The sequence below is a fragment of the Erwinia sp. 9145 genome (genome assembly GCF_000745075.1).
Taxonomy (GTDB): domain Bacteria; phylum Pseudomonadota; class Gammaproteobacteria; order Enterobacterales; family Enterobacteriaceae; genus Erwinia; species Erwinia oleae.
The window spans coordinates 2,986,901-3,102,243 of sequence record NZ_JQNE01000001.1; the positions used below are offsets into that span (position 1 = coordinate 2,986,901).

Here is a 115,343-nt window from a genome sequence, read left to right on the forward strand (position 1 = left end):
AAACATTGAAGAACAGCGATCCGCTGGCGTTATTTGAAGCGCTGGGATTACGCAATCAGCTCAGCGCTTCGCGCAGCGCCGGACTGAACGCGCTGGCCGCCGCCGTTACCCGCGCAGCGAATTCATGATCGCGCGGCTTTCGCCAGCATTTTTTTCAGGACGTGAGAGACGGCGACAAAACCAAAGGTTGCCGTCACCATCGTCGCCGCACCGAAGCCAGAGGCGCAGTCCATCCTCTTCGGCCCTTCCGCCGTGCTGCGCGAGGCGCACACCGAACCGTCCGGCTGCGGATAAACCAGCGCTTCGGTAGAGAACACGCAGTCGATACCCAACTTACCTTTACTATTCTTCACGATGGCAAAATCGTGCTTCAACCGCTCGCGCAGTTTCGCCGCCAGCGGGTCCTGAATGGTTTTCGCCAGGTCAGCGACCATGATCTGCGTGGGATCGATCTGCCCGCCCGCGCCGCCGGTGGTCACCAGCGGGATCTTATTGCGCCGGCACCAGGCCAGCAGCGCCGCCTTTGGCCGCACGCTATCAATGGCGTCGATCACCCAGGTGAAATCTTTTGTGATCAGCCCGGCCACGTTATCGGCAGTGATAAAATCATCGACGCAGGTTACGCGACATTCGGGATTGATTGCCAGAATCCGCGCCGCCATGATCTCCGTTTTCGCCTGTCCCACCGTCTCTTTCATGGCATGGATTTGGCGGTTGGTGTTGGTGATGCAGACATCATCCATATCAATCAGCGTGATGGCGCCGATGCCGGTGCGTGCCAGCGCTTCGGCGGCCCAGGAGCCCACGCCGCCGATGCCGACAACACAGATATGCGCATCGGCGAACAGGCGCAGCGCGTCCTGCCCGTACAGCCGTGCCGTACCACCAAAGCGCTGAAGCCAGGCGTCAGAAAGAGAAGTCATTTTTACCTCAGAAATAGTGCGGGCCGCGCTTGCAGCCCGCAAAGGGCTACTGGCTGAACGGCGAACTGTTTTGCGCGGTCGAGAACAGCGGCGTTCCGGCGCCGGGCGCGGCGTTCAGCACCCAGACGCGGCCATAATGGTTAAACCAGCCGGCCATATGCCCGGCCTGATCGCCGATGCCCTGATAAATATCGAAGTGCTGTCCTTTAATGGCGCCGCCCACGTCGAGGGACACCATCATGCGCATCTCATATTTTCCGGTAAATTTACCGTTGTTGTCCAGCAGCGGAACTTCCGCCAGCAGCGCCGTACCCGGCGGGATGAGCGCGCGATCGGATGCAACAGAAGCTTTGGCGATCAGCGGAACGGCGCTGGCACCGCGCACCGGCGCGAAATCCTCTGGCTTGAAGAAAACAAAGGACGGATTCTGTTCCAGCAGTTCGCGCACTTCGGCCGGGCTGTGCTCCTCGCCCCATTTGCGGATAGCCTGCATCGACATATCTTCCCGCTTCACTTCGCCCCGGTCGATCAATACTTTGCCGATGCTGCGATAAGCATGGCCGTTTTTGCCGCCGTAGCCGAAGAACATCAGCGGACGACCATCACCGTAGTCAACGTAGCCGCTGCCCTGCACGTCCATAATAAAGTTGTCCATCAGCGAATTGCTGTAGCCGATGACGTAACGTTCGCTCAGCGCGCCGCTGTAAATCTCTGCGCGGCTGGGCAGGCGTCCGCCACGGCTGCGCGGCGGCATACGATAAAGCGGATACTGGAACTCGCCCTGACGGGTGTAGCGCGCCTGAATAACCGGCGTGTAGTAGCCGGTAAACTGCACGTTGCCATAGTTATCCGTACCTTCCATCTGGTAAGCATTCAAACCAAACTGGCGAAGCTGTCGCGTGTCGCCGCCGGCCATCAGCCAGCTTTGCAGCGCGTTGTAGGTGCTGGTATGACGTGAATAGAGCGCGGAGGAGGCATATCGCACCTCCATCAGCTGATCGACAAAATCTTTTCCGTTTACCGGTCGGCCTTTCGCATTAGGCTGGTTCACCAGGCCCAGCGGCGCTTCCAGCTTGCCGTCTTTATATTGCTGCCCACGATCGGTCGGTTTTGATGAACACCCGGCCAGCACGGCGATTACCAGGCCGGTGACCGCATACTTTGCCCAATTTCCTTTCATTCTTCTTTTTACCTTTTTACGCCATTCGCGACCGAAGATAGCAAAGCGTCTGACAGAATTAAACGTGCTCGCTGAAATGTTGTCCAAACAAGGATAACAATGCGGCAACATGCGGAGAAATTAGGCAATTAGCGCTATTTTATCCACTTTATTGCAAAAGGGGGTTGCATCAAAAACGAGGCAGCGTATAGTGCGCATCCACGGACGCGGGATGGAGCAGCCTGGTAGCTCGTCGGGCTCATAACCCGAAGGTCGTCGGTTCAAATCCGGCTCCCGCAACCAATCTCTCGTTGAGAGAAGCAGTAGAAATCGTTGTCGTGATGGAAGCGGCAACCCGTAGTAGACGGACGCGGGATGGAGCAGCCTGGTAGCTCGTCGGGCTCATAACCCGAAGGTCGTCGGTTCAAATCCGGCTCCCGCAACCACTTAAACACCTTAACGGGTGTTTTTTTGTTTCTGAATTTCCCCGATTGCCACCTCCCTGTGACAACGCTTCTGCTATTTTCGCGGCGCCAGCGGCGCGCCGTTGGCGAAATAGGCTTTAATACCTGCCAGAATGGAATCCGCCACCTGATGCTGAAAGCGCGTGGTACGCAACTTGCGCTCCTCATCCAGATTACTGATAAACGCCGTTTCCACCAGAATCGACGGGATATCCGGCGCCTTCAACACGGCAAAACCGGCCTGATCGATCGTTTTTTTATGCAGATGATTTACCTTGCCCAGCCTTGAGAGCACTTCCCGGCCAAATTTCAGGCTGTCGTTAATGGTCAGGCTCTGCACCATATCGAACATGGTGTGATCGAGGTAGCGATCGCCGCTGCGGCTGACGCCGCCGATCAGGTCAGATTCGTTTTGCGTCTGCGCCAGATAGCGCGCGGCGGTGCTGGTTGCGCCGCTGGTCGACAGTGCGAAAACGGACGAACCACGCGCGGCGCGGCTGGTAAAGGCGTCGGCGTGAATGGAAACAAACAGATCTGCGCGCTGCTTACGCGCTTTCGCCACCCGCACTTTTAAAGGAATAAACACGTCTTCGTTGCGCGTCATCCAGGCGCGCATATTGGGCTCTTTATCAATCAACGTTTTCAGACGGCGGGCAATTTTCAGCACGATGTCCTTTTCTCGCGTCTTGTTTTTACCCACGGCGCCAGAGTCCTCGCCGCCGTGACCGGGATCGAGCATGATCACAATTGGTCTGTCCCGTCCGGCCTTGCCTGGCAGCGCCGCCTCCGCTGGCTGGCTGCTCTCCAGATCGCCCTTGTTATACTCCTCCAACAGCGCCAGCAGCGGATCGTCCTGATGATTGCTGCTGCGGTTGCTGGCCGGATAGAGATCCAGCACCAGGCGATGACGGATCCCGGCCACGGGTTCAAGCGTAAAGACTTTTGGCGTGACGTTTTGCTTCAGCTCAATCACCAGCCGTACCGTATCGCGATCGAACTGTCCGACGCGCGCGTTCTTTATATAGGGATCGTCGCTGCGCACCAGGTTGCCCACGTTCCTGAGCACATGATTAAGGTTTATGTTTTTAATATCCACCACGATCCGCTGAGGATTGCTTAATGCAAACTGCTTATAACGGAGTGATGTGCCGGATTCGAGGGTAAGTCGCGAGTAGGTCGATGAGGGCCAGATGCGTATCGCAACAATATTTTGCGCAGCCAGGCCAACTTTACTGACGCTGAGCAACAGCACAGCGCCCGCGCTCTTTAGCCATCGCCGTCTGCCCGGAGAAGATAAATCGGTCATACTGTCCCAGTCTGCTGTGGTATGTACAAAAAAAAGCCAAATGATGACAATGGTGAAAAACTTTAGCGAATCAGGCGGACGGTGTCATCAATAAACCGGCTGATGAAGAGAAACTTTACGCGCTATTGGTTGAAAACAGATAATAATTGTTACTTGCATCAAACGGGTAAAAAGAATAAAAATACAGTTTTGACGAATAAAAATTCACAGAGGAGTTGACGTGAAGGAACGGAGTACCGAGCTGGTTCAGGGGTTTCGCCATACGGTTCCCTATATCAATGCCCACCGTGGTAAAACGTTTGTCATTATGCTGGGTGGCGAGGCCATTGAGCATGATAACTTTTCCGGCATCGTCAACGATATTGGCTTGCTACACAGTCTCGGCATACGCCTGGTGGTGGTGTATGGCGCGCGTCCGCAGATTGATGCTAACCTCGCCGGACACCAGCTCGAACCGCTTTATCATAAGCATATCCGCGTGACCGATGCGCACGCCCTTGAGCTGATCAAGCAGGCGGCCGGGCGTCTCCAGTTGGATATTACCGCCCGTCTGTCGATGAGCCTGAGCAACACGCCGTTGCAGGGTGCGCATATCAACGTGGTGAGCGGCAACTTTATTATTGCGCAGCCGCTGGGCGTTGATGACGGCGTGGACTACTGCCACAGCGGCCGCATCCGTCGTATTGATGAAGAGGCGATCCACCGTCAGCTCGACAGCGGCGCCATCGTGCTGCTTGGCCCGGTGGCGGTTTCCGTTACCGGTGAAAGCTTTAACCTCACCTCCGAAGAAGTTGCCACGCAGTTGGCGATCAAGCTGAAGGCCGAAAAAATGATTGGCTTCTGCTCTGAACAAGGCGCGATCGACAGCGAAGGCAATATCGTCTCCGAACTCTTCCCCAATGAGGCGCAGCAGCGCATTGACCAGATGGAAAATGAAGGCGATTTCCTTTCGGGCACCGTGCGTTTCCTGCGCGGTGCGGTCAAAGCCTGCCGCAGCGGCGTTCGCCGCAGCCACCTGATCAGCTACCGTGAAGACGGCGCGCTGCTCCAGGAGCTGTTTTCCCGCGACGGTATCGGTACGCAAATTGTTATGGAGAGCGCTGAGCAGATCCGCCGCGCCACGATCAATGATATCGGCGGCATTCTGGAACTGATCCGTCCGCTTGAGCAGCAGGGAATTCTGGTTCGCCGCTCGCGCGAGCAGTTAGAAATGGAGATTGATAAGTTCACCATTATTGAACGCGATAACCTGACTATTGCCTGTGCGGCGCTTTATACCTTCCCGGAAGAGGAGATCGGCGAGATGGCCTGCGTGGCTGTGCATCCCGACTACCGCAGTTCGTCCAGAGGCGAAGCGCTGCTGGAACGGGTGGCGCTTCAGGCGCGTCAGATGGGGCTGAAAAAACTGTTTGTGCTCACCACGCGCAGCATTCACTGGTTTCAGGAGCGCGGCTTCACGCCGGTTGATGTGGATATGCTGCCTGAAAGCAAAAAGCAGATGTACAACTATCAGCGCCGCTCCAAGGTGTTGATGGCTGATTTACGCCACGCCAGACAGGCTTGACGCGTCGGCCAGCCGCTCCACCAGACCGCTGCGACGCCGCGTGCGCAGTTTTACCGCCTCATGCAGAACGCCGCTATCAGCATAAAGCGTCAGACGATTTCTGGCGCGCGTGATAGCGGTGTAGACCAGTTCGCGCGTCAGTATCGGCGTAAACGGGTTGGGTAACACCAACAGCGTATGGTTAAATTCCGAGCCCTGCGATTTATGCACCGTCATGGCGAAAGCGGTGTCATAGGGCGGCAGGCGACTGGGCTGCACCGCGCGAAGGGTGCCGTCAGACAACGGGAAAAACACCTTCAGCACGCCCTCATCATCATTCATGGCAATGCCAACATCACCGTTAAAAAGCCCCAGCGCGCTGTCGTTACGGGCAATCATTATCGGGCGTCCAACGTACCACTTGCTGCTGGCACCGGACGGCCGCCTGATCAACCCTTTTTGCCTCAGCGAAGCCTCTATCCGCTCGTTCAGCCCTGACACGCCAAACGGCCCTTCCCTCAACGCACAAAGAAGCTGAAAGCGGCCAAAAGCATCGATGACCTCGCGCGCGCTCGCGCCGCTGGCCAGTCGCTCAAGGTAGTGACTATAGCCCTCCACGCAGGCATGAAGCAGATGCTGATACTCTTCGCGGCTATGCAGCGGGAAACGTTCAAGATCGGGAAAACCGGAGGTAAAAACCTTTTCCACACGTCGTGTATCTCCGGCATTGACGGCCAGCGCCAGTTGACCAATGCCGGATGAGGCGTCAAAACGGTAGCTTTTACGCAGCAGGCAGATGCTGTCGCGCACCTGCGGCGCGGATGCGTTATCCACGCCGTCAATGTCGCAGCCGGTCAGGCGTACTAACTGCGCGGCGCGCGCCAGACTGTAGCCCGATTCAGCGCAACGACAGATGTCGCCAAGCACCGCACCCGCCTCGACGGAAGCGAGCTGATCGCGGTCGCCCAGGAAAATAACTTTTGCCTGTTGCGGCAGCGCAGCGATCAGGTTCGCCATCATCGGCAGATCGACCATTGACGCCTCATCCACAACCAGCACGTCTAGATGCAGCGGGTTACCCGCGTGATAGCGCATGCGCTGGCTACCGGGCATCGCACCGAGCAGGCGATGCAGCGTGGTGGCCTCTGCGGGAAAGCGCTGTTTTTCTTCTTCACTTATTGCCAGTTGCGCAAGCGCCTTGCCCAGCGACTCGGTCAAACGCGCGGCGGCCTTGCCGGTCGGCGCCGCAAGCCGGACGCGCAGCGTGCCGCCCGACAGTTCCAACAGCGTCGCCAGCAAGCGGGCGACAGTGGTGGTCTTACCGGTGCCCGGCCCACCTGAAATCACCGACACCTGGCGGGTAAGGGCCACTGCGGCGGCAATCTTCTGCCAGTCATCGGGTTGCTGGCCGAAGTGACGATCGAGCGCCGTGCGCAGGCGCGTTTCGTCAAAGATGTCCTGCGGCGTCTGACGCAGAATAAAGCGCGCGACATGGCCTTCGGCTTGCCACATACGATGCAGATAGAGACGCTGCTGATGCAGTACCAGCGGCGTTGCCGTGCTGCCGTCTCCCACCGCCGCCTCCGAGGCCAGCAGCGTCTGCCAGTCGGGTGTGTCAGCTGCCTGCCAAAGCTGCCGGGCCAGTTCCGGGTGACGCCCCTCAAACAGCGCCTCCTCGGTAAACGACGCCAGCGGCAGGCAGACATGCCCCTCTCCCGCTTCAGCGCTGACACAGGCCGCCGCCAGCATCAGCGCTGGCTGCGCCTCACTGGCCACCATCTGCGCAAACTGCACGTCCAGCGAGCGCAGCAGTTTCTGCCAGCAGGCCTCCAGCAGCAGTTGGACGATATTACTCATGACGGTTTCTCTCCGGCGAACAGCGCGTCCAGCGCAGCAATAAATTCCGCGTCAGGCCGTGTGCGAAACAACCCGCTATCGTCGGATGCGCCATCGACGCCGCGCAAGAAAAGGTAGATAACGCCGCCAAAATGTTGCTCATAATCATAATCAGCCAGCCGGTGCCGCAGGTAACGATGCAGCGCCAGCGTATAGAGTTGATACTGCAAATCATAACGGTGTGCCTGCATGGCCAGCGCCATCGCCTGCGGCGTATAGGCTTCGCCTGAGTCACCCAGCCAGTTGGACTTGTAGTCCAGCAGGTAGTACTTCCCCTGCCAGACAAAAACCAGATCGATAAAGCCTTTCAGCATACCCTGTACCTGCTGAAAGTTGAGCGGCGGGCAGCCGGCGGAGAGCGGATCGTAATGACGCATAAGGCGATCGAGGCGATCTGCGCGCAGCATCTGCTGCACCGGCAGCCAGAACTGTAATTCAACCTGTCGTTTATCAGATGCCAGCTGGCTCAGGCTGACGCCGGTATCATTGAGCGGCGTATGCAAAACGCGAGTCAGCCACTGCTGCATAACCGGCAGCCAGGCTTCATCGTGGCCCTGCCCGGCCAGACGCGCCGCCATCCACGCTTCATCCGGCGGTTGAGTGAAATCGATATTTTCAAACAGCCCGTGCAAAAATGTGCCCGGCGCGGCACCGCGCGGAAAGGTGTGCGGCGTCCGCTGCGACGCCGTCTGCGGGCTCGCCTCACCCGCGGCATCAACGTCCAGCCTGGGCAGCAGTTCAAACGTTACCGGGTGACCATGCTGCTGCAACCCGGAGTAGCTGGTTACCCGCCAGTCATCATTTAGCTGACGGGCAATACGCAGGCTACGCAGTTCACCGGGCGCATCCTGCTGTGGCTGCCAGGGGATTTCGGACGGAACCTCTGCGTTCACAATCTCAATCGCATCGCTTTGTAATTCGGCAAGCCGCGTGCGCAGCATCGCAGCATCGCCTTCTTCCCCTTTTTGCAGCAAAAAACCAATGGCGCTGCGGTGAACGTCGCTGGTGCCCTCCTTTTTACGGCTGCCCTTTACCAGCGGCGCGATGCCCACGCTACAGTGCCAGACCGAACGGGTCAGAGCGACGTAAAGTAAACGCAGGTCTTCTGCCAGCCGCTCCTCTTCCGCCAGCTCGATGCTCTCGGCGTCTTCGCGCAGATCCAGCAGCGCCTGCCACGTCTGACGATCGTGATACACCCCGGCGCGCGCTTCGCGATAGTTGGCGGCAAACGGTAGCCACACCAGCGGATACTCCAGTCCTTTCGATTTATGAACGGTGACGATCTGCACCAGGTGGCGATCGCTCTCCAGCCGCAGCTGCTGGCTGGCAGACTGCCCGTTTGGCCGGGCGATCTCCTGCGCCAGCCAGCGCACCAGCGCATGCGGGCTGTCCAACTGCGCGGAGGCTTCCTGTAACAGCTCGCCCAGATGCAGCAGATCGGTCAACCTGCGCTCGCCGCTTTCGGAAACCAGCAGGTTTTCGGCGATCTGCCGGTTTGTCATCATTTCACGCAGCATCGGCAGGACGCCGCGCGTCAGCCAGCGCTGACGGTAGCGATCGAACTCATCCACCAGCGCATCCCAGGCGCGCTCGTCCTGGCTCAACGCATCCAGCACAGGCGCGTCCAGCCCGAAAATACTGGTAGCCAACGCGCTGCGCAACACACGCTCCTGCTCCGGCGCCAGCACGGCCTGAAGCAGCCACAGCATTTCGCGCGCTTCCGGCGTCGTGAATACGCTGTCGCGATTGGAAAGGTATACGGAAGGAATATTTAAACCGTTAAGCGCTTCACGTACGATAGCCGCTTCGCTGCGGCTTCGTACCAGCACGGTGATATCTGACGCCGCCACCGGACGCTGGTCTTCGCCGTTGCCAATCAGCGCACGTCCCTGCTGTCCGGCCGTCAGCCAGCGACAAATATCCGCCGCGCAATGGCGAGCCATAAACTGTTGGTAATCGCTTACTCCAACCCCATTGCCGGGCTGTAGCCACAGCCGTAATGCAGGCTGGACTTCTCCCTCAACCGTAAAGCTGAGCGCGCTATTTTTTGCAGCGGGCTTCACTGCAAGAAAAGGAATGTCGCTGAAGAGAAACGGATTATCTAGCTGTGAGAAGAGCCGGTTCACGCTGTTGATCATGGCGGGTGAAGAGCGCCAGTTTGTATCAAGCGTATAGTGAGCGCTGACTTCGTTTCGCGCTTTCATATAGGTGAAGATATCTGCACCGCGGAAAGCATAAATCGCCTGCTTTGGATCGCCAATTAATAGCAGCGTCCCCTGCTGCTGACCATAAAGACGGTGGAAAATACGGTACTGCTGCGGATCGGTATCCTGGAACTCATCAATCAGCGCTACCGGATAGCGGTTATAAATAGCCTGCGCCAGTGCTTCACCCGACGGCTGTTGAAGCGCGCTGTCGAGTCGTCCCAGTAAATCGTCAAATCCCAGTTGCGCATGCAGCCGCTTCTCTTTTTGCGTGGCAAAGCGGATTTCACTGAGCGCGCGGGCAATCACCAACTCGCGAAGCGAAAGCGGTTCGGCAAGGAAGCGATCGATTTCGTCAAAAAGTGGATGGCGCGGCGCTTCGCCTTTTTTCGTCTTATCAAAAAGAATACGCTGCCCAAACCGCTCAAGGTCTTTCGGAATGGCGTAGTCTTCAGTAGGTTCAGCCGCCCACAGAGTAATTTTTTCCAGCCAATTTGGTAAGTGCTTACTACTATAACTGCGCTTGTCCACGCCAGACTGCGCAATAAGATCATGCAAACTGCCTGCCGCCAGCCAGGCCGATTTCATTGCTTCAATTCTGGCGATGATTTTTTCATGACGGTCAGTAAGGGTTTCCTGCACATCAGCCGGATATTTGAAAGCGGGTGCTTCGCCGTTCAGCCAGGGAGATAACGTGGCCAGCAGCTGTTCCGGCCCCTGCCAGAGCTGCGTCATCACTTTCGCTATGGGCAGCGGTAAAGGGTAGCAGTTGCGTCGCCAGAAGTCGGCCGTGGCCTGGCGACGCAAAGGATATTCGTCTTCAATGAGCTGTTGCTCAAACAGCATGCCAGACTCAAACGCATTAAGATTTAGCATGCGCTGACAGAAGCTGTGAATGGTGAAGATACCCGCATCATCCATCTGCCGCTCAGCAGCAAGCAGCGCGGCAGCAGCCTGAGCAGGATCGGCGATCTGTGCCATCAGCGCCGCCAGCATGGCATCCGACGTGTAGCCACGCAGGCAGGCAATACGTAACTGGTGAATATTGGCGCGAATACGGCCCCGCAGCTCGGCCGTTGCCGCCTCGGTAAAGGTCACAACCAGGATCTCTTCAACCGAAAGCGGCCTGCTTCTGCCCAGCCCTAACAGCAGGCGCAGATAGAGCAGCCCGATAGTAAACGTTTTGCCCGTTCCCGCCGAGGCTTCAATGAGCCTTACGCCATCCAGCGGCAGCGTAAGGGGGTCAAGACGTTGGGCTTCTGGCTTCATGGCTTATCGCTTTTAACCGGAAACGACTGTTGCAGCGTTGAGACCTCCTGCCAGGTAGTGAAGCCGGAAGGTTTTGCATAGTCCGCGCTGCCGTGGCGATCGCCGGAAACCTGTGAAAGCAGGGTCAACCCCTGCGGTTCGATTACTGCCCTATGGAAGAAATCCGCCAGCGAGGTCGGCGTCAGCGCCGCAATACGCTCAATAACCTTCTCCCGCGTATCAAACTGATAGTTGCCGCGGTCAAAATCTTTACTGAAGCGCCCCGCCTCCTCATCCAGCGTCTGCGGTCGCTGTTTCAGTTCGTTAATCATGGCTTTCTGGTACTGGGCAAAATCCTCGTTGCTCAATGCGCGCAGTCGTTTTTCAGCCGTGGGATAAAACGCCTGAAAGCGCGAAAGCAGGTAAGCGGGTTGCTTCGTGTTGCTTTGCAGCAGGAAGCCGATACCCCACTGGCGACCAATCGGCATCTGGAAAGAGAAAACCGCATAACCCAGTTGTTCTTCCGTACGAAGCTGATTATAGAACCAGGGCTGAACGATCTGGCTGAGCATCGAACTGCTGGCGATACTGTCATACTCATCAATGCCGAGCGGAACATACAGCGCCGCCAGCGCGGAGTCAGTGCTGCTGCCTTTGCGCTGAAGGTTTGCGGACGTTTTCTTATCTATCGCCAGATACTGACTGTGCCACCACTCTTGACCCGCGCACGCCAGTTGGGTTTTAAGCTCTGTTCCCAGGGTTTTAACGCTTTCGGCGCTCATATTACCGATGACCACCAGTTCAGGCGTGGCATTCTCAAGCAGCATTTTGCGATAGGTTTTAAGGTCGTCAAGCGTGACCTGTGGCACTAGCTTTCGCCGCTCGTTGCGCTGCGTGTAGGGGATCTGCGACAGCATTTGCGCGGGCTGGATCGCCAGCTCATAGGCTTTGCCTTTATCAGCCGCGTCCAGTCTTTCAAGATACCAGGACTTCGCCTGTTCAAGCTGCTGCGCGTCGGGCTGGAAGGTGGCATAGCGCGACAGTAGCGTTTTCATCAAATCAGGCAGGCGCTGCGTGAAACCGCTGGCGTTGAATGAGGCGCCGCCGTTTTCGCTGGTTGAGAAGCTGATGCCGCCAACCGAGGCCTGAGAGTTCAGCTCGTCCAGCGCAAGCCCGGCAAGATAATCATTGAGCGCAAACAGCACCTGATTTTTTGCCGTACCGACAGCGGCCTTGTTACGCAGGGTCAGCGTAATATTCGCTTTGGGATCGTCGGCGTGGAACTGGCTTGGCATATAAAACACTCTCAGCCCCGGCTGGTTTACTAACTCTTCAGGGTGGGCATACTTTTTACCGGGTTTAATCAGCGTGAAATCATCAGGGATATAGGGATTCAGCACCGGCAGCGAAAGCGCAATTTTGGCGCTGGCGGCCTGCCAGTCGGAAAACTGCTTCGCGCTGATTTTGTCGACCTGATAAGGTGCATTAACAAAATAGGCCGTTTTGTTATGTGGCTCATTTGGGCTGATATACCAGATGCGCGCTGACTGCGGCGTCATACCGTCAAGTCGTGCCTGAATAGCTTGCGGATCGTAGCGATCGGCGCGATATGGCGCATCAAGCGTATCGGCAACCGGAACACGTAGCATCATGTCGGCGAGCCACTCAATATAGTCCATGTCGCGGGTAATAGAGGGATAGCGGAAATCCAGCGCCAGTACGTTAGCTACTTCGTCGAAATAGCGTTTATCAATACCGTCGCTCCGCAGCTTGTTCAGATAGCTGAAAATGGCAGCGATAACCCGATCGCGTTCGGCAAGCCCTTTGTCGGTAAGCGAAACGGAAATAGAAAAGACGCCGCCGTTGCGGTCAACAACCGGATCGGCGCCCGCATCGATTGAATCCGCCAGGCCATTGCTTTGCAGCCAGTCGGACAAGGTGTTTTTGCTTCGGTCGCCAATCAGATAGGCGATGAGCGTATCGGTTTTACTACGGAATTTGTCACTGTTGTTTTCAATACGAAACTCCACTTTAAGCTGCTTGCGCGGCTGGGCGGGCACATAATGAATAATGATGCCTTTTTGCTTATCGGTAACCACTGGCACGGTAATATCAGGCACCGTGGCATCGTGATTTTCAACACGCCCAAACGTCGATGTGGCAATTTTTTGCAGTTCATCCATTGGTTTGCTGCTGTAGATAACCGCTTTCATCAGGTTGGCGGAGTAGTAGCGCTGATAAAAAGCCGTCAGGGCGTCATGCAGCTTACCGTCCGGTTTATCCTTCAGCGTCTCCAGATTACCACCGGAAAATAGCGATGAAGGATGTGCCGGGTTCAGCGTTTCTGCGCCGACCTGCGCCATACGCAGCCCGTCACGTGAGCGCGCCATGGTCAGTTCCGCATTGACCGCATGACGTTCGCGATCCGCATTAACCGGATCAAGCAGGGGCTCAGCGATGGCATCAGCCAGCCGATCAACCGCAGGCTGGAGGGCATCATTTTCCACTTCGAGATAAAAGGCGGTGCGGTAAGAGGCGGTGCTGGCGTTATGACTGCCGCCGTGCTTTTTCAGGAACTCAGCGAGGTTATCCGGTTCAGGATAGCGTTTCGAACCCATCAGCACCATATGTTCAAGATAGTGCGCCAGCCCCTGCTGATTGCGCGGATTCTCCAACGAGCCAACAGGAATCGCCAGCGCGGAGAGCGATTTGGTCGCCTGCGGATCGGATACCAACAGCACCGTCATGCCGTTGTCCAGGCGAATTGCCTGATACTGACGCGGATCTTTCTCACTTTTGCCGATTGTATCAGGAGTCGGCTGCCACCCTGACTGTGCCTGAGTGGGCGAACACCAAAAAGCAAAAAGCAGAACAAAGCTGCTTAACCACACTGCATTGCGAAACATCGAAACTCCTTGAAGGTCTTTTCTTTTCTCTGTCCGGTATCAGGGATCGCGCGCGAGGCGCGATGACTCTGAAAATTTATTTTCCGGCTGTGTACAGAAAGTAAATTTTAAGCGTGAAATAGTTATAAAGTAACACTACAGCAACTCTTGCGGAATGTCGTCAAAAGTTGGCCAGCCGTCTCATACGAAGCCATTATGTACTGGCGCCTTTATCATTCATTTGCAGCAGCGGCAGCAGCCAGGTTTCGGCGTTGCGTGCGATCTCTTCCATCCTGTCGTCGTCAAGATTACGGAACAGGCGCGAAAGATAAGGATCGGTGCCTTCGCCTTCAAACTGAAAACTCCCTTGCCAGGCTTGTAAAAGCTTGATGCGCGCTTTTGCACGGGCGTTGTCATCACGCACAATTACTGAATTTTTTTCATCATAGCTGGCTTCAAGCCAGGCGCTTCCCGCTTTTGGCAGAAGCAGAAGTGGCGCGCTCATCCCCGAAAGATAACCTTCAACATATCGCGCCAGCCATTCGGCGGCCTGCTCCGCTGTCAGCGCGTGAAAGCAGAACTGGCTCTCTTTACGACCAAACATGCGGCTTGTTCCCTTACCGCCCAGCGTGCAGTAAACCAGATGTTCCAGCCAGAGAGCCAGCCCATCGGTGAGGTTCAGATGGCCCGGTCGCCAGCGCAGCAGACCATCATCCTGCACCTGTTGTAGCCACCCGTTCACCTGTACGCCGCCCGACTTCAGGTTTATTTCCCAGCTAACGGCCTCTTTACGTTGCGCACTCACCCGGCTGGCCAGCTCCGACATCTCGTCTGATTGCTCCTGCCAGAACAGTTCTCCCCACGCTCCGTAAGGAAGCTGTCCCGCTGCGCGCTGGCGTGCGTAGAGGAGTTCGCCAGGACGGTCCTCAATAAGGGTGTTAAGCAACTGCATATTGAGCTGATAGCGGCTTAAATTATCGAGAGTAAAAGGCTCTGCATCCGGCAAATCCGTCTCTTCTAAATGAAAACTGACGCCAAGCCGCTGATTGAAAAAGGCACGTACCGGATGACGCCAGAACCGCAGCAGCTGCTCAAAACCTACCTCGCTGATTTCAGGCGCTGGCAACGTCTGCATAAAGGGCGGATGCGCGGTGCCACTGGCGTTCGCCGCAGGTAACCACTCCGCCGCATAGCTCTGAAAGCGCGAATGCGAAGAGAAGTTTTCGGCAGCGAAAGGCATACGGCTGTGCAGATGCTGAATATGATCCGCAACTTTTTTTGCGCTGCTGTCCACGTCGAGTTCGACATCCTCTGCCAGGCAAAAACTCTGGCTGATATAGTCCACCAGTTCACTGACCAGCACCGAGGGAAAACGCTTCGCATTATCCTGGATGGTGCGGCCGATATAGCTGATATAGAGCTGCTGCTGCGCCGAGTTAATCGCTTCAAGAAACAGATAGCGATCGTCCTCACGGCGGCTGCGGTCGCCTTTTTGCGGCTGCTGGCTTATCAGATCAAAACCCAGCGGCGGCTGCACTCGTGGGTAAGCACCATCGTTCATACCCAGCAGGCAAACGACCTTAAAAGGTATCGAGCGCATCGGCATCAGGGTACAAAAATTTACTGGCCCGGCGAGAAAGCGCTGGCTTACCCGCTCCTTATCCAACCGCGCCGAAAGCTCGTCACGCAGCAACGAAAGCGGAATCGCCTGCCGACAACCTGCCTGGATGCCATCGCCGATGGTTGTTTTCCACTGTTCTTCAATCAGAGCCAGCGCCGCTTCGGTATCGGCATCGCCGCTGAAAAAGTCATCCGTCAGTTCACGGCACAACGGCAGCCAGCTTTCCAGATCGCGTGCCGCTAACATTGTTTCACGCCAGTGACGCAGGCGCATCAGCAGCTCGGCCAGATAACCCGCCAGTTCGGCAATTAAGCCGCTGCTTTCGTCATAGGGCAAAATGCCCTGCCAGTCTCCGGCTTCGCTGTTCATCGCGTAACCCAGCAGCATTCGCGACAGGCCAAATTGCCACGTGTGCTGCCCGGTCGGAGTAAGATCCAGGTCGCGTACCGTCTCATCGTCCAGCCCCCAGCGAATACCTGACTCATTAACCCAGTTCCGCAGGCGTTTGAGGCCCTCTTCATCAATCGAGAAGCGGCTTGCAATGGCAGGAACTTCCAGCAGCGCCAGCACTTCACCGGAGGTAAAACGGCTTTCAGGCAGGGTAAGAAGCGTGATAAAGGCCTGTAGCGCCGGATGCGCCTGGCTGGCCCGACGGTCAGATATGGCAAAGGGCAGGTAACGCTCCGCAGGAGCATTACCAAAAACCGCCTGGATAAAAGGCGCATAGGTATCAATGTCCGCAACCATCACGATGATATCGCGCGGCAGCAGCGTGGGTTGCTGCGCCATCATCTCCAACAGCCTGTCCTGGAGCACTTCGATCTCACGCTGCGGGCTATGGCAGAGGTGAATACTTACGGAGCGATCCTCATGAGCAAGCAGACGCTTACGCCGGCTGTTCTCCCACTCCTCGGCTTTCAACCCGATAACGGCATGATCCTCAAGTTCAAGCATGTCCCGCTGAAGAGACTGCAACAGCGTGGCGGGTTCAATATCGACAAAGGCGTCGATTTCCCGGCACTCCATCTGTGCAAGTAAAAAAAGGTTATCTCTTCCCAACTTGCCCCATGAGGCCAGCAACGGGTTGCTTAACTGCTGTTCACCCTGTTCGTTAAACAGCCCGGATGCATCGTCCTGACGAAACAGCGCGCTTTCATGCTGCTGCTGATAGTGCTGGCGTCGGCGGCTTTGCAGTTTCGCCAGAAAAGCATAGTCCTGGATATCGCCCCAGTAGTGGCGGCAGGGATTCGTAAACAGCAGATGAACATCAATGTGCCTGCCCAACGCCTGGAGCGCCTGGAGATAGACCGGCGGTAGCGCAGAGATGCCGCAGATAAAGACGCGATCCGGCAAGCCGGCAGGGCGAACACGACTTTTTTCAAGGGCCGATATAAAGCGAGCGTAGAGATTTGCGCGATGCCAGGCAGGCTGCCCAAGCTGTCGGGTATAATCAACCAGCGCTCTCCAGAGCGGAGCCTGCCAGCGCTGAGCCTCATCAAGCCCTTCAATAAGCTGGCCCTTCTCCCAACTGTTCAGCCATTCAGCACGATAAACCAGATACTGATCGAAGAGGTCGGCAACGCGCGAGGCGAGTTGGAACAGCTTGCGCTTGTCATCATCGTCGATGAGATAATGCTGAAGCGCAGCAAACTCAGGCTGCGTCAGCATCTCTGGCAGAATAGCCATCAGCTTCCAGTTCATGCCGGATTGAGTAAAAGCGCTCTCTTCCGGGATGTCGGGAAGAACGCGCATAAACATTTCCCATATAAAGCTGGCAGGCAGAGGAAAGGTGATATTTGCGGCGATACCAAACTCGGTAGCCAGCGACATCTGTAGCCACTGCGCCATACCGTGACTCTGAACCAGAATCACCTCCTGCCGGAACGGGTCGCGCAACGGCTGATTTTCAATCTGCCATGCCGCCAGCGTTTTCAATAAATCCAGCTGATTTGAGTGGTAAACCGTAAACATCACTGCTCCTGAATGCGCTATTTCGCTTTGCGCGAATACTGTAACCCTTCCGACGCCGCTTGCAAATTAAAGGGGCTAACAATGCGATGAAGACTACGGACAGACTAATAACGTCAGCTCCGCTTCACGCCCGGCAGGGCTTGTTACGTTCGCCGTGTGTAGCTGGCACCCTTGCGGACCGGGCCGGGAGGAGAGTTCACTCCGCCATTCCGGGGCCTGATAGCCTTCGAAGCGCTGCCAGGCCAGACGCAGGGCATTTCGCTGTTGAGTCTGCAATTCGAATCCTTTCGCCAGCGCTAACTGATACTGCATGAGCGCCGTGGTGCTCAGCGAGAAAAGCAGCAGCGCAAACAGCGTTTCAGGCAGGCTGAAACCATGCTGATTATTCATCTGGCTCACACATCTTTTCCTGAGCAAGCGGGCAGTAATCTATCCAGCCATGCGGTACCGGCATCATCTTTGCTGCTTCGCTGGCGGGTATCATCCACTGAAAATGCGCCACGCTGCCGGGTCCGCTATCGCCGCGCATAAGATAGCTCTCTGCTGTTAAACCTCTCAGGCAGGCCCGCCAGTGGTATATATTCTCTGTTTGACAATACCAGCCGTCATCCTTCGCAGGCCACTGCCGTTTCGACCCCCACGCCAGCGCTGAAGCGGCAAGGCTGTATTGACGTATATAGCGGCTCTCTTTTACCACCACGCTCAAAGAATCATCAAGCTGCCTGCGCGTTGCGTGTAGCAAAGTTGCTGACATCATTAACAGCAGGATCACCGCTATCAGCAAGCCACTTCCTTGTTGTTCCTTCACAGGTTCACCGCCGTTATCCAGCGTTCCGTTACAACAGGCTGCTGTGGGAAAACTTTCGCATAGCCGCCCAGCGTCAAACGAACTTGTCTTCCCTGCCGGACGATGCGGAAATCGCTTATTACCATTACTGCCGGATCGTTAAGTTTTTCCCAGCCTGTGCCATCGCAGCGGTCAACGCCTCGCTGCACTTCCAGATTTCCTCCGCGAAGACGATAGCCATAGAAGTCGCTGTCGTCGCGCTCCACCGCGTCCCATTTGCCGTTGCTGTTTTCATCCCATCGAACCAGCAGACATGTGCCTGATATGCCGTCTGTTTTCAGTGCGTCGCCCTGACACTCTCCGCGACAATATCCCGCGCGGCGCACCGCTTTCTCCAGCGTAGTAGTCATTTGCTGCATCTCTTCCTTTAGCTGAAACATCGTCAGGCTGCGAAGGTTGTACATCTGTAACAGAGGCAACATGCGTGCCGCGCCCATCATCAACGTGCTGCCAATGGCAAGCGCTATCAGCATCTCAGGCAGCGTGAACCCTGATGTTTTCACAGACACCCTTCCCCCTCCGGCTGGCAAACGCGTACCCGCCCACGGGAAGAGATAATAATGTGGCGCTCGCCCGCCGCGCCGGCAATAACCACTCTGCCCGGCTTCGCCACGTTTCGCCGTCCGTAAAATCCCACGTCGTCAGTTAGCGAGAGCAGCGTAATCCCCTGCCAGGCCGCATTAACCCATCGCGGGCTTTTGCCCGAGCAGTCTGTCAAAGGTTTCCCGCTGCCCAGGCACCATTTATCGCCTTTTTTTGCCCAGAGCAGCCGCGATTCATTAAGCCAGTTTGCCTCGCTGCGTTGACGCAGCAAAAAAAGCTGTATCTGTCGGGCTGCGTCATTCAGGCGCTGCCGTTGCTGCCATCCTTGCCAGCCTGCAACGCTGGCAATGCCCAGCACGCTGGCGATGATCATGACGATAAGCACTTCCATCAGGGTAAATCCGTAAGCGTTTTTCATGCTGCCACTTTTCCAGTTTGCTGGCGGCGTCGCCAGTCAAAATAGCGCTTCATGCGAGCCTTCTTCAGCGAAACTTTTACGTTTTCATTAACGCAGCAATGGTTTTGCGAAGCCTCTCGCAATGAGACGAATAACCGAAAAAAAACTTAGTAATCCGCTGAGTGGAGATATAGGGTGAAGCCCCATGCAAGGCATGCAGAATAAAGGACGAGAAAGATGATGGGCGCAGGAAGGCACAAAACAGCAGAGGCGGAGCGCCGCCGCCTCTGCGCGGGATCAGATGGCAACGGGCGCTTTAATTGCCGGATGCGGATCGTAGCCGCTTATTTCAAAGTCTTCAAAGCGGTAGTCAAACAGCGAGGCAGGCTTGCGCTTAATGTTCAGGGTCGGAAGCGGACGTGGTTCGCGTGTCAGTTGCAACCGTGTTTGTTCCATATGGTTGCTGTAAAGATGCGTGTCGCCGCCCGTCCAGACAAAATCGCCGGGCTCGAGGTCGCACTGCTGCGCCACCATATGCAGCAGCAGCGCATAGCTGGCGATATTAAACGGCAGCCCAAGGAAGACGTCGCAGGAGCGCTGATAGAGCTGGCAGGAGAGCCTGCCGTCAGCAACGTAGAACTGGAAAAAAGCGTGGCAAGGTGCCAGCGCCATCTGGTCAAGTTCACCGACATTCCATGCCGAAACGATAATACGCCGCGAATCGGGATCGCTTTTGAGCTGTTTAAGCACGTTCTTAAGCTGATCGATCTCACGGCCGTCCGGCGCATGCCAGCTGCGCCACTGTTTGCCATAAACCGGGCCGAGGTCGCCATTTTCATCGGCCCATTCATCCCAGATGGAGACGTTGTTTTCGTGCAAATACGCCACATTGGTATCGCCGTTAAGAAACCACAGCAGCTCGTGAATGATCGAGCGCAAATGGCATTTTTTCGTTGTCACCAGCGGAAAGCCATCCTGCAAATTGAAACGCATCTGGTGACCAAAAATCGACAGCGTCCCGGTACCGGTACGGTCATTTTTAGGGGTGCCGTCATTAAGCACTTTTCTCATAAGATCCAGATACTGTTTCATTTTTCCTCACGAAGGGTTTGCGGAGTGCGGCGACGCCAGGCCCAAATCATCATGATTACACCCGCCAGAATCATCGGCAGGGAGAGAATTTGCCCCATGCTGATAACGTTGCTAAACAGGCCCAACTGGGCATCGGGCTGACGGAAGAACTCGATGATAAAGCGGAAGGTGCCATAGCCAATCAGAAACAGGCCCGATACCGCACCCATCGGGCGACTTTTGCGGATAAAAAGATTGAGGATAATAAACAGAACAACGCCTTCAAGCAGCAGTTCATAAAGCTGAGAGGGGTGACGCGGCAATACGCCATAAGTCGCCAGTAACGATTGCCACTCGGGATGCGTGGCGGCCAGCGCCACGTCTTCGCTACGGGAGCCGGGAAAGAGCATTGCCCACGGCAGCTCCGGCGATACGCGGCCCCATAGCTCGCCGTTGATAAAATTGCCGAGACGGCCGGCGCCAAGCCCGAATGGGATCAGCGGCGCTATAAAGTCCGCGACCTGGAAGAAATTACGTTTGGTACGACGTGCAAACCATAACATAACGCAGATAACGCCAATCAGGCCGCCGTGGAACGACATGCCGCCGTCCCAGACTTTGAACAGGTAGAGCGGGTTATCGAGAAACAGGGGAAAATTATAGAACAGCACATAGCCGATACGACCGCCCAGAAAAACGCCCAGAAATCCGGCGTAGAGCAGGTTTTCAACCTCCTCTTTTTTCCAGCCGCTGCCGGGTTTGTTAGCGCGACGAACCGCCAGCCACATGGCAAAAATAAAACCTACCAGGTACATCAGACCGTACCAGTGGAGTGAAATCGGCCCGATGGAGAAAATTACCGGGTCAAATTGCGGAAAAGCCAGATAGCCGTTAGTCATCTTTCACCATTTTTAGCATTTGCCCTGATCAGCAGGCGACAAAATACGTTAGTTGACGCGCGCTGCGCCTTTTTCAGGCGCGCATGATAGCACACAGCCTGAATCCGTGCGGTTTGGAACCGTAAACTTTGTTAAGCGCGCTAGCGGCCACCGCGGCTGAGCCCGCCGAGCCCGCGCTGCTCCATAAATGCGGCGACAAGATGGCGAACGTCCGCCGTCAGCGTTACGTTCAGACTCTCGTCAGCCAGCTTTTGCGCTTCTTCGTGATCGATACGATTGAGCAGATATTTTACCCGGGCAACGTTACGGCCATTCATGCTGAGATGATGAAAGCCCAGCCCTATCAGCAGAATGACGCACATCGGATCGCCTGCCATTTCGCCACAGAGGCAGAGTTCAATGTCCGCTTTCGCGGCTTCCTGCGCGATAGTTTTTAACGCACGCAGTACCGCCGGATGCAGGCTGTCGTAAAGATTCGCGACTCGCGTGTTATTGCGATCGACCGCCAGCAGATACTGCGTCAGGTCGTTGGTGCCAACCGACACAAAATCTACCCGAGAGGCCAGGTGCGGGATCATAAAGATCATCGACGGCACCTCAATCATTACCCCCACGCGCGGCACAGGAATACGGTAGCCCAGCATCTCTTCAACTTCCTGCGCGGCGCGGTTGATCAGGCTTCTCGCCTCATCGATCTCATCAATGCTGGTGATCATCGGCAGCAGAATGCTCAGGTTATCGCTGGCGACGTTGGCCCGCAGCATTGCTCTCACCTGAACAAGAAAAATTTCTGGCTGATCCAGCGTGAGACGAATACCGCGCCAGCCGAGGCAGGGGTTTTCCTCGCTGATGGGCATGTAAGGGAGCTGTTTGTCGGCACCGACGTCCAGCGTACGCAGCGTCACGGGTTTTTCCAGAAAAAGCTGGAGCATTCCCTGATACTGCGCGACCTGCTCCTCTTCCGACGGGAAGCCATTTTGCAGCATAAACGGAATTTCGGTGCGGTAAAGCCCGACGCCATCCACCCGGCTGCCCATCGCTTTTTCATGTTCTGCGCTGAGTCCCGCGTTGAGCATCACCTTTACCGGTTCGCCGCTTTTTAAAAAAGCGGGACGCTCAACGACATCCTCAGCCAGCTTGCTGAGTTCGTTCTCCTCGCTGATTAACTGCTGATATTCCTGCACCAGTACGGGTTCAGGATCGACCAGCAGCTCGCCGCGGTAGCCGTCAATAATCAGCAGCCTGCCGTTAAGCATTTCGGGCTGAATATCCGCTCCCATGACGGTCGGAATACCCATTGCACGCACCATGATGGCCGCGTGAGAGTTAGATGCGCCGTCACGAACCACCACGCCAGCGAGACGATCCGGCGGAAGCTCAGCCAGCATCGTGGCGGTCAGCTCGTCGGCCACCAGCACAAAGCGCGGCGGCCAGGCATTGGTGCCCTGCATGCTGTCGTCAAGATGAAAGACCAGCCGCTGGCCTAATACGCGCAAATCACCAGCGCGCTCACGCAGATAGCTGTCCTGAAGGCTGGCGAACTGTGCGGCGAAGCGCTCAATAACTTTTTTCACCGCCCATTCGGCGACCGATCCGGCATCTATTTCGGCATAGAGATCTTTCTTCAGGCGAGCATCGCTGAGCAGGTGGGAATAGAGATCGAAGATGGCCGCGCTGTCTTTATGCACGCTGGCGGTGAAGCGTTTGCTGTAGCGACGAAATTCAGTAGCAGCTTCGTTCATCGCCAGCGACAGGCGCTCTCTTTCGCGCTGCGTATCCAGCGTTGAGGCAGCAAAAACGTTATCGAGTAAAGGCTGCGTGCTGTCGACCCAACCGGGCGCCACCGCGACGCCGGGCGAGGCCGCCAGCGCTTTTACCCGCGTCTGGCGATACTGCCCGAACAGCGTGTTAAGCTGCGACTGCGAAAGGATCGTTGCCATCTGGGTCGCCAGGGTGACCAGAAACGACTCTTCGCTTTCATCAAACTGCCGCAGTTCTCGCTGCTGCACCACCAGCACGCCCAAAAGCTGACGGCGGCTGATAATGGGCACGCCAAGAAATGAGCGGAATCGCTCTTCTTTAACAGACGGGACATATTTGAAGCTCGGATGGCTTTGCGCGTCGGCCAGGTTAATTGGCTCTGCAAGCCGCCCGACCAGGCCGACGATGCCTTCGTCAAACGCCAGCGCGACGGTGCGACCGCGTGGCTTTTTCAGGCCACGCGTTGCCATAAGGTAATAGCAGCGGCGATCGTGATCGGCGAGGTAAACCGAACAGACTTCGGTGTCCATCGCCAGACCGATTTCATTAACAAGAATATCAAGCGCTTCGGTAAGACGTGGAGCACCTGCAACTTTTTCAACTATTTCGCGCAGCTGTATGAGCATAATTTGCGTGGCTCACCCTCTTTTGCGTCGGTAAAGCGCGTTCCGCTGTACGGTATTCTCCTGTAGCGGCATGACGATGCTGGCAAATTCTTTCATCACGCGCCGGTAAACGTCACGTTTGAAAGAAACCACCTGGCGAACCGGATACCAGAAGCTTACCCAGCGCCAGCCGTCAAACTCCGGCGTGCTGCTGGTTTGCATATTAATGTCCGCGTCATTGCACATAAGTTGTAGAAGAAACCACTTCTGTTTCTGGCCGATACACACCGGCTTTGTGTCCCAACGCACCAAACGTTTTGGCAATTTATATCGTAACCAGTTTCGGGTCGAAGCAAGAATACGCACGTCTTTTCGATGCAGCCCGACCTCCTCAAACAGCTCGCGGTACATCGCCTGTTCAGGCGTCTCGCCAGCGTTGATCCCTCCCTGAGGAAACTGCCAGGAGTGTTGGCCAAACCGTCTGGCCCACAGCACCTGTCCCTGCCTGTTACAAATTACGATACCAACATTCGGGCGGTAGCCATCATCATCGATCACTGGACTACCTCAAACTAAAACTCGGATGTTCTGATTGTTTCATACTCCTTACAGGCGGTAAACCACTGCTTATCGTACGTTTGCACCCCGTCGTGTTGGGATAACTTATCCTTTATAGCAAAGTTATAAACAATCCGCGGGCTGATTCAGCGATCTTATGCACCTTTTCTGTGGATAGCTTTGTGCAGAAGTGGCATAACAGGTGGGGAAAACTTTACGAACCTTTAAAGTGCGCGCGGCAGCAACAAAATATAAATTACTGTTATATATACATTTTATTTAATTATACCGTTCAAATAAACACGGTGCATAACGCTGAAGGTGGGGCACAGATAATTCCTGGTGAAAGATCGAGCAGAGATGCATTTATCCACAGGATATGTTGGATAGTTGGTCAAAAGCAGGTGACTTCAGGGGAAAAACGCCGCCGTCAAGGCTGTAAATGGAAACAGTAGTGGGTAAAAATGTGAGTTATCCCATTATTCTGTGGATAACAGGGTGTAAGATCCTGTTCATTGTCGGTGACTAAACGGCATAAGCAGGAGAGTATTACCCTACGCGCGATAACTGACAGGTAAAAATGTGCGATTTATCATGCTATTATTCGTTTTTACCCTTCTTTCAACGATATTATTTATGACGCCTGACTTGAGTGTCGTTTTTTTGAGCGACCGCAGCGAGTGATTATGCCTTCCGATTTCAGTCCGGTGCCGCCACCGGAAAGCGAAGCCGTTCTGCTGGCGCGAGCCCATCAGCTGGCTGGCTATACGCTCGGCGAACTGGCGCAAAAAATGGCCTTTCCCATTCCGCCCGACCTGAAAAGAGATAAAGGCTGGGTGGGCATGCTGCTGGAAATCAGCCTGGGCGCCAGCGCAGGCAGCAAAGCGGAGCGCGACTTCGCCCATATTGGCGTTGAGCTGAAAACTATCCCGATTGACGCGCTTGGGCGTCCGCTGGAAACCACTTTCGTCTGTGTGGCGCCATTGACCGGCAACAGTGGTGTGACCTGGCAGACCAGCCACGTCCGCCACAAGCTTGCACGCGTGCTGTGGATACCGGTTGAAGGCGACAGGGCGATCCCGCTGGCGGCACGTCGCATCGGCGCACCGTTGCTGTGGAGCCCCGACAGTGAAGAAGAGGCGCTGTTGCAGCGCGACTGGGAAGAGCTAATGGATATGATTGTGCTGGGCCAGGTTGAGCGCATCACTGCCCGTCATGGCGAGGTATTACAGATCCGTCCAAAAGCCGCCAACAGTAAAGCGCTGACGGAAGGCATTGGCGAGAATGGGGAACCGATAATGACCCTGCCGCGCGGCTTTTATTTAAAGAAAACCTTTACCGCTCCCCTGCTTGCCCGCCATTTTTTACTGTAGGCCGTCGCTGCGACAGGTATACTCCTCGTTTACCTTTCGTTGAGGATGTCGTGTTCGTATGTTTGAATGGATTGCAGATCCAAATGCCTGGCTGGCGCTGGGCACGCTGACGATTCTGGAAATCGTCCTTGGAATCGATAATATTATTTTCCTCTCGCTGGTGGTGGCAAAGCTGCCGAAGTCGCAGCAAAATGCGGCGCGACGCCTTGGTTTAGGCGGCGCGATGCTGATGCGACTTGGACTGCTGGCCTCTATCGCATGGGTAATTCGCCTGACCAACCCGCTGTTCACGCTGATGGATCACAGTTTTTCCGCCCGCGATCTGATCCTGCTGTTTGGTGGTCTGTTCCTGCTGTGGAAATCCAGCATCGAAATCCATGAAACTATTGAGGGCGGTGATGAAGAGCATAAAACCACTGTGCACTCCTTCATCGGCGCAATTGTGCAGATCATGCTGCTGGATATCATCTTCAGCCTTGACTCGGTGATCACCGCCGTAGGCCTTTCCGATCACCTGATCATCATGATGGCTGCGGTCGTTATCGCCGTTGGCGTGATGATGTTTGCCGCGCGAGGAATTGGTGAATTCGTCGAACGGCATCCTTCCGTGAAAATGCTGGCGCTGGCCTTTTTGATCCTGGTCGGCTTTACGCTCATCCTTGAAAGCTTCAACGTACATGTGCCTAAAGGCTACATCTACTTTGCCATGTTTTTCTCAATGGCGGTGGAGTGCCTGAATTTGCTACGCAGCAAAAAACACGCTGCCTGATCTTATGTCGGTCGTTTCACGGCCGACGCTTCGCCAGACATATCGATTTACGAAAAATGTCAATAACGCAACGTGCTTGTGGCACATTTTCAGACCGTGGCGGTTACGTCAGATAGCGAAATGCGTTATTAATTAGGCTTCTGATTACAGGCTTCAGGAAGCGGCGAATGAAAAAGATGGTTGGCGCGGCGGCGCTGATGCTGACAGTACTGCTCAGCGGGTGCAGCAGCGATTACGTAATGGCAACAAAAGATGGCAAAATGATCATGACTCAGGGCAAACCTGAAATAGACAAAGAGACCGGGCTGGTGAAATACAGCGACCGGAACGGTCATGAGTTGCAGATAAATGGTGATGAGGTGTCCTCCATCGTTGAGCGCTAGAGGGAATGGTGCACGGCGCACTTCCCGATAAATCCCCTCTTCCCCCTGTTGCATACGGCGGTTATAGTCGGAAGTCGGAGTCGACTTCCGATCGCCTTTGCGGTCGCTCGGCGGTCAGCCATTTCATCATAAAAAGGAAGCCGGCAAATGCATTATCATCGTATCCCTCACAGCACGCTTGAAGTGAGCAGCCTGGGGCTTGGCACCATGACCTTTGGCGAGCAGAACAGCGAAGCAGATGCCCACGCCCAGCTTGATTTGGCACTGCGTGCCGGTATCAACCTGATTGATACCGCCGAAATGTACCCGGTTCCTCCGCGCCCTGAAACACAGGGGCTGACCGAAAAATACATCGGCAGCTGGCTGAAGGCGCGCGGCAATCGCGATAAGGTGATTCTGGCATCAAAGATCGCCGGCCCCTCGCGCGGCAATGACGCCTCCATTCGTCCTCAGCAGGCGCTGGATCGTAAAAATATCCGTGAAGCGCTGGATGCCAGCCTGAAACGTCTTAATACCGATTATCTGGATCTCTATCAGCTTCACTGGCCTCAGCGCGAAACCAACTGTTTTGGCAAGCTCAGCTATCAATACAGTGAAAATACGGCGTCAGTTACGCTGCTGGAGACGCTGGAAGCGCTCAACGAACAGGTGCGGGCGGGCAAAATTCGCTATATCGGCGTATCAAATGAAACGCCGTGGGGCGTGATGCGCTATCTGCAACTGGCGGAAAAACATGAACTGCCGCGCATCGTCAGCATCCAGAACCCGTACAGCCTGCTTAATCGCAGTTTTGAAGTGGGCCTGGCAGAAATCAGCCAGCATGAAGGTGTCGAACTGTTAGCCTACTCAAGCCTGGCGTTTGGTACACTGAGCGGAAAATACCTGAATGGTGCGAAACCGGCAGGCGCACGTAATACGCTGTTCAGCCGTTTCACCCGCTACAGTGGTGAACAGGCACAACTGGCGATTGCCGAATATGTCGCGCTGGCGAACAAGCATGGGCTTGATCCGTCGCAGATGGCACTGGCTTTCGTTCGCCAGCAGCCCTTTGTTGCCAGCACGCTGCTGGGCGCCACCACGCCTGAACAGCTGCAAACGAATATCGACAGTTATAACCTGACGCTGAATGAAGAGGTGTTGCAGGCGCTGGAAACCATTCACCGCCGTTATACTTTTCCTTCTCCGTAATGTTTCTCGCAGAGGGCGACATCATTCGCCCTCTGCCGTTTTTTCCGGAATGCTTGCTCAGCCTCAATTAAATTTTCTCATCGCCCCTTTATTGTTAAACAACCAAAAAACGCGTTCAGTTATGCGCCGTGTCGATTCAGCAAGAGCATGTTATTTACATTGCTTTAAGTAAGTAATGCGTAATACAGCTTTATTGACAATAAAATATAATTATAGCCGTACAAAAAAAATAAAATTTTCTTTTAACGCTATAATGAAAACATTGTAACTACCGGAAAATACAATGAATATTGCAGCGTTCGATATCGGTGGAACCTCGTTAAAAATGGGCGTAATTAACGAACAGGGGGAAATACTTAACGATGAGAGTGTGGATATTTCTCATAACTCGCGTGATAAAATCCTGCAAGAAATCATCAGTTGGTTAAAGAAAAATCCTTCCTGTAACGGTATCGCGGTAAGCACACCGGGGCACGTCGACCCGAACAGCGGCTTTATTGCCATGGGAGGGACTATTAGTGACTTTGACCAGTTCCACCTGCGCCGGTGGCTGGAAGAAGAAACCTCATTGCCAGCCACAGTCGAGAACGATGCACACTGTGCATTACTGGCCGAACGATGGTCAGGTAAAGCGCAGGAAGCCAGTGATTTCATCATGTTAACTATTGGTACTGGCCTGGGCGGTGCGGCATTCTGTAATGGCGTGCTGGTCCGGGGCGGCCGAAATCGCGCCGGCGAATTTGGTTGTTTGCTAACCTCGCGGCCCACAGACAGCGATATCGAATCGCATACCCTGAGTAAAAGCTGCACGATGACCGCGCTGCGGGAGAACTACAGCCAGCTTACGAAGCGATCGGCTGATGATATTACCGGTAAAGACGTTTTCGATGCGTATGATAGCGGCGATGAGAGCGCCAAAAAAGTGGTGGAGGGTTTTTATGAAGATCTTGCAGCCTGTTTATATAACCTTTCCAGCGTGTTTGACCCACAGAAAATATTTATTGGTGGCGGTATTACGGAACGGGCCCCCTTTCTGAAAGAGCTCGCCCGCTATCTGGAAAAGTATGGCATTGATATTCAGATTGAAACCGCGACGTACGGTAATGATTCCGGCATGCTGGGCGCGTCTTATCATTTTCTTCAAAGCCAGAAGATGAGCCAGTAATAATATTATGCGTGGAGAGCATGAATATTGATTCACTCCGCCGCCGACGTGTTCTCCAGCCGATCCTGACGGCGGCGGCTATTATTTACCAGATGGCCGCTTAGCTAAATGCCAGCCCCATAAAACCGCAATCGCCAGCGCAAACAGTGCGCCAAAGCCGACGCCAATGGCAACCGGTCGCGCGCCCAGGCTGACGGCCAGCGAGTAAAGCCCCAGCATCAGCAGCATCGCCCCGTTTTCACCCAGGTTCTGTACCGCGATAGCATTGCCCGCACCCACGCTCTCTTTGCCGCGCATTTGCAGCAACGCATTCAGCGGCACCACAAAAAAGCCGCCGAGCATGCCGATAACGATCAGTAATCCGTAAGCGCCCACGGGCGAATGCTGTAGCGCAAAAAACGCGACGGCGATACCGATAAGTACCCCGGCTGGCATACAGCGTCCAACCGTTTTCAGCGTGACCAGCTTTGACGCCGCCGCCGCGCCAAAAACAATGCCAATCGCCACCATGGCATTCAGCAGCGTCGGCGTTTTGTTATCGGTAATGCCAAGCGCAACCGGCACCCACAGCACCAGCAGAAAGCGCAGCGTTACGCCCGCACCCCAGAACAGGCTGGTGCCCACCAGCGAAAAGCGGGTGTCGCCATCACGCCATAGCGTGCGGCAGGCGGAAAAGAACGTGCCGGTCATTCTTTTTGGATGCCACGGCTGCCCCGGCCGCGCCGCTTTCAGTTTCGGGATCAGCAGGTTCGCCGCCACCGCCAGCCCGTAGGCCAGTACGCAGACGATCAGCGCGGCGAGCAGGTTCCAGTCCGCCAGCAGGCCACCAGCGATTGAGCCGAGCAGGATCGCCGCAATGGTGGACGACTCAATCAGCCCGTTCGCCTTCACCAACGTTTCGCCGCCGGTGAGCTCACCGAGAATGCCGTACTTGGCCGGAGAATAGGCCGCCGCGCCAACGCCAACCAGGCTGTAGCCGAGAAACGGATTGAGGCCAAAGCAGATGACCAGCGCGCCCAGCAGTTTCAGGCCGTTAGCAAACATCATCACCCGTCCTTTCGCGAAGCTGTCGGCAAACTGACCGACAAACGGCGCCAGAATAATGTAGGTTGCGACAAATACCATTTGCAGCACCGGCTGGCTCCAGTCCGGGTAGACCTGCTGTTTCAACACGGCAAGCGTAACGAACAGCAACGCGTTATCGCCAAACGCTGAAAGAAACTGCGCAGCCATCACCGCCATCATTCCTTTTGACAACAGCCCTTCCTGTTGAGCAACGTTACGCATCTTCTCTCTCCGGCTCTTCGGCCATTTGACGCAGCGTGACAAAATCTGGCTTACCGCTGCCCAGCACCGGCAACTGCTTCATAAATCGAATATCGCGCGGCACCGCCAGGTCGGCGCTGCCCAGCTCGCGCGCGGCGCGCTGGAGCTGCTCGCGGTTCAGTTCGCCGTCGGTGGTGAAGAGAACCAGCGCTTCGCCGCGATTGCCGTCCGGTTTCATCGTTGCCGCATGCTGTTTCTCTGGCGAGGCCTTCAGAGCAATTTGCTCCACCGTTTCCAGCGACACCATCTCGCCGGCGATTTTGGCAAAACGCTTTACGCGCCCCTGAATCTGGCAGAAACCGCGCTCGTCAAAGCTGACGATATCGCCGGTGTCGTACCAGCCCGCCTCCTTCTGCCCTTCGCCGTTGTCCGCCTCTGGCGCTTCAAGCACGCCAGGATCCCCGACGCGCAGATAGCCCTTCATGATATTTGGCCCGCGCAGTTGGAGCTGACCGCCCTGCTCAATGCCGGGAACCGCAATCAGCCGCGAATCCATGCCTGGCAGGATACGTCCAACGGTATGATTTTTTGCCGCCATCGGCACGTTAATGGCCACCACCGGCGCGCACTCGGTGACGCCATAGCCTTCAAGAATGCGAATGCCAAATTTGTCCTGCCAGGCCAGGCGCGTGGTTTCCTGAAGCTTTTCGGCACCGGCCACCACGTAGCGCAGGCGCGCGAAATCATATGGATTGGCAAAACGCGCATAGTTGCCAAGGAAAGTGGAGGTGCCAAACAGCACCGTACAGTTACGGTCGTAAACCAGTTCCGGGACGATGCGGTAATGCAGCGGGCTGGGATAGAGAAACACCTGCGCGCCGGTCATCAGCGGCGTAAACAGCCCCACGGTGAGGCCAAAAGCGTGAAACAGCGGCAGCGCGGACATGAAGCGGTCACGCGGCGTAAAGTCCGCGACGGTGCGGATCTGCTCCACGTTCGCCAGCAGGCTTTTATGCGAATGCACCACGCCTTTCGGATTGCCTTCCGAACCGGAGGTAAACAGCACCATCGCGGCGTCCTCCGGCTGCTGGCTCACCGCCGCCAGCCGTGGCATCAGCAGATGCGCCAGAACCCACAGCTTGTCCTGCACCGTGACCGTTTCACGCAGATCTTCCAGATAAACCCACTTCGCTTCGGTGACCTGCTCTGGCAGGTGCCACAGCTTGCCTTTATCCATAAACTGCCGCGAGGTGAAGATGGTTTTCACCTGCGCGGCACTCAACGCGCTGCGCAGCCCCTGCGCGCCTGCGGTGTAGTTAAGCATGGCGGGAATGCGGCCACGCATTGAGGCGCCCAGAATCGCCGCCGCCGATACCGTCGCATTGGGCAGCAGCAGGCCGATATACTCGCCCGGCGCGGTGTTGCGCTCAAGGATCCGCCCGACGCCAAGCGCCTTCTTCAACAGCCCGGTATAACTGTCGGGCGTAAAGTTAACGTCTTCAATGCACGGCTTGAACAGGCCGTAGCGTCTGCGGGCCGACAGAAAGGCTTCGTAGAGGGTTTCACGTGGGCGCACCGCCATCCGCGCTTCCATCATGATGTGATGCAGATGTTCGCCGGCCAGCTTACGGCGGTCGCGCGCGCGCGGTGCCTCCGGCATCGGGATGGTGGTGGCAGGCAGAACGGTCAGGCTGATACGTGGGAAAAGGCGCCGTTTAAAGACGCCCGCCAGGCGACCAAACGGGGTGAACTCTGCGCCTTCAATGCGCAGCGGCACTACCGTCGCCTGTGATTTCGCCGCGACAAAACCCGCGCCGTCATAGATTTTCATCAGCGAACCCGTCACCGTAATGCGCCCTTCCGGGAAAATCACCACCGGCCGCCCCTGACCAATCAGCTTCACCAGATGCTTCACCGACATCGGTTTTGTCGGATCCATCGGCACAAAATCAATAAATTTGCTGAGCCAGCGCATATACCACTGCTGACTGATAGATGAGTAGACGGCAAAAACCGGTTTAATCGGCAGGAACAGCGCCAGCAGCGCCCCGTCCAGAAACGACATATGGTTAGGGACGATCAGCACTTTGTCTTTATACAGACCGGAAAGATCGCCGCTCAGACGCGTACGGAAACACAGCTTGCATAACAGCCTGAAAAAGGAAAACAGCATGCCAACTCCTTAGCAGAAGAAACTGGCTATCACCATGCAGGATATGGCGTGGCAACTCAATGCAATGTGAGAAAATTTCTGCTCACCGGCTCGCAATGTCAGAAATAACCGCGCCGCCGCGCAGCAGGCGGGCGGCGCGGCCCCTCGATTATTTCTCCGCGCGCCAGCCGCCGCCCAGCGCGGCAATAAGCGCAACGCTGGTGGCCCACTGCGTGCTTTGTAGCGACAGCAGGCTCTGCTGCTGCGTGAGGCTGGTATTTTCCGTGGTGGCCACGTCGAGATAGTCGATCATTCCTGCCTGATACTGATTTTGCGTCACGCGCGCCGACTCTTTCGCCGCATCGGTAGCGCGCTGCTGCGCCAGCATCTCCTCCTGAAGCGTGTTAAGTTCAACCAGGTTGTCCTCTACTTCCGCCAGCGCTTCCAGCACTGTCTGACGATAGCTGGCGACATCGGCGTCATAGGCGGCGCGCGCCTGCTCAACGCTTGCAGAGGTGGCGCCGAAGTCCAGCAGCGTGCCGCTCAGCGACGGCCCCAACGACCAGACGCGATTCGGCAATGAGATCAGGTTACGGATCGCAGAACTGGCATAGCCGCCGCTGGCGCTGAGCGTCAGGTCAGGAAAGTAGCCCGCAATGGCGACGCCGACCGCCGCGTTAGCCGCCGCCACCGTTCTCTCGGCGGCGGCGATATCCGGCCGCCGCTGTAGCAGTTCGGCTGGCAGGCTGTTGGGGATGGCGGGCAGCGTTGCGGTCAGCGGCGCGATGGCAAGGCTGAAATCAGCAGGCGCCCTGCCGATCAGAACGGCGATAGCATGTTCCGTTTGCGCGCGCTGCCAGCTCAGATCCAACGCCGACGCGCGGGCGCTTTCAAGCTGCGCCTGTGCCTGCGCCAGCGTGGCGCGCGACTCGCTCCCCGCCTGATATTTGTTCTCTATTATCTTCAGGTAGCGCTGATACTGCGCAACGCTCTGCTGATAAAGCGCGATTTGCTGATCCATTATCCGCAACTGGAAATAGTCCTGCGCCAGTGCCGAGCGGGCGCTGAGGGTGATATTTGCCAGATCGGCGGCGCTGGCCTGCGCGCTGGCGCGGTTCTCTTCCAGCGTGCGCCGGAGCTTGCCCCAAATATCCGGCTCCCAACTGGCGCCGGCCTCCAGTGAATGGCTGTTACTTACGCCAGACGTCGCCGTTGCGCCGCGCGTAGAGGAGGCGGTGCCGGTAACGGTTGGGAACAGGCTGGCGCGCGATCCGGCCACCAGCGCCGTCGCCTGCCGGTACTGTGCCTCATACTGCGCGACGTTTTGGTTAGAGACAGCCACCTGGCGCAGCAGGCCGGACAGCGTATCGTCATGATAAACCTGCCACCATTCACCCTTATTGTTCTGGTCCTGCGGCGCGGCCTCTTTCCAGCCTTTTGCTTCTTTAAAATGGACCGGCACGCTGGCCGACGGGCGCTGGTAGTCCGGCCCCACGCTACAGCCGCTCAGCAGCAGCGCAAGAGTGAAAGCAGTAAATAATGTTTTCATTGCTTATTCAACATGGCGCAGCCGCCGCCACTGACGCCGGGTGGCGCGGCTGACGCGATCAAGGTAAAGATACACCACCGGCGTGGTGAACAGGGTCAGTAGCTGGCTCAGCGCCAGGCCGCCGACGATCGCCAGCCCAAGCGGGCTGCGCAGATCGGCATCGCCTCCGCTGCCCAGCGCCAGCGGCAGCGCGCCGAAAAATGCCGCCAGCGTGGTCATCATAATCGGCCGAAAACGCATCAGGCAGGCCTGCACGATCGCCTGTTGCGGCGAAAGCCCCTGCTTACGCTCGGCGGCCAGCGCGAAGTCGATCATCATAATGGCGTTCTTTTTCACGATGCCGATTAACAACAAAATGCCGATTAGCGCGATAACCGTGAGCTGCGTGTTGGTTAACAACAGCAGCAGCAATGCGCCGACGCCCGCCGAAGGCAGCGTGGAGAGGATGGTTAACGGGTGAATATAGCTTTCATAGAGCACGCCAAGCACGATATACACCGCGGCCAGCGCGGCCAGGATCAGCCACGGCATCGACGAGGAGAGATCGGCAAATGCCTTCGCCGTGCCCTGAAAGCCTGACTGAATGGTATCCGGCAGCGCGATGTTCACCATCGCGTTTTTAATCAGCGTTTGCGCCTGTTCCAGTGAAACACCGTCCGCCAGATTGAAGGCGATGGTGCTGGTGGCCGACTGCCCCTGATGCGTTACCGAAAGCGGCGCGTTGCCGCCGCGAAAGCGGGCGAAGGCCGACACCGGGAGGCTCTTGCCTTCGTCATTAATGACATAAAGCTTATTCAGCATATCGGGATCGCGCGTGTAGGCATCCTGTAGCGACATCACCACATGATACTGATTCAGCGTTTTATAAAGCGTGGCGACCTGCCGCTGCGCGAAGGCGTTATTCAGCAGCGTATCCAGCATCGAGACGTTCACGCCCAGCCGCGTCGCGCGGTCGCGGTCGATGTCGATTACCACTTCCTGACCGCCGGTTTGCGAGTCGGAATCCACGCTGGTCAGCTGTGGGATCGCCTCCAGCGCCGCTTTCACTTTTGGCGTCCAGACGCGAAGCGTATCGAGATCGTCTGCCTGAAGGCTGTACTGATACGCGGCATTGGCGCTGCGTCCGCCAATGTGAATATCCTGCGCCGCCATCAGAAACAGCTCAACGCCGGGGATATTACGCGTTTTACCACTCAGGCGGTTTGCCACCTCCGTGGCGGTGGCATCACGCCGATTGCTATCCTTCAGGTGCACAAAAAAGTTGGCGGTATTGCGCGAACCAAATGCGCCGCTGCCCATTGACGACATCACGCCATCGACCGCCGGATCCTGCTGGATCATTTTCGCGAACGCCTGAAGCTTCGGCTGCATGGCCTGAAAAGAGACGTTCTGATCGGCTCTGAGCATCCCCATCAGCAGGCCGGTGTCCTGATTAGGGAAGAACCCTTTCTGAACCACGGTATAGAGAAAAACGTTAAGAAGCACCGTCAGCAACAGACTGAATAGCGTCAGGCGCTGATGGCGCATCACCAGGTTCAGCGCGGCCGCGTAGGCGGAGAGCATCCGGCCGAGCCCGCGCTCAATGGCCTGATAAAACCGACGCGGACGATGCGATACCGCCTTTTTTTTCAGCAGGCGGGAACAGAGCATCGGCGTCAGCGTCAGCGAAACCAGCATCGAAATGACCAGCGAAACGGTCAGCGTCACGGCAAATTCACGAAACAGGCGCCCCACGATGCTGCCCATCAGCAGGATCGGAATGAATACCGCCACCAGCGACAGCGTCATCGACAGCACGGTAAAACTTACCTCCTGCGCACCTTTCAGCGACGCGCGCACCGGGCTCAGCCCCGCCTCGATATAACGCGTAATGTTTTCCAGCACCACGATGGCGTCGTCGACGACAAACCCCGTGGCGATGATCAGCGCCATCAGCGACAGATTGTCGAGGCTGTAGCCCAGCACGTACATCACCGCGCAGGTGCCAATCAGCGAAACCGGCAGCGCCAGCGCCGGAATGGTCACCGCCCGCAGATCGCGCAGGAAAACAAATACCACGCCAATCACCAGCAGCACCGCCACCAGCAGCGTCTCTTCGGTATCGTAGAGCGAGGCGCGAACGTTGGGCGCGCGATCGACAACGATCTTCAGAGAAACATCGGCAGGCAGATCCTTTTGCAGCGCCGGCAGCTGCGCTTTGATGGCGTCGATCGTTTCCAGCATGTTGGCGCCCGCCTGACGGGTGACGCCGATCATCACCGAAGGCGACTGGTTATAGAAGCCGACGTTGTATTTGTCTTGCACCGAGTCATAGACCGTGGCGACGTCGCTGAGCCGCACCGCGCGTCCGTTTTGATAGCTCACCACCAGGCTGGCGTACTGCCGGGCCTGATCGAGCTGCCCGTTGCTATCCACCACCCACGACTGCTTGCTGCCCTGAAGCATCCCCTTCGGCAGGTTAGTGGTGGCATTGGCAATCGCCGCGCGCACCGTATCAAGCGAAAGGCCGAAATGGCTGAGCATGTTGGGTTGCAGATCGATACGGACGGCGGGGAGCGCGCTGCCCATCAGCGACACGTCGCCGACGCCTTTGACCTGGGCGATCTTCTGGTCGATTTTGCTGTCGGCGATGTCATACAACTCACCGTTCGAGCGGCTGGTCGAGGTGAGCGCCAGCATCACTATCGGCGCATCGGATGGATTGGCTTTACGCCAGGTCGGCAGCGAAGCCATGCTGCTGGGCAGCAGGCTGCGCGCGGCGTTGATCGCCGCCTGAACGTCACGCGCGGCACCGTTAATATCGCGCGACAGTTCAAACTGAAGAATGATATTGCTGGAGCCCTGTGAGCTGTTGGAGGTCATCTCGGTGATGCCCGCAATCTGCCCCAGCGAGCGCTCCAGCGGCGTGGCAACCGTGGCGGCCATGGTTTCCGGGCTGGCGCCCGCCAGTTGCGCCGTCACCATGATGGTGGGGAAATCCACCTGGGGCAACGGCGCAACCGGCAGCAGGCGATAGCCAAGCGCGCCCAGCAGCAGCAGCGCCGTGGTCAGCAGCAGCGTGGCGACGGGCCGAAAAATAAACAGGCGGCTGATACTCATGAGCGATCCAGCGCCTTACGCATTTTGCGGCGACCGCGCCCGGCCAGGCGATCGAACCACAGATAGATAACCGGCGTGGAGAACAGCGTCAGCAGCTGGCTGAACAGCAGCCCGCCAACGATCACCAGCCCCAGCGGCTGACGAAGTTCGGAACCGGAACCCGACGCCAGCATCAGCGGCAGCGCGCCCAGCAACGCGGCCATCGTGGTCATCAAAATCGGCCGGAAGCGCAGCAGGCAGGCCTGGTGAATTGCCTCGCGCGGGCTGAGATGCTGCTTTTTCTCCGCCTCCAGCGCAAAGTCGATCATCATAATGGCGTTTTTCTTCACGATGCCAATCAGCAGGATCACGCCAATCAGCGCGATCAGGCTGAACTCAGTCCCGGCGAGCAGCAGCGTCAGCAATGCGCCCACCGCCGCAGAGGGCAGCGTGGAGAGAATGGTCACCGGATGAATAAAGCTTTCGTATAACACGCCCAGCACTACGTACATGGTGACCAGCGCCGCCAGGATCAGCCACAGCGTGTTGCCGGTCGCGTTTTGAAACGCCTCCGTTTCGCCCTGATAACGCAGGGTGATGCTGTTCGGGAGCGCCAGATTTTTTGTCGTTTCCGCTATCGCTTTCTGAGCTTCTTCCAGCGAGTAGCCGTCGTTGAGGTTGAAGGAGACGGTTACCGCCGGAAACTGATCCAGCCGCATATGCACCAGCGATCCGATGCGCTGATGAATGGTGGCAATGGAGGTCAGCCGAACCATGCTCTTGCCGCTGGTCGTTTCGCTGCTGCTGTCATTGCTGCTACTGGTGGTTGACGCCGCCAGCCAGATATCATCGAACGACGCTGGCGACTGCTGGAACTGCGGCGCCACTTCCAGCACCACACGATACTGGTTCGACTGGGTAAAAATGGTGGAAACCAGCCGCTGGCCGAAAGCATTGTAAAGCGCGGTGTCCACATCTGCGGCGGTTATGCCGTAGCGCGCGGCGGCGTCGCGATTCAGCTCAACCCAGGCCACCTGCCCCTGCTCCTGCTGGTTACTGACCACGGAACTGAATTCCGGTCGTTGTTGCAGCGCCGCCACCAGTTTGGGCGACCAGGCAACCAGATTTTCGCTGTCGGCGTCATCCAGCGAGAACTGGTATCTGTCCGGCGTCACGCTGTCGTTGACCGTCAGATCCTGCAAAGGCTGCATATAGAGCCGGATGCCCGGCACGCGTTGAGTGGCCTGTTTCAGTTCATCAATGACTTCGTCGGCGCGCGCGTCGCGCTGGTCAAATGCCTTCAGGTTGATTTGCAGACGACCGCTGTTAAGGCTGGTGTTGGTGCCATCAATGCCGATGGTGGACGACAGGCTTTCTACCGCCGGATTTTGCAGCACAATGGCCGCCAGCGCCTGCTGCCGCTTCGCCATCTCACTGAAGGAGACATCCTGCGAGGCGACCGTGACGCCCTGAATCAGCCCGGTATCCTGCGAAGGGAAAAAACCTTTCGGGATAACGACATAGAGCAGCGCCGTAAACAACAGCGTCGCCAGCGCCACCAGCAGCGTCAGGCGCTGATGGTTGAGCACCACGGTCAGCAGGCGATCGTAACCGGCCACCAGTCGATCAAAAAACTGTCCGCCTTTGCGATAAAAGCGGCCCTGACGCTCCTCGGGAATATGGCGCAGCAGGTAAGCACACAGCATCGGCGTCAGCGTCAGGGAAACCAGCATGGAAACCAGGATCGACACCGCCAGGGTGATGGCGAACTCGCGGAACAGCCGCCCGACCACATCGCCCATGAACAGAAGCGGGATCAGCACCGCAATCAGCGAAAAGGTCAGTGAGATAATGGTAAATCCAATCTGCGCCGACCCTTTCAGCGCCGCTTCCATCGGCGTTTCGCCCTGCTCCAGCCGCCGTGAAATGTTCTCCACCACCACAATCGCATCATCAATCACAAAGCCGGTGGCGATGGTCAGTGCCATGAGCGACAGGTTATTCAGGCTGAAGCCCGCCAGATACATCACGCCAAAGGTGCCCACCAGCGAAAGCGGCACGGCAACGCTGGGGATCAGCGTGGCGGCGAAGTTGCGCAGGAACAGGAAGGTCACCATTACCACCAGCGCAATGGATAACAGCAGCTCAAACTGCACGTCATGAATCGACGCGCGAATGGTTTGCGTGCGATCGGTCAGCACCTGGATCTTCACGCCGTCCGGCAGCGCCGCCTGCAACGTCGGCAGCTGTGCCTTAATGGCATTGACCACCGCAATCACGTTCGCGCCCGGCTGGCGCTGAATGCTGATCACAATCGCCGGGGTGTTGTTGGCCCAGGCGGATTGATAGGTGTTTTCCGCCGCTTCCTCAATGTGCGCAATGTCGCGCAGGCGCAGCGCCGCGCCGTTTTGATAGCTGATAATCAGGTTGCCGTACTCGTCGGCGGTGCGCAGCTGATCGTTGGCATCAATGGTGACCGAGTGGTAAGGGCCGTCGAAGCCGCCTTTCGATCCGTTAACGTTGCTGTTGCCAATCAGCGTGTTGACGTCTTCGAGCGTCAGGCCATGCGCCGCCAGCGCTTTTGGATCCATCTGTACGCGAATGGCGGGCTGGTGACCGCCCGCCAGCGTCACCATGCCGACGCCGGAAATCTGCGACAGCTTGAGCGCAATGCGTGTGTTGACCAGATCCTGCACCTTGACCAGCGGCAGCGTGGATGAACTGGCCGCCAGCGTGATAACCGCGGTATCGGCCGGATTGACCTTTTTGTAGGTCGGAGGGTTGGGCAGATCGGTCGGCAGCAGGCTGTCCGCTCCGTTGATCGCCGCCTGCACTTCCTGCTCCGCCACGTCCAGCGAGAGATCCAGCGAGAACTTCAACGTGATCACCGAGGAGCCGCCGGAACTGCTGGAAGCCATCTGGCTCAGGCCGGACATCTCGCCAAGCTGGCGCTCCAGCGGCGCGGTCACCGACGACGCCATCACGTCCGGGCTGGCGCCGGGATAGAGCGTGGTGACCTGAATCGTCGGATAATCCACCTGCGGCAGCGCCGAGGTGGAGAGAAAACGATAGCCAAACAGGCCAGCGATCAGCACGCCCACGGTCAGCAGCAGCGTGGCGACCGGTCGGGCGATAAACAGGCGGGATGGATTCATTGCGCCTTCGCGCTCCCTGGCTGGGGCTCACCGGCGATCGCAACCCTGCTGCCGCTGCTGAGGCGGTCGATACCCTGCGTCACCACCCGTTCACCCGCCGTCACACCATTCAGGATCGCCTGCTGCGTTTCGCCCAAGGTCGGGCCGGTTTTCACCTCTCTGCGCGTTACCGTATTGTCTTTATTGATCACCCAGACAAAACTGCCGTCGCTGCTCAGCTGGAGCGCCTGCGCCGGGATCACCAGCGCCTGTTTCAGCAGGCCGGTTTGCAGACGCAGGTTGACGAACTGGTTGGCATAGAGCGCCTCGTCGTCGTTAGCGAACAGCGCTTTCAGGCCAATGGTGCCGGTAGTGGTGTCGATCTGGTTGCTGATAAACTTAACGCTGCCCTGCGCCAGCGCGCGGCTGCCGTCCTGATCGAAAGCGGTGGCGGGCAGGCTTTCTCCGTTATGAAGCCCTTTCAGCAGCGTGGAAATGTTGCTCTGCGGCACGCTGAAGGTGACGGCGGCGGGCTGCATTTGCGTGATAGTGACAATGCCGGTGGTGTCCGAACTGTGCACCATATTGCCCGCATCCACCAGCCGCAAACCGGCTCTGCCGTCGATTGGCGAGGTAATGCGCGCGTACTCAACGTTGAGTTTTGCCGCGGCGATCTGCGCTTCGTCGGCCTTGACCGCGCCGCTGTACTGCCCGACGGTCGCCTGCTGGCTGTCCAAATCCTGGCGAGCCAGCGAATCCTGCGCGTACAGTTTGCGGTAGCGCGCCAGCGTCAGCTCCGCGCTTTTCAGCAGCGCCTGATTTTGACTCAGATCCGCCTGATACTGCGCCAGGGTGGCGGCAAAGCTGCGCGGATCGATCTGCGCCAGAAGCTGGCCTGCCGTCACCTTTTGCCCTTCGGTGAAAAAGACCTTCGTCAGCTGTCCGTCAACGCGGCTGGTGACCGTCACCGTCGCGTTCGGTACAACCGTACCCAACGCGGTAAGGTAAACCGGCACGTCGGCGTTCGTCACCTCGCCCGCCTGCACGGCGGTGGTCATATCCGGGCCGCCGGGGCCGCCATTCGGGCCGCCCGGCGCACTGCCAGGCCAGAAACGCCAGACAAGCAGTATGATAACAAGGGCGAGCAGCGCCAGGAGGAGAAGTCGGGGAGTCTTTTTCTTAGCGGTCATCGGATTCAATCAGGTCAAATGAAGCAAAAATCAGGAATGGCGAGCAGAACCAGCCGATTAAAAATCAGCCGCTATTATGCGCGGACACGCTAAGGGATTCCATGCGCAGAGCGTAAGGATTTCGAAAGTAAAAACGGAGAGTTGTGACGCGCCGACGCCAGCGTAAAGCGGCGGCGGCGCGTGGTATTAACCGCTATGTGTGGTGTAAATGGCGTCCGGCACGATGTTCATATGCTTCAGCACCGGCCCAATAATATTGCCAAACACCGGCGCGGCCACCGAGCCGCCGAAGTGGTCACCGGCGGTCGGATGGTTGATCATAATCACCAGCGCCACCTGCGGATCGCTGGCGGGCGCCACGCCAGCGGTGTAGTTGATATAACCGCCGTCGTATTTGCCGCTGGCGCCCATTTTTTCCGCCGTGCCGGTTTTGATCGCCAACCGGTAGCCCGGCACCGCAGCGCGCACGCCGCTGCCGCCCGGCAGCGCGTCGCTCTCCATCATATGCACCACCGCGCGTACCGTATCCGCATTGGCGACCCGCGTGCCCAGCACCGGCGGCGTGACGCGAGTGATCGACAGCGGCCGGTAAAGACCGTAAGCGCCCAGCGTGGCATATTCACGGGCGATTTGCAGCGGCGTGACGCGCAGCCCGTAACCGAACGAAAAGGTGGCGCGCTCGATATCCGCCCAGCGCTGACGATGCAGCGGAAAGTAGCCGACGCTTTCGCCTGTCAGTCCCAGGCCGGTTGGCTTGCCGAGGCCGAAGGCGCGATAGGTGTTCACCAGCACTTCGGCGGGCATCGCCAGCGCGATATGGGAGACGCCGATGTCACTCGATTTTTGCAGAATACCGGTCATGGTCAGGCGCGACCAGTGGCCTACGTCGCGGATCAGATGGCCATTCACGCGATAGGGCGTGGTATCCAGCACCGAATCGGGCCGCACCAGGCCGCGCGCCATCCCTTCCATTACTACCAGCGGTTTTACCGTCGATCCCGGCTCATAACTGTCGTTGATCGCCGCGTTGCGCATCTGATTCGGCGCGACGTTAACGAAGTTGTTCGGGTTAAACGAGGGATAGGAGGCCATGCCTAAGATTTCGCCGGTATCCACTTTGATCAACACCGCCGCGCCGGAGTCCGCTTTGTTCAGCAGTACGCCATCGCGCAGTTTAGTGTAGAGCGTGTACTGATCGAATTTATCGATGCTGAGCTGCACCGTCGGCGGCTGGCGCGGCGGCTCATAGCTGAGCATCGACACAATATTGCCGTTGGCATCCTGCCGGTATTTCTCTTCGCCCGGCGTGCCCTGCAATACTTTATCAAAGCCCTTCTCCAGCCCGTTCAGCCCGTTATTGTCCGCACCAACGATGCCCAGCAGCGGCGCGGTGGCTTCGCCCATCGGGTAGAAACGGCTGTCGTTATAAACCGTTGAGATCCCCGCGAGGTGCAGTTTGGCAATATCTTTCGCCATGCCTAACTCGATTTTCCGTCCCAGATAGAGAAAACGGCGGTGCGGGTTGGCGCTGATTTGGCTGGCGATTTGTTCAGGGCGCTGATCCAGCACGTTGGCCAGATACTGCCACTTTGCGCTGGTAAAATCCGGGTGCGCTTCCAGCACGCGTAGCGGATCGGCAATGATATCGCGCGACGGCACGCTGAGCGCCAGCGCCTCGCCGTTGCGATCCAGCAGCGTACCGCGGTTGGTGGGAATGGAAACGGTACGCAGAGAGCGCTGATCGGCCTGTTTTTCCAGCATCGGGCGATCGATCAATTGCAGATCCGCCACGCGCGCCAGCAGCAGTACCAGACAACTTAATACGCCTAAGCAGATCAGGCGGAAGCGAACGGGTTGGAACGGCGCTTTTGCCGCATCCCTTGATGTTTTTTGTGTGCGGGACATGCTGCTTGTGCCTGAAGTGATCAAAATTGCCGGAGAACAGGAAATAGTAACCAGCACGGTATTGAGATAAAAAAAACCTGCGCATCTGCGCAGGTCGGTGAAACAAAATGAAGACTATTTGATGTTCACCCATCAATACCTCTGGGACGTAAACTGTAGCAATCTGACGGGCCGACTCGCCAGCGCCGATTCGCAACAGTTACCCGCAAAATGTAACCAGGCATGTGATTTTTAAACTTTTTTGCAATCTTTCGCCTTTTTGATCTCCACCAGGCAGCTCATGGCGTTTGGCCCCTGAGTCAGGGATGACGTGCCGATGTCCAGCGTTAACACGTTGGGATTACCGGCACGATCCCACGGCAGCCACGCCTTGCCAAAGCCGGGATCGAACCAGGCGCCGGTGGAGATCAGCACCACGCTGCGGCTGACGCCGTCACTGAGCCGCGCGCCGGCCAGCATGCGGCCACGATCGTTGCTCACTTCAATCTCATCGCCCTCGTTGATACCGCGCGACGCGGCATCGTCCGGATGCATCCACAGCGTTTCGTGACCGGCGGTTTTATTGGCCTGCACCGACGGCGTGGCGTCCATCTGACTGTGCAGGCGATCCGCTGGCTGAATAGAGATCATATGCAGCGGAAAGCGCTGGCTCAGCGCATTGCCCAGCCACTCCTGCGGCGGCCGCCATTCAGGATGCGGCGCAAAATCGGGCAGCCCGAAGCCTGCAAGCGTCTCGCTGAACAGCTCGATTTTTCCGCTGGCGGTATTGATGGGGTTCGCTTCCGGGTCCTGACGAAAATCCGCCATATAAATAAAGGGTTTTTCCCCTTCGGGCACCTCAACGTAGCCACGCGTCCAGAAGGTGTTGAAATCCGGCCATTCCATGCCGCGCCGCTGGTGGGCCGCCGCGCACTGCTGGTAAAGATGTTCGATCCACTGCGCTTCGTTGCGGTTTTCAGTGAAGACGTCGCGATAGCCAAGGCGCTCAGCAAGATCGGCAAAAATATCGAAGTCGTTGCGCGCCTGATGCTGCGGTTTAATCGCCTGATGCATAGCCAGCACGAAGCGATCGCGCGAGGAGCCGCCGATATCATTGCGCTCCAGCGTGGTGGTGACCGGCAGTACGATGTCCGCCATCTGCGCCGCTGGCGTCCAGACGATATCCTGCACGATCACCGTGTCAGGACGCTGCCAGCCCGCCACCAGCCGGTTAAGCTGCTGATGGTGATGGAAAGGATTGCCGCCCGCCCAGTGCATCAGGTGAATGTCCGGGTAGGCGTGCGTCTGCCCCTGAAAGGTGTAAGGTTCGCCCGGATGCAGCAGCATATCGCAGATGCGCGCCACCGGGATCGCCCGATCGGCAATCGGATTGACGCCGGTTGACATCAGCGGTGCCGGGCCTTCCACGCGCGGGTTGCCCACGCTGTTCATCGAACCGTGACCAAAGGAGAAACCGGCGCCCGGCAGGCCCGGCTGGCCGAGCATCGACGAGAGCGCAATCATCATCCAGTAGGGCTGCTCGCCGCGATGCGCGCGCTGTACCGAATAGGAACAGGTGATAAAGCTGCGTTTGCCGATCAGCTGTTTTGCCAGGCGTTCAATGCGCTGCGCGGGAATGCCGGTGATCTCGCTCGCCCACTGCGGCGTTTTTGGCGTATCGTCGTTTTTCCCCAGCAGATAGTCGCGAAGCTGCGGATAGCCAACGCAGTAGCGCGAGAGAAAAGCGTTATCCACCGCGTTCAGGCGTTCAATTTCAAAGCCGAGCGCCAGCATCAGCGCCACGTCGGTATTAGGGCGAATGGGTATCCATTCGGCATTAACAAATGCCGGGCAGTCGTCGCGCATCGGGCTGATGTTAATGACCGGCGTGCCTTTTGCTGCCAGTGCCAGCAGCGCCGGTTTCAGACTGTGCTGGCCTGCGCCGCCGGACGCCACCTGACCATTTTTCAGCGCCAGCCCGCCGAACGCGATGAAGATTTCGCTGTGCTCAATGACGTCCGGCCAGTCGGTAACCCGCCCGGTCAGCGGCATGTAGGTGCCGATAACGTAAGGCAGAAAGAACTGTGCCGCGCCCCAGCTGTAGTTGCCCTGCTGATCGATACCGCCGCCGCCGGTAAAGTAAAAACGGCGAACCAGCGTGCGTGCGTGATTGACGCGGCCCGCCGATGACCAGCCGTAAGAGCCGTTGAAAATGCCCTCCGCACCGTAACGCGCGCGCACCCGGCGGTTCTCGTCGGCAACCAGATCCAGCGCCGTTTCCCAGTCCACCTCAATAAAATCTTCCCGACCGCGCAGGGTGCGATCGCTGTTTTCCCGCGAGCGGAGCCACGAACGGCGTACCATTGGTCGACGAATGCGCCGGTCGGAATAAACCAGTTCGGGAATGGTTTTCAGCATGGGTGACGGGTCGCCGTCAGCGAAGAAAGGTTCGCAGCGCAGAAGCCTTCCGTCTTCAACAATGGCGTTAAAGGCGCCCCAGTGGGCAAGATGTGGCACTTTTTTGATGGTCATGACGCATTCCGGCAGGCGATTTTTTTCTGACGTCAGCATAGCATTTTCACACTACTGAAACATCTGTCGCCAATTTACGCTCAATAGCACGTTGGCTGAATTGTCAGGCTTTGCGACCGCGCTGGCATTCTGCGTGCTTGAAGTGACAGGGGATTTCCGCAACACTTATCTTAATGTAACCGCTTACCCAGGAAGGCCAATGGCTACCATTAAGGATGTTGCCAGACTTGCGGGCGTTTCCGTCGCGACGGTCTCCCGCGTTATTAACCACTCGCCGAAAGCGAGCGAAAGTTCGCGACTGGCGGTGACCAGCGCCATGCTGGAGCTTCAGTATCATCCCAATGCCAACGCGCGCGCGCTTGCACAGCAGTCCACCGAAACCATGGGATTAGTGGTTGGCGACGTTTCCGATCCTTTTTTTGGCGCGATGGTGAAAGCCGTGGAAGAGGTGGCTTATCAAACCGGTAACTTTCTGCTGATTGGCAATGGTTATCATAATGAGCAGAAAGAGCGCCAGGCCATTGAACAGCTAATCCGCCACCGCTGCGGTGCGCTGGTGGTGCACGCCAAAAAGATCCCCGATGCCGAACTGGTGCCGCTGATGCAGCAGATCCCCGGCATGGTGTTGATTAACCGCGCCCTGCCCGGCTTTGAGCAGCGCTGCATCGCGCTGGACGATCGCTACGGCGCCTGGCTGGCAACCCGCCATCTGGTTCAGCAGGGACACCAGAACATTGCATGGATCTGCTCGAATCACTCCATTTCCGATGCGGAAGATCGCCTGCAAGGCTATTACGACGCGCTAAAAGAGCACGACCTGCCCTGCAACGATCGTCTGGTGGCGCTGGGCGAACCGGATGAAGTGGGCGGCGAGCATGCGATGACCGAGCTGCTTGGTCGTGGCAAACCGTTTACCGCCGTGGCCTGCTATAACGACTCAATGGCGGCGGGCGCGCTGGCAGTGCTGAGCGATAACGGCGTGCGCGTGCCGGAAGAGATGTCGTTGATTGGCTTTGATGATGTGCTGGTGTCGCGCTACGTGCGTCCGCGTCTGACCACGGTGCGTTACCCGATCGTGACCATGGCGCAGCAGGCGGCAGAACTGGCGCTGGCGTTAGCCAATAATCAGCCGCGCCCGGACGTCACCACCATGTTCAGTCCGACGCTGGTGCGCCGCCATTCCGTCGGTTCGCCCCCCTAAACCAGCTTGCCCTGAAAAATCGGTACCGATTCAAACAGGTAGCCGTCAAAATCAGGCGCGTCCGAATCGGAAAGCTCCAGCAGCGAGTGCTTTACGTTTTCGAGATGTTGCCACATCGCCTGCCACGATCCCATCACGTCGCGGCGACGCAGCGCGGCGAGAATGGTCTGGTGATCGCCCAGCCATTTCAGTCGATAGCTGCGTGTTTCGATATGGCTGCGTAGCTGACGCCACAGCGGGCTGTTTTCATGATGACGCCAGATGCTGGTGACGGTATCCAGCAGCATCTGATTCTGCGTGGCGCCCGCCAACAGCAGGTGGAACATTTTGTCGTTGTCCTGGCTGTTATCGTTGATCGCTATCGCCTTCTGCTCCTGCTCCAGAATGCGCTTCAGGTTTTCGATATCGGCTTTGGTCGCCATTTTCGCGGCAAACGCCGCGATGTTGCTTTCCAGCAGCTGGCGCGCCTGAAGCATTTCAAACGGACCGACGTCGCTGCGGAAAAACGCTTCTTCTTCATCGCTGCTTTCAGAAGGAATACGCATCACGTAGACGCCGGAGCTCTGGCGGATATCTACCGTGCCTTCCAGCTCAAGCATCAACAGCGCTTCACGTACGATGGTGCGGCTGACGCCCCAGGTTTCCGCAATATTCCGTTCGGGCGGCAGCCGCGATCCCACTGCATAGTGGCCGTCAATAATTTGCTGGCGCAAATGCTGGCCGATTTCCTGATACTGTTTTTTCTCTTGCCCCGGCGCGCCCTTTTCCACTCATTCACCTTTAGCTTATTGACGATGATCACCCGCGGCGTTCGCGTCATTTGGCGAACGCCGGGCGAGTTAATCGTTCCAGTCTACCAAAGCCAGCGCCTGATCGAGTACTTTTGCGCCGTTCAGCGTGCCATAAGCGACGGAATCAATCACCGCGATCGGGATGTGATAGCCGTCGGTGAGCTTGCGGTTCTCCTCCAGCTTAAAGCGCACCTGCGGGCCGAGCAGCACGACAATAATATCGCCGCCGTAATTTTGCAGTTCATCACGCAGATTCTGCTCCGGAATGGCGTAAATTTTATAGTCAACGCCACGGCTCGCCGCCTCTTTTTCCATGCGTGAAACCACCATCGAGGTGGACATGCCTGCCGCGCAGGCCAGTACGATTCTTTTCATTGTCGATCCCTATTTCATTTCATCATCAAGGCTGAGGGTAAGCTGGCGCGCATCGCGCAGCGTGCGATACCAGCGCGCAGATTTTTTCATTCGCCGCGCGCGCTGGTTTTCCAGGTCGATTTCAATCAGTCCGTAGCGATTTTTGAAGGCGTTCATCGGCGAAACGTTATCGGTAAAAGCCCACAGCATGTAGCCCTGGCAGTTAGCGCCCGCTTCGCGCGCTTTCAACGCCTGATAAAGATGTTCGCCGATGAAGTCGATTCGGTAGTCGTCCTGGATCTCTCCGTCAGCATTTTTAAACTGCGCTTCGTTTTCAATGCCCATGCCGTTTTCGGCAATAAACCACGGCACGTTGCCGTAGTCGTTTTTCATTCGCATCGCCATGTCATAGATGATCTGCGGCTGGATCTCCCAGCCGCGCGATTTGTTCATCCGGCGGCCCGGCAGTTCAAAATGTTCATAGTAGTAAGCGGGATGGAACGGCGTTTCCGGGTGCCAGGCGCGTGACGGTGCTTTTACCCGATGCGGATAATAAAGGTTGATACCCACCTCATCGACACGGTGCTCTGCAATCAGCCGCATCTCTTCTTCGGTGTAATCCCAGTTCACATGATGCGTAGCCAGCAGCGCCAGCAATTTTGTCGGATATTCACCTTTGATCGCCGGATCGAGAAAGACGCGATTGAAGAACAGATCGTAAATCTCTGCCGCCTTCACATCATGCGGCGCCGTCGAGCGTGGGTAAGTCACCTCCGGATTAAGAATGGTGCCGACCGTGCCCTGATAGCCTTTTTCCCGGAACAGCTTAATGACTTTTGCCGTGGCGAGATTTTTGTGGTGATTCCACTGCATCCACTTGCCGGTGTTCTGCTCGTAAGGCCAGCGCAGCGCGTCAAGATAGACGCGGGTTTGCACCACGATCGGTTCGTTGAAGGTGAACCAGCGCGTCACTTTGCCCGCAAAACGCGCGAACGCTTTTTCCGCGTAGCGCACGTAGAGCTCAACCACTTTTTTAGACCCCCAGCCGCCGTACTGCTGCAATAATGCGGCAGGCAGTTCGTAGTGTTCCAGGCAGAACATCGGCTCAATGCCATTCGCATGCAGCTCCTCGATCAGGCTGTCGTAATAAGCCGCATACTCTTCGTCCACCACCGCGTTTTCGTAATCGGTGAGGAAGCGCGACCAGTTAATCGAGGTGCGATAGTGGGTCAGTCCGGCGGCTTTCATCAGCGCGACGTCTTCCCGAAAGCGGTTGATAAAGTCAGTGGCGCCCGCCGGGCCGTAGCCGTTGTGCCAGACGTGGCGGTCGTTTTTGTACCAGGCATCAAGATAAGAGTCCTGCCCCGGCTTTTTGCCGCTCCAGCCCTCTGTTTGCCAGGCGGATGCGGCGGCACCGAGTATAAAGTCGTCAGGAATAGTGACGGTGACCTTGCTCATTTCTTCTCCTTAGTTAACGATTTCAGGCTGCATGGCTTTTGCTTCCGCCGCCTCGGCCCGGCGCGCAGCAATTTTCACAAACGGCAGGTAAACCAGCACGGAAACAAGGATGCAGACGATCTGCGTGATCACCGCGCCCATCGATCCGGCGGTGGACAGCCAGGCATTGATGATCGGCGGCGTGGTCCAGGGCACCATCACCACCGCTTTGCCGGCGAAGCCGGTCACCGTGGCGAAGTAGCCTATCGATCCGGTGATCAGTGGCGTAATAATGAAAGGAATAGCCAGAATCGGGTTCAGCATGATCGGCATACCGAAAATCACCGGTTCGTTGATGTTGAACAGGCCGGGGCCGAATGAGAGCTTGGCGATTTCGCGCATCTCTTTACGTTTGGTCGCCAGCATCACTGCGCTGAGCAGGCCGATGGTCAGACCGGAGCCGCCGATGCTCATATAGACGTCCCAGAACGGCATGGTGATGATATTCGGCACCTCTTTGCCCTGCTCGAACGCGTTCATATTGACGAGGATCGCGCCCAGCAGCAGCGGCTCGCGAATCGGTTTCACCATCTGGTTGCCGTGAATGCCGATCACCCAGAAGAGCTGGGCGACGAACATCAGCAGCAGGATACCCCAGAGGCTCTGTACCACCGACTCCAGCGGCTGCTGCACCACGCGATAGACGGCGTCATAGAGATACATGCCGGTCACGCGATGAAAGATGAAGCCGAGCGTGGCGATAGCCGAAACGGTGATAATGGCCGGGATCAGCGCCGAGAACGAGGCCGCGACATTTGGCGGAACGGTATCCGGCATTTTGATTTTCAGCCGCTCGACGTTCTCCAGCCGGCAGTAGATTTCGACCGATAAAATAGCGATAAACATGCCGAGAAACAGGCTCTTGGTATCGGAAAACTGTTTCGCCAGCACGTCGGTAACCTCGTGCATCTGCCCATCAACCAGCATGGTGATGGTGGTAGGCGTCACGGCAATGAAACAGATAATCGCCAGCAGGCCGGGGAACAGCGTTTTGATGCCGTTGATTTTTCCCAGCTCAATACCAATCAAAAACACCGCGCCGATATTCAGAAAGCTGAGCGTGGCGTAGTTGATGCTGGTGGTGATGGGTTTGAGTTCAGCAAGGAATGCCAGCGCCTGAAAGCTTGCCAGGCCGTTTTTAGCATCCAGCACCATATTGGAAATGAGCACCGAGAAGGCACCCACGATTATCACCGGCATCAGCGTGATGAACGAGGCTTTGATCGCCATGATGTAGCGATAGCTGTTGAATTTGGTGGCGAAGCTTCCCAGTGAGTCGATAAGCCGATCCTGTAGAGACATGCGTCATACCTCAGAAGTAAGTGGTCAGTCGTTCCGGTATTTTTATTGCCCTGGTGAAATTCCGTTCTCTTGGCATACCAAAAGTAAACAAACCCTCTTAATTTTCTGTGATTCAACTCGCAGAAGTGATTATTGGTATTCCGATAGGATAATTAAGCAAAATTTGGCATACCAATAACCGGAGGCACTATGGATTTTGAGCAAACCATGATGGAGCTGTTAATCAGCGCAGGCGAAGCACGTTCTCATGCAATGAGCGCGATCCAGTTTGCCCGCAAGCGTCAGTGGGCTCAGGCCGATGAGGCGTTGGCCGCCTCGCTTGACGCATCGAAAGGGGCGCATCACATTCAGACACAGCTAATCGGAGCCGATGAGGGCTGCGGGAAAGTGCCGGTGACGCTGATCCTGGTGCACGCGCAGGATCATCTTATGAACGCGATGCTCTGCCGCGATCTGGCGGAAGAGATTGTGCTGTTGCGGAAAGAGATGTTTGGTTCTGAAGCCTCAGGCACGTGACGTAAAACTCGCGCCGGTGAAGATGGAATTGGCGGATGCAGAAGAAAATTCTTCTTATTCAAAGGCGTAAGATTAACCACATCCATGCCCACTCTGCTCGCTTCCCTTGCGGGAACTTGAGCCGGAAAGGGGATAACGCTGACGGTGACTGAATGATAAAGTGAATACAGTTTGTCTTATAAAAATATCAACATTCCTTTGATATTAATGGTTTTTAATTACTGAGCAATGTGCTCCCTGCCAGCTACCAGAAGCGGCGTTTGAGCGTTCTCTTCATCAAGTCGCCTGCTCGATCAGAGGAAACGCGACTGATTGCCTTTTAAAACATTGAATTTAACCGTTCCTTCTGCGCCGCAAAAAGCGCGATGACGTATGCTATGTTTTACACCATTGCGTATCATCACAGCGAGGTAAGCATGAAACGCTACGAAATTTGTCTGTCGGAGAATGTTTTAGCAAACCTGCAACGCAAGATCGCTGACTTCGACTGGAGTAATCTACCCGATGACCATGGATGGGATCACGGGGTCGGTAAAGCCGACCTGAAGCGGCTGGTTGAATACTGGCGAGATCGTTTCGACTGGCGGGCTACGGAGCGCAGACTGAACGAACTGCCGCATTATCTGACCACGGTAGAAAATCAGCCTGTCCATTTTATCCACATCAAAGGGGATGGTTCGAAGCCGCCATTAATGCTGCTGCATGGCTGGCCAGGATCGTTCATCGAGTTCGGGCAACTCCTCGAGCCCCTGGCTGCGGATGGTCACGATATCGTCGTACCCTCGCTGCCGGGATTTGCCTTTTCGAACCCTGTCACGAGCATTATCGGCCCGGCACGGGCGGCCGGCATCATGCACTCCCTCATGGTTCAGCTGTTCGGCGATGAACGCTATATCGTCCAGGGCGGCGACTGGGGGGCGCATATTGCAAGCTGGATGGCTTACTACAACCCCGACGCCCTGTTGGGCTTTCACGTTAATATGGCATACATTTTCGCTGAGGATGCCATGCCCACGTCTGAGGCGGAAAAACAATGGTTGTCGCAGCGTGACGCCAACCTTCGTCGCGAAGGCGCTTACAGTCAGGAGCAGGAAACCCGCCCCGACACCCTCGGTGCGGCACTGACTGATAGTCCGACGGGTGCTGCTGCCTGGATACTCGAAAAATTCGGCATGTGGTCAGACCTGCCTGAACAGGCCGACGGCAGTCCTGATCTTTGGGCACGCTATACGGAAGAGCAACTGCTCACGAACATCATGCTCTATGTCGGCACATCGGCAATGGCGACAGCAACCTGGATTTATCGGGGCATGCGGCTCGAACAATCGAACCTTTTTCCGGCAGGAACGCGTATCAAAGTGCCAATGGCAGTAGCAGCGTTTCCTGACCCTGTGTTTATTCCCGCTCCGCGTTCATTTCTGGCGAAGACTTACAACGTCGTGCGTTACACCGACATGCCGTCAGGAGGACATTTCGCGGCTCTTGAAGAGCCGCACTCAATGCTGGCGGACCTGCGCAGCTTTATCGCTACGATCGCGGCGTCCGCATCATGAAGATTATCGAAACCGACGCTCTTCACATCGCTTATCTGGACGATGGCGCACATACCGGCTGGCCAGTCATCCTGTCCCACGGTTTTCCCTACGATGTCCATGCGTTCGACGATGTCGTACCGGCCCTCGTTGCCGCAGGTGCCCGCGTGATCCGGCCGTGGTGTCGCGGTTTCGGTGGAACGCGGTTCAAATCGTCGGCATGCATCAGGAGCGGACAGCAGGCCGCACGTGCGCTGGATATCGTTCATCTTGCTGATGCGCTCGGCCTTCATCAGCCGGTGCTGGCCGGCTTCGACTGGGGCGGCAATGCTTCGTGCGCTGCGGCAGCGCTCTGGCCGGATCGCTTCGGCGCGCTCGTTTCCTACGGCGGATATGACGTGATTGATGTTCAGCAGCAGCTTCAGCCTGCGGCGCCAGCTCTTGAACGTACCTGCTGGTATCAGCATCTTTTCCAGTCGGAACGAGGACGTAAGTGCCTCTATGAAAATCGGCAAGCGCTATGCCGCCTGCTCTGGCGCGACTGGTCACCGGGATGGGTCTTCGATGACAGCACCTACGACCGCTCTGCCGCCTCGTTCGACAATCCCGATTTTGTCGAGGTGGTCATTCACTGCTATCGATGGATGGCGGGGGCAGAGGCTGGTGAACCCGACCTGCAACCCCTGGAAAACAAGCTGGCACAACGTCCGCTCATTACGATTCCTGCCGTCACCCTCGATAGCACACGCGATCCCCTAAAGCCGGATGGAACCGCGCATCATGCGCGTTTATTTGCCGGCAGGCACTCACACCGCAGCGCCACGTGCGGCCACAATTTTCCCCAGGAACAACCTGACGTTTTTGCCCGGGCCATCCTGGATGTTAAGCATTGGTTTACAACGCAAGAAAGGGGATCGTCCGCATAACTTTTGGGTGCTGCGTCCGGCATGATCACGTGGCACACATGACAGCGCTAACCGGCCGCTATCTGTTCCAAAAAATCGCTTCATGATCTGAGTGCAGTAAGTGCGTTTCTCTGTTGTATGGCAACGTCACACTTGTAAGCATCGACCCGTTGAACTCACCGCCAGAAGCGGCCGTTGCAAACACCCGTTCGTATTAACGGAGCAGGTCAACACGTTGACTTTGACCTGCTCCGTTTTCCAGACTTCAGTCAAAATATGGTTTCAACACTTCTTCCGTCCAACTCATAAAAGCCCTCACTCGTTGCGACAGATTGCGCCGGTGCGCGACGACGAAAGATGCATTGAGCGGCCTGGGCCGCAGGTTGGGAAGGACTTCAACCAATGTTCCACGTTTGATATGGGGTACGAGTGCGGAATAACCTCCCTGAATTAATCCCAAACCTGCCAGCCCTGCTTCATGGTAGGCCGGTACGCTATTGACCGTCATTGTGCCAGGTAACATCAGAAACTCGTAACCCTCACCTGACGGATATTCCCATCCATCAGGTTTCGCACCAAAATTCCGCATGTAATGAACCATCCTGTGTCCCTGACTGAGAAGGTCATCAATCGACTGTGGCACACCGAAGCGCTTCAGATAGCAAGGACTTGCCGCATTGATCATCCGTAATTGTCCCAGCGGCCGGGCAATCAGGGTTTCATCAACAAGGGGACCGAGACGAATGACGCAATCAAATCCTTCCAGAACCAGATCAACACGGCGGTCAGTGCTTGAAAGCTCAAGTTCAAATTCCGGGTGATCATCCAGAAGTTGTGTCAATGCAGGAATAACGACGCTTTGCGCCAGAATAGCCGGCATGTCGACACGTAAACGCCCTCGAAGTGACATTCCGCCAGCAGAAAACATTGACCGAAGTTCCTCTGCCTCGGCCAGCAGGTCGCGGGCTCGCGAATAAAAAATGCGGCCATCTTCAGTTAACTGCACGCTCCGAGTGGTTCGGTGCAAAAGCGTAGCGCCTACATCCTGTTCGAGCTCGCGCACCACCACAGAGGCGCGTCCTTTCTGAATACCGAGGCTTTCAGCCGCCAGGGTAAAGCTCTTCATTTCTGCCACGCGCGCAAAAATATTCAGTGCCTCAAGATTTTTCATTGTTCATCACCGGGATAACAGTGCGTTAATTTTTACATTATTTATACCTACTTTAATACTTAATAGACTGTCTTCACACCGCGTTATCCCACGCAGGCACTTGATGAAGGCAATTATCATGACTCAAAACCTTTCAACGATTAAATCTGTAGTCGTCTACCACTCTGGCTATGGGCATACAGAACGGATGGCGTCCGCTGTAGCTGAAGGTGCCAGCGCCACACTGGTCGCTATCGATCCCGAAGGAAACATTGCTGAAGGCGAATGGACAAAGCTCAGCGAGGCGGACGTGATTCTGTTCGGTTCGCCCACCTATATGGGTGGACCGAGCTGGCAGTTCAAAAAATTTGCCGACGCCTCGTCGAAACCCTGGTTTGAGGGGAAATGGGTTAACAAAATCTTCGGCGGTTTTACCAACAGCGCAAGCATCAATGGTGACAAGCTGAATACCCTGACCTATTTCTTTTTGCTGGCCGGTCAGCACGGCGGTATCTGGGTCAACATGGACATTAAGTCTTCGAATACCAGGGCCTCATTACGCGATGACCTTAATCGAATGGGCTCAAATATCGGTCCTATGGCACAAACCCCTGCCGATGCTTCTCCTGAAGAAATGTCATCAGGGGATCTTGAAACAGCCCGCCTTTATGGCGCACGTGTTGCAAAAATTGCCGCACAGTTTCACCCAGTGCATCCACAGAGTCATTGAAAACCCCCGGTGCAAATCCTGAATCAGCACCCGGCGTCACGGCTTACGAGGAAGGTGAAGTAAATGAAATATAAGCAACTTGGGCGTACAGGCTTGTTTGTTTCGGAATTGTGCCTCGGCACAATGACGTTGGGCGGCAACGCGGATGCGGGTATGTGGTCCTCCATAGGCGCAGTACAACAGGACGAAGCAAATCAGCTTGTCGCGAGAGCGCTCACCGGCGGAATTAACTTTATCGATACCGCCGATATTTATTCCTTCGGTCAGTCTGAACGTATTACAGGAATTGCGCTAAAAGAGCTTGGCGTTGCACGCAGCGACGTTATTCTTGCCACAAAAACAGGCGGGGTGATGGGGCCTGGCCCCAACGCTCAGGGAGCATCACGTGGTCATATTATGGATTCTGTCCAGAGGAGTCTGGAAAGACTTCAGGTCGATCATATTGATTTATACCAGATTCATGCGAGCGATCCGATCACGCCCGTAGAGGAAACGTTACGTGCTCTTGACGATCTGACGCGACAGGGTCTGGTCCGCTATGTTGGCGTGTCGAACTGGTCCGCAGGGAAACTCGGCAAGGCGCTGGGCCTGAGTGAAGCGTTATGCGCCACACGATTTGAGACTCTACAGGCGTATTACTCTATTGCTGGTCGTGACGTGGAGCGCGAGTTGGTACCTCTGGTCCGTGAAGAAAATATGGGTCTTCTTGTCTGGTCTCCACTTGCCGGCGGATTACTTTCAGGAAAATTCGGGCCCGATTCATCACCGGAAGGCGATACCCGCCGTAGCAAATTCAATTTCCCACCCGTTGATCCCGATCTGGCCTGGCAATGTGTTGCCGAAATGCGCGCCATTGCAGAACAACACGGCGTATCGGTCAGCCGCATAGCGCTTGCCTGGTTACTGGCCAGACCATACGTCACCAGCGTCATTATCGGCGTTAAGCGAATCGATCAGCTTGAGGACAACCTGGGCGCAGCAAGTATCATTCTGACAGCAGAGGAGCTGATCCGACTGGATGCGATCAGCGCCCTGCCGCCTTTTTATCCAGGGTGGATGATTGAGCACCAGGACGCCGCTCGCCGCCAGGCATTCTCTCGTTCTCAGAATGAGGTTAAGACACTGTAAAATCCCGCATCCTGCGCACTGCATGTTTGCGTGCAAAACTGCATTGCGCCGGAATACATCCCCTCGGACAAAAGAGATAAATAAATGAAAAAAGGCTATTTAATCGCGCATATCACCGTTTCAGACGCTGTCGCCTACGCCGAATATGCCAGGGCTGCCGGAGAGGCAATGCAGGAGTTCAGTCCTGAAATCATTGCCTGGTCAGGTCAGTATGAAAATCTTGAGGGAGAATCCCATGAACGGCACGTCGTTTTTGAGTTTGCTTCTTTTGACGAAGCCAGACGTTTTTATGAGAGCCCCGGATATCAGGCCGCCAGAGCACTGCGTGCAGGCGCGGCGACCGGAACTTTTGTGCTGGTTGAAGGCGCTTAATTTTCGGCGTAATAGTTATTGAAAATAACACTGCCCTGGCAATAAGGCCTGTCGGAAGGTAGACCTTATTGCTAAAGATGATTTTTATGTGGGTAAACAACAATATCAGGATGATTTTGGAACATGCATCCTTTATACGTTGAGCCATTGAACTCACCGCTCATAGCAGATGCTACGTCCACGACGAGCTTGTTTTGTGCCAGAAACGGACGTTTAACCTGAATGGCAGTCCCCCTCCAACGCACAAGTGGTCATGTACTAAAGTGCCCCTTTTCGTTGAGCCTGATAAATCGTAGCGTACGTTGGCACGTAGCCAAGGCTGCGGGCCAACGATCCATCGACATGCAGGTGCCAGGGATTGATTACCGGTTCAGCTGATGGCTCCATGGTTTCACCCAGCAACTGTAGAAGTTCGTAGTAGGAAGTCGGCGCCTCATCGACAATATTGACCACACGCCCGTCCATTGCCCCAGTCAACCCGAGCAGGATGGCAGTGGCAATATCACGATGATGGATCAGACTCATTTTCTGTGCCGGGTGCCATTTAGCCTGCACAGCATATTTGGGCAGCATTTCCAGATGCCCGTCTTTGTCACCGTAAACGAACCCATAGCGCTGGATTGACCAGTTTAGCCCACTCTTGCGTAAAACCTTTTCTGCCGCCAGGTTTATGTGGAAATGAAAAGGCAAATGATTAAAGGTATCTGACCAGAGAAAATTGTTGTTTTGGGCGGTGCGATATTACTTCGCACCTTCCGATGCTTCAGAGACTGCCACACCATTTTCCATCATCAGAAATGAAGTAATCAGGCCCTCGGAGATATCCAGTACGATGATAAAGGGGGTCGCCATAGATTTTTCAGTGACTAAATCAATAGCCGCTATCCCTCCATATATCATGGCTCTGCGCTCATTCGCCAGGATATCATGGATCTCGAAGAGGGTTCTCTGAAGTCGTTTTCCTGATTCAGATATAAAACGGGTGACTGAATCTTTACCATGTTGCTGGCCAATCCAGGGGTAAGCGGCTTCATTTCCTGGAATATTCCACAGTAAGTCTTCAGCAAATAATTCAACGACTGAGGGTGCTGATGAAGGGTTAGCCAGTCGTTGCAAAAATGTTTGCGCAATAATTATGTTCTGCTCAGCGGTCATAACGTTACTCCGTTTTTCGATTGTTTTTTTCTCACATTAATATCGTCCAATATGTCCTGAACACTAAGCTGGCTGAGCTTCCTTTCAACCTCGCACTGAATATCAGCTCGAACATCCGTTAACACATCCTGAATATTTGTGCTAATAAAACAACCAGCCACTTTCTCATAGTGGTGGATAGCAAATAAGCCTGGAGCCTTGACTGCCCGGTAAACATCAAGCAATGAGATAGCATCAGCCTCGCGTGCCAGGCTGGTGCCACCATTGCGCCCACGAGACGACACTAATAAGCCGCTTTTTACCAACTTTCCGACAATCCTCTTAATAAAAATGGGGTTAGCGTTAACGCTTTGCGCCAATTGGGCATTATTGACATGCATATATCTGGCGCTACCCACCAGAATATGTATTGCGATAGAGAACTGAGTATTGTCAACCGCCACAGCGATACCCTTTGGCTTCGTCATTTTCGCATAAAGTACCATTTTACACCCGATAAAGATACTTCTTTGGTATCCTTATTGGACAGAATAAGCCCCCTGTTTTAACTGAAGTAGTAATCAGGATCCGCTCAAGCGTTGTCAGTGCTGCTGGCCGATTCCTCGTCAATTAACACACCGCGCGGTTTGAAAGACTTTCACCAGTTATGATGATCAACAGAGAACTTCTGCTTTTCGCTCATAGCGGACGGTGCGCCCGCATAAGTCAGCGTAGTGTCAGGCGCGGACGTCCATGACATTTCACCTTGTTCATATTCTGAGAGCAGGTGAAGCGCTAACTGCGTTGTAACAAAAAATGCCGGAGTGCAGCTGTCACTTCTTCTGGTGCTTCTTCAGCCATATGATGGCCGCTGTTGATGGCGTTGCCCCGCACATCCGATGCCCAGCTTTTCCAGATACCCAGGACGTCGCCGTATATCTCTTCCAAATCATCATATTTTGACCATAAGCAGAGCGTCGGACAGTCAATCATCCGTCCATTCTGACGATCATGAAGCTCGTGCTCTTTGTCTATATAAAGACCGGCGCGATAGTCTTCGATCATCCCATGTACAGTTTCCGGATCGTGTATGGCTCGCCTGAATTCAATGTACTCTTCGTCTCCCATTGATTCGGGTTGGCCGCCATACCACTTGTCCGGATCGGCCAGAATTGCGCGTTCTGGTTTTTCTGGTTGCGCAAAGAAGAACCAGTGATACCACTGTCGGGCAAACTTCTCATCACAGCGGTTAAGTGCTTCAAGTATTGGAACGCAATCCAGTACGGCCAAACGCGTGATTCGATCCGGGTAATCAAGAGCGGCGCGGTAAGCTGTGTAGCTTCCCCTGTCGTGTCCAACAACTGCAAACTGTTCAAAGCCCAGATGACTCATCAACTCAACGCAATCTCTTGCCTTCGCTCTTTTAGAAGAACCAGCATGATTGGGCAAATCGGCAGGTTTTGAAGATCGCCCGAAACCACGTAAATCAGCACATACCACAGTAAAGGATTTAGCGAGTTCGGGGGCGACTTTTGACCATGTAACGTGGGTACGTGGGTGTCCGTGTAACAGCAAAACCGGCGGCCCATTGCCGCCATAACGTACATTAAGTACCGCTTCTGAAAGCCTTATTTCGGTATGCGTAAATCCCTTAAACATATGCTTTTACCCAGCTGGTAGTTAGTAAAAATTTCAGGCAGATTCTGCTGGCATACTTTGCTTAACCAGGCGAAAAAGGGGCTCGAATGTGGCATCGGCATTAGGATCCCCTGCCAGATGAACTTTTTTTACTGTCATCGTGCCGGAACCTTATTTCGTTACCGTCATTATCTGGCTGATACTGAAACAAGGTAAAACGATGTCATGGCGGGCGGCAAGTACAGGCTTAAGATAAATAATCAGGCGGGACAGGACGCGTGTTATAAAAATGTCTGAATAGTGAAAAGCCCCCTCAGAGAAAAAGGTTTCATACCAGCACGCGCCTTCTTAAAACCTGCACGCGCACCACCGCCAGCAGAATACCGCCGACAATCAATAGCGTGCCGAGCACTTTGCTGTGGTCGAGGGTTTCATGCAGGATCGCCACGCCCATCAGCAGCGCCAGCGCCGGGCTGAGTAGCGACCACGGCAAAATCTGGCTGGCGGGATAACGTTTCAGCAAGCCGTACCACAGCGAATAAGCGAGAACCGATGAACCTGACGCGCTGTAAATAACCCCCAGCCAGCCGCGCCAGCCCGCCTGCATCAGCAAAGTGAACTGATGTTGCTCGGTGAGCCACGAACTGAGCCCCACCAGCGGGATAGCAAACAGCGACAGCCAGCCGGTCATCGCGAGCGGCGCAATCGGCGGCAGACGTTTAATTATCACCGTGCTGCACGCCCAACCGCAGGCGCTGATTAGCAGCCACATTATGCCCTGCCAGTGCGCCAGCGCCGGGCTGCCCGCCAGAATAATCACGCCGGTAAACGCAACCAGCACACCGCCAATTTGTCGATAACCGAGCCGCTCTTTCAGGCAGAAGGCCGCCAGCAGCATCGCCAACGGCGTTCCCATCTGAATGAACACCGCAGTGGTGCCGGCGTCGGCAGTCTGCATGCCAATCACCATCAGACCAAAATGCACAAACCCGAAGGTAAACGCCAGCAGCAGCATACCGGGTAACTGGCGGCGCGTCAGACGATGAAAGGGCAACAGCATCGCCGCCACCAGCACGAAACGCAGCGTCAGCATAAACAGCGGCGGCAGTTCCATCAGACCAAACTTCATGGCGATGACGTTAAAGGCCCAACCATTGACCACCACTATCAGGATCAGTACATCGCGCAGCGACACCGGTTTCACGCACGCAACCGCGTTGGCGTTTGCAGATGATAATCGTGCTCCTGCTGGAAGCGACGTGCCATCGCCAGCAGCTGGCGTTCGGCACCGTCGCGTCCAATCAGCTGCATACCAATCGGCATGCCGTCGCGATCAAAACCCGCGGGCTGGCTGATGGCCGGTAACGCCGACAAACTCGCCAGCGCGTTGTAGCGCATATTGCCGGTTAACACGCTCTCTTCACGATCGCCCATCTGAATCGCTTCCAATCCTTTGTGCGGCGCGGTAAAGGGCAGCGTCGGCACCAGAATCACCTCCACCTGACTGAGATGGTGCAGCAACTGCATCCGCAAGCTGGTGCGGAAGCGCTGCGCCTGTAGATACTCCACCGCCGTAATGCTCAAACCGGCCTGAAGCAGTTTGCGCACGTCCTCACCGTACTCATGCGGGCGATCCGCCAGCCACGCAGCATGCAGCGACGCCGGTTCGGCGAGGTTAATCAGCACTAACGCGTTCACCGCCTGATCGAGCCCGTGGATATTCAGCGTCTGGCAACGCGCGCCCGCCGCGCTGTACCACTGCACCATCTGGTCATAAGCGGCAGCGACGTCAGGCTGCACCTGTTGGTGCACGTCCGGCAATAAGCCGATACGCAAGCCTGCCAGTTCAGGCAGTTGGCTGAGTGTGCCGGGTTGCGCCCGACCATCAAGCACGTTGAACAGCACTTCGCACTCTTCGGCATAACGCGCCAGCGGACCGACGGTGTCAAGACTGGTGGCCAGCGGGAAAATGCCCGCGGTGGAAAGCCTTCCCACGCCCGGTCGCAGGCCGGTGATGCCGTTCATCGATGCCGGCAAGCGAATCGATCCGCCGGTATCGGTGCCGAGTGCCGCCAGCGCGCTGCGCACCGACGCAGCCACGCCCGAGCCGCCGCTCGAACCGGCGGGAATGCGCGCGTCATCCCACGGATTGCTGCTGGCGCCATAATGGGGATTATTGGTGGTGCCGCCCCACGCAAACTCATGCATGTTGGTGCTGCCAATAATCAGTGCGCCAGCCTGTTTCAGGCGCTGCACCACCACCGCATCGCGGCTGGCGATGTTGCCGCTGAGGATTCGGCTGCCCGCATGCATCTCTTCACCAGCCAGATCGATATTGGCTTTGATGGCAATCGGCATGCCGTGCAAAGGTCCGGGATCGTAGCCCTGATCCAGCATGCGCTGGCTGGCGTTGGCGCTCTGGCGCACCTGCGAAACATACACTTCGCTGAACGCATTGAGATCGTGCGTGGCTTCTTCGCGCGCCAGGCAGGCTTCCACCAGTTCCGGCACGCTGGTTTGCCGCGTGCGTAGCTGCTGCGCCAGCGTTAACATTGAGGCGTCAATCACATCACTCATGCGGTAACTCCAGCGGTGGTTGCAGCGCGGATACCCACGCGTTCGCCGGCAACAAGGTCGGCGGGAAATGCTGCGCGGCAAAGGCGCTCACGCCCGCCGCACGCGTTTCGCAATCGGTGAGTAAATGCTGCAACTCCGCAGCCCCGGCCGCACAGTGACGCTGGATCAGCGCCAGTCGCAGTGCAATGGGATCGATCATGGCGGCTCCTTATTTATCGCCCAGCGCGTCAACCGCCGCTTTGGCTTTGGTTGCCAGCCCGACGTTGACGTTGTTCTGATAAGAGGTGGCTTCGGACGGATAGGCTTTGATGTTTTTGGCATAAAGCGCGATGTTCATGTTGTTGTCCCACGCCTGCTGCGACACCAGTACGTTCTCCGGATAACCTTTGGCATCAATCTCACGCTGCACCGCTTTCTTCACCACCGCTTCAGGCAGCGCCGGGAAGTATTTCCGCGCGATCTGCACCGATTCTTCCTGATGTTTATAGATGAAGCGCGAGGCCTGCTCAAAGGCGGTGACAACCGCCTGCGCCGCCTGCGGATTTTTGTCGATGTACTGCTGCGTAGTGGTCAGGCTGGAGAAGGCGAACGGATACCACGATTGCGCAGAGGAGAACGAATAGACCACATGCAAACCGTTCTGCTGCTCAGCCATTGTCACCTGCGGCTCGGCGGCCAGCGCGTAATCCGCACGACCCGCCGCCACCGTGGGGATTTCGTTACCGATCGCCACATGTACCAGCTTCACGTCCTTCAGGTTATTCTGTTTGATCAGATAACTCATGAACGCCCAGGTGGTATCCGGCTGTGGGCTGGTCACCACGCGTTTACCGGCTAACAGCGATAGGTTGTCCTGTAAGGAGGCGGCTTCTTTACCGAAGACAAAAATGGTCGGCGCGTTTTGCACCCCGGCGACCACGACGCCTTTGCCGCCGTTTTCACGGGTTTTCGGCACAAACACCGGATCCTGGATTGAGAAGTCCGCCGAGCCGCCGATCACCGCCGCCCAGGACTGCGCCCCGCCGCCGCCGGTGCTGATTTTAACCTCAACGCCCTGCTGTTTGAAAAAACCCTGCTCCTGCGCCACATACAGCGGCAGATAGAGCAACGACTGGAAAGCCTGGTTAATACGTACCGGCGTGTCGGCAGCCAGCGTCGGGTTGACACAGACTATTGAAGCCAGAGAGACGGCGGCAGAGATCGTAGCGAAGCGAAATGTTTTCATGATTATTTCCTGTCCCAGGAGAGAATGAGGCGTTCAAGAAAGGCCACCAGCGCGTTAAAACACAGCATCATCAGCATGACCAGTACGACCCCGGCCAGCACAATGTTCATACCGAAGTTGGAGCTGCCGAGCAGGATCATGTGCCCGACGCCCGCATCGGAAGAGATGTATTCGCCAACGATAGCGCCCACCAGCGCAAAACCGACGTTGAGGCGCAAACCGGACAGCACCCACAGCATCGCCGACGGCACCACCAGCCTGAAAAAAATGGTGCCGCGTCCGGCGTTGAAGGAGCGCAGCAGGTTGATTAAATCGGGATCGGTGCGCATCGCGCCCTTATACGAGGTGGTAAGCGACACCACCACGCAGGAGAACGCGACGATCACCACCTTCGACAGCATTTCAGTGCCGAACCAGATGATGGTCATCGGCGCAACCGCCAGGACCGGGATCGAACCAATCGCCGCGATAAAGGGCGCGGCAAGATCGGAAATAAAGCGCGAGTACCACAGCAGCAGACCTGAGATCGAGCCGCCCACGGCGCCGACGGCAAAACCGACCAGCGTTTCCACCGCCGTGACGCGGATGTCGGTCAGCATCTCACCGCTCTGGAAACGCGCCGCCAGCACCGCCCACACCTGTGACGGGCTGGAGAAGAGAAACGCATTAATATTGCCGCTGCGTACACCGAGTTCCCAACCGCCGAGCAGCATCACCACAATCGCTATCTGCAATACCAGCAGCGTGTAACGGCGCGCGTTAGCCGAACGGAAGAAGGTTTCGCGCGTGCTGCGATTGGCGGTGGCGCCGAGCGTCGGGCGCGTGGATACCGAATTCATCACCATGTCATCCTCTCAGTAGTTTACCGACTCGGGCTGCGTGCCGATGCTGCGCCAGATGCGCTCGTAATAGTCATTGAAGCGCGGCGCCAGGCGACGTTCGGGAATCGACAGGCTGTGGGTGCCGAGATCGACCTCAATCTCCTGCACGATTTCGCCCGGTCGCGCTTTCATCACGTAAACGCGATCCGACATCGTTACCGCCTCTTCGATATCGTGGGTAATGAAAATCACCGTTTTGTGCTGCTCTTTCACCACGCTGAGTAATTCGCTTTCCAGCGCAATTTTCAGCGGATAATCCAGCGCCTTATAGGCTTCATCCATCAGGATGATTTCCGGATCCGTCACCATCGTGCGCATCAGTGCCACGCGCTGGCGCATTCCGCCGGACAGCTGCGACGGGTATTTCTGCTCATAACCGGTCATTTTGTAGAGTTCGAACAGTTCACGCGCCCGGGCACGCGCTTTGGCTTTCGGCGTGCCGCGCACTTCCAGCCCAAGGATCACGTTGTCAATCACCGTACGCCACGGAAACAGCAGATCCTTTTGCAGCACATAGCCAAGTTCCGGCGAAGGCGTCCCGGTGGTTTCACGGTTTTTCAGCAGAATACTGCCGCTGTCGGGCATCAGCAGGCCGGTGATGATGTTGAACAGCGTTGATTTACCGCAGCCGCTCGGCCCGACAAACGAGACAAACTCATTGCGATTGGCGTGAAAGTTCAGGTTACGCAGCACCGTGACGTCACCGCCTGCCGTTGGATAACTTTTATGGATGCCTGTGGCTTCCAGCACCTTACTCATGGCTTTCTCCCAAAGGTCGCGCATGGCGATTGTGAACCGTCAATGGCGAAGGCGGCGCCTGCACCGGAACGTAATCTTTCAGGAAGTGATAACCGAGATAGTCACTGCTGCGCGCACGCATAATGGCGGATTGAATCTCCACGTTGGCGAGCGCCATGCCTTCGGTGGTGCCGCTGTCGGCGATGATGGTGCCAAGCGGATCGATGATGCGGCTGTGACCGTGGTAATGCAGATTGCCGTGTTGTCCGCACAGGTTGGATTCGATCATCCAGCACTGGTTCTCCAGCGCGCGCACCCGACCAAACAGCGTATAGCTATCGACCATCGGATCGGCATCGCCTGCGCTACCGTCACCGCCGTAGCCCCACGCGGTGGGCATGATCATGATATCCGCCCCCTTCAGCGCCAGCTCACGGGTACTTTCCGGGAACACTTTGTCGTAGCAAATCAGCATGCCAATGCGACCAAGCGGCGTGTTAAATACCGGAAAATCGCTGCCCGGATAGTAAACGTGTTTTTCATCGCCCGGCTGGTGCACCTTGCGATACACGCCAACGAAACCTTGTGGCCCCAGCAGCACCGCGCTGTTGAACAGCACTTCGGCCCGTTCCGGATGGCGCTCTGTCATGCCGAACACCACATGCAGGCCGAGCTGCGTCGCCTTATGCTGCAACGTCACAATGCTGTCACCCTGTGGCACCACCTCGGCCTGCTGCATTTGCCACGCCACCGCTTCGCCGCTCCAGTTGAGCGTGTCCGGCAGATACCCCTGTAATATCTGCTCAGGGAAGATAACCAAATCGGCCCCTTCCTGCGCGGCAAGCGCCATCCAGGCCAGCAGGTTATCGAGATTGCGCGCTTTATCGTAAAACGCCGGTAAAGTGACGCTGGCGATGGTGATGGCGGTCATGGCAACAGCTCCTGAAGGTTTTTTTCTAAGCTGCTACTTAACGCAAACAAAGACCAATATAGTTTTCTTATAGGAAATTTTTTCTCATATGTGAGAAATTACTTTCACGTTCACTATGTGGAAGAGAGTCAGCACTATGAAAGCCACCCGACAGCATGAAGCCTCCGGGCTGGGCGCAGCCACCACCGGCGAGCAGGATTTTGGAACGCGCATCAGGGCGATACGTCAGGCGCGGGAGCTCACGCTGGAGCAGGTTGCGGAGTTAAGCAGCGTGTCGATCTCCACGCTTTCGAAGATTGAAAAAGGCCAGGTTTCGGCCTCGTTCGATACCATCGCCAGGATTGCAAGCGCCTTTGATTACTCGCTGGCCGAGCTGTTTACAGAAGAGTTGCCGCATCAACCGCTCACCAGCGGCAGCATTCAGGGCCGTCGCACTTACACGCTGGCGGGCCAGGGCCTCACCTTTACGAATCCGTGGTTTCGCTACGAAGTGCACGCGGCCGAACTGTTGGTGAAAGGCATGATCCCGGTAGTAATGGAGATTGAAACCCGGCAGCTGCCGCCGCATGACGCCTGGTCGCAGCATGCGGGCGAAGAGTTTATTTACGTGCTGAGCGGTGAAGTGATGCTGCATACGCAGCTGTACGCGCCGCTACGCCTGGCCAGGGGCGACAGCGCCTACATCGACAGCACCATGCGCCATACCTTTGTGCGTCTCGGCGACGAGGCCGCCAGTCTTATCTCCATCTGCCAGACGGAAAAACTGGATATTGAGGATCTGGCGCGCGGAGGTTGATCGACGCGAGCGCGAAGCATAAAGCGACCTGAAAAAAACCGCTCACGTCTCCGATGCTTTCAGGGCTGTGTTTAATTACCTCTCCAGCGCCATCAGCTCCTGAATGGTCTGTGGACGGCGGATCTGTCTCGGCTGCCCGTTCTCAAACAGCACTTCCGGCAGCAGCGGCCGGCTGTTGTAGTTGGAAGACATCGATGCGCCATAGGCGCCGGTATCATGGAATACCAGATAGTCGCCTGGTCTCACGGCGGGTAGCGCCCGCGTTTCCACCATGCCGCCCTCCAGCTGGGTGAAGACATCGCCGGACTCGCACAAAGGCCCCGCCACCACGCTCTCTGTGGTGGTGTTTTCATCCAGATCGCGACCGTCGCCCGCTATTGCAGAAATATGGTGATAGCTGCCGTACATTGCAGGACGCATCAAATCGTTGAAGCCCGCGTCCACTAACACAAAATGACGGCTGCCCATCTGCTTCACCGCGCGCACCTCAGAAACCAGCACGCCCGACTCGGCCACCAGAAAACGGCCCGGCTCGATCTCAAGCTTCACCGGATGATTCAGGTGCGCCGCCACCCGCTGACGCGCGGCGTCCCACAGGCCGTAATAGTGATCGGTATCAATGGCTTCTTCACCATAACGATAAGGAATCGACAGGCCGCCGCCGGCGGAAATCGCCGTCAGATCCTGACCGAAAGCGACAACCTGATTCACCATCGCGTCACACACCTGCTCAAGGTGCGCATAATCCACACCAGAACCGATATGCATATGAATGCCCACCAGCCGCAGACCGTATTGCTGAATGGCTGCCAGCGCCAGCCCCAAATCGGTGTGCCAGATACCGTGTTTGCTGTTTTCACCGCCGGTATTGGTTTTCTGACTGTGGCCGTGACCAAAACCGGGATTCACGCGCAGCCACACCGGATGGCCCGCCGAAACCTGCCCCAACTGATGCAGCATATCGACCGAACCGGCGTTCACCGGAATTTTCAGTTCGGCCAGCCGCGCCAGTACCGGCTTATCAGCCACGTCTGCCGTGAAAACAATTTCATCGCCGCCCGGCTGATAGCCCGCCGCCAGCGCACGTTCGATCTCGCCCAGCGAAACGGAATCCACCTTCACCCCTGCTTCGCGCATCAGTCGCAGAATATGAATATTGGAGCAGGCTTTCTGCGCGAAACGCACCACGTCGAACTGGCGTAGCTTGTTGATCCGTTCACGAATAATATCGGCATCGTAGGCCCACACCGGGCCGCCGTAGTGGCGAGCCAGCGACAAAAGGCTGGCGTGATTCAACGCGGTATCGGTATTGCTGAGGGGCTGCGGCATGATGTCTTCTCCTGAATGAGAAGGTCATTACGCCACAGACGAAGCGGGATAAAAAATATCTTTTTTGTCGTAAGCTATTCATCCATGATATGGGTTTACATCCAAAACGGACAGTAAAATGCGTAATATCACTTTGCGCCACGTCGAAATTTTCCATGCGGTTGTCACCACCGGCAACCTGACCGAAGCGGCGGCGCTGTTACATACTTCGCAACCCACCGTCAGTCGGGAACTGGCACGCTTTGAACGGCTTACCGGCCTGAAGCTTTTCGATCGCATTCGCGGGCGGTTGCAGCCAACCGTTCAGGGGCTGCGGCTGTTTGAAGAGGTACAGCGCTCCTGGTACGGGCTGGACAGAATTATCAGCGCGGCTGAAGGGCTGAAGCAGTTTCGTCAGGGCGAACTGTCTGTTGCCTGCCTGCCGGTTTTCTCGCAGTCGCTGCTGCCGCCGCTTTGCCAGCCTTTCTTGCAGCGCTGGCCGGAACTCAGCCTGAATATTATTCCGCAGGAATCGCCTTTACTGGAAGAGTGGCTCTCGGCCCAGCGTTACGATCTGGGGCTGACGGAAACCCACCACGCGCCTGCGGGAACCGAGCGCACCGAGCTGTTCACGGGCAATGAAGTATGCGTCCTGCCTGAGGGACATCCGCTGGCAGAAAAAAAATGCCTGACGCCGCAGGACTTTGCCGGGCACAACTACATCAGCCTGTCGCGTACCGACAGCTATCGCCAGCTGCTGGATCATCTTTTTACTGAAAACGGCGTGCAGCGCAGAATGGTGATGGAAACCCACAGCGCTGCCTCGGTCTGTGCCATGGTGCGGGCAGGCGTGGGCGTCTCGGTGGTCAATCCGCTGACGGCGCTGGACTATGCCAGCAACGGCGTGGCGATCCGCCGTTTCAGCATTGAGGTGCCGTTCACGGTGAGCCTGATCCGCCCCCGCCATCGCCCCTCCTCGGCGCTGGTCGAGGCATTCAGCACCCATCTGATGCAGCAGATCGGCCTGTTTACCCGGCGCCTGGCGACGCTGCTGGATTAAGCACGCGCGGTTTGCGTCCGTCCACCGGTGCGACGAAAGGTGATCAGGCAAATAATCAGCCCCATCACCGCGAGCAGTGCAGCGGCAATCGGTACTGCCGTCAGGCCGTAACCCTTGCCGATCACGGCGCCGCCCACCCAGGCACCCAAAGCGTTGCCGACGTTAAACGCGGAAATATTGAGCGTGGAAACCAGATTCGGCGCCTCGTTGCCGTGGCGCACCACGTTAATTTGCAGCCCCGGTACGGTGGCAAACGTCGCCATCGCCCATAAAAACAGCGTGATCTCCGCCAGCCAGAGCGCGTGGCTGGTCCATGAAAATGCCAGAGAGAACAACGCAATCAGCGAAAAACTGAGGATCAGACTGAACGACACTTTCCAGTCGGCCAGTTTGCCGCCAAGAATGTTGCCCACCGTCAGGCCCGCGCCGATCAAAAACAGCGTCCAGCTCACGCCTTTGTCACTCACGCCGGTGACCTGCAACAGCAGCGGCGCGATATAGCTGAACAGCGTAAACATCGCCGCAGCGAAAAAGATCGTCATCAATAGCGACAGCCACAGTTTACCGTTAGCCAGTGCGCTAATTTCACTGGCAAGATGCACCGGTTTTTCTTCACGATGACGCGGCAGGCTGACGAACAGCGCAATAAACGCCAGAATGCCGATCATTGCCACGCCCCAGAACGTCGCCCGCCAGCCGAAGAGTTGACCAAACCAGGTGCCCAGCGGCACGCCCAGTACGTTCGCCAGCGTCAGGCCGGTGAACATCAGCGCCACGGCAGAAGCCTGTTTCCCCGGCGCGACCAGGCTGGCGGCCACCACGGCACCGATGCCAAAAAACGCGCCGTGGCACAATGCCGTCACCACGCGCGCCAGCATCAGCAGGTTATAGCTGAACGCCAGCGCGCAAAGGCCGTTGCCAACGATAAAAATCACCATCAGCAGAATAAGCGTCAGCCTGCGCGGCAGGCGAGCGGTCAACAGCGCCATGATTGGCGCACCAATCGCCACACCCAATGCGTAGCCGCTAATCAGCCAGCCCGCCGAGGGAATGGACACCTGAAGATCGCCGGCTACTTCCGGTAACAGGCCCATAATGACAAATTCTGTCGTGCCGATGGCAAAAGCGCTCAGGGCCAGCGCCAGCAAAGAAAGAGGCATAAAAAACTCTCCGAATGAGAACAGGAATAAAGCAGGAAACGAGACGACACATCTTTCGTGCAGGCAAAGAGCGCGTTTAGGTGTAAAATTTGATCTGTATCACAAACGCATTACAGCATAGCTCACTGGCGCTTTATACACCGCGCAGATCAAATCACTGTTGCCCGTCAGGCAATAGTTATGCGCAATAAACAATGTCCACACAGTAAAGTTCTCAGGAACAAAGCCGATATTTAGGTTAAGTAGCGAAAAGCGCTCCCGTGCTGTACGCAGCCTGATGAGGAAAGAAAATGCAACGTATGAGTTGTTTGCTGGCGATGTTGCTCTGCGGATGTTCCGTCGGAAAGTACGAGTACAGCAGTGAAGCGGTGAAACGCGTTGATATGACCGTTACCGGCATCCCGACGGTGTTAGGCGTTGGTACGCTCGGCACAACCATCCCGCTCACGCCGCACTACAGCCTGACCGCCGCGCACGTGGCAAAATATTCGCTCTATCGGGTGAAAGCCTGGCATCCTGAGTGCGATCTGGCCGTGGTTTATCACGACAACGGCAACGTGGAACCGCCCCACTTCCGCAACGGGCGAATGGGCGACAAAATCAATCTCTATGGTTACAGCTTTATTTCCGCCATGCCGGTTGCCTCTACCGGCACCAACCTGGTCAATACCGGCCTGAAAAATAGCTGGAACAAGCTGAGCTGCGTGGTGGTGGCTTCCGATGCCGGGGTGGTGAAAGGCATGTCCGGCGGCGCGGTTTATAACGCCTCGGACGACTCCATCGGCGGCGTGATCGTTGGCTATTCCAGCCGCATCAATGACATGAAAACAGGCAAACTGCTTTACAAAGACGTGTCGCTGTATGTCCCTTATGCGCGTTTCAAAGACTGGCTCAATGACGCCATCAAGTCATAAGGGCGAAAGCATAAAATCAACGGCGGCCGCCGCGTGAAACGCCGTGGTGTCAATCACCGGCATCGGGCAATCCGCTTCATTGAGCAACAGGCCAATTTCGGTGCAGCCAAAAATGACGCCTTCCGCGCCCTGTTCTTTCAGCGCTGCAATAATCTGTTGTAAACGCACTTTTGACTGCGGACTGAACACGCCCAGGCACAGCTCGTCAAAAATGATTCGGTTTACCTCCTGCCTATCGGCCTCGTCCGGCACCCGCGTTTCAATCGCAAATTTATCGCGCAACCGGCCGCGATAAAAATCCTGCTCCATGGTGTAGCGCGTGCCGAGCAACGCCACGCGCGACATACCCTGCGCGTTAATCACCTTTGCGGTGCAGTCGGCGATGTGTAAAAGCGGCAGACCGCATGCGGCAACAGGATCGGCAACCTTATGCATGGTGTTGGTACAAAGCACGATGCCTTCTGCCCCGGCCCGTTTCAGCGCCTGAGCCGCATCCGCCAGTATCTCTCCCGCTTTATCCCATTCACCGCGGGCCTGGCAGGCTTCGATCTGATGAAAGTCCACGCTCCACAGCACCAGTTTTGCCGAATGCAGGCCGCCCAACTTCGCCTTCACGCCTTCATTGATCAGGCGATAGTAGTGAACGGTTGACTCCCAGCTCATGCCGCCAATCAGTCCCAGAGTTTTCATTGCATGCCTCTTTCTGCCAGCTGAGTTCTCACTCTCTACGAGCGGCCTCTTTTTTTCAACCGGCGGCGATAAAATATCATTCCGGCAGCGACGGCAGGACGAGAATCAGACGTCTGCGGCCTGCTCCAGCGGTTCATGCAGCCATGCCTGTACATGCCCGGCCTGTTGGGCAAAGCGCTCGACCAGTACCTTCATCGCCGATGAGTCCAACACTATAAACGGCTGGCGCGTCCAGAGGATCACCTTCTTCTGCTCAATCAGCAGGCCAGTAACGATCGGCGGATGCTCCAGCCCAAGCAGGTTACTTTGCAGTAAAATCGCCAGCGTTTCCCACTCGTCATAGCGCGCCTCCGGGATATCAAGCAGGCAGCTTACGGTCAGGTATTCCTGTGGGGTTTCGCTCAGCTCCATAACCAGGGACTGGCTGAGCGTCAGGGTATAGCTGTCTGAATTTTCCAGTACAGGCGCCGCTGCGCCAGGCGCCTGCAACAGCGGCATCAGTAAATTTTTCAGCGTATCAGAATCCGCCATAGTGGCCTCTCAATCATTATTAACGAGTAAAAAAGGATGTGAAACGGGAAAGGCGACTGCTCATCTCTCTCTCACGGTCGCGGTCGCGGTGCCGGTGGCGACGCGATCGGTGTGAGGACTCCGGCTGAACCTCCACATAAACCGGGCGAGACTGCGACGAGGTGTAGCGCGGTTCCCGTTCAGCCGCAGCGGCTTGACGATGGGACGTGGATGGCCTGTCGGCGGAAAAAGAGTGGCGGTGTGACGCGGGCGGCCTTTCCGCGACAAAAGAGTGACGGCGAGGGCGCGGTTCATCGGCTGTCGACATTCTGCGCAGGCGTTCGGAGAGGTCAGCTTCCGGCGCATACTGTGAGGCAGGTCGTGTCCGGCTACTGTAGCTGCGCTGTGGCATGCTGCCGCTCGCCGTGGGTGGATAGTAGCGGGCAGGTCGCGGTTCGGGCGCCGAGGGGCGCGGGCCGTTGTAAATCTCCTGGTATTCCGCCTTCGTCATGTTCTGATCCACATAGCGCTTATCATGGCCGGAGCCGTAGCGATACCTTTCGCCCAGGTTTTCGGAGGCGTGAAACTGATCGTATAGCCAACGTTTTTTTGTCGCCTTTCTTATCAGAGCTTCGTTATCAGGATTACCCAACCCCTCACTCAACGGCGCAAACTCCCGCTCCACCTCGGCACGGCTGACCATGCCGTCGCTGGTGAGCGCCGCTTTCATTGCGGGATCGTATTGCGGCGTGAACGTATGCACGTTTCTTGAGCTGGCGCTGGCATAGTGGAAGTTCTTCTCCAGCATGGCACGGCTGAACAGCGCCCAGGGATCGGCGATGACCTTTTCATCTTTTGAAGCAGGATCGCCAATAACCACATAGGTATGATCAACTTTGCCCTTCGTTTCCATTACCGACACGGGCTGATTTAACCCGGAACTGGCGATCAACTGCCCACAGATCATCGCCAGTTCACCGCAGTTCCCCACGCGATAACGCTTTGCTTCCCATATGCTCTGAAGCGGCGTCATCTTTGCATCTTCAACGCGCTTGCGCATCACTAACAGACGCTTGAACGTCTCGGCATTGGTATTAAGGGAATGAAAACGCTGATCGCCCACGCCCATGAAGAGGATCTTGTGGGTGTCCTGAATGGCCTGGTTCGCCACTCGCAATGCGTTGAACTGCTGACTGCTGACCCTCACTTCGCAGTCGCGATGCACCGGGTTGCCCGGTTCCAGCGCCAGACGGATATTCACTCTGTCATTCGGACCCAGATCGCGCAGATCCCGGCTGGTTGGCGCAACGGGTATTCTTCCGGAAATCGGTGACGGCACGGTTATCCCCTTTTCTTCTGCCTGATGAAATGACGCGTCGAATGTGCCGCGCCATTTTACTAACAGGCTGAGTGTTGGAGGCGAAGGGGAAGTTCCATGGTGGTACAGGATTGCGGCAGACAGAGCCTGAGTCGGGCAGGTGGCCGGACTCAGGCTCGAACTACGGCCCGACGTTACGCGAGCGGTTCAGGCGGGTAGATCAGATGTCCTTTTCCGGTAAATCTTCATCGTCGTCTTCGAGCGGGTCGACAATTTCGTCACTTCCTTCTGGCAGATCTTCATCATCTTCATAAGCCGGATATTCTGCATCATCAGGAACGGGATCTTGATAATCGGGACGTTCAGACATAGCCACCTCCGTTAACCCATATGGGTCTGCTAACTATAGAAGGTGAATGCAGAGAGGATCGGCCTGGCGTCACAGATCGCGACGAAATAAAAAAGGGGCGAATCTCTTCGCCCCTTTTTATCATCTTTATGGCTTAGCGACTGCCCGGACGCAGCGCCGGGAAGAGGATCACATCGCGAATGGTATGGCTGTTGGTAAACAGCATCACCATGCGATCAATGCCGATCCCCAGACCCGCCGTTGGCGGCAGACCATGCTCCAGCGCGGTAACGTAGTCTTCGTCATAGAACATCGCCTCATCATCACCGGCGTCTTTTGCGTTAACCTGCTGCTGGAAACGCTCGGCCTGATCTTCCGCATCGTTTAACTCGGAGAAGCCGTTGCCGATTTCGCGGCCGCCGATGAAAAACTCAAAGCGGTCGGTGATCTCCGGGTTAACATCATTGCGGCGCGCCAGCGGTGAAACCTCCGCAGGATATTCGGTGATAAAGGTCGGCTGGATCAGATGCGCTTCCGCCGTCTCTTCGAAAATTTCAGTCACCAGGCGACCCAGGCCCCAGCTCTTCTCAATTTTGATGCCCAGCGACTGCGCAATCGCACCGGCCTTATCAAAATCGTCGAGGTCGGTCAGGTTGGTTTCAGGACGGTACTTCAGAATCGCCTCTTTCATCGTCAACTTCTCGAACGGCTTGCCGAAGTCAAACACCTGCTCACCGTAAGGCACCACCGTCGTGCCCAGCACGTCCTGCGCCAGCGTACGGAACAGGCTTTCGGTCAGCTCGATCAGATCCTTGTAGTCCGCGTAGGCCATATAGAGTTCCATCATGGTGAACTCAGGGTTATGGCGCGGCGAAATACCTTCGTTGCGGAAGTTACGGTTGATTTCAAACACGCGATCAAAGCCGCCAACCACCAGGCGCTTCAGATAAAGCTCCGGCGCGATGCGCAGATACATATCAATATCCAGCGCGTTGTGGTGAGTAATAAACGGACGCGCCGACGCGCCGCCCGGGATCACCTGCATCATCGGAGTTTCAACTTCCATAAAGTCACGGCCGACCATAAAGCTGCGGATGCCCGCCATAATCTGCGAACGAATTTTAAAGGTTTTGCGGGATTCGTCGTTGGCGATCAGATCCAGATAGCGCTGGCGATAGCGCGTTTCCTGATCGGCCAGACCGTGAAACTTATCCGGCAGCGGACGAAGCGCTTTGGTCAGCAGACGCAGCTCGTGGCAGTGGATGGACAGCTCGCCGGTTTTGGTTTTGAACAGCCTGCCGCGCGCGCCGACGATGTCGCCCAGATCCCACTTTTTAAACTGTTCGTTATAAATGCCTTCCGCCAGATCGTCGCGGGAAACGTAAAGCTGAATACGACCGCCGACGTCCTGAAGCGTCACGAACGATGCTTTACCCATGATGCGACGGGTCATCATACGACCGGCCACGCTTACCTCGATGCCGAGCGCTTCAAGCTCTTCATTCTCTTTCGCATCGTAGTCAGCGTGCAGCACATCAGCGGTACGATCGCGGCGGAAATCATTCGGAAATGCCACGCCGTTTTCACGCAGCGCGCTGAGCTTTTCACGACGCGCTTTCAGTTCATTATTCAACTCAAGCGCGACGTCAGCGCCCTGCGGATGTTGTTCAGACATGTCAGTTCCTTATAGCCCTGCTTTCAAACTTGCTTCAATAAAACGGTCCAGATCGCCGTCAAGCACGGCCTGGGTGTTGCGCGTTTCCACGCCGGTGCGCAGATCTTTGATGCGCGAGTCATCAAGCACATATGAACGGATCTGGCTGCCCCAGCCGATATCGGATTTGTTATCTTCCAGCGCCTGTTTCTCAGCATTTTTCTTTTGCATTTCCAGTTCGTACAGCTTCGCCTTCATCTGCTTCATCGCCTGGTCTTTGTTTTTATGCTGAGAGCGGTCGTTCTGACACTGCGTCACGGTATTGGTCGGTATGTGAGTAATACGCACCGCCGATTCCGTACGGTTAACGTGCTGTCCGCCCGCGCCTGATGCGCGATAAACGTCAATGCGCAGATCCGCCGGATTGATTTCGATATCAATATCGTCATCCACCTCCGGGTAGATAAAGGCGGAACTGAATGAGGTATGACGACGGCCGCCGGAGTCAAACGGGCTTTTACGCACCAGGCGATGTACGCCGGTTTCGGTACGCAGCCAGCCGAAGGCATAATCGCCGCTGATGCGCAGCGTAGCGGATTTAGTGCCGGCCACTTCCCCTTCGGACTCTTCAATAACTTCGGTTTTAAAACCTTTGGCTTCGGCCCAGCGCAGGTACATACGCACCAGCATGCTGGCCCAGTCCTGTGCTTCCGTACCGCCGGAACCGGCCTGAATATCAATGTAGCAGTCGGCGCTGTCGTACTCACCAGAGAACATGCGGCGGAACTCAAGCTCGCCCAGCTTCTTCTCCAGGCCGTCCAGTTCGGCGACCGCTTCGTTGAAGGTGTCTTCGTCTTCGGCTTCAACCGCCAGCTCCAGCAGGCCAGCCACGTCTTCCAGACCCTGGCTCATCTGCTCCAGCGTATCGACGATGGCTTCCAGCGAGGAGCGCTCTTTACCCAGCGCCTGGGCGCGTTCAGGTTCGTTCCAGACGTCCGGCTGCTCCAGCTCGGCGTTAACTTCTTCTAAGCGCTCTTTCTTGGCATCGTAGTCAAAGATACCCCCTGAGAACGCCGCTGCGCTCAGAGAGATCCTGAATTCGGTTCTTTACCGGATTAATTTCAAACATGGCTGTAGAGTGTTCCAGATAGGCATAAATGTAGCGCAGCAGTTTACCTGAAATCGCCTGCGGTTTATAGCATTCCGGGCGGCAATTTGACCGTCTCCGGCCTGCGATATGCCGGAGACGAAAGCCTACAGCGGCCAGAGGTGTTCGATAATCAGTTGAACACTGCGGTTGCCGCGAAACTCGTTAATATCCAGCTTATAGGCCAGCTCAACCTGCCTGACGCTGTTATCGGGCCAGAGCGTGGTATCCACGTTGAAGGCGATGCCGTCCAGCAGCGGGCCGCCGCCAAGCGGCTCAAGCATCACTTTTAAATGGCGCTCGCCGACCAGCCGCTGCTGGATAAGCGTGAACCTGCCGTCAAACTGCGGTTCAGGAAACGCCTGCCCCCACGGGCCAGCCTCGCGTAACAGCTCGGCAGTCGGTAGCGTGAGCTCCTGCGCCATCAGCTCGCCGTCTGACCAGATCACGCCCTGTAGGGATTCTTTATCCAGCCATTCGCCTACCAGACCGCCAAAGCGCTGTCGGAACTCATCGAATTTCGCCTCTTCCAGCGTTAAACCCGCCGCCATCGCGTGACCACCGAATTTAATCATCAACCCCGGATGAAGCGTATCCAGGCGCTCCAGCGCATCGCGCATATGCAGTCCGCTGACGGATCGGCCGGACCCTTTAAGCATGCCGTCGCCCGAGGGCGCAAAAGCGATCACCGGCCGGTGAAATCGCTCTTTTAAACGTGAAGCGAGTATGCCTACCACGCCCTGATGCCATTCAGGATGAAACATGGCGATGCCCAGCGGCAGAGTTTCGCTTTCGCGCTCCAGCGCGTTGCACAGCGCCAGCGCTTCCGCCTGCATTCCGCGCTCAATCTCTTTACGCGTCTGATTGAGCGCGTCCAGCTCGCTGGCCAGCATGCGGGCCTGAGCCAGATCGTCGCTAAGCAGCAGCGCCACGCCGACCGACATATCATCCAGCCTGCCAGCCGCATTGAGGCGCGGCCCCAGCGCAAACCCAAGATCGCTGGCGTTAAGCTGCCGCGCGTCGCGATTCGCTATTTCCAACAGCGCACGAATACCGGGTCGGCATTTGCCCGCACGAATACGGCTCAATCCCTGCCAGACCAAAATACGGTTGTTGGCATCCAGCGGCACCACGTCGGCAACGGTGCCGAGCGCCACCAGATCCAGCAGTTCCGCCAGGTTCGGTAAAGCGGTAACGCCGCTGTCTCGCAGGCGCGCCCGCAGCGCCAGCATCAGGTAAAACGCCACCCCGACGCCTGCCAGCGACCGCGATGGAAAGCGGCAATCAGGCAGGTTGGGATTGACGATGGCGTCCGCATCCGGCAGCGTTTCGCCCGGCAGATGATGGTCGGTAATCACTACCGCGATGCCCTTCTCATGAGCAAGGCTGACGCCGGCGTGCGATGAAATGCCGTTATCCACCGTCAGAATAAGCTGCGCGCCGCGCGCCGCCGCCTGCTCTACCACGTCCGGACTCAGTCCGTAGCCATCGTCAAATCGATTGGGCACCAGATATTTAACGTTATTGCCGCCCATGCCGCGCAGCGCCAGCGCCGTCAGCGCGGTGCTGGTGGCGCCGTCGGCGTCAAAGTCGCCCACGATCATAATGCAAAGATCCGCAGCGATAGCCTGTTGCAGGATCTCAGCGGCCTTGTCGATACCGCTGAGCGAATGGAACGCGTGAAGGTTTTTCGCGCCCCGTTCCAGTTCACCCGCCTGGCGGACACCGCGATGGGCGTAAAGACGACGAAGCAGCGGATGAAGGTCGGACGGCAGCTCGCACCCTTCCGTCGCCTGACGACGGCGGAGTTCTGTTTTGTTATTCACCCGGCTCAACTACCCGTTTTCTGGCTGTCGAGCATCTGCTTCATTTCTTTCGGCCCCTGGTAACCCGGCACCATCATGCCGTTTTCCAGCAAAATGGCGGGCGTGCCCTGAATACCGTACAGGACCCCCAGCTTGTAATGTTTCGAGAGATCGATTTTGCAATCCACCGGTGAAACCGCCTCGCCCTTCATGGCGGCATCAAACGCTTTGCGCCGATCGGCGGTGCACCAGATGGAGGTCATCTCTTTCGCAACCTGTCCGGTCATCCCCTCACGCGGAAACGCCAGATAACGGACAGTGATGCCGAGCGCGTTGTAGTCGGCCATTTCGCTGTGCAGCTTGCGGCAGTAGCCGCAGGTGATATCGGTAAAGACCGTAATCACATGCTGCTCTTTCGGCGCTTTATACACGATCATCTCGCTGCTCAGCGCATCCACTTTTTTCTCCAACAGCTTGTTGGTGACGTTAACCGGCTGCTTGCCGCTGACGTCGTAAAGCGGCCCCTGAATAAACTGTTTACCGTCTTCGGTAACGTAGAGCACGCCGCTTTCGGTCAGTACGGTTTTCATGCCCGGCAGCGGCGAAGGCTGAATTTCCGTCTGCGACAGCCCCAGTTTTTTCAGAGCCTGCTGGATGGCCGCGTCGTCAGCGTGCGCAATACCGCTGACGGCGGTGATTAACAGGGGCAGTAGCAGGTGACGCTTTTTCATTTCATATCCTTATAGCCGCATCTCCTGGCCGTATCTTCAGGCGCGCGGATGATGCTGTTGATGTAGCTGTCGCAGCCGCTCGGTGGCGACGTGCGTATAAATTTGGGTGGTCGACAGATCGCTGTGCCCCAAAAGCATCTGTACGACACGCAAATCGGCACCGTGGTTCAGAAGATGGGTGGCGAAAGCGTGGCGCAGCACGTGAGGAGAGAGCTTTTCGCTGTCGATGCCTGCCAGTGTGGCGTAATGTTTTATTCGATGCCAGAAAGTTTGCCGCGTCATTTGTTGCGCGCGATTGCTGGGAAAAAGCACATCAATGGTTTGCCCGTTCAGCAGCCAGGGACGACCATATTCAATGTACTGCTCCAGCCAGTGACGTGCCTCTTCGCCCATTGGCACCAGACGCTCTTTATTGCCCTTGCCGATAACTCTGACCACGCCCTGCCGCAGGCTGACGTTATTCAGCGTCAGGCTGACCAGCTCGGTGACGCGCAGGCCGGTGGCGTACAACAGCTCCAACATCGCTTTGTCGCGCAGCTCGATGGGCTGCTCGGTGCCGGGCGCCTGCAATAGCCGGCCGATCTGCGCCTCGCTGAGATCTTTCGGCAGCCGCTGCGGCAGTTTGGGCGCGGAAAGTAGCGCGCTGGGATCGTCATCGCGCAGTTTCTCGCGATAAAGATATTGAAACAGTCGTCGCATGGCGCTGAGCAGGCGCGCTGAGCTGGTGGCTTTATAGCCGCCCTCAAGTCGCTCTGCCAGAAACTGCTGAAGATCGGCAGCTTCTGCACGCAGTAAACCGGTGCCATGATGCGCCATCCACGCCGTCAGCGAGGCGAGGTCAAGGCGATAGGCGCTGACGGTATTTTCCGCCAGGTTACGCTCTATCCATAGCGCATCCAGAAACTGTTCGATGAGCTCGCTGTCCTGCACGTGTTGCCCCTTACTTTACCGGCATCGGCGTCAATTCTGATATAATCCGCGCCATTGCATCAAGTGAATTGAGTTTATTGCGTATGAATATCGGTCTTTTTTATGGTTCCAGCACCTGCTATACCGAAATGGCTGCGGAGAAGATCCGCGATTTTATCGGCGACGATCTCGTTACGCTGCACAATCTTAAAGACGACTCTCCCCGCCTGATGGAGCAGTATGACATGCTGATCCTCGGTATTCCCACCTGGGACTTCGGCGAGCTTCAGGAGGACTGGGAGGCGATCTGGACCGACCTTCCCACGCTCAACCTGAGCGGCAAAGTGGTGGCGCTTTACGGCATGGGCGACCAGGCGGAATACAGCGAGTGGTTTCTCGACGCGCTGGGTATGCTGCATGATGTGCTGGCCCCCCTGGGCGTGAAACGTGTCGGCTACTGGCCGAACGAAGGCTATGAGTTCACCAGCACAAAGCCGCTCACCGCCGATGGAAAACAGTTCTTCGGCCTCGCGCTGGACGATATCAATCAGTTTGAAGAGACCGACGAGCGCATCGCGCAGTGGTGCGAGCAGATCCTCACCGAAATGGCCGCGTCACTCCAGGGCTCACGTTAGATTAAGCCGCGTCAGCTGTGCTGAGCAGAAGCTGCCGTAACTGCCGCCATGCCGCTTCATCCATGCTGTCTTTCATCAGCCAGAGCTGTTCCTGCTCGCCCTTTGGCGAGCGCAGCGCCAGTAAGATGGCCTGTCGGGTTATCCACGGGCGCCCGTGGATGCGCCAGCGCTGTTGACGCCAGTAAAGCTGCCGCTCTTCCAACAGCGCGATATCGCCCTCGCGGCTACGAATACGACGCTGGCTGCGAACGCACTCAAATACCACCAGCGTCAACAGCACCACCCACACCACCGTTAAGCTGGCCGGCCACGGCGCGAGCAGCAACGCCAGCATCGCAATGCCATGCAGTAGCAGAGAAATCCATTGCGCCAGCCAGGAAACCCGCAGATCAAAGTGCCACAGGGCCACGCTGCTTGTTTCGCTGCTGGATCAGGTTAATCATGCGTTTCAGCTCGGCATCAGCCGGTTCGCCGTGGTTCATCAGCCAGTTGAACAGGTCGGGATCGTCGCTCTCCAGCAGACGAACAAACACCTGTTTATCGTTTTCGCTGAGCGAATCATATTCATACTCGAAAAAAGGCATGATGGAGATGTCGAGTTCGCGCATCCCCCGACGGCAGGCCCACTGAACCCGCGCTTTATTGTTAATATCCATTTATTATCGCCTGTGACTCAAAGATGGCCGCTAGTGTAGCGCTTTTTATCAGTGAAGTTGATGGCCGACATATCGTCTTTCGTCGTGTGCCGCAAAGTACCTGCGCCCGTTGCAGTGCTATCACGCGTTTTGTGCGCCATTTTCAGGAAACGGGTTGCAAAGACGGACGGCTCTTTTAACATGAGTAGCAGGGTGTATCTTATTATCAGGACGGAATCATGCCGATTTTTTCTTTTCCACCACGCCAGCCCGCCGCATCGGCACGTCTGCCGCTTACCTTGATTTCACTGGAAGCGTGGGGCGTGGTTAACGTGTCCGGCGCGGATCGCGTCAGCTATCTTCAGGGTCAGGTTACGCTGGATGTCGCAGCCCTTGCGGCCAACGATCACCGTCTGGCGGCGCACTGCGATGCCAAAGGCAAAATGTGGAGCAACCTGCGCCTGTTTCATCGCGCTGGCGAACTCGCCTACATAGAGCGCCGTAGCCTGCGTGACAATCAGATTGCCGAACTGAAGAAGTATGCGATTTTCGCCAAAGTCGCTATTGAGGCCGATGACGAGGCCGTTTTGCTGGGCGTGGCGGGCCTTCAATGCCGCGGCGCGCTGGCAAACGTTTTTGCGCAACTGCCGGACGAGGAAAACCCCGTGGTTGCGCAGGATGACACCACGCTGCTGTGGTTTTCCGCACCTGCCGAGCGTTTCCTGCTGGTGACCACCGCTGAAAAAGCGCAGGCGCTGCGCGAAGCCCTTGGCGACCAGGCGCAGCTGAGCGACAGCGCGCAGTGGCTGGCACTGGATATCGAAGCGGGCCTGCCGGTGATTGACGCGGAAACCAGCGCGCAGCTGATCCCACAGGCGACGAATCTACAGGCGCTGGACGCCATCAGCTTTAAAAAAGGCTGCTATACCGGTCAGGAAATGGTGGCGCGCGCTAAGTTTCGCGGCGCGAATAAACGCGCGCTTTACTGGCTGGCGGGTGCGGCAGGTCAGGTACCCGCTGCCAACAGCGCGCTGGAGATGAAGATGGGTGAGAACTGGCGGCGAACCGGCATCATTCTTGGCGCCTGCCAGTTGGATAACGGCGACGCCTGGGTGCAGGCCGTGCTGAATAATGACCTGGAGCCGGATAGCGTGCTGCGCGTGCAGGGCGATGAAGGCGGCAGGCTGGCTATTCAGCCTTTGCCATATTCGTTGGCGGAATAGCCAGTCGACGGGGCCGGCAGGCCCCGTCTTTACATAACGTAGAGATAGATAGCCAGGAAGTGACAGACGCTGCCGCCAAGCACGAACCCATGCCAGATAGCATGGTTATAGGGAATGCGGTTTGCAACGTAAAAAATGACGCCGAGCGAGTAGATGACGCCGCCCGCAATCAGTAACCCGATCCCACCGGGTGGAAGCTTCACGGCCAGCTGATAAATAACGATCAGCGAAAGCCATCCCATCAGCAGATATGTAGTCACCGAGAGCGCTTCGAAGCGGTGTATAAAGGCCAGCTTAAACAGGATTCCCATCAGCGCCAGTCCCCAAATCACCACCATTAACCCATGCGCGAGCGGAGATTTCAGCCCTACCAGTAAAAATGGCGTGTAGGTGCCCGCAATCAGCACATAAATGGCGCAATGGTCGATCTTTTTTAACCAGGTTTTGGCACGCGGCCAGGGAAGCGCATGGTAAAGCGTTGATGCCAGAAACAGCAGGATCATGCTGCCGCCATAGAGGCTGTAGCTGGTTATTGCGATGACATCGGCCTGCGAGGCCATCGCCTGCGTTAACAGAAGCACTAACCCCACAATGCCAAAAATGAAGCCGATTCCGTGGCTGATGCTGTTGGCAATTTCTTCGGCCACCGAATAGCCCTGGGTCAGTAAAGATTTTTCAGCCATGAAGAGTAGTCTCAATGTTGTCGGGCGTTTGGATGGCGGCGCGCCGCCAGTGAATTTCATCTGCCGCAATACGACGACCGACATGCCCAAAAATTGAGCGAAATCAGAGTAACTGAGAATGATTCCAGTGTACACCTGTACGCTTAAATAAACTGTGTAATCCTGTAACACACTTTCTTAAATGAAATGTGCAAACGTTTGCCTTACACTAATGCCAAATTTTTTCCGCATGGAAACGCGAGGTAAACATGTCAGAAGTATCCGTCAACGACTTTGGGGCAATGAGTGACGTTGTGGCTTTTCTTATGGAGCTGGATAAGCTGAAACGCGTTGAGCGCCGTACCCGTCTGATTGGCAATTCACGTCACGAGAATTCCGCAGAGCATAGCTGGCATCTCGCAGTATCCGCGATGAGCATGGCCCAATACTACGATGCGCAAATGGACACCGCGCGCGCGGTTCAAATGGCGCTGCTACATGATGTTGTTGAAATCGACGCAGGCGACGTACTGGTGTATGACCTGGCGGCGCGGGAAGCGATTCATCAACAGGAACGGGCTGCCGCCGATCGTATTTTCGGCCTGCTTCCCCCCGCGCTGGCTGACAATTTTCGTGCGCTGTGGGACGAATATGAAAACAACGAGACCGCTGAAGCCCGCTTCGCCAATATGCTGGACCGCGCGCTGCCGATCATGCTCAATCTGCATAATCAGGGGCAAAGCTGGATAGAAAACGGCATCCGGCTGGAACAGGTGCTGGCACGCAATGCCGCGCTGGCAGAGCAGTGGCCGTCGCTGTGGAGTCATCTGCACTATCATCTGGAACAGGCCCATAAAAAGGGATGGCTGCTATAGCTACACCTTGCGCCCCTGTTCAGGCATTTTCAGAAAAACTTTAAAAACACTGGATCTAAATGCTGCTTTTTTGCACACTGCTTCTTCGATGATTTCCTAATCACTTACCGCAGGATTGCGGTCAAGTTCTGAAACAGGGATGTACCTATGTTTGACCGCATTACCGCACGGCTGCCCGTTGACGGGCTGCTGTTTCGCAAACTGGAAGGCACCGAAGCCCTCTCTGATGCCTTCGTTTTCACCCTTAAACTGCTTGGGCACGACGCCCGCCTCGATCGCCACGCCCTGCTCGGCCAGCCGGTTACCGTCGTGATTCCACTGCCGGGACTGCTCAGCGAACCGCGTTATCTTAACGGTAAAATCACCGCTGTGGCCGCCAACAGCGAGGCGCTGAACGGCACGCGCTACACCGTTTATACCCTGACCGTTGAGCCGGATCTCTGGCCGCTAAAACGCGATAAAAATCAGCGTATCTTCCAGCATCGTACAGTGCCGGAAATCGTTAAAACGCTGCTCGGCGAATATGGCATAAAATTTGAAGACCGCCTTACTGGCAGCTATCGCGTCTGGGAATACTGCGTGCAGTATCAGGAGAGCAGCTTTGCCTTCATCCGCCGCCTGACGGCGCTGGAAGGCATCTACTGGTTCTTTCGCCACAGCGCCGACAGCCACACGCTGGTGCTGGCGGACAGCGCGGAGCAGCATGAACCATTCCCCGGTTATGAAACCGTCGCCTGGCACGCCACGCCTTCAGGCGGCACCACTCGCGAGGAAGGCCTGAGCAACTGGCGCCCGACTGACAGCGTGACGCCGGGACTTTACAGTACTGACGACTATGACTTCCGTAAGCCAAACGCCTGGATGCTGCAAGCGCGGCAGAATCCCGCCTCACCTTTACCGGGGCGAATTGACTTTTATGACTGGCCAGGGCATTTCGTCGACCACAGTCACGGCGAAGCTTACGCGCGCATTCGTCAACAGGCGTGGCAGGCAGAGCACCGACGCATCACCGCCAGCGCCACGGCAGTTGGCCTTACTCCCGGACACACCTTTACGCTAATCCGCGCGCCTGCGTTCAGCGACAACGGTAATTATCTGATCCTGTCAGCGACATACCTTTTTGAAGAAAACAGCTATGCCAGCGGCGATGAAAGCAGCGCGAAACAGAACATCAACATTACCGTTATTCCGGCCGATGTGACGTTCAGACCGTCATACAACAAGCCGTGGCCGCGCACCTGTGGCCCGCAGACGGCAAAGGTGGCAGGCCCGCACGGCAAATCTATCTGGACGGACAAATATGGTCGTATCAAGGTGAAATTCCACTGGGATCGCAACGCCACAGGCGACGACACCAGCTCGTGCTGGATACGTGTTTCCGGCCCGTGGGCGGGCCAGGGGTTCGGCGGCGTGCAGATACCGCGCGTGGGCGATGAGGTTGTGGTTGACTTCATTAACGGCGATCCGGATCGGCCGATCGTCACCGGACGCGTTTATAATGAGGCGTACATGCCGCCGTGGGCATTGCCGGCGGCGGCGACGCAGTCAGGTTTTATGACGCGAACCAAAGATAGCCCGCGCGGCAGCGAAAATATTCTGCGCTTTGAGGACAAAGCGGGCGCTCAGCAGATTCTGATACAGGCAGAGCGCGATCTTGACGTCACGGTGAAGCATAATGCAAACCATCATATCGCCGCTGCGCATCACCATTTTGTTGGGGGCGACGCGCACCGACGGGTAGCGGGAAACCATTTTCTTGCCGTCAAGGGCGACACAACGCAGTTAACCGGCGGCAGCAAGCGCGACGCAGCCGCTGATATGCTGGTGTTGGGCGCAGGCAGGACGCTGCGGCTGGAGTGCGGGGAAAGCGTGCTGGAGCTTAACGCTGACGGGCAGATAAACCTGACGGGACGATGTTTTAATTTTTTTGCCACTGATGAAGCCTATATCTCCACCGGCAGCGGCGCCCTTCATCTGAACGATTCTGATGCAAAACCTGGCGCGCGGGCACCGGGTATAAACTATAAAACGGCTTTCGAACAAGAGTTAGAGACATTTTTTACGGTGGAACAACGGGGTCATTCTATGCGCCCGGAGACTAAGGCTAATAGCAAAAAAAATATTGAAACATTACAAAATAAAACACCAATTCATAATGATAACTTTTCAAAAATATCTTCAATAGTATTGCGGCACGAAGGTGGGTATGCAAATAGATTGGCAGATAAAGGCGGACCAACTAATAGGGGTATAGCCTGGAAAACATGGTTAAAATATGCGAAGGAAGATTTAGGTGTGTCCCCCACTCTTGCTAACCTAAAAGCTCTTACGATTGAGCAAGCTGAAATAATATATAAGAAGAGATACTGGAATCCGTCTGGGTTCCAGTATGTAAACGACCCTAAACTTGCTTTAATGTCATATGATTGGACAATCACTTCAGGCGGCGCAGGGAGGAAGATACAGCATCTATTAAACAATGAGTTTGGTGCAAATATTAAGATCGATGGATTTATTGGCACGGAAACAATTCAAGCAATGAACAGTGTAAAAGATCCTGATAAACTTACAAGCCGTATAGCTGAAATCCGTAAGGAATATTACTGGAAGTTAACAGAGTCTGACCCGCGAAATAAGGAAAATATTAACGGCTGGCTTAACAGGGTTGATAGCTGCATGAAGGTTAAGATTAAATGAATATTTTAGTAAAAAAAATTTTTCTCCCTGTGATGATACTTATGGCAAGTTTCTTGTCTCATGCCAACTCTTTCACTGGGCAATGGAAAGGGGATCTCATTGATCCTTATAACAACGATGTTACTACCATGACACTATCTCTTAAAGAAAAAGGGGGGGAAATAGAAGGGCGGTACTGCCTTATATATAATAATGGAAACAAGACCGACTGTTCAACTACAGACGAAATGAACATTCATGGGGAGAAAATTGAAAGCGATCGTGCGAAGATAACGTTCAAGAGCTGGTTTGGAGGAGACAAAGGTAAAGCACGTATCACTTTGAAAAATGATATTTTACAGTGGCACACACTTGTCAAGCCACAAGGTGAAAATACTTACATACCATACAAGTTATCCCTGATCAGAAGTTCTGATAAATATGAAACTGAAAAATTCACTCGGATATTTCAGAGTAATACTTATGAGGCTCACATCATTAACTACTGCAATAATTTTGAGTCATCCTGTTCGAATATGCTACTAATGGCCATAACTAATGACCATACAAAATCGGTATTTATGAGCGGAAAATACAGTAAAAAAAACCAGAAGGAAGCGTACTTTTTTGAGGATGAAAATGGAAATAAAATCCATTTCGAAGGGGATACAATATTTACCGAATTTAATGATGAAAATAAAAATGAAAAAGGTCTGTGGCACATCACACAGATAAAAGACCATTTAAAATAAAGGACACCGCAGTGTCCTTTAAATATCGCTAATCAGCGAAACGCTATTCGTATTCGCTCATGGGCACGCAGGAGCAGAACAGATTGCGATCGCCGTATACGTCGTCAAGACGCTTCACGGTCGGCCAGTATTTGTTCTCGCTGCCTGCCGGGAAGACCGCCAGTTCGCGCGTGTACGGGTGAGACCACTCGCCGATAACTTCGATTTGCGTATGTGGCGCATTGACCAGCGGGTTATCTTCTGCCGGCCATTCGCCTGCCGCCACGCGGTCAATCTCCATACGGATAGCCAGCATCGCATCAATAAAGCGATCCAGTTCAATTTTGCTCTCGGACTCTGTCGGTTCCACCATCAGCGTTCCCGCCACCGGGAAGGACATGGTCGGCGCATGGAAGCCATAATCGATCAGGCGCTTGGCGATATCCAGTTCGCTGATACCGGTCTGCTCTTTGAGCGGACGAATATCCAGAATACACTCATGCGCCACGCGACCGTCGCGGCCAGTATAGAGCACCGGATAGGCTGATTGCAGACGCGTCGCGATATAGTTGGCGTTCAGAATGGCGACCGAGCTGGCCTGCTTCAGACCTTCCGCGCCCATCATGCGGATATACATCCAGCTGATAGGCAGAATTGATGCGCTGCCAAACGGCGCCGCAGAAACCGCGCCCTGCTGCGTCAGCACGCCATCAATTTGCACCACGCTGTGGCCCGGCACGAACGGCGCCAGATGCGCCTTCACGCCAATTGGCCCCATGCCAGGTCCGCCGCCGCCGTGCGGGATACAAAAGGTTTTGTGCAGGTTGAGGTGAGAAACGTCCGCGCCGATGTAGCCCGGCGTGGTGATCCCTACCTGCGCGTTCATGTTTGCGCCATCCAGGTAAACCTGTCCGCCGTACTGATGAACGATTTGACAGACTTCGCGGATGGTCTCCTCGTAGACGCCGTGGGTGGAAGGATAGGTCACCATAATGCAGGAGAGCGCGTCGCCCGTCTGCTCCGCCTTAGCCCGCAGATCGTGCAGATCGATATTTCCCTGCTTGTCGCAGGCCACCACCACCACCGACATCCCGGCCATCTGCGCCGAGGCAGGATTCGTGCCGTGCGCCGAGCTGGGGATCAGGCAGATATTGCGGCCGGCTTCGTTGCGGCTTTCATGATAGCGACGGATCGCCAGCAGCCCGGCATATTCGCCCTGCGCGCCGGAGTTAGGCTGCATACAGAGCGCGTCGTAGCCGGTCAGCTGTACCAGCCACTGTGAAAGCTGGCCGATCATGTGCAGATAGCCGGTGGCCTGATCCGCCGGACAAAACGGATGCAGTTCAGCAAATTCCGGCCAGGTAATTGGGATCATCTCTGCCGCCGCATTGAGCTTCATGGTGCAGGAACCAAGCGGGATCATCGCCTGGTTCAGCGCCAAATCTTTACGCTCAAGGCTGTGCATATAGCGCATCATCTCCGTTTCGCTGTGATAGCGATTGAAGACCGGATGCGTCAGGATCGGTGACTGGCGGCGCATCGCGTCAGAAAGCGATGCGCTGTGTGCGGTGACGCTGGCGTCAAGCGCATCAATATCAAAACCATGCTGTTCACCGAGCAGGATGGAGAACAGCGCGGCGACGTCTTCGCGCGTGGTGGTTTCATCCAGCGTAATGCCCACCGCGTGGTGAATATCAGTACGCAGGTTCACGCCAAAGCTCAACGCGCGATCCGGCACCGCCGCCTTATCGGCCACCTCAACGGTCAGCGTATCAAACCAGGTGCTGTGCCGCAGCGTCAGGCCGCCTTTTTCCAGGCCTGCCGCAAGAATATCGGTCAGGCGATGAATGCGCGAAGCGATACGACCAAGACCTGCCGGACCGTGAAACACGGCGTAGAGGCTGGCGATATTCGCCAGCAGCACCTGTGAAGTACAGATGTTTGAGTTGGCCTTTTCGCGACGGATATGCTGTTCACGCGTCTGCATCGCCATGCGCAGGGCGGTGTTGCCTGCCGCATCGCGGGAGACGCCGATGATGCGTCCTGGCATGGAGCGCTTGTGTTCATCGCGCGCGGCGAAGAAGGCCGCGTGCGGGCCGCCGTAGCCCATCGGCACGCCGAAGCGCTGCGCCGAGCCGAAAACGATATCCGCCCCGATTTTGCCCGGCGCCTGAAGCAGCACCAGCGCCATAAAATCCGCCGCCACGCTGACGATAACCTTGCGGTTGTTCAGTTCGGCAATGAGATCGGTGTAATCATGCGCTTCGCCGGTGGTGCCGACCTGTTGCAGCAGCACGCCAAAGATGTCCTGATGATCCAGCACTTTTTCCGCTTTATCGACCAGCACCTCAAAGCCGAAGGTTTCGGCGCGGGTGCGCACCACGTCAAGCGTCTGCGGATGAACGTCTGCGGCCACAAAGAAGCGGTTGGCCGCTTTTAACTTGCTGATGCGTTTTGCCATGGCCATGGCCTCGGCCGCCGCGGTGGCTTCGTCCAGCAGCGAGGCGGAAGCAATATCAAGCCCGGTTAAATCCAGCGTGACCTGCTGGAAGTTGAGCAGCGCTTCAAGCCGTCCCTGAGACACCTCCGGCTGATAAGGCGTGTAGGCGGTGTACCAGCCTGGGTTTTCCAGCATGTTGCGCAGAATAACCGGCGGCGTCAGCACCGGCGTATAGCCCATGCCGATAAAGGATTTATAACGCAGGTTCTGCCCGGCAATCGCCTTCAGTTCGGCCAGCGCCTGATGCTCGGTAAGCGCGTCGCCCACCGCCGGCGGGCTGGGCAGCTGGATGTCAGCCGGTACGATCGAAGCAATAAGTTCGGAGAGCGAGCTGGCGCCCGTGGCGTTCAACATTGCCGCCTGCTGCTCCTGTGACGGGCCGATATGGCGTTCGATAAACGCGCCGTTGTGTTCAAGCTGGCTGAGTGTCTGCGTCATTAGCGGTAAATCCTGAATCGGGCAAAAAATTGAATTCAGGCGCGGCAGCGCGCCGCCCCTGAAAAGAGATGAGATTACTCGTCGATGCTGGCTTTATAGGCGTCCGCATCCATCAGCGCACTGAGTTCGCTCTCGTCGCTGGCCTTGATCTTAAACAGCCAGCCTTCGGCGTAAGGGGCGCTGTTGACCAGTTCCGGCTCACCGTCTAGCGCGCTGTTGACCTCAACGATTTCGCCACTGAGCGGCGCGTAAATATCCGACGCGGCTTTTACCGACTCGGCCACGGCGCAATCGTCGCCCTGACTGTAGGTATTGCCGACGTCAGGCAGATCGACAAACACCATATCGCCAAGCAGCTCCTGCGCGTGCTCGGTGATCCCCACGGTATAGCTGCCGTCGGCCTCTTTACGCACCCATTCGTGACTGTCACGGTATTTCAGTTCATTCGGCACATTGCTCATCGCCACGCTCTCCTGATTATTATGTGTCGGGCCGCACGGCCCGCTTAACAGAAAATATTATGCGACCGGTTTACCGGCGCGGACAAAGACGGGTTTGGTCACCCTGACCGGCATTTCACGATTGCGGATCTGCACAATCGCCTGCTCGCCGATACCGGCAGGCACGCGGGCCAGCGCAATACTACAGCCCAGCGTGGGCGAGAATGAGCCGCTGGTGATCACGCCTTCCTGAACGTTGCCCGCCGCATCGGTGAAGCGCACCGGCAGTTCATTGCGCAGCACGCCTTTTTCGGTCATGACCAGGCCCACAAGCTGCTGCGTACCCTGTTCGCGCTGCGCTTCAAGCGCCTCGCGTCCGATAAAATCGCGGTCGGCAGGCTGCCACGCAATCGTCCAGCCCATATTTGCCGCCAGCGGCGAGACGCCTTCGTCCATCTCCTGACCGTATAAATTCATGCCCGATTCAAGACGCAGCGTATCGCGCGCGCCAAGGCCCGCTGGCTTGACGCCCGCCTCAACCAGCGCCTGCCAGAATTCAGCGGCCTGCTCATCAGGTAAGGCGATTTCATAACCTGCCTCACCGGTATAGCCCGTGGTCGCGATAAACAGTTCACCGGCCTGCACGCCAAAAAACGGTTTCATACCGGCTACTGCCTGGCGCTGCGCCGCGTCAAACAGCGACTGTGCTTTCGCCTGTGCGTTCGGCCCCTGTACGGCAATCAGCGACAAATCGTCGCGCTCCGTCAGCGTTACGCCATAACCCTGCGCATGCTGGCTAATCCAGGCGAGATCTTTTTCCCGCGTGGCAGAGTTCACCACCAGACGAAAATAGTCCTCGGTCATAAAGTAAACAATCAGATCGTCAATCACGCCAGCAGAAGCGTTCAGCATGGCGGTATAAAGCGCCTTACCTGGCTGAGTCAGTTTGGCCACGTCGTTGGCGAGCAGGTAACGCAGGAAGTCGCGCGTGCGTGCGCCACGCAGGTCAATAATGGTCATATGCGATACATCAAACATGCCGGCGTCGGTGCGCACCGCATGATGCTCATCCATCTGAGAACCGTAGTGCAGCGGCATCATCCAGCCATGAAAATCCACCATGCGCGCGCCGCAGGCGTGATGCTGTTCGAACAAAGGCGTCTGCTGAGTCATATCATTCCCATATTTAATGGCGTTTTGTGGCGTTCGCGCCGGGCGAATAACAGCATGCGCAAACGATACCCTTGCTCAGACGTTATCACTGAACGCGTCGATTAACCATAAGTGAAACGAGGTCAAGATGGCTTATACGGCGCGGTCGGGCGCAAAGATTTTCCAGCATTTCAGGCTAAAAAAAAGCGCAATACCCCACAGATATCGCATAAAACTGCGCAGAAAGCAGAATGAACGTCGTTATCTGGCAGGAATCAAACACATTCAGGCGGCGAAAAAAACGCTTATCCATGAAAAAAAATAATGCGAAGCGGCAGGTAAAATTAGTTTATTTCAACCTGTCGCTGTTTCAGGGAACCATAAATGCGCTGCGGCCACTTAATGGCCAAATGGGATTGAGACAGAGCAAATAATGCAGATTAAATCTACACAACAGACGCTTGCCTTGCATAAGGCGGTTGAGCAGCACGATACGGAAAAAATACGTGAGCTACGTTCTGAAGGGCATAAAACCGTTCATTTGAATGACGAGAAACAGTCACCGATAGATCTGTTGGCGCGGCGTCGATCCATCGACACCGGTCTGCGTGAGAAGATGCATGGCGCTCTGATGTCCTCTCTTAACCCGACCGCGCCTGAAGGTTACACCAAACCGGAGGCGCTGCACGGCTCACCGTGGGGATTTGAGATCCTCGCTGCCGGCGCACTTAAAGGCGGCGTTAATGACGCAAAAGGCGGCTCGGCCTCGCTTGAAGGACAGGTGTTTTTTTCAGATCGCACGCCGGAAAAGTCAGATGATGCCACCACCCGACTCAATTTAAGGAGTAAAGCGCGCATCTATTCGCAAGGTGAAGGAATGCATACCAGTAACCCTGTTGCACGCGCTTTTCAGCATCGAATGGCGCAAGAGATAAGGCATCACCTTGCAAGCGGTAAAGCACTGACGACAACCAACAAGTTGTTCACCCTTGATGTTCAAAATGAGCATACTCCCGAGCAGGCAACTGCCTTATGGTTACAAAGTAAACTTACCGGCTCACGTATTAATATTATCCAGCAATCGGAGGATGCCTCACTTGCGGGCAGCGCAAAACTACTGGACGTCCCTGAGCCTTTTAATCTCAAATTCAATGACGGTAGCCAGCAGTCTTTCAGTGGTGAAGCGCTGAAACAGCTTGTTGACCGTGGGGCAGAAACCCTTCAGCAGCAGCTTGAAGCCGGTAAAGCGCCTTTATTAGGCATGATTAACAACGGGAAAATTGTCCCCATGGTTTTCGGCTTCAGCAGGATCGATGACCTGAAAAGCCATTCGATTCCGACCTTGTTCGGAAACAATAGTAAAAATTTCAGTTATCAAAGTGAAAACCACCCGCTGAGCGGTTCCGATAAGGGCGGAAAGCTGAAAGAGATTGAGCTCAGAAGCCTTCAGGATTTCACCACCCTGAACCTGGCATGCCTGGCAAAAGGCGTGCAGATCCCTTCCGGCACGTTGATCAGACTGAATCCCACACCGCGCGAAAAACAGGATAACAATCTGAAAGCGCGTTACTTAAATCCTCAGCAGAGTGCTGGATTTCAGCAAAAGCTCGCCGCCATGCTGAAAGACGAAAACATTGAAATACAGGGTGCCAGCCTGACGGATCTTCAGCGCATTAATCAGGATTTGCGCGGCAGAGATCTTGCCGTATTGCTGTAACGCGCGCCGGAAAATTTCCTGCAACAGCATATGCTGACGTTTTTAGAATAAGTTTGTTAAAAAACTTCCCGGATGCACGTAATGTATTAAATTGAAAAGGTTTTAAAAATGCAGATCAAATCCTCGCCGCATAATCTGGCGCTGCATGAGGCAGTGAAAGAGCATGACGTTGGAAAAATTCGCCAGTTACGATCCGAAGGTCACAAAGCCCATCATCTGGATGAGAAGTTGCAGTCGCCTGTCGATTTGCTGGCGCGCCGCCGCTCTATCGATCAACAGCTTCGCGAGAACATGCACAGCGCCCTGCTTGCTTCACAAAATCCTACGGCGCCAAAAGGTTACACCAAGCCCGAAGCGCTGCACGGTTCGCCCTGGGGCTTTGAGATCCTCGCTTCCGGCGAACTGAAAGGCGGCGTAAATGATACGAAAGGCGGCTGGGCTTCCCTTGAAGGACAGGTTTTTTTCTCCGATCGCACCCAGGGTAAAACTGACGATCTCACCACCCGCCAAGACCTGAGAAGTAAAGCGCGTGACTATTCAGAAGGAAAAGGTATTCACAGCAGCAGCCCCTATTCGCGCGCTTTTCAGCATCGAATGACGCAGGCCCTTGACTATCATTTTGCCAGCGGCAAAGCGCTTAACGCCACCGGTGACGCCGACAAGGTGGAAATGGAAGAAGGGCAGACGCTGGAGCAGAGCGCAACGCTGTGGTTGCAAAATTTCCTGAAAGAATTCCGCAGCGACGATCCAAAAAAAATCGATGCTGAACCATTTGAAAGTAAAGCGGAACTGATGAAGTTCCCGGCATCTCTTGATTTTAAGCTGAACGGACAAAGCCAGCACACCGTCAGCGGCGACGCATTAAAACAATTTGTTGCTCAGGCAAACAAAACGCTTCAGCAGCAGCTTGAAGATGGAAAGGCACCGCTGCTAGGCATGGTCAATAACGGCAAAATTGTGCCGATGGTGTTTGGTTTCAGTAAAATCGACGACTTAAAAAATCACACCGTACCTGTGCTGACGCGCGGCAATGGCGTAAGAAATTTCAGCTACCAAAGTGAGAATCATCCACTCGGCGGCTCAGCGAAAGGGGGAAAGCTGAAAGAAATTGAACTCTGTAATTTGCAGGATTTAGCCACCCTGAGCCTCACCTGCATGGCAAAAGGCGTGAAGATCCCGGCAGATACGCTGATAAGAATTAATCCCACGCCGAGGGAAAAAAGAAATGATAATCTCAAAGCGCGCTACCTTGATCCTCAACAGCTTGATGGATTTCAGCAAAAGCTGGTGGCCACGCTGAAAGAGAACAACCATGAGATCCAGAATGCCAGCCTGAAGGACTTGCAGCAATTCAATCAGGATTTACGCAATATGGATCTCAACGCGCTGTTGTAACGTCTCAGCGCAGCCACTCAGGCATGTCATTCAGGCCCATCGCCTGCTTCAGCAGGCGCGGCTTCACGCCGGGCAGGCTGTCCGCCAGGCTCAGGCCCACATCGCGCAGCAGCTTTTTCGCCGGATGGTTGCCGTTGAACAGCTCACGGAAACCCTGCATGCCTGCCAGCATCATTGCCGCACTGTGCTTGCGGCTGCGTTCGTAACGGCGCAGATTGAGATGCTCCCCAATGTCTTTGCCCTGCTGATGTAAACGACGAATTTCGCCAATCAACCCGGCGGCATCCATAAAACCCAGGTTTACGCCCTGTCCCGCCAGCGGATGAATGGTATGTGCCGCATCACCTACCAGCGCCAGGCGATGGGCTGCAAAACTGCGTGCATAGCGCCCCATCAGTGGGAAGGTTTTTCGCTCGCTTTCCACCCGGCACAGGCCGAGCCGCAGATCGAACGCCACCGAGAGCTGCTGATTAAACAGTGCTTCTGGCATTGACTGTAGCCGCGATGCCTCCTGCGGCGAAAGAGACCAGACGATTGAGCAGAGATGCGGATCGCTGAGCGGCAGGAATGCCAGTATCCCTTCGCCGTGGAAAACCTGTCGCGCCACCGCCTCGTGCGGCTGCTCGCAACGAATGTTCGCTACCAGCGCGTGGTGTCCGTAGTCCCAGAAAGCCAGAGGAATGTCGGCCTTGTTGCGCAGCCATGAGTGAGCGCCGTCAGCACCAACCAGCAATCTGGCGCTCATCATCGTACCGTCTGCGAGGGTAACGAACGCTTCGTTATCGCCAAAGGCCACCTGTTGAAGCCCGGCGGGTGACACCAGCGTGACATCGCTCAGTCCGCTGGCCCGATCCCACAGCTCCTGATGAATCACCGCGTTTTCAATGATGTGGCCCAGGTGCGGCAGGCTTTGCTGCCGTTGGTCAAATTCAATGCGGCCAAAGCTGTCTTTATCCCATACTTCCATGCCGTGATAAGCGCTCGCCCGCACGGCCAGAATCTGCGTCCAGACGTCAAGATGCTGGAGAAGCCGTTCGCTGGCGGCATTTATTGCAGAAACCCGCAGCGCATGCGGCGCATCAGCGGCAGTGGCGACCGGCGCCTCGCGCTCCAGCACGGCAATTTTCAATCCGCTGCCTTGCAGACCACAGGCGACCGCAAGGCCGACCATTCCGCCGCCAGCAATAATGACATCATACGTTTGCATTTCAGCTCTCCTTAACGCTCAACCCAGCCTAACGTGCGCTCGGCCAGCAAATTTCGCACCAGCGGGATGGAATCCATTGCCAGCAACCCAAGATTACGCCCTGCCACCAGCGGCGTGTAACGATTGGCAAAAATTCTGACCAGCGTATCGGTAATACCGATGGTGGTTTCGGCATCCGGCTGGCGACGCTGCTGGTACTGGTGCAGCACCGTAAAGCTTCCGGCGTCCTGTCCGGCGCGCCAGGCGGCGGCGAGCGTTTCCGCCAGCGTCATCACATCGCGCAGCCCGAGGTTAAAGCCCTGTCCGGCGATAGGATGCAGCGTTTGCGCCGCATTCCCCACCAGCGCCAGTCGATGAGAGACACGGTGCGCGGCAGCCTGAAGCTGAAGAGGATAGCTGTGCCGCTGGCCCACCTGGGTAAAGCGGCCGAGCCGCCAGCCAAAGGCGCGCTGAAGTTCAGAGAGAAATTGTGTATCGCTCCATCCATCAATCCGGGATTTATCAGCCAGCGGATGACACCACACCAGCGAACTGCGCCCTGCCGACATCGGCAACAGCGCCAGCGGGCCGTGTTCGGTAAAGCGCTCCCAGGCGCGGCCCGAATGCGGCTGCTGCGAGGAAACATTCGCAATAACGGCCACCTGCTGATAATCGTTTTTCTGCCACTGAACGCCACAGGCGCGGGCAACGTCAGAATGGGAGCCGTCTGCCGCCACCAGCAGCTTGCCTTCAAGCGTTTCGCCGGTATCCAACGTCACGCTGACGCTGGCCTGTTGACGATCTACCGTCGCCACTTTTGCCGGGCAGCACAGCCGCACGCCCGGCGCTTTTTTCAACAACGCGTAGAGGCGCTGCCCGATGTCGTGCAGCTCAACTACCTGACCGAGTGCCGGAATGTGGTAGTCGGCGGCGTCGAGAGAGACAAAGCTGGCATGGCCGCGATCGCTGACGTGAACGTGCGTAATGGCCGTTGCGCATGATTTTAGCGCAGGCCAGAGATTAATTGCCGCCAGTTGACGACAGGTACCTTCCGCCAGCGCAATGGCCCGGCCGTCGTAGCCGGGATGCGTGCGGGTTTCCGGTTCGCTGGCTTCCACCAGCGTCACCGCAAGCCGCCCCTGCGTGAGGTGGGAGATGGCCAGCGCCAGCGTGGCCCCCGCCATGCCTCCGCCTGCAATAATGATGCTCATCGCGCCGCCGCCATCAGTGCTTCGATTTCATCCGCATCCTTCACCACGCTGTCGGTCAGGTTCTCATTACCCTCGGCGGTAATAATAATGTCGTCTTCAATACGAATGCCGATGCCGCGATATTCAGCGGGCACGTCGGCATCCGGCGCAATGTAAAGCCCCGGTTCGACGGTGATCGCCATGCCAGGCTCCAGCGGGCGATCGCGATCGTTACCGTAGCCGCCAACGTCATGCACGTCCAGCCCAAGCCAGTGGCTCAGCCCGTGCATAAAAAACTGTCGATGCGCCTGCGCAGCAATAAGCTCGTCCACCTCACCTTTCAGCACGCCCAGCCTGACCAGACCACTCACCATGATCTCAACAATCTGCGCGTTGACTTCACGAATGCTGGTGCCGGGGCGGAACAGCGAGAGCGCCGTATTCAGTGATTCCAGCACGATGTCGTAGATTGCGCGCTGCGGCGCAGTGAATTTACCGCTGACCGGGAAAGTGCGGGTAATATCGCCCGCATAACCCTGATATTCGCAGCCGGCATCAATAAGCACCAGGTCACCTTCCCGCATCTGGCTCTCATTTTCGGTGTAGTGAAGGATGCAGCCGTTCTCACCCGCGCCGACAATGGTGTTATAGGCCGGGAAGCGCGCGCCATGCCGGGTAAACACGTGATGAATTTCGCCTTCGAGCTGATATTCGAACATGCCTGGACGGCAGCGCTCCATCGCCCGCGTATGCGCCAGCGCGCTGATACGTCCGGCCTCACGCATAACGGCCTGCTCCTCCGGCGATTTGAACAGACGCATCTCGTGCACCCAGGGACGCCAGTCTGTCAGCGTGGCGGGCGCGGTGAGATTCTGACGCGCGCCGCGACGAAGCGCCTCCAGCGCGTCAAAAACCAGCGTATCGGCAGCGGCGTAAAGACCCTGCGCGTGATAAACCACGTCGAGGCCATTCAGCAACAGCGGCAGTTGTTCGGCGATGTCATCCCACGGCAGCGCACGATCGACGGATAACTTTTTCGGTGCGGCGTCCTGCCCCAGACGACGGCCAAACCAGGTTTCGGCCGCCGGATCGCGTACACGGTTAAACAGTACGCTGTGGTTATGCGTGTCATCGCTTTTAATCAGCAGCAGCGCCGCTTCCGGCTCGTTAAAACCGGTGAAGTACCAAAAGTCGCTGTTCTGACGATAGGGGTATTCGCTGTCATTGCTGCGGGTCGCTTCCGGCGCGGCAAAGATGACCGCTGCGCTTGCTGGCGCCATTTTCGCCAGCAGCGCCTGACGGCGTTGCACAAACTCTTGCTGAGTCATCTGCTTCTCCTGAATGCATTCATCCGGCGTCTTAATGCAGCGTCGGTTTCGTTTCCGGTGCCGTTGGCCCTGGCGTCTGGCGAGTAAAGGTGTCGTGGCACAGCAGCGCCGCCACGCGGACGTACTCGATAACTTCCTCCAGCGACTGTTCCAGCTCGTCCTGATCTTCCTCTTCATCGTAGCCCAGTTGCGCGATGGTTCTCAGGTCATCAATCGCTTCGCCGGTTTCACCGGTAACCTTGTCAAGCTTAGGTTGAGAAAGGCCCAGACCGAGCAGAAAATGATTTACCCAGCCGGCCAGTGCGTCGGCGCGATCGAACACGCTGATGTCGTCGTCGTCCGGCAGATAGAGCTGGAACAGAAAGCCCTCATCTTCCAGCGTGTCATTGATGCCCTGATAGAGCTGTTGCAACGGGCGCGACAGCGACTGCGAGAACGCCATACCGTCGTTGGTAAGATCGTGTACCCGCGTTTGCCAGCTGCTGTCGTTATTGCCGCCGCAAACCATCCCACTGATAAGGCCGTGCATTTCAGCGGGCGTCATGCCGACGCCCTGCTGCGTAAGTGCTGAAGCCAGCGTGTCGTAGCCCGGCATGATGTTTGATAGTGACATACGTTTTGGTCGTCGTTGGCTGGATGAGTTCGTGTTATGCTACCACCAGGTGCCTCAACGATTCCAGAAAGGGGTTGTTTCTTCTGTAAGGCGTGGTTTATAGTGGCGCCCCTCTCAACCCGTTGAGCGGTATAGAGATTAGCGGCGCAGTAATCAGTCAGGATGGTGGCATGTCTGCACAACCCGTAGATATTCAAATTTTTGGCCGGTCTTTAAGAGTAAATTGTCCGCCTGAACAGCAAGATGCGCTGAAGATGGCTGCCGAGGATCTTGATCAGCGGTTGCAAGATTTAAAAGTTCGCACTAGAGTCACGAATACCGAGCAGTTAGTTTTTATCGCTGCACTGAACATCTGTCATGAACTGGCGCAGGAAAAAACAAAAACCCGCGATTACGCCAGCAACATGGAGCAGCGCATCAGAATGCTGCAACAGACCATTGAACAGGCGCTGCTTGAACAGGGTCGTATCACAGAACGTAGCGGTCCGAAGTTCGAATAACACCTTTGCGTCTGCTGTGCTACAGTGACGGTAAGGAAACAAATTTCTCTGAGATGTTTGCAAGCGGGCCAGTCCCCTGAGCCGATATTTCATACCAACAGAGTGTGGCGCTCTGTGACCTGTGTGTATGCCCGGTCCGTCCGGGAAACCTGATGGTTGCGACGGCACATTCACCTTGAACCAAGGGTTCAAGGGTTACAGCCTGCGGCGGCATCTCGGAGATTCCCTTCTTTTTCCCTCCCTCAATACTTCACACGCTCTCTGTAAAGAGTTTTCTCGCCGACCGGGTGGGTAAAACCCTCTCTGTGCTGGCGATATGCCTCCCGTTAAAGAAGCCACCTGAGATCGCTTAGAGACGCCTCGCTTCGCTAAGCTGTTAGTTTTTATACTACGATAACAACACTACTTTTATAATTACCCCGTTGCGGCAGACTACCAGTGACCTTTCACTGGAGACACTTTATGCGCGTATTTCTTACCGGAGCGACCGGTTTTATCGGATCGCACATCCTTCCTGAACTACTGGCCGCCGGACACCAGGTTATTGGTATGACTCGCTCTGACGCAGGGGCGCAATCCCTGAAAGCGGCGGGCGCGGAAGCCTTCTTTGGCACGCTTGAAGATCCAGAAAGCTTACGCGACGCCGCCAGCCGCGCTGATGCCGTTATCCATACGGCATTTGATCACAACTTCGCCCGCTTCGTGGAGAACTGCGAAAAAGACGGGCGGGTAATTGAGGCGCTGGGAGAGGCACTGAAAAACTCAGATCGCCCGCTGATTATTACCTCTGCCGTCGGCATAGGCGATGCCGGACAGGGTCAGCCAGCCACAGAGGATATCTTCAATGCAAACCATCCTAATCCACGTATTATTTCAGAAGCGACAGGCAACAGGCTGCTTGAAGCAGGCGTGAACGTACAGGCGGTTCGTCTGCCGCAGGTGCACAATACGGTTAAACAGGGGCTGATCTCGCCTTTCGTAGAAATGACGCGTGAGAAAGGACGCTCGGCCTGGGTTGGCGAGGGCACTAACTGCTGGTCAGCCGCTCACGTCCTCGATGTGGCGAAACTCTACGCGCTGGTGCTTGAAAAGGGCCAGAAAGGCGCGCGTTATCATGCGGTTGATGAAGAAGGCGTGCCTGCGCGCGATATTGCTGAGGTTGTTGGCGCAGGGCTGGGCGTTCCCGCGGTGTCCCTCTCTCCTGAAGAGGCCCAGCAGCATTTCGGCTGGTTAGCGCGTTTTATGGTCATGGATCTTCGTGCTTCAAGTACCTGGACACGTCAACAGCTTGGCTGGCAGCCCACCGGCCCACGGCTGCTGGACGATCTTCGGGCAATGGATTACCACTCCTCATAACAATATAAATGCTCATCAGGATGCGGTCGTTCTGTACCGGCGCCCGCATCCTGCTGATGAGCGCGTCTTTCAATACCCGGGATTTCACCCGCACCGCGCAATATGGCAGAATCATACGCATCCATTCTCACAAATCAGTGGTGAGCCGTGAATCTGACCCTGTACGACCGACAGGATATCCGCACGCATATTCGCCATTTGCGGCGGGCGCTGACGCCTGAACAGCAACGAATTGCTGCTGAGCGCGCAGCCGGGCGCGCGCTCAGCTTTTCGCCTGTCGGGCAGGCCAGCAGCATTGCGCTGTTTTTGTCTTTTGATGGCGAGCTGAATACGCGACCGCTTATCGAACGGCTCTGGCAGCAAAACAAACGGGTTTATTTACCGGTGCTCCATCCCTTCTCTGCCGGACAGCTGCTGTTTATCCGCTACGAAGCCGACACGCCGCTGTTGCCGAATCGCCTGCGCATTCCTGAACCGAAACTGGATATTCGCCGGATGGCGACGCTTGAGGAGCTGGACGTGATAATGGTGCCGCTGGTCGCGTTTGATGAACAGGGGCAGCGCCTTGGCATGGGCGGTGGTTTTTACGATCGCACGCTGCAAAACTGGCGCCAGCACAACGTGCTACCGGTTGGGCTGGCGCACGACTGCCAGCAGGTAGCGGCGCTGCCTACAGCGGAGTGGGACGTGCCTCTTCCAGCGCTGGTGACGCCATCAAAAATCTGGCAGTGGCCGGGCGAACAGCTCTGACTATTTTTGCGATAAAAAAAGAGCCGCACTGCGGCTCTTTTTTATTCAGCGCGGCGCAATCAGTAAAGCAGGCGGGCGCGAATAGTGCCGGGAATCAACTTCATCAGCTGAAGAGCCGTATTGGCAACCTCATGCGGCGCATCGATATCAATGACAACATAACCCATCTGCGGCGTGGTTTGCAGGTACTGCGCGGCGATGTTGATGCCCTGCTCAGCAAAGATCTTGTTGATAGCGGTCAGCACGCCGGGACGGTTCTCATGGATGTGCAGCAGGCGGCTCTGGTCGCCATGCATCGGCAGGGAAACTTCCGGGAAATTAACGGCGGAGAGCGTCGAGCCGTTGTCGGAGTATTTCGCCAGCTTGCCAGCGACTTCAACACCGATATTCTCCTGTGCCTCCTGCGTCGATCCGCCAATGTGCGGCGTCAGAATAACGTTATCAAATTCGCAAAGCGGCGAATTAAACGGATCGCTGTTGGTGGCAGGCTCTTCCGGGAAAACGTCAATGGCGGCGCCGGAGAGGTGCTTGTCTGCCAGCACCTTGCACAGCGCCGGGATGTCCACAACCGTACCGCGTGAGGCGTTGATCAACATCGCGCCTGGCTTCATCAATGCCAGCTCTTCCGGGCCGATCATATTCTGCGTGGACGGCGTTTCCGGCACGTGCAGGCTCACGATATCGCTCATATTCAACAGATCGGAGAGATGACGAACCTGCGTGGCGTTGCCAAGCGGCAGCTTGTTTTCAATATCGTAAAAGAAAACGTGCATGCCCAGGCTTTCGGCCAGCACGCCAAGCTGCATACCGATATGGCCATAGCCAATAATGCCAAGCTTTTTACCGCGCGCCTCGTAGGAGCCAACGGCCAGTTTGTTCCAGACGCCGCGGTGCGCCTTTGCATTCGCTGCCGGTACGCCACGCAGCATCAGCAGAAGCTCGCCGATAACCAGTTCGGCAACGGATCGGGTATTGGAAAAAGGGGCATTAAACACCGGGATCCCACGCTTGGCTGCCGCGTTAAGATCGACCTGGTTGGTGCCGATGCAGAAGCAGCCCACCGCCACCAGTTTTTCAGCCGCCGCGAAGATCTCTTCGGTTAAATGGGTGCGCGATCGAATGCCGATAAAATGCGCGTCGCGGACGGACGCTTTCAGCGCTTCGCTATCGAGCGCACCCTTGTGGAATTCGATATTGGTATAGCCAGATGCGCGCAGGTTATCGATTGCGCTCTGATGCACGCCCTCAACCAGCAGAAACTTAATCTTGTCTTTCTCCAGTGATACTTTTGCCATTATCCGACCCTATTTAGCAGACTTCAGAAGGAACCAGTCGCTCGTTATGTATTCAGAGCATAAGCCAGTCTTCTGTCAAAATAACAAAATTTACGGCTGCGGCAATACAAACGATTGCGGTTATCACAGTGCGACCGACGAACGCTCCGGCGCAATTCAACAGATAATCATGATGCAGCAGCGGTCATCAGCGGGATCGACGTTCAGCGCAGGTTTATGTGACATAAGTCACTAAATATGGCCTGAAAAATAAATGTCATATTTTCAGATAAAGCGGCGCCGCCGCGCCGCCTTGTAAGATCGTTTTTCTATCGTTCTATCGTTTTTACGCCATCCGGGCTGCCGATCAGCGCAATGTCTGCGCCGCGCGTGGCGAAAAGCCCGACGGTCACGACGCCTGGCAGCGCGTTAATGGCTTTCTCCAGCGCGACGGCGTCCAGGATCGAGAGATTGTGCACATCCAGAATGATGTTGCCGTTATCGGTCACCACCTGTTGCCGGTACTCCGGCAGGCCGCCCAGCTTTACCAGCTCACGCGCGACGAAACTGCGTGCCATAGGGATCACCTCAACCGGCAGCGGAAATTTGCCCAGAACGTCCACCTGTTTAGACGCATCGGCAATGCAGATGAACCTGTCGGCGACGGCGGCAATGATTTTTTCCCGCGTCAGCGCCGCGCCGCCGCCTTTTATCATCTGCATGGCGCCGTTGATCTCGTCGGCGCCGTCAACGTAGATCGCCAGCGAATCCACCTCGTTTAAGTCTAAAACCGGTATGCCCAGTGATTTCAGCTTTTGCGTGGAGGCCTCAGAGCTGGAAACGGCGCCGTTGATCTGATGCCTGATCGAGCCAAGCGCGTCGATAAAGTGCGCAGCGGTCGAACCCGTGCCTACACCAACGATGGTGCCTGGCTGTACGTATTTAAGCGCGGCCCAGCCAACCGCCTTTTTCAGTTCATCCTGCGTCATAATATGTTCAAAATCCGTGCTGTCCTTTGATGCGCGCTAGTATAAAACAAACCCAAACGAAAACGCTGCTTTACTCCGCCCTTTATTAATACTCTGGAAGCCAGCCCACAAAGCGACTGTCGCATAAAGTCGTTGTTACACAGGGCAAAGTGACAAAAATATGGCATAGTGCGAATTCACCACCAGACAGAGAGTTGAACTGACCATGAAACGCCCGGATTATCGAACGCTTCAGGCGCTGGACGCCGTGATCCGCGAGAGAGGCTTTGAACGCGCCGCGCAGAAGCTGTGTATCACCCAATCCGCCGTTTCACAGCGCATTAAGCAGTTGGAAAATATGTTTGGTCAGCCGTTGCTGGTACGCACCGTGCCGCCGAGACCGACGGAACAGGGGCAAAAACTGCTGGCGTTGCTGCATCAGGTTGAACTGCTTGAAGAGGAGTGGCTGGGCGATGAAATAAGCGGCACCACGCCGCTGCTGCTGTCGCTGGCGGTAAACGCCGACAGTCTGGCCACCTGGCTGCTGCCCGCCCTGAAAAACGTCCTGACGGACTCGCCGGTGCGCCTCAACCTTCAGGTAGAAGATGAGAGTCGCACTCAGGAGCGGCTGCGTCGGGGCGAAGTGGTCGGCGCGGTCAGTATTCAACCTCAGCCGCTGCCGAGCTGCCTGGTGGATCGGCTGGGCGCGCTGGACTATCTCTTTGTCGGTTCTAAACCCTTTGCCGAACGCTATTTTCCCAACGGCGTAACCCGTTCTGCCCTGCTGAAAGCGCCTGCCGTCGCCTTCGACCACCTGGATGACATGCACCAGGCGTTTTTACAGCAGAACTTCGATCTGTCGCCGGGCAGCGTTCCCTGCCATATCGTTAATTCGTCGGAAGCCTTTGTTCAGCTTGCTCGGCAGGGCACCACCTGCTGCATGATCCCGCATTTGCAGATTGAGCGCGAACTGGCGGAAGGTGAACTGATCGACCTGACGCCGGGGCTGTTTCAGCGTCGGATGCTGTACTGGCACCGCTTTGCGCCGGAGAGTCGTCTGATGCGTAAAGTGACTGATGCGCTGATTGCGCACGGTCATCGCGTTTTGCGGCAGGATGGATAGCGGGAAAAAGGCCGCCGCGCAGGCGGCCTGAGGCGAATCAGTTACTGATTACGCTGAAGCTCGAATACCACATCAACCTGATCGTCGAAGTGAATGCTCTGCTGCTCATAGGTTTGTGAGGCGGAGGTTGCGGAAACTGCATCTGCCGCTTTAAACATCCGCGCCATTGGCATTGGCTGATAGTTTGCAACGTGATAACGCACGCTGTAAACCGCGCCCAGCTTGGCGTTGAAGCCCTTAGCCAGCTCGCCCGCCTGGTGCGTGGCGTTCTCAATTGCCGCCTGACGCGCCTTATCACGATACTGGTCGGGGTTAGCCACGCCCAGTTCGACAGAGCGGATCTCATTCAGGCCCGACTTCAGCGCGCCGTCCAGCAGCTCATTGAGTTTATCCAGTTGACGCAGCGTCACCTGCACCTGGCGCACGGCGCGATAGCCCTTCAGCACCGATTTACCGTCCTTCAAATAGTCATATTCCGGCTGCGTCCGCAGATTTGCCGCGTTAATATCTTTCTTCTCGATACCATTTTTTTGCAAAAAATCAAAATATTGCGCAACGCGATCGTCTGCCTGTTTTTTGGCTTCCGAGGCATCTTTTGATGATACGCTGACTTCAATAGCGAGGGTGGCGATATCTGGCGTCGCCTCAACGCTTGACTGGCCGGAGGTGACCACGTGTGGGCCATTGGGTAGCTCGTCCGCGAGCGTTGAAAATGGCAGCACGGCGGCGCCAATCATAGCGGCTAAAGCCAGCACTTTTACTTTCACGACTGTCCTCCTCGAAGGAAAAATGATCATTAACGTCTGCGGGAGCAAACGGGGATTACACGACAGATTATCCCACAGCATCGCTGATGATATGAGTTTTTATTCCGTTAAAAGTTCGTCTTGCATCCATTTTTATCGCCACAGCGATCACATTTTTTAGCGATGAAAATGGTACAAAAAAACGGCATATATTTCTATTAAAGAAACAAACGTCGCATTATCCTTTTCTGAAACAGAGATGGTTACTATGACTGAACAACCGCTGACTGCCGCTGCACCCCGCACCGGACGCACCCGCTTTGTGATCCTCAGCCTGGTGTTTATCAACATCATTATTAACTATATGGATCGGACTAATCTTTCGGTGGCCGCGACGGAAATGGCTGGCGAGCTGCGTTTCACACCGATACAAATGGGGCTTATTTTTTCCGCCTTTGGCTGGGTTTATGCGGCGCTGCAAATTCCGGGCGGATTTTTGATTGATAAGCTGGGCGCGCGGTTAGTCTATGGCGTGGGGCTGTTCATCTGGTCGCTGATTACCGCGCTGCACGCGTTAGCCAGCGGCTTTGCCTCGCTGGTGGGGTTACGGCTGGGCGTTGGCGCGTTTGAAGCACCGGTGATGCCCTCCAATAATCGCGTTATTTCCAGCTGGTTTCCGGTTCAGGAGCGCGCCACCGCCATCGGCATCTACTCTTCCGCGCAGTTTGTCGGACTGGCCTGCATGACGCCGCTGCTTTTTCACGTACAGGAAGCCTGGGGCTGGCGCGGGCTCTTTTTGATCACCGGCGTGGCGGGCATGATCTGGGCGGCAGTGTGGTACTGGCTGTATCGTGAGCCGCTGGATCATAAAGGCGTCTCCACCGGCGAGCTGAACTATATTCGCGATGGCGGCGCGCTACTGGAAAGCCGTCAGGAGAGCGCCGCGCGCCATTTCCGCTGGCAGGATCTGGCGCTGATGTTCAGCAACCGTAAGCTTATCGGCATCTATCTGGGACAGTTCACCATTTCCGCCACCTTCTGGTTTTTCCTGACGTGGTTCCCCACCTATCTGGTGGAGTACCGGCATATGAGCTTCATAAAAAGCGGCTACGTCGCCTCGGTGCCTTATCTGGCGGCGTTTTGCGGCGTCCTGCTCGCTGGCTTTGTTTCTGACCGCATGATACGACGCGGCGTATCCGCCAGCATCGCCCGCAAAACGCCGGTGATCCTCGGCATGTTTATGACCCTGTTCATTCTTGGCGCCAACTACACCGATAACCCTGCGTGGATTATCGTTTTTATGTCGCTGGCGTTCTTTGGCAACGGGCTGGCCACCATCACCTGGGTCTTTGTCACCACGCTGGCTCCCCGCCATCTGATTGGCCTGGCGGGCGGCGTGTTCAACTTTACCGGCGCGCTGTCGTCCATCGTGGTGCCGATTGCCATTGGCGCGCTGATCGACGGGCAAAACTTCGCGCCAGCGCTGACCTTTATCGCCTTCCTCGCCGTCGTGGGCATTTGCAGCTATCTCTTCATCGTCGGACGCATTGATAATGTCACAGCTGCACGCTGATCAGCCGCTCCGCCAGCGAAGCCAGTTGCTGACGACGGCGCGCAATTTCTGCGTCGTCAGCGTCATAAATGCGAGCGAAAGCCAGCGCGGCATGGCTGTGGCGCAGCGGCTCGGCAATGGATATCTCACCATCGTCGTGCAGCCATACCAGCTGCCCCTCCGCCCTTTGCCGCGCCAGCAGCGGCGCCATATGCTGCCACTGCTCCCCGGTGAAGCGCAGCCTGAGATCCTCATCGCTCTCTGCCGCCAGCAGCGACATGCCGATAACCGATTCCCAGGCCGGCAGCATATGAAACCCCGCCAGCGCCTGGCTGACCTGTCCACCGGGTTTGGAGTGATAAAGGTAGATCACCTGATCTTCCCAGAGCACGCCCATCGCCACCACAATGTCCTTTGGCGCATGGCTTTCAAGCAGCGGCAGCGCCTGCGAAAAGAGCGAGGAGCCGCGGATCGCCTGCGCCGCAAGGGCATGGATGCCCGGCCCCGGCAGATAGCGCCGCCGTTTATCCTGCATGGTCAATCCTACCGACATCATGGTCATCAACAGACGATTCACCTTAGTGCTGTTCATGCCCATTTTGCGCGCGAGTTCGCGACAGCCAATCGCCTTATTGCTGGACACCAGATATTGCAGACAGCGGATACCGTCGATCAAGCTTTGATTGGGTTGAGATGACATAGCGCGTCCTGTGGTGAAAACGTCAACTTTATCGTGAGTTACTCAGGAAAGAAAATTATGCAGACATTTACCGCCGAATCTTCCCGATCTTTTCCGCATCAGCACCTTCGCGCCCAACTGGTGGTGGCGGGCGGCGGGCTTGCCGGATTGTGCGCTGCGCTGGCAGCCGCCCGCGATGGTCTGGCGGTGGTACTGATTCAGGATCGCCCGGTGCTGGGCGGCAACGCCTCCAGCGAGGTGCGTCTTTGGGCCAACGGCGCCACCTCGCATATGGGCAATAATAACCGCTGGGCGCGGGAAGGCGGCATTATGGGCGAAATCATGGAGGAGAATCTCTTTCGCAACAAAGAGGGCAACCCGGTGCTGTTTGACATGCTGCTGCTGGATATGGCGCAGGCGCAAAGCGGATTAACACTGTTGCTGAATACGGCGGTTTGCTCGCTTGAACATCAGGCGCGGCGCATTGAATCGGTGACCGCGTTCAACGCCATCAACCAGACTCTCTATACCGTTGACGCCGACTACTTTTGCGACGCGACCGGCGACGGCGTGCTGGGCTTCCTGGCCGGAGCCGAGCACCGCGTGGGCGCGGAAGAGGCCGACGAACTGGGGGAAAAAATGGCGCCGGGCGACAGCTTCGGCCACAAACTCGGCCACTCCATTTACTTCTACACTAAAAAAGGCGACAGCCCGATTGATTTTGTTCCGCCCTCTTTCGCCCTGAAAGACATTACCGCTATTCCGCGCTACAGGCGGCTCACCTCGACGCTGAACGGCTGTGACCTGTGGTGGCTCGAATGGGGCGGCCGGCTGGATACGGTTCATGAGAGCGAGGAGATCAAGTGGGAGTTGTGGAAAATTGTCTGGGGCGTGTGGGACTATATTAAGAACTCCGGTGCCTTTCCTGACGCCGCGAACCTTACCATTGAGTGGGTCGGCCTGATCCCCGGCAAGCGGGAAAGCCGTCGCTTTATTGGCGATTACATTCTGCGCCAGCAGGACATCATTGAGCAGCGTGACCACTACGACGCGGTTGCTTATGGCGGCTGGTCAATCGATTTGCATCCGGCCGATGGCGTTTACAGCACCCATGACGGCTGCCGCCAGTTTCACAGCAAAGGCACTTACACCATCCCCTTCCGTTCGCTCTACAGCCGCTCGCTGGATAATCTGCTGCTGACCGGCAGACTGATCTCCGCCTCACACGTGGCCTTCGGCAGCGCCCGCGTAATGTGTACCTGCGGCCTGCTGGGCGAAGTCGCAGGCCGCGCCGCCGCGATCTGTCATCAGCAGCGGTGGACGCCGCAACGGCTGGCGTCGCCGGAAAATATCACCCGGCTTCAACAACATCTGCTCGCCAGCGGCTTTCATATTCCCCGCCAGCGGCTTGACGATCCAACCCGCGGCGCGAGCGTGACTGCCAGCAGCACTTTTGAGCTCACTCAGCTGCCGGCGGACGCAGGCTGGCATGCGCTGGAGGCGCGCTGTGCGCTGCTGCTGCCGCTGAAAGCGGGCGAAACGCTGCCCATGCTGTGGTTTACGCTGCGTGCCGCCTCGCCCCAGCGTATCGGCATCCGGCTAATGACCAGCGAGAAAAGCGCCAATACCACGGCGGATCTGCTGCTGGAAGAGAGTGAAATTACGGTGCATCAGGCGGGGGAATACGCGGTAAATATTCACTACCGCGCAGAGTGCGATCGCTATCTCTTCATCGCCTTTGAGGACAATCCGCAGGTGGAAATGGCGCTCACCCGCCAGCGGCTGCCGGGCGTGATGACCGTTTTTAACAGCGTCAATCACCGCGTGGCAAAGCGCACCCGTCAGACAGCCGATGGCGACTACGGCGTTGACGAGTTTGATTTCTGGCTGCCGCGCAGGCAGCCGCACCAGATTTTGCCCGCGCTGCGATTTGCGAAGCCACTGGCGCTGTGGCACGTCAACTACACGCTGAACGGCTGCGCGCGCCCGGAACAGCATACCAACGGCTGGCTGCCCGCCGCCGCCGATGCGCATCCGCAGCTCCGCTGGCGCTGGGAGAAACCGCAGTCGCCGCGCAGGCTGACGCTGATGTTTGATAACGATTTTGATAATGCGATGGAGAGCGTACAGATGGGTCATGCGCTTGCCGTGACGCCGCACTGCACCACGCATTATCGGCTGTGGGCCGATGATGCTTTGCTGGCAGAGGTGAAGAACAATCGTCATTCGCTGTGCAGCCACGCCGTGCCGTCCGATCTGGCGTTCACTGAACTTCGGCTGGAACTGGTGAAAAGCGCGGGCGGCCTGCCCGCGTTTTATGCGCTTAACCTCAGTTAACAAAAGCCAGCCCCTGGGCCGCCAGCTTCATGGCAATGGCCCACATGACCAGCCCCACCAGCAGGTTAATGATGCGTTGCGCGCTGACGGTTTGCAGACGCGGCGAGAGCCAGGAAGCCAGCAAAGCCAGCCCGAAAAACCACAGCAGAGAAGCGGCGGCGGCGCCCACGGCAAACCAGATGCGCGCCTCTGCGGGAAGCTGCCCGCCAAGGCTGCCCAGCACCATAAAGGTATCGATATAAACGTGCGGGTTCAGCCAGGTAACGGCCATCATGGTGGCGAAAATGCGCCAGCGGCTCTGGCCCATCGCCCCGGCGTTTTCCAGCGCGACAGTGCCACTGAATGCCGTACGGATAGCCCCCCAGCCGTACCACAGCAGAAAAGCCACCCCGCCCCAGGTCACTACAGTCAGCAGCAGCGGTGACTGGCTCAGCAGCGCGCTGCCGCCAAAAACGCCCGCGCCGATCAGCACAATATCGCTCAGCGTGCACAGTCCGGCGGTCATCAGGTGGTAGTGGCGACGAATGCCCTGATTCATCACGAACGCATTTTGCGGCCCCAGCGGGAGAATGAGCGCGGCACCCAGCGCCATGCCCTGAAAAAATATGGAAATCAAAATAAGTCCTCACCCCTTGCATAGTGGGGCGAGTGTAGCGGGAAAGAATTATTAGCTGAAATTCAAAATATTAATCCTTTATCAGTAAAACTGATGATAAAGGATAAAAAAAAGCGGACCGGAGTCCGCCCTGAAAAATATTATTCAGATTTTGGCTGGGTAACAGGCGCCGCCGCCTGGGGATCAGTGGCCTTCTCTTCCGGCACTTCCGTCTGATGAAGATGCACATCCATCTGCGGGTAAGGAATGCCAATGCCGTTGGCGTCGAGCGTGCGCTTGAAGTTTTTCAGCAAATCCCAGTAAACGTCCTGAAGATCGCCCGCCTTGCTCCAGCACCGCACCACAAAATTAAGCGATGACGCGGCCAGTTCGTTCAGGCCGATTTGTATGCCCATATCTTTCAGCACGCGTGGATCCGCATCCACTTCGGCGCGAAGCAGCTTAATGACCTCATCCACATCGGCATCGTACGCCACGCCAACAATGAATTCGTTACGACGCACCGGCTCACGCGAGAAGTTAACGATATTGCCCGCAATGATTTTCCCGTTTGGCACCACCACAATTTTACCGTCGGCCGTTTTCAACGTGGTCGAGAATATCTGTACGTGCTGAACGGTTCCCATCACGCCGATATCAATAAATTCGCCGGTGCGGAACGGCCGGAAGGTCACCAACAGCACGCCCGCCGCCAGGTTAGATAATGATCCCTGAAGCGCCAGACCGACGGCCAGTCCTGCTGCACCCAAGACGGCAATCACCGATGCGGTCTGTACGCCGACGCGGCCCAGCGCGGCGATCAGCGTGAAGGCAATGATGCCATAGCGCACCAGCGCAGAGAGAAAGTCTGCAACCGTGGCATCAATATGACGCGACAGTAAAACCTTATTCAGCGTCGATGATATGACGCGCGCAATCAGCATACCGATGATAATGATGGCGATCGCCGCAACGATATTCACGGCATAGCTCAGTAGCAGCGCCTGGTTGCGCACCAGCCAACCGCCCGCGTTATTGATGCCATCTACCACATGAAGATCTTCCATTAAATTATCCCGTTATCGTTGTAAAAACCGGCCAGAATGAACTGACACACCCTGTTAAAAGGGTAACCAGGAATACGGGAATCTGCCAAATAAGCCTATAAATTAATAATTTGTTACGGAACGGGACAAAAAAAGCGCAGGCCGTCGGGTCAGTTTTACGCCAGCCGCTGCTGTAACTGTTGCGCCATATGCGCTGCTTTACTGAGAGGCGCATCACTCCTGGCTGTCACCCGCTGCGAGGTCTCTTTCACACCCGACGCAAACGCGTTGTCGCTCGTTGGTCTGGTTGCTTTATGCAGGCTGTCGAGCCCCCGATTTAACGTACTGATAGCGAGAGAAACATTGCCGGAAATGTTGTTAACGTAGGAAAAGACCATGCTTTGCATGGCTTCGCGGATTATCCCCTGTAGAGAGGTATTGGGCGCGGATGGCGTTTGCGGGAGCACATGCGGTGTCGTCTTCTGGCTGGCTGGGGTCGGCCGCGCTTCCGCCTTTCCTTTCAGCTTTACAAACTGCGTTTCCCAGTCCTTTTTTGCGAACAGAAACGCCGGGCCGCTCTGGCTGGTACGCTTCTTCATCAGATGACTGGCGCCGGTTGCCAGCCCGATGCCGCCCATGATCGCCACGCCAGCCAACACGCCCTGCGGCGTTTTGCTCATCATCGCCGTTTGACCAAGACGTTTCGCGCCGTTTGCCACCGCGCTCTGAATTTTTGGATTGCTGCTTGCCACGTCAAATGCCGTATGTGCAATATTTTTCGCCGCATCGGCATTATCACGACCTTTTTGCGTCGCCTCGGCCATTACCGGCTCCAGATCTTCGGGCCGCGCCTGAAGGTAAAAGCGGTTCTTCAGCGCCTCGCCCGCACCCTGATGCAGAAGTCCGGCGGTTTTTCCTTCGCCTTTCATCAGTGCTGTTGCGGCAGACGGTTTTTTAAACAAGAGATCAACGGCATGCGGCAGCGCTTTTCTGGCGCTCTCGGCACCTTCTGTTTTTTTGTCGCTTCGGCTCGCCTGCGACAGCGCCGCTTCGATACTCGACGGCGTTTCCCCCATTTCATGCAGCCGTTTCGTCCGGCTCTCAATCATCGCCGTCATCTCTTCACGATTGCCGCCGCTGGTATGCTTTTCATAGAACGTATTGAGTTGATTATGGATCGCCACTTCGTTGTCGCTGCTGTAACCATGCGGCCTTGCCGCGCTCTCCGTAGCGTTGGTATGGCTCTGTTCGACCGCTGCGTGTTGCAGGGCGCGCGCAGAGGGAGAGAGCGCAGGAGGAATAGTTGGGGGCATGTTCACCTCATGACCGGAGCGACAGTAAAGAGAGATGAAAGTGAGTGGCGGCAGGCGGGGAAAAGTTCGTGAAAAACGAAGGTTAAAAAGAAAAGCCCGCACGCGGCGGGCTTTTTTAGGTATGGCGTGTTGCTTACAGCACGTCTACCGCGTTCAGTTCTTTGAACGCCTGTTCCAGGCGCACAATCATTGAAGACTGAGCGGAACGCAGCCATACGCGCGGATCGTAATATTTTTTGTTTGGCTTATCAGCGCCTTCCGGGTTACCCAGCTGCGCCTGAAGATAGCCTTCATTCTTTTTGTAATACTGAAGAATACCGTCCCATGTAGCCCACTGGGTATCGGTGTCGATATTCATTTTGATTACGCCATAGCTGATTGACTCTTCGATCTCGGCGGCAGAAGAGCCAGAACCGCCGTGGAACACAAAGTTCAGCGCGTTGTGCGGCAGATTGTGTTTCTTCGTCACGTATTCCTGAGAATCGCGCAGAATGGTTGGCGTCAGTTTGACGTTACCGGGTTTGTAAACGCCGTGCACGTTACCGAATGACGCCGCGATAGTGAAACGAGGGCTGATCGCGTTCAGTTTTTCGTATGCGTAATCAACGTCTTCTGGCTGAGTGTAAAGGGCAGACGCATCCATATGGCTGTTATCCACGCCATCTTCTTCGCCGCCGGTGCAGCCCAGTTCAATTTCCAGCGTCATGTCGATTTTCGCCATGCGCGCCAGATATTTGCTGCTGATTTCGATATTCTCTTCCAGCGACTCTTCAGACAGGTCGATCATGTGTGAAGAGAAAAGCGGCTTGCCGGTTTTCTTGAAATGTTCTTCGCCCGCGTCCAGCAGACCGTCGATCCACGGCAGCAGTTTTTTCGCGCAGTGGTCAGTGTGCAGAATAACCGGCACGCCGTAATGTTCTGCCATCTGGTGAACGTGATGCGCGCCAGAGATGGCGCCCAGGATTGCCGCCGCCTGTGGCTTATCTGATTTAATGCCTTTACCGGCGATGAACGCTGCGCCGCCGTTAGAGAACTGAACGATGATCGGCGCTTTAACTTTTGCAGCGGTTTCCAGTGCGGCATTGATAGAGTCGGTGCCCACGCAGTTTACGGCGGGCAGAGCAAATTTGTTCTCTTTCGCTACCTGGAAAATTTTCTGTACGTCGTCACCGGTGACAACGCCTGGTTTTA

98 protein-coding genes, 2 tRNA genes and 1 other RNA gene (2 of these 101 running past the window's edge) are annotated in these 115,343 nt (G+C 56.3%); 33 read left to right on the plus strand and 68 right to left on the minus strand.

Features of this window, described 5'->3' with window-relative positions; genetic code table 11:
- On the plus strand, nt 1-128 hold the 3' end of the coding sequence (gene csdE / locus FA91_RS14200) for a cysteine desulfurase sulfur acceptor subunit CsdE (RefSeq protein WP_034919350.1). The gene continues 313 nt to the left of window position 1, outside the view; the window shows 128 of its 441 coding nt (coding positions 314-441); the start codon falls outside the window, past its left edge; its stop codon occupies nt 126-128.
- Here csdE and tcdA read toward each other — a convergent pair.
- Nucleotides 123-923, minus strand: coding sequence for a tRNA cyclic N6-threonylcarbamoyladenosine(37) synthase TcdA (gene tcdA, locus FA91_RS14205; RefSeq protein WP_034916669.1), 801 nt, complete (start codon nt 921-923; stop codon nt 123-125). The two genes, csdE and tcdA, sit on opposite strands and share 6 nt — an antisense overlap.
- Nucleotides 924-969: 46 nt before the next feature.
- Complete coding sequence (gene mltA / locus FA91_RS14210) at nt 970-2,103, minus strand: murein transglycosylase A (protein WP_034916671.1); 1,134 nt, start codon at nt 2,101-2,103, stop codon at nt 970-972.
- A 205-nt stretch (nt 2,104-2,308) separates the two neighbouring features.
- On the opposite strand from mltA, the gene FA91_RS14215 reads away from it, so the two are divergent.
- Both FA91_RS14215 and FA91_RS14220 read left to right on the plus strand, forming a co-directional pair.
- A tRNA-Met gene (locus FA91_RS14215) sits at nt 2,309-2,385 on the plus strand.
- 66 nt (nt 2,386-2,451) lie between these two features.
- A tRNA-Met gene (locus FA91_RS14220) sits at nt 2,452-2,528 on the plus strand.
- 73 nt (nt 2,529-2,601) lie between these two features.
- Here the strand turns inward: FA91_RS14220 and amiC are convergent.
- On the minus strand, nt 2,602-3,852 hold the full coding sequence (gene amiC, locus FA91_RS14225) for an N-acetylmuramoyl-L-alanine amidase AmiC (protein WP_034916673.1): 1,251 nt from the start codon (nt 3,850-3,852) through the stop codon (nt 2,602-2,604).
- Nucleotides 3,853-4,072: 220 nt separating this feature from the next.
- On the opposite strand from amiC, the gene argA reads away from it, so the two are divergent.
- Complete coding sequence (gene argA, locus FA91_RS14230) at nt 4,073-5,416, plus strand: amino-acid N-acetyltransferase (RefSeq protein ID WP_034916674.1); 1,344 nt, start codon at nt 4,073-4,075, stop codon at nt 5,414-5,416.
- On the opposite strand, the gene recD is transcribed toward argA, so the two are convergent.
- The 12 genes from recD to rppH all read right to left on the minus strand — a co-directional run bounded on the left by recD (nt 5,393) and on the right by rppH (nt 23,901).
- Complete coding sequence (gene recD / locus FA91_RS14235; RefSeq protein ID WP_034916675.1) at nt 5,393-7,252, minus strand: exodeoxyribonuclease V subunit alpha; 1,860 nt, start codon at nt 7,250-7,252, stop codon at nt 5,393-5,395. The genes argA and recD overlap by 24 nt on opposite strands.
- Nucleotides 7,249-10,764, minus strand: coding sequence for an exodeoxyribonuclease V subunit beta (recB, locus tag FA91_RS14240; protein ID WP_034916677.1), 3,516 nt, complete (start codon nt 10,762-10,764; stop codon nt 7,249-7,251). Before recB ends, recD begins: the two co-directional genes overlap by 4 nt.
- Nucleotides 10,761-13,649, minus strand: coding sequence for a pitrilysin (gene ptrA / locus FA91_RS14245; protein ID WP_034916679.1), 2,889 nt, complete (start codon nt 13,647-13,649; stop codon nt 10,761-10,763). Before ptrA ends, recB begins: the two co-directional genes overlap by 4 nt.
- 193 nt (nt 13,650-13,842) lie before the next feature.
- On the minus strand, nt 13,843-17,220 hold the full coding sequence (gene recC / locus FA91_RS14250) for an exodeoxyribonuclease V subunit gamma (RefSeq protein ID WP_034916680.1): 3,378 nt from the start codon (nt 17,218-17,220) through the stop codon (nt 13,843-13,845).
- 93 nt (nt 17,221-17,313) lie between these two features.
- Entirely contained in the window at nt 17,314-17,610 is a 297-nt protein-coding gene (locus tag FA91_RS14255; RefSeq protein ID WP_034919351.1) for a prepilin-type N-terminal cleavage/methylation domain-containing protein, read from the minus strand.
- Nucleotides 17,603-18,028: a DUF2509 family protein gene (locus FA91_RS14260; protein WP_034916681.1), complete on the minus strand. Its 426-nt coding sequence runs from the start codon at nt 18,026-18,028 to the stop codon at nt 17,603-17,605. The genes FA91_RS14255 and FA91_RS14260 overlap by 8 nt, the downstream gene beginning before the upstream one ends.
- The gene (locus tag FA91_RS14265) at nt 18,025-18,576 is read right to left on the minus strand and encodes a prepilin peptidase-dependent protein (protein ID WP_034916683.1); all 552 of its coding nucleotides are present in this window, start codon (nt 18,574-18,576) and stop codon (nt 18,025-18,027) included. Before FA91_RS14265 ends, FA91_RS14260 begins: the two co-directional genes overlap by 4 nt.
- Nucleotides 18,567-19,028, minus strand: coding sequence for a prepilin-type N-terminal cleavage/methylation domain-containing protein (locus FA91_RS14270; protein ID WP_034916685.1), 462 nt, complete (start codon nt 19,026-19,028; stop codon nt 18,567-18,569). Before FA91_RS14270 ends, FA91_RS14265 begins: the two co-directional genes overlap by 10 nt.
- Before the next feature lie 276 nt (nt 19,029-19,304).
- Nucleotides 19,305-20,099, minus strand: coding sequence for a thymidylate synthase (gene thyA / locus FA91_RS14275; RefSeq protein ID WP_034916688.1), 795 nt, complete (start codon nt 20,097-20,099; stop codon nt 19,305-19,307).
- Entirely contained in the window at nt 20,096-20,977 is an 882-nt protein-coding gene (lgt, locus tag FA91_RS14280) for a prolipoprotein diacylglyceryl transferase (RefSeq protein WP_034916689.1), read from the minus strand. The genes thyA and lgt overlap by 4 nt, the downstream gene beginning before the upstream one ends.
- Before the next feature lie 140 nt (nt 20,978-21,117).
- Nucleotides 21,118-23,364 (minus strand): phosphoenolpyruvate--protein phosphotransferase, encoded by a 2,247-nt coding sequence (ptsP, locus tag FA91_RS14285; protein WP_034916691.1) that lies wholly within the window; start codon nt 23,362-23,364, stop codon nt 21,118-21,120.
- 12 nt (nt 23,365-23,376) lie between these two features.
- Nucleotides 23,377-23,901 (minus strand): RNA pyrophosphohydrolase, encoded by a 525-nt coding sequence (gene rppH, locus FA91_RS14290; RefSeq protein WP_034916693.1) that lies wholly within the window; start codon nt 23,899-23,901, stop codon nt 23,377-23,379.
- Nucleotides 23,902-24,587: 686 nt separating this feature from the next.
- On the opposite strand from rppH, the gene mutH reads away from it, so the two are divergent.
- The 5 genes from mutH to FA91_RS14315 all read left to right on the plus strand — a co-directional run bounded on the left by mutH (nt 24,588) and on the right by FA91_RS14315 (nt 28,779).
- The gene (mutH, locus tag FA91_RS14295; RefSeq protein WP_034916695.1) at nt 24,588-25,274 is read left to right on the plus strand and encodes a DNA mismatch repair endonuclease MutH; all 687 of its coding nucleotides are present in this window, start codon (nt 24,588-24,590) and stop codon (nt 25,272-25,274) included.
- Nucleotides 25,275-25,332: 58 nt separating this feature from the next.
- Nucleotides 25,333-26,043: a TerC family protein gene (locus tag FA91_RS14300; protein WP_034916697.1), complete on the plus strand. Its 711-nt coding sequence runs from the start codon at nt 25,333-25,335 to the stop codon at nt 26,041-26,043.
- A 167-nt stretch (nt 26,044-26,210) separates the two neighbouring features.
- The gene (locus tag FA91_RS14305) at nt 26,211-26,426 is read left to right on the plus strand and encodes a YgdI/YgdR family lipoprotein (RefSeq protein WP_034916698.1); all 216 of its coding nucleotides are present in this window, start codon (nt 26,211-26,213) and stop codon (nt 26,424-26,426) included.
- A gap of 147 nt (nt 26,427-26,573) precedes the next feature.
- Nucleotides 26,574-27,614 (plus strand): NADP(H)-dependent aldo-keto reductase, encoded by a 1,041-nt coding sequence (locus tag FA91_RS14310; protein ID WP_034916700.1) that lies wholly within the window; start codon nt 26,574-26,576, stop codon nt 27,612-27,614.
- A 283-nt stretch (nt 27,615-27,897) separates the two neighbouring features.
- On the plus strand, nt 27,898-28,779 hold the full coding sequence (locus FA91_RS14315) for an ROK family protein (protein WP_034916701.1): 882 nt from the start codon (nt 27,898-27,900) through the stop codon (nt 28,777-28,779).
- An 81-nt stretch (nt 28,780-28,860) separates the two neighbouring features.
- Here the strand turns inward: FA91_RS14315 and lplT are convergent, their stop codons facing one another.
- The 8 genes from lplT to FA91_RS14355 all read right to left on the minus strand — a co-directional run bounded on the left by lplT (nt 28,861) and on the right by FA91_RS14355 (nt 45,564).
- Nucleotides 28,861-30,066, minus strand: a complete 1,206-nt coding sequence (gene lplT, locus FA91_RS14320; RefSeq protein WP_034916702.1) for a lysophospholipid transporter LplT — start codon at nt 30,064-30,066, stop codon at nt 28,861-28,863.
- Entirely contained in the window at nt 30,059-32,218 is a 2,160-nt protein-coding gene (gene aas / locus FA91_RS14325) for a bifunctional acyl-ACP--phospholipid O-acyltransferase/long-chain-fatty-acid--ACP ligase (RefSeq protein WP_034916704.1), read from the minus strand. Before aas ends, lplT begins: the two co-directional genes overlap by 8 nt.
- Before the next feature lie 148 nt (nt 32,219-32,366).
- Nucleotides 32,367-33,746, minus strand: coding sequence for an efflux transporter outer membrane subunit (locus tag FA91_RS14330; RefSeq protein ID WP_034916706.1), 1,380 nt, complete (start codon nt 33,744-33,746; stop codon nt 32,367-32,369).
- A gap of 3 nt (nt 33,747-33,749) precedes the next feature.
- On the minus strand, nt 33,750-36,845 hold the full coding sequence (locus FA91_RS14335) for a multidrug efflux RND transporter permease subunit (protein ID WP_034916708.1): 3,096 nt from the start codon (nt 36,843-36,845) through the stop codon (nt 33,750-33,752).
- A complete protein-coding gene (locus FA91_RS14340) occupies nt 36,842-39,979 on the minus strand; it encodes an MdtB/MuxB family multidrug efflux RND transporter permease subunit (protein ID WP_034916710.1) in 3,138 nt (1,045 codons plus the stop codon). The genes FA91_RS14335 and FA91_RS14340 overlap by 4 nt, the downstream gene beginning before the upstream one ends.
- Complete coding sequence (locus FA91_RS14345; RefSeq protein ID WP_051937189.1) at nt 39,976-41,148, minus strand: MdtA/MuxA family multidrug efflux RND transporter periplasmic adaptor subunit; 1,173 nt, start codon at nt 41,146-41,148, stop codon at nt 39,976-39,978. The genes FA91_RS14340 and FA91_RS14345 overlap by 4 nt, the downstream gene beginning before the upstream one ends.
- A gap of 186 nt (nt 41,149-41,334) precedes the next feature.
- Complete coding sequence (locus FA91_RS14350) at nt 41,335-43,053, minus strand: penicillin-binding transpeptidase domain-containing protein (protein WP_034916714.1); 1,719 nt, start codon at nt 43,051-43,053, stop codon at nt 41,335-41,337.
- Between the two features lie 231 nt (nt 43,054-43,284).
- A complete protein-coding gene (locus tag FA91_RS14355) occupies nt 43,285-45,564 on the minus strand; it encodes a molybdopterin guanine dinucleotide-containing S/N-oxide reductase (RefSeq protein ID WP_034919354.1) in 2,280 nt (759 codons plus the stop codon).
- A 199-nt stretch (nt 45,565-45,763) separates the two neighbouring features.
- Here FA91_RS14355 and galR point away from each other — a divergent pair, with 199 nt between their 5' ends.
- Complete coding sequence (gene galR / locus FA91_RS14360) at nt 45,764-46,765, plus strand: HTH-type transcriptional regulator GalR (protein ID WP_034916716.1); 1,002 nt, start codon at nt 45,764-45,766, stop codon at nt 46,763-46,765.
- On the opposite strand, the gene FA91_RS14365 is transcribed toward galR, so the two are convergent.
- From FA91_RS14365 to FA91_RS14380, 4 genes are all read right to left on the minus strand, one after another.
- Entirely contained in the window at nt 46,762-47,535 is a 774-nt protein-coding gene (locus FA91_RS14365; RefSeq protein WP_034916718.1) for an FCD domain-containing protein, read from the minus strand. The genes galR and FA91_RS14365 overlap by 4 nt on opposite strands.
- 69 nt (nt 47,536-47,604) lie before the next feature.
- Nucleotides 47,605-47,931: a PTS sugar transporter subunit IIB gene (locus FA91_RS14370; protein WP_034916720.1), complete on the minus strand. Its 327-nt coding sequence runs from the start codon at nt 47,929-47,931 to the stop codon at nt 47,605-47,607.
- 9 nt (nt 47,932-47,940) lie between these two features.
- Nucleotides 47,941-49,368 carry a glycoside hydrolase family 1 protein gene (locus tag FA91_RS14375; protein WP_034916722.1) on the minus strand — a complete coding sequence of 476 codons (1,428 nt, stop codon included), beginning with the start codon at nt 49,366-49,368 and terminating at the stop codon, nt 47,941-47,943.
- A gap of 9 nt (nt 49,369-49,377) precedes the next feature.
- A complete protein-coding gene (locus FA91_RS14380) occupies nt 49,378-50,709 on the minus strand; it encodes a PTS transporter subunit EIIC (RefSeq protein WP_034916724.1) in 1,332 nt (443 codons plus the stop codon).
- 189 nt (nt 50,710-50,898) lie between these two features.
- Between FA91_RS14380 and FA91_RS14385 the strand changes: the two genes are divergently transcribed.
- The 3 genes from FA91_RS14385 to FA91_RS14395 all read left to right on the plus strand — a co-directional run bounded on the left by FA91_RS14385 (nt 50,899) and on the right by FA91_RS14395 (nt 53,683).
- The gene (locus FA91_RS14385) at nt 50,899-51,225 is read left to right on the plus strand and encodes a PTS lactose/cellobiose transporter subunit IIA (protein ID WP_034916726.1); all 327 of its coding nucleotides are present in this window, start codon (nt 50,899-50,901) and stop codon (nt 51,223-51,225) included.
- A gap of 416 nt (nt 51,226-51,641) precedes the next feature.
- Nucleotides 51,642-52,778: an epoxide hydrolase gene (locus FA91_RS14390; RefSeq protein WP_034919355.1), complete on the plus strand. Its 1,137-nt coding sequence runs from the start codon at nt 51,642-51,644 to the stop codon at nt 52,776-52,778.
- A complete protein-coding gene (locus FA91_RS14395) occupies nt 52,775-53,683 on the plus strand; it encodes an alpha/beta hydrolase (RefSeq protein WP_034916729.1) in 909 nt (302 codons plus the stop codon). Before FA91_RS14390 ends, FA91_RS14395 begins: the two co-directional genes overlap by 4 nt.
- A gap of 244 nt (nt 53,684-53,927) precedes the next feature.
- Here FA91_RS14395 and FA91_RS14400 read toward each other — a convergent pair whose 3' ends face one another.
- Nucleotides 53,928-54,833, minus strand: coding sequence for a LysR family transcriptional regulator (locus FA91_RS14400; RefSeq protein WP_034916730.1), 906 nt, complete (start codon nt 54,831-54,833; stop codon nt 53,928-53,930).
- 118 nt (nt 54,834-54,951) lie between these two features.
- Here FA91_RS14400 and FA91_RS14405 point away from each other — a divergent pair, with 118 nt between their 5' ends.
- The 3 genes from FA91_RS14405 (at nt 54,952) to FA91_RS14415 (ending at nt 57,042) form a co-directional block, all read left to right on the plus strand.
- Complete coding sequence (locus tag FA91_RS14405; RefSeq protein ID WP_034919358.1) at nt 54,952-55,542, plus strand: flavodoxin family protein; 591 nt, start codon at nt 54,952-54,954, stop codon at nt 55,540-55,542.
- Nucleotides 55,543-55,605: 63 nt separating this feature from the next.
- Nucleotides 55,606-56,670, plus strand: coding sequence for an aldo/keto reductase (locus FA91_RS14410; RefSeq protein ID WP_034916732.1), 1,065 nt, complete (start codon nt 55,606-55,608; stop codon nt 56,668-56,670).
- A gap of 84 nt (nt 56,671-56,754) precedes the next feature.
- On the plus strand, nt 56,755-57,042 hold the full coding sequence (locus FA91_RS14415) for a DUF1330 domain-containing protein (protein ID WP_034916734.1): 288 nt from the start codon (nt 56,755-56,757) through the stop codon (nt 57,040-57,042).
- Between the two features lie 258 nt (nt 57,043-57,300).
- On the opposite strand, the gene FA91_RS14420 is transcribed toward FA91_RS14415, so the two are convergent.
- From FA91_RS14420 to FA91_RS14470, 11 genes are all read right to left on the minus strand, one after another.
- Nucleotides 57,301-57,615, minus strand: coding sequence for a hypothetical protein (locus FA91_RS14420; RefSeq protein ID WP_156103089.1), 315 nt, complete (start codon nt 57,613-57,615; stop codon nt 57,301-57,303).
- A 168-nt stretch (nt 57,616-57,783) separates the two neighbouring features.
- The gene (locus FA91_RS14425) at nt 57,784-58,197 is read right to left on the minus strand and encodes a nuclear transport factor 2 family protein (RefSeq protein ID WP_051937193.1); all 414 of its coding nucleotides are present in this window, start codon (nt 58,195-58,197) and stop codon (nt 57,784-57,786) included.
- Complete coding sequence (locus tag FA91_RS14430) at nt 58,194-58,682, minus strand: Rrf2 family transcriptional regulator (RefSeq protein ID WP_051937195.1); 489 nt, start codon at nt 58,680-58,682, stop codon at nt 58,194-58,196. Before FA91_RS14430 ends, FA91_RS14425 begins: the two co-directional genes overlap by 4 nt.
- 289 nt (nt 58,683-58,971) lie before the next feature.
- Nucleotides 58,972-59,835, minus strand: a complete 864-nt coding sequence (locus FA91_RS14435; protein WP_034916735.1) for an alpha/beta hydrolase — start codon at nt 59,833-59,835, stop codon at nt 58,972-58,974.
- 307 nt (nt 59,836-60,142) lie between these two features.
- Nucleotides 60,143-61,009, minus strand: a complete 867-nt coding sequence (locus FA91_RS14440) for a DMT family transporter (protein ID WP_034919368.1) — start codon at nt 61,007-61,009, stop codon at nt 60,143-60,145.
- Nucleotides 61,010-61,014: 5 nt separating this feature from the next.
- On the minus strand, nt 61,015-62,391 hold the full coding sequence (locus FA91_RS14445; RefSeq protein ID WP_034916737.1) for an amidase: 1,377 nt from the start codon (nt 62,389-62,391) through the stop codon (nt 61,015-61,017).
- Nucleotides 62,384-62,590 carry a hypothetical protein gene (locus FA91_RS14450; RefSeq protein ID WP_034916738.1) on the minus strand — a complete coding sequence of 69 codons (207 nt, stop codon included), beginning with the start codon at nt 62,588-62,590 and terminating at the stop codon, nt 62,384-62,386. The genes FA91_RS14445 and FA91_RS14450 overlap by 8 nt, the downstream gene beginning before the upstream one ends.
- Nucleotides 62,591-62,599: 9 nt before the next feature.
- Entirely contained in the window at nt 62,600-63,616 is a 1,017-nt protein-coding gene (locus FA91_RS14455; RefSeq protein ID WP_034916739.1) for an ABC transporter substrate-binding protein, read from the minus strand.
- Between the two features lie 2 nt (nt 63,617-63,618).
- On the minus strand, nt 63,619-64,455 hold the full coding sequence (locus tag FA91_RS14460; protein ID WP_231566775.1) for an ABC transporter permease: 837 nt from the start codon (nt 64,453-64,455) through the stop codon (nt 63,619-63,621).
- A gap of 15 nt (nt 64,456-64,470) precedes the next feature.
- Entirely contained in the window at nt 64,471-65,256 is a 786-nt protein-coding gene (locus FA91_RS14465; RefSeq protein WP_034916743.1) for an ABC transporter ATP-binding protein, read from the minus strand.
- Nucleotides 65,249-66,166 (minus strand): carbon-nitrogen hydrolase family protein, encoded by a 918-nt coding sequence (locus FA91_RS14470; protein ID WP_034916745.1) that lies wholly within the window; start codon nt 66,164-66,166, stop codon nt 65,249-65,251. The genes FA91_RS14465 and FA91_RS14470 overlap by 8 nt, the downstream gene beginning before the upstream one ends.
- A gap of 136 nt (nt 66,167-66,302) precedes the next feature.
- Here FA91_RS14470 and FA91_RS14475 point away from each other — a divergent pair, with 136 nt between their 5' ends.
- Entirely contained in the window at nt 66,303-66,962 is a 660-nt protein-coding gene (locus FA91_RS14475) for an XRE family transcriptional regulator (protein ID WP_034916747.1), read from the plus strand.
- A gap of 75 nt (nt 66,963-67,037) precedes the next feature.
- Here FA91_RS14475 and lysA read toward each other — a convergent pair whose 3' ends face one another.
- On the minus strand, nt 67,038-68,291 hold the full coding sequence (gene lysA / locus FA91_RS14480; protein WP_034916749.1) for a diaminopimelate decarboxylase: 1,254 nt from the start codon (nt 68,289-68,291) through the stop codon (nt 67,038-67,040).
- A gap of 118 nt (nt 68,292-68,409) precedes the next feature.
- On the opposite strand from lysA, the gene FA91_RS14485 reads away from it, so the two are divergent.
- Nucleotides 68,410-69,330 (plus strand): LysR family transcriptional regulator, encoded by a 921-nt coding sequence (locus FA91_RS14485; protein WP_034916751.1) that lies wholly within the window; start codon nt 68,410-68,412, stop codon nt 69,328-69,330.
- Here the strand turns inward: FA91_RS14485 and FA91_RS14490 are convergent.
- Complete coding sequence (locus FA91_RS14490; RefSeq protein ID WP_034916753.1) at nt 69,327-70,490, minus strand: MFS transporter; 1,164 nt, start codon at nt 70,488-70,490, stop codon at nt 69,327-69,329. The genes FA91_RS14485 and FA91_RS14490 overlap by 4 nt on opposite strands.
- A 290-nt stretch (nt 70,491-70,780) precedes the next feature.
- Here FA91_RS14490 and FA91_RS14495 point away from each other — a divergent pair, with 290 nt between their 5' ends.
- Entirely contained in the window at nt 70,781-71,404 is a 624-nt protein-coding gene (locus FA91_RS14495) for a trypsin-like peptidase domain-containing protein (protein ID WP_034916755.1), read from the plus strand.
- Here the strand turns inward: FA91_RS14495 and FA91_RS14500 are convergent.
- From FA91_RS14500 to xerD, 9 genes are all read right to left on the minus strand, one after another.
- On the minus strand, nt 71,399-72,094 hold the full coding sequence (locus tag FA91_RS14500) for an amino acid racemase (RefSeq protein ID WP_034916756.1): 696 nt from the start codon (nt 72,092-72,094) through the stop codon (nt 71,399-71,401). The genes FA91_RS14495 and FA91_RS14500 overlap by 6 nt on opposite strands.
- 105 nt (nt 72,095-72,199) lie before the next feature.
- On the minus strand, nt 72,200-72,625 hold the full coding sequence (locus tag FA91_RS14505; protein WP_034916757.1) for a CesT family type III secretion system chaperone: 426 nt from the start codon (nt 72,623-72,625) through the stop codon (nt 72,200-72,202).
- A gap of 19 nt (nt 72,626-72,644) precedes the next feature.
- Nucleotides 72,645-73,943 carry a hypothetical protein gene (locus FA91_RS14510; protein WP_034916758.1) on the minus strand — a complete coding sequence of 433 codons (1,299 nt, stop codon included), beginning with the start codon at nt 73,941-73,943 and terminating at the stop codon, nt 72,645-72,647.
- 199 nt (nt 73,944-74,142) lie between these two features.
- On the minus strand, nt 74,143-74,292 hold the full coding sequence (locus tag FA91_RS21235) for a hypothetical protein (RefSeq protein WP_162834966.1): 150 nt from the start codon (nt 74,290-74,292) through the stop codon (nt 74,143-74,145).
- Nucleotides 74,293-74,425: 133 nt separating this feature from the next.
- Nucleotides 74,426-75,946, minus strand: a complete 1,521-nt coding sequence (gene lysS / locus FA91_RS14515; protein WP_034916760.1) for a lysine--tRNA ligase — start codon at nt 75,944-75,946, stop codon at nt 74,426-74,428.
- 9 nt (nt 75,947-75,955) lie between these two features.
- Nucleotides 75,956-77,054 (minus strand): peptide chain release factor 2 gene (gene prfB, locus FA91_RS14520; RefSeq protein ID WP_152601473.1). Its coding sequence is split into 2 segments (ribosomal slippage): nt 75,956-76,978 and nt 76,980-77,054, totalling 1,098 coding nucleotides; the frame shifts between segments, so codons are not numbered across the junction.
- Between the two features lie 125 nt (nt 77,055-77,179).
- Nucleotides 77,180-78,898 (minus strand): single-stranded-DNA-specific exonuclease RecJ, encoded by a 1,719-nt coding sequence (gene recJ / locus FA91_RS14525; protein ID WP_034919371.1) that lies wholly within the window; start codon nt 78,896-78,898, stop codon nt 77,180-77,182.
- 5 nt (nt 78,899-78,903) lie between these two features.
- Nucleotides 78,904-79,608, minus strand: coding sequence for a bifunctional protein-disulfide isomerase/oxidoreductase DsbC (dsbC, locus tag FA91_RS14530; protein WP_034916763.1), 705 nt, complete (start codon nt 79,606-79,608; stop codon nt 78,904-78,906).
- 36 nt (nt 79,609-79,644) lie between these two features.
- Entirely contained in the window at nt 79,645-80,538 is an 894-nt protein-coding gene (gene xerD / locus FA91_RS14535) for a site-specific tyrosine recombinase XerD (RefSeq protein ID WP_034916765.1), read from the minus strand.
- Nucleotides 80,539-80,621: 83 nt separating this feature from the next.
- Here xerD and fldB point away from each other — a divergent pair, with 83 nt between their 5' ends.
- The gene (gene fldB / locus FA91_RS14540; protein WP_034916766.1) at nt 80,622-81,152 is read left to right on the plus strand and encodes a flavodoxin FldB; all 531 of its coding nucleotides are present in this window, start codon (nt 80,622-80,624) and stop codon (nt 81,150-81,152) included.
- 1 nt (nt 81,153) lies between these two features.
- Here fldB and FA91_RS14545 read toward each other — a convergent pair whose 3' ends face one another.
- Together FA91_RS14545 and sdhE are read right to left on the minus strand one after the other, a co-directional pair.
- Entirely contained in the window at nt 81,154-81,561 is a 408-nt protein-coding gene (locus FA91_RS14545; protein ID WP_034916769.1) for a protein YgfX, read from the minus strand.
- A complete protein-coding gene (sdhE, locus tag FA91_RS14550) occupies nt 81,542-81,808 on the minus strand; it encodes an FAD assembly factor SdhE (RefSeq protein WP_034916771.1) in 267 nt (88 codons plus the stop codon). The genes FA91_RS14545 and sdhE overlap by 20 nt, the downstream gene beginning before the upstream one ends.
- 218 nt (nt 81,809-82,026) lie before the next feature.
- On the opposite strand from sdhE, the gene ygfZ reads away from it, so the two are divergent.
- On the plus strand, nt 82,027-83,010 hold the full coding sequence (gene ygfZ, locus FA91_RS14555; RefSeq protein ID WP_034916772.1) for a tRNA-modifying protein YgfZ: 984 nt from the start codon (nt 82,027-82,029) through the stop codon (nt 83,008-83,010).
- Nucleotides 83,011-83,039: 29 nt separating this feature from the next.
- Here ygfZ and FA91_RS14560 read toward each other — a convergent pair whose 3' ends face one another.
- A complete protein-coding gene (locus FA91_RS14560; protein WP_034916773.1) occupies nt 83,040-83,693 on the minus strand; it encodes a hemolysin III family protein in 654 nt (217 codons plus the stop codon).
- 248 nt (nt 83,694-83,941) lie between these two features.
- Between FA91_RS14560 and FA91_RS14565 the strand changes: the two genes are divergently transcribed.
- The 3 genes from FA91_RS14565 to FA91_RS20125 all read left to right on the plus strand — a co-directional run bounded on the left by FA91_RS14565 (nt 83,942) and on the right by FA91_RS20125 (nt 87,975).
- A complete protein-coding gene (locus FA91_RS14565; RefSeq protein WP_034916774.1) occupies nt 83,942-84,547 on the plus strand; it encodes an HD domain-containing protein in 606 nt (201 codons plus the stop codon).
- 147 nt (nt 84,548-84,694) lie between these two features.
- Nucleotides 84,695-87,244: a type VI secretion system tip protein TssI/VgrG gene (tssI, locus tag FA91_RS14570; RefSeq protein ID WP_034916776.1), complete on the plus strand. Its 2,550-nt coding sequence runs from the start codon at nt 84,695-84,697 to the stop codon at nt 87,242-87,244.
- The gene (locus FA91_RS20125; protein WP_051937197.1) at nt 87,241-87,975 is read left to right on the plus strand and encodes a hypothetical protein; all 735 of its coding nucleotides are present in this window, start codon (nt 87,241-87,243) and stop codon (nt 87,973-87,975) included. The genes tssI and FA91_RS20125 overlap by 4 nt, the downstream gene beginning before the upstream one ends.
- Before the next feature lie 43 nt (nt 87,976-88,018).
- Here FA91_RS20125 and gcvP read toward each other — a convergent pair whose 3' ends face one another.
- The 3 genes from gcvP to gcvT all read right to left on the minus strand — a co-directional run bounded on the left by gcvP (nt 88,019) and on the right by gcvT (nt 92,505).
- Nucleotides 88,019-90,892: an aminomethyl-transferring glycine dehydrogenase gene (gcvP, locus tag FA91_RS14580; protein WP_034916778.1), complete on the minus strand. Its 2,874-nt coding sequence runs from the start codon at nt 90,890-90,892 to the stop codon at nt 88,019-88,021.
- 74 nt (nt 90,893-90,966) lie between these two features.
- Nucleotides 90,967-91,353 carry a glycine cleavage system protein GcvH gene (gene gcvH / locus FA91_RS14585; protein ID WP_034916781.1) on the minus strand — a complete coding sequence of 129 codons (387 nt, stop codon included), beginning with the start codon at nt 91,351-91,353 and terminating at the stop codon, nt 90,967-90,969.
- Nucleotides 91,354-91,410: 57 nt separating this feature from the next.
- Entirely contained in the window at nt 91,411-92,505 is a 1,095-nt protein-coding gene (gene gcvT / locus FA91_RS14590; RefSeq protein WP_034916783.1) for a glycine cleavage system aminomethyltransferase GcvT, read from the minus strand.
- A gap of 412 nt (nt 92,506-92,917) precedes the next feature.
- Between gcvT and FA91_RS14595 the strand changes: the two genes are divergently transcribed.
- Together FA91_RS14595 and FA91_RS14600 are read left to right on the plus strand one after the other, a co-directional pair.
- A complete protein-coding gene (locus FA91_RS14595; protein WP_051937199.1) occupies nt 92,918-94,201 on the plus strand; it encodes a hypothetical protein in 1,284 nt (427 codons plus the stop codon).
- Between the two features lie 108 nt (nt 94,202-94,309).
- Nucleotides 94,310-95,596, plus strand: coding sequence for a hypothetical protein (locus FA91_RS14600; RefSeq protein WP_034916784.1), 1,287 nt, complete (start codon nt 94,310-94,312; stop codon nt 95,594-95,596).
- Between the two features lie 4 nt (nt 95,597-95,600).
- Here FA91_RS14600 and ubiI read toward each other — a convergent pair whose 3' ends face one another.
- Genes ubiI through FA91_RS14620 form a run of 4 tightly spaced genes read right to left on the minus strand, consistent with a single transcriptional unit; the run spans nt 95,601 to nt 99,913 of the window.
- Entirely contained in the window at nt 95,601-96,803 is a 1,203-nt protein-coding gene (gene ubiI / locus FA91_RS14605) for an FAD-dependent 2-octaprenylphenol hydroxylase (protein WP_034916785.1), read from the minus strand.
- A gap of 11 nt (nt 96,804-96,814) precedes the next feature.
- Nucleotides 96,815-97,993 (minus strand): 2-octaprenyl-6-methoxyphenyl hydroxylase, encoded by a 1,179-nt coding sequence (gene ubiH, locus FA91_RS14610; RefSeq protein ID WP_034916786.1) that lies wholly within the window; start codon nt 97,991-97,993, stop codon nt 96,815-96,817.
- A complete protein-coding gene (gene pepP, locus FA91_RS14615) occupies nt 97,990-99,300 on the minus strand; it encodes a Xaa-Pro aminopeptidase (RefSeq protein WP_034916788.1) in 1,311 nt (436 codons plus the stop codon). Before pepP ends, ubiH begins: the two co-directional genes overlap by 4 nt.
- Nucleotides 99,301-99,331: 31 nt before the next feature.
- Nucleotides 99,332-99,913, minus strand: coding sequence for a YecA family protein (locus FA91_RS14620; RefSeq protein WP_034916790.1), 582 nt, complete (start codon nt 99,911-99,913; stop codon nt 99,332-99,334).
- Between the two features lie 170 nt (nt 99,914-100,083).
- Here FA91_RS14620 and zapA point away from each other — a divergent pair, with 170 nt between their 5' ends.
- From zapA to FA91_RS14635, 4 genes are all read left to right on the plus strand, one after another.
- Nucleotides 100,084-100,413 carry a cell division protein ZapA gene (zapA, locus tag FA91_RS14625; protein ID WP_034916792.1) on the plus strand — a complete coding sequence of 110 codons (330 nt, stop codon included), beginning with the start codon at nt 100,084-100,086 and terminating at the stop codon, nt 100,411-100,413.
- Nucleotides 100,414-100,455: 42 nt separating this feature from the next.
- Nucleotides 100,456-100,639, plus strand: a non-coding RNA gene (gene ssrS, locus FA91_RS20560) — 6S RNA.
- Between the two features lie 236 nt (nt 100,640-100,875).
- Nucleotides 100,876-101,769, plus strand: coding sequence for an SDR family oxidoreductase (locus FA91_RS14630; RefSeq protein WP_034916794.1), 894 nt, complete (start codon nt 100,876-100,878; stop codon nt 101,767-101,769).
- Nucleotides 101,770-101,916: 147 nt separating this feature from the next.
- Nucleotides 101,917-102,519 carry a 5-formyltetrahydrofolate cyclo-ligase gene (locus FA91_RS14635; protein WP_034916796.1) on the plus strand — a complete coding sequence of 201 codons (603 nt, stop codon included), beginning with the start codon at nt 101,917-101,919 and terminating at the stop codon, nt 102,517-102,519.
- Nucleotides 102,520-102,578: 59 nt separating this feature from the next.
- Here the strand turns inward: FA91_RS14635 and serA are convergent, their stop codons facing one another.
- Together serA and rpiA are read right to left on the minus strand one after the other, a co-directional pair.
- A complete protein-coding gene (serA, locus tag FA91_RS14640) occupies nt 102,579-103,814 on the minus strand; it encodes a phosphoglycerate dehydrogenase (RefSeq protein ID WP_034916798.1) in 1,236 nt (411 codons plus the stop codon).
- A gap of 308 nt (nt 103,815-104,122) precedes the next feature.
- The gene (gene rpiA, locus FA91_RS14645; protein WP_034916800.1) at nt 104,123-104,782 is read right to left on the minus strand and encodes a ribose-5-phosphate isomerase RpiA; all 660 of its coding nucleotides are present in this window, start codon (nt 104,780-104,782) and stop codon (nt 104,123-104,125) included.
- 205 nt (nt 104,783-104,987) lie between these two features.
- On the opposite strand from rpiA, the gene FA91_RS14650 reads away from it, so the two are divergent.
- Complete coding sequence (locus tag FA91_RS14650) at nt 104,988-105,884, plus strand: LysR family transcriptional regulator ArgP (protein WP_034916802.1); 897 nt, start codon at nt 104,988-104,990, stop codon at nt 105,882-105,884.
- Nucleotides 105,885-105,925: 41 nt separating this feature from the next.
- Here the strand turns inward: FA91_RS14650 and FA91_RS14655 are convergent, their stop codons facing one another.
- Nucleotides 105,926-106,651 (minus strand): oxidative stress defense protein, encoded by a 726-nt coding sequence (locus tag FA91_RS14655; protein WP_034916803.1) that lies wholly within the window; start codon nt 106,649-106,651, stop codon nt 105,926-105,928.
- Between the two features lie 247 nt (nt 106,652-106,898).
- Between FA91_RS14655 and FA91_RS14660 the strand changes: the two genes are divergently transcribed.
- The gene (locus tag FA91_RS14660) at nt 106,899-108,203 is read left to right on the plus strand and encodes an MFS transporter (RefSeq protein WP_051937200.1); all 1,305 of its coding nucleotides are present in this window, start codon (nt 106,899-106,901) and stop codon (nt 108,201-108,203) included.
- Here the strand turns inward: FA91_RS14660 and FA91_RS14665 are convergent.
- Nucleotides 108,187-108,882, minus strand: coding sequence for a hypothetical protein (locus tag FA91_RS14665; RefSeq protein ID WP_034916804.1), 696 nt, complete (start codon nt 108,880-108,882; stop codon nt 108,187-108,189). The genes FA91_RS14660 and FA91_RS14665 overlap by 17 nt on opposite strands.
- 57 nt (nt 108,883-108,939) lie before the next feature.
- Here FA91_RS14665 and FA91_RS14670 point away from each other — a divergent pair, with 57 nt between their 5' ends.
- Nucleotides 108,940-111,198, plus strand: a complete 2,259-nt coding sequence (locus tag FA91_RS14670) for an FAD-dependent oxidoreductase (protein WP_034916806.1) — start codon at nt 108,940-108,942, stop codon at nt 111,196-111,198.
- Here the strand turns inward: FA91_RS14670 and argO are convergent.
- The 4 genes from argO to fbaA all read right to left on the minus strand — a co-directional run.
- Entirely contained in the window at nt 111,191-111,814 is a 624-nt protein-coding gene (gene argO, locus FA91_RS14675; RefSeq protein ID WP_034916809.1) for an arginine exporter ArgO, read from the minus strand. The genes FA91_RS14670 and argO overlap by 8 nt on opposite strands.
- A gap of 140 nt (nt 111,815-111,954) precedes the next feature.
- Nucleotides 111,955-112,860: a small-conductance mechanosensitive channel MscS gene (gene mscS, locus FA91_RS14680; protein ID WP_034916810.1), complete on the minus strand. Its 906-nt coding sequence runs from the start codon at nt 112,858-112,860 to the stop codon at nt 111,955-111,957.
- A gap of 155 nt (nt 112,861-113,015) precedes the next feature.
- On the minus strand, nt 113,016-114,152 hold the full coding sequence (locus FA91_RS14685; protein WP_034916811.1) for a hypothetical protein: 1,137 nt from the start codon (nt 114,150-114,152) through the stop codon (nt 113,016-113,018).
- 133 nt (nt 114,153-114,285) lie between these two features.
- Nucleotides 114,286-115,343, minus strand: partial view of a class II fructose-bisphosphate aldolase gene (gene fbaA, locus FA91_RS14690; RefSeq protein ID WP_034916812.1) — the 3' portion only. Its footprint extends 22 nt past the window's final position; 1,058 of the gene's 1,080 nt are visible here — the last part of the coding sequence; its start codon lies off the right edge, out of view; the stop codon is at nt 114,286-114,288.

Coding starts and splice junctions, on each gene's coding strand:
- tcdA (WP_034916669.1), bottom strand. CDS start 923: ATGACTTCTCTTTCTGACGCCTGGCTTCAGCGCTTTGGTGGTACGGCA.
- mltA (WP_034916671.1), bottom strand. CDS start 2,103: ATGAAAGGAAATTGGGCAAAGTATGCGGTCACCGGCCTGGTAATCGCC.
- amiC (WP_034916673.1), bottom strand. CDS start 3,852: ATGACCGATTTATCTTCTCCGGGCAGACGGCGATGGCTAAAGAGCGCG.
- recD (WP_034916675.1), bottom strand. CDS start 7,252: ATGAGTAATATCGTCCAACTGCTGCTGGAGGCCTGCTGGCAGAAACTG.
- recB (WP_034916677.1), bottom strand. CDS start 10,764: ATGAAGCCAGAAGCCCAACGTCTTGACCCCCTTACGCTGCCGCTGGAT.
- ptrA (WP_034916679.1), bottom strand. CDS start 13,649: ATGTTTCGCAATGCAGTGTGGTTAAGCAGCTTTGTTCTGCTTTTTGCT.
- recC (WP_034916680.1), bottom strand. CDS start 17,220: ATGTTTACGGTTTACCACTCAAATCAGCTGGATTTATTGAAAACGCTG.
- FA91_RS14255 (WP_034919351.1), bottom strand. CDS start 17,610: ATGAATAATCAGCATGGTTTCAGCCTGCCTGAAACGCTGTTTGCGCTG.
- FA91_RS14270 (WP_034916685.1), bottom strand. CDS start 19,028: ATGAAAAACGCTTACGGATTTACCCTGATGGAAGTGCTTATCGTCATG.
- thyA (WP_034916688.1), bottom strand. CDS start 20,099: ATGAAACAGTATCTGGATCTTATGAGAAAAGTGCTTAATGACGGCACC.
- lgt (WP_034916689.1), bottom strand. CDS start 20,977: ATGACTAACGGCTATCTGGCTTTTCCGCAATTTGACCCGGTAATTTTC.
- ptsP (WP_034916691.1), bottom strand. CDS start 23,364: ATGCTCATACAGCTGCGCGAAATAGTTGAAAAAGTTGCAGGTGCTCCA.
- mutH (WP_034916695.1), top strand. CDS start 24,588: ATGCCTTCCGATTTCAGTCCGGTGCCGCCACCGGAAAGCGAAGCCGTT.
- FA91_RS14300 (WP_034916697.1), top strand. CDS start 25,333: ATGTTTGAATGGATTGCAGATCCAAATGCCTGGCTGGCGCTGGGCACG.
- FA91_RS14305 (WP_034916698.1), top strand. CDS start 26,211: ATGAAAAAGATGGTTGGCGCGGCGGCGCTGATGCTGACAGTACTGCTC.
- FA91_RS14310 (WP_034916700.1), top strand. CDS start 26,574: ATGCATTATCATCGTATCCCTCACAGCACGCTTGAAGTGAGCAGCCTG.
- FA91_RS14315 (WP_034916701.1), top strand. CDS start 27,898: ATGAATATTGCAGCGTTCGATATCGGTGGAACCTCGTTAAAAATGGGC.
- lplT (WP_034916702.1), bottom strand. CDS start 30,066: ATGCGTAACGTTGCTCAACAGGAAGGGCTGTTGTCAAAAGGAATGATG.
- aas (WP_034916704.1), bottom strand. CDS start 32,218: ATGCTGTTTTCCTTTTTCAGGCTGTTATGCAAGCTGTGTTTCCGTACG.
- FA91_RS14330 (WP_034916706.1), bottom strand. CDS start 33,746: ATGAAAACATTATTTACTGCTTTCACTCTTGCGCTGCTGCTGAGCGGC.
- FA91_RS14335 (WP_034916708.1), bottom strand. CDS start 36,845: ATGAGTATCAGCCGCCTGTTTATTTTTCGGCCCGTCGCCACGCTGCTG.
- FA91_RS14340 (WP_034916710.1), bottom strand. CDS start 39,979: ATGAATCCATCCCGCCTGTTTATCGCCCGACCGGTCGCCACGCTGCTG.
- FA91_RS14345 (WP_051937189.1), bottom strand. CDS start 41,148: ATGACCGCTAAGAAAAAGACTCCCCGACTTCTCCTCCTGGCGCTGCTC.
- FA91_RS14350 (WP_034916714.1), bottom strand. CDS start 43,053: ATGTCCCGCACACAAAAAACATCAAGGGATGCGGCAAAAGCGCCGTTC.
- FA91_RS14355 (WP_034919354.1), bottom strand. CDS start 45,564: ATGACCATCAAAAAAGTGCCACATCTTGCCCACTGGGGCGCCTTTAAC.
- galR (WP_034916716.1), top strand. CDS start 45,764: ATGGCTACCATTAAGGATGTTGCCAGACTTGCGGGCGTTTCCGTCGCG.
- FA91_RS14370 (WP_034916720.1), bottom strand. CDS start 47,931: ATGAAAAGAATCGTACTGGCCTGCGCGGCAGGCATGTCCACCTCGATG.
- FA91_RS14375 (WP_034916722.1), bottom strand. CDS start 49,368: ATGAGCAAGGTCACCGTCACTATTCCTGACGACTTTATACTCGGTGCC.
- FA91_RS14380 (WP_034916724.1), bottom strand. CDS start 50,709: ATGTCTCTACAGGATCGGCTTATCGACTCACTGGGAAGCTTCGCCACC.
- FA91_RS14385 (WP_034916726.1), top strand. CDS start 50,899: ATGGATTTTGAGCAAACCATGATGGAGCTGTTAATCAGCGCAGGCGAA.
- FA91_RS14390 (WP_034919355.1), top strand. CDS start 51,642: ATGAAACGCTACGAAATTTGTCTGTCGGAGAATGTTTTAGCAAACCTG.
- FA91_RS14395 (WP_034916729.1), top strand. CDS start 52,775: ATGAAGATTATCGAAACCGACGCTCTTCACATCGCTTATCTGGACGAT.
- FA91_RS14400 (WP_034916730.1), bottom strand. CDS start 54,833: ATGAAAAATCTTGAGGCACTGAATATTTTTGCGCGCGTGGCAGAAATG.
- FA91_RS14405 (WP_034919358.1), top strand. CDS start 54,952: ATGACTCAAAACCTTTCAACGATTAAATCTGTAGTCGTCTACCACTCT.
- FA91_RS14410 (WP_034916732.1), top strand. CDS start 55,606: ATGAAATATAAGCAACTTGGGCGTACAGGCTTGTTTGTTTCGGAATTG.
- FA91_RS14415 (WP_034916734.1), top strand. CDS start 56,755: ATGAAAAAAGGCTATTTAATCGCGCATATCACCGTTTCAGACGCTGTC.
- FA91_RS14420 (WP_156103089.1), bottom strand. CDS start 57,615: ATGCTGCCCAAATATGCTGTGCAGGCTAAATGGCACCCGGCACAGAAA.
- FA91_RS14425 (WP_051937193.1), bottom strand. CDS start 58,197: ATGACCGCTGAGCAGAACATAATTATTGCGCAAACATTTTTGCAACGA.
- FA91_RS14430 (WP_051937195.1), bottom strand. CDS start 58,682: ATGGTACTTTATGCGAAAATGACGAAGCCAAAGGGTATCGCTGTGGCG.
- FA91_RS14435 (WP_034916735.1), bottom strand. CDS start 59,835: ATGTTTAAGGGATTTACGCATACCGAAATAAGGCTTTCAGAAGCGGTA.
- FA91_RS14445 (WP_034916737.1), bottom strand. CDS start 62,391: ATGAGTGATGTGATTGACGCCTCAATGTTAACGCTGGCGCAGCAGCTA.
- FA91_RS14450 (WP_034916738.1), bottom strand. CDS start 62,590: ATGATCGATCCCATTGCACTGCGACTGGCGCTGATCCAGCGTCACTGT.
- FA91_RS14455 (WP_034916739.1), bottom strand. CDS start 63,616: ATGAAAACATTTCGCTTCGCTACGATCTCTGCCGCCGTCTCTCTGGCT.
- FA91_RS14460 (WP_231566775.1), bottom strand. CDS start 64,455: ATGAATTCGGTATCCACGCGCCCGACGCTCGGCGCCACCGCCAATCGC.
- FA91_RS14465 (WP_034916743.1), bottom strand. CDS start 65,256: ATGAGTAAGGTGCTGGAAGCCACAGGCATCCATAAAAGTTATCCAACG.
- FA91_RS14470 (WP_034916745.1), bottom strand. CDS start 66,166: ATGACCGCCATCACCATCGCCAGCGTCACTTTACCGGCGTTTTACGAT.
- FA91_RS14475 (WP_034916747.1), top strand. CDS start 66,303: ATGAAAGCCACCCGACAGCATGAAGCCTCCGGGCTGGGCGCAGCCACC.
- lysA (WP_034916749.1), bottom strand. CDS start 68,291: ATGCCGCAGCCCCTCAGCAATACCGATACCGCGTTGAATCACGCCAGC.
- FA91_RS14485 (WP_034916751.1), top strand. CDS start 68,410: ATGCGTAATATCACTTTGCGCCACGTCGAAATTTTCCATGCGGTTGTC.
- FA91_RS14490 (WP_034916753.1), bottom strand. CDS start 70,490: ATGCCTCTTTCTTTGCTGGCGCTGGCCCTGAGCGCTTTTGCCATCGGC.
- FA91_RS14495 (WP_034916755.1), top strand. CDS start 70,781: ATGCAACGTATGAGTTGTTTGCTGGCGATGTTGCTCTGCGGATGTTCC.
- FA91_RS14500 (WP_034916756.1), bottom strand. CDS start 72,094: ATGAAAACTCTGGGACTGATTGGCGGCATGAGCTGGGAGTCAACCGTT.
- FA91_RS14505 (WP_034916757.1), bottom strand. CDS start 72,625: ATGGCGGATTCTGATACGCTGAAAAATTTACTGATGCCGCTGTTGCAG.
- FA91_RS21235 (WP_162834966.1), bottom strand. CDS start 74,292: ATGTCTGAACGTCCCGATTATCAAGATCCCGTTCCTGATGATGCAGAA.
- lysS (WP_034916760.1), bottom strand. CDS start 75,946: ATGTCTGAACAACATCCGCAGGGCGCTGACGTCGCGCTTGAGTTGAAT.
- dsbC (WP_034916763.1), bottom strand. CDS start 79,608: ATGAAAAAGCGTCACCTGCTACTGCCCCTGTTAATCACCGCCGTCAGC.
- fldB (WP_034916766.1), top strand. CDS start 80,622: ATGAATATCGGTCTTTTTTATGGTTCCAGCACCTGCTATACCGAAATG.
- sdhE (WP_034916771.1), bottom strand. CDS start 81,808: ATGGATATTAACAATAAAGCGCGGGTTCAGTGGGCCTGCCGTCGGGGG.
- ygfZ (WP_034916772.1), top strand. CDS start 82,027: ATGCCGATTTTTTCTTTTCCACCACGCCAGCCCGCCGCATCGGCACGT.
- FA91_RS14560 (WP_034916773.1), bottom strand. CDS start 83,693: ATGGCTGAAAAATCTTTACTGACCCAGGGCTATTCGGTGGCCGAAGAA.
- FA91_RS14565 (WP_034916774.1), top strand. CDS start 83,942: ATGTCAGAAGTATCCGTCAACGACTTTGGGGCAATGAGTGACGTTGTG.
- tssI (WP_034916776.1), top strand. CDS start 84,695: ATGTTTGACCGCATTACCGCACGGCTGCCCGTTGACGGGCTGCTGTTT.
- FA91_RS20125 (WP_051937197.1), top strand. CDS start 87,241: ATGAATATTTTAGTAAAAAAAATTTTTCTCCCTGTGATGATACTTATG.
- gcvP (WP_034916778.1), bottom strand. CDS start 90,892: ATGACGCAGACACTCAGCCAGCTTGAACACAACGGCGCGTTTATCGAA.
- gcvH (WP_034916781.1), bottom strand. CDS start 91,353: ATGAGCAATGTGCCGAATGAACTGAAATACCGTGACAGTCACGAATGG.
- gcvT (WP_034916783.1), bottom strand. CDS start 92,505: ATGACTCAGCAGACGCCTTTGTTCGAACAGCATCACGCCTGCGGCGCG.
- FA91_RS14595 (WP_051937199.1), top strand. CDS start 92,918: ATGCAGATTAAATCTACACAACAGACGCTTGCCTTGCATAAGGCGGTT.
- FA91_RS14600 (WP_034916784.1), top strand. CDS start 94,310: ATGCAGATCAAATCCTCGCCGCATAATCTGGCGCTGCATGAGGCAGTG.
- ubiI (WP_034916785.1), bottom strand. CDS start 96,803: ATGCAAACGTATGATGTCATTATTGCTGGCGGCGGAATGGTCGGCCTT.
- ubiH (WP_034916786.1), bottom strand. CDS start 97,993: ATGAGCATCATTATTGCAGGCGGAGGCATGGCGGGGGCCACGCTGGCG.
- pepP (WP_034916788.1), bottom strand. CDS start 99,300: ATGACTCAGCAAGAGTTTGTGCAACGCCGTCAGGCGCTGCTGGCGAAA.
- FA91_RS14620 (WP_034916790.1), bottom strand. CDS start 99,913: ATGTCACTATCAAACATCATGCCGGGCTACGACACGCTGGCTTCAGCA.
- zapA (WP_034916792.1), top strand. CDS start 100,084: ATGTCTGCACAACCCGTAGATATTCAAATTTTTGGCCGGTCTTTAAGA.
- FA91_RS14630 (WP_034916794.1), top strand. CDS start 100,876: ATGCGCGTATTTCTTACCGGAGCGACCGGTTTTATCGGATCGCACATC.
- serA (WP_034916798.1), bottom strand. CDS start 103,814: ATGGCAAAAGTATCACTGGAGAAAGACAAGATTAAGTTTCTGCTGGTT.
- rpiA (WP_034916800.1), bottom strand. CDS start 104,782: ATGACGCAGGATGAACTGAAAAAGGCGGTTGGCTGGGCCGCGCTTAAA.
- FA91_RS14650 (WP_034916802.1), top strand. CDS start 104,988: ATGAAACGCCCGGATTATCGAACGCTTCAGGCGCTGGACGCCGTGATC.
- FA91_RS14660 (WP_051937200.1), top strand. CDS start 106,899: ATGACTGAACAACCGCTGACTGCCGCTGCACCCCGCACCGGACGCACC.
- FA91_RS14665 (WP_034916804.1), bottom strand. CDS start 108,882: ATGTCATCTCAACCCAATCAAAGCTTGATCGACGGTATCCGCTGTCTG.
- FA91_RS14670 (WP_034916806.1), top strand. CDS start 108,940: ATGCAGACATTTACCGCCGAATCTTCCCGATCTTTTCCGCATCAGCAC.
- mscS (WP_034916810.1), bottom strand. CDS start 112,860: ATGGAAGATCTTCATGTGGTAGATGGCATCAATAACGCGGGCGGTTGG.
- FA91_RS14685 (WP_034916811.1), bottom strand. CDS start 114,152: ATGCCCCCAACTATTCCTCCTGCGCTCTCTCCCTCTGCGCGCGCCCTG.